Source organism: Achromobacter sp. 2789STDY5608615 (assembly GCF_001298995.1).
GTDB lineage: Bacteria > Pseudomonadota > Gammaproteobacteria > Burkholderiales > Burkholderiaceae_B > Achromobacter > Achromobacter insuavis.
Genome location: NZ_CYTY01000004.1, coordinates 95,725 through 208,315 on the forward strand (window position 1 = coordinate 95,725; position 112,591 = coordinate 208,315).

The following is a 112,591-nucleotide window of genomic DNA, read 5'->3' on the forward strand; positions in this document are numbered from 1 at the left end:
GCAAGTCCACCGTCATCAACATGCTCAGCGGCTATTACCAGCCGACCCGCGGCAGCGTCGCGCTGGGCGCGACCCCGCTGGCCGGCCTGCCCGCCTACCGCGTGGCCCGCGAAGGCATCGCGCGCACCTACCAGACCTCGCAACTGTTCGACACCCTGAGCGTCGAGGATAACGTGGCGCTGGGCCTGTTGCGCGGCCGGCTGGGGGGCCTGCTGGCCGCGCGCCGCTATCTGTCGTCCGATGCACGCGAGCGCGCCCGCGCCCTGTTGGCCTTCTGCGGCTATCAGGGCGCGCTCGATGCGCCGGCCGCCGACCTGGCGCACGTGGACCGCAGGCTGGTGGAGATCGCCCGCGCGCTGGCCACCGACGCCGACATCCTGTTGATGGACGAGCCTGCGGCGGGTCTGTCACGCGAGGACAAGACCCGGCTGGCGGCCCTGCTGCGGCGCATTGCCGACGCCGGTGCCGGGGTGCTGCTGGTCGAGCACGACATGGCCTTGGTGATGGGCGTGTCCGACCACGTTGTCGCCATCGACGCGGGGCGCGAATTGGCGCAGGGATCCACCGGCGAGATCCAGCAGTCCGCGGCCGTGCGGCAGGCCTATCTGGGCGACGACGCGGCGCGACACGCCCCCGCGGCGCGCGCGCGTCCGGCCGCTTCCCGCGTCGCGCCGGAAGTGCTGGGCGTGGGCAGCCTGACCACGGGCTACGGCGCCAACCCGGTGCTGCATGGCATCGACCTGCAGGTCCGCGAGGGCGAAATGGTGGCGCTGCTGGGCGCCAACGGCGCCGGCAAGTCGACGCTGATGCGCACCCTGGCCGGACTGCATCGACCCGCTCAGGGCGGCATGCACCTGCAAGGACAGGAATTGCAGGGGTTGAGCGCGGACCGCATCGTGGCGCGAGGGCTGGTCCTGGTGCCCGAGGGGCGGCAGGTGTTCCCCGACCTGAGCGTGCTCGACAACATCCGGCTGGGCGCCTTCCTGCATCCGGCGGATCGCGAAGCCCGGGTGCAGGAGATGCTGACGCGCTTTCCCCGCCTGCGCGAGCGGCAGCACCAGCGCGCCGGCCTGCTGTCCGGCGGCGAGCAGCAGATGCTGGCGATCGCGCGTGGGCTGATGTCCAAGCCGGTGATCCTGCTGCTGGACGAACCGTCATTGGGCCTGGCGCCCAAGATCATCGACGAATTGTTCGAAGCGCTGGACAGGTTGCGGGCCGAATCGATGACGATACTGCTGGTGGACCAGATGGCGGCGCTGGCCCTGTCGCTGGCGGACCGCGCCTACGTGCTGGAATCCGGCCGCGTGGCGGCGCACGGCACGGCGCGCGAGATCGCCGCGGATGGGACGCTGGCGCGCGCCTATCTCGGCGCCTGAGGCGCGACAGCCCGGCGCGCCACGCGCGTCGGGTTTCCTGCCGCGGCAGGCTCAGGCGGCGTCGGCGCCCAGCCGCGCGCCTTCGCGCACGATGCCGCAGCGCTTGTAGGCGCGCATCACCACGCCCACCTCGCTGGCCAGCACGCCATCGAGCTCGCCCAGCCTGCGCGTGACCACGTCCCACAGGTGCAGGCTGTCGCGGCACAGCACATGCCAGAACAACTGCGAGGCGCCGCTGGTGCCGAACAGGCAACGCGTGTTCGGATCCAGCGCCAGGTGCGCGGCCAGGGCGTCGACGACCTGCGGACGCACCTGCACCGAGATCACCGCCTCGACCGGAAAGCCCACCAGGGCCGGTTCGACCTCCACGCGGAAGCTGAGCGCGCGCCGCTCGACCAGGTGCTGCAACAGGCGCTGGGCGGTCGGCTCGCTGACCTCGGCGTGGGCCGACAACTCGGCCAGGCTGGCGCGGCCGTCGCGCATCAGATGGGCCACGATGCGCTGCTCGGGCTCGGTCAGCGCCAGCGGGGCCTGGCTGGCCGGATCCGGCGCCTCGGGCGCCGCGCCGTCGGCCTGGATGCGCCACTGGCCGGCGCGGCGGAACGGCCGCAGCACCAAGCGCGCTTCGACCTGCTCGACGCCGTCGATGGACGGCAGCACGCGCGTCACCACGTCGGGCATGTCGGCGGCATCCGCCAGCGTCAGCTCCGCCATCAGATCGGCCGTGCCGGCCAGCGTCACGACCAGCTGGGTGATGCCGAGCCGCGCCAGGGCCTCGGCCGCTTCGGCCACGCGGCCCGAGCGGCAGCGCACCCAGGCGTGCAGCACCACGCCGCGGCCCGTGGCCAGCGGATCGGCCTCGGCGATGACGCGCAGGGCGTCGGCATCCATCAGCCGCTTGATGCGGCGCGCCACCGTGCGCTCGGCAATGCCGGTGGCCGCGCCCAGCTCGCGCCAGGAGGCGCGCGGGTCGGCCTGCAGGGCGATCAGGCAGGCCAGATCGGTGTCATCGAGCGCCGGCATTAGGGGCTTACCCTTACTTGACGTGACCATATTCATTAATATAACGTTCGCGCATTGATAAAAACACAAAATTTAACGGTCTATTTGACCAAAAATAAAACCGAGGACGTTATGAGTACCCCTTCCGCAACCCTGCGCGCCACGCAGGGGGCAAACGCCGCGCCCGTGTCGCGCGCCCGCACGATTCTGGCCGGTAGTGTAGGCAATGCGGTGGAATGGTTCGATTGGACCATCTATGCGTCATTCGCCATTTTCTTCTCAAAGCAGTTCTTTCCCGATGGCAACGAGACCACCGCCCTGCTGGCCACCTTCGGCATTTTCGCCGTCGGCTTCTTCATGCGCCCGGTCGGCGGCTGGGTGCTCGGCATCTTCTCCGACCGCTACGGCCGCAAGGCCGCGCTGGGCCTGACCATCCTGATGATGGCCGGCGGTTCGCTGATCATCGCCGTCACCCCGACCTATGCCACCATCGGCCTGGCCGCGCCGCTGCTGCTGACCGCCGCGCGCCTGCTGCAAGGCCTGTCGCTGGGCGGAGAGTATGCCTCGGCCACGACCTTCCTGGCGGAAATGGCGCCGCCCAACAAGCGCGGCTTCTATTCCAGCTTCGTCTTCTTCAGCGCCGCCGTGGGCATCCTGGCCGCGTCCGCCGTGGGCTGGCTGCTGACCTCGACCCTGACCAAGGCCGAAATGGCCGACTGGGGCTGGCGCATCCCGTTCTTCCTGGGCGCGCTGGGCGGCCTGGCCGGCATGTGGATCCGCCGCGCGATTCCGGAAACCGAGGCGTTCTCGCACGCCAAGAAGGCCGGCATCGAAAAGCAGCCGCTGCGCACCCTGCTGCGCGAGCACCCGCGTGAAGTGCTGCGCATCGTCGGCTTCTCGATCCTGACGACGTTCGCCTTCTATATCTTCGTGGCCTACGTGCCGACCTACGCCATCCGCCAGGTCAAGGCCGATCCGCAGGTCGCGTTCGCCGCCAACACCGTCGCGCTGATCGTCTTCATGCTGGTGCAGCCCGTGTTCGGCATGCTGTCCGACCGCATCGGCCGCAAGCCGCAGCTGATCTTCTTCGCCGCCGGCTACCTGGTGTTCTTCTACCCGCTGATGACCACGCTGGGCCCGTCGTTCGGCTCGATCCTGGCCGTGGAACTGTTCGGCCTGGTGCTGTACGCCATGTACACGTCGATCGCGCCGGCCATCATGTCGGAGCAATTCCCCACCAGCGTGCGCGCCGTCGGCATCGGCACCCCGTACAACCTGGTCGTGGCGCTGCTCGGCGGCACCACCCCCTACCTGCTGACCTGGCTGCAGAGCAAGGGCATGGAGCGCTGGTTCTTCTATTACGTGCTGGCTGGCGCCGTGATCACGCTGATCACCTTCATCCGCATGCCTGAAACCCGCGGCCAATCGCTGAAGTAAGACCCGCTCAGGCCCTGACGCCCCGCATCAACGCTTTCCGGTTCCCCAAGGACCGGAGAGCTTTTCCTTTTCGTGAGAGCCATGCCAGACCAAGACACCGCCCTGCATTTCCGAGAAGCCCGCGAACTCGCCCGCGCCATCCGCGCGGGGGAACTGAGTTCGCGCCAGGTCACCACCCATTTCCTGGATCGCATCGCCCGCGCGCCCGACCTGGCCGCGTACAGCGTGGTCACCGCCGAACGCGCCCTGGCCCAGGCCGAAGCGGCCGACCGGCTGCTGGCCGCCGGTATTTCGATGGGCCCGCTGCATGGCGTGCCGGTGGCGGTGAAGGACAGCGTGCAATGGGCGGGCACCGTCGCCAGCGGTGGCTCGCAAGCCCGGCGCGACATCGTCAGCGATGAAACCTCCGCCGCCGTGCGCGGCCTGTCGGCGCAGGGCATGGTGATCCTGGGCAAGACCCGCATGACTGAATTCGCGTTCGGCCTGTCGGGCCAGAATCCGACCCAGGGCACGGCCCGCAACCCCTGGGACGCGGTCACCGCGCGCGCGCCCGGCGGCTCGTCCAGCGGCGCCGGGGTCGCGGTGGCGGCCGGCCTGGCGCCGCTGGCGCTGGGCGGCGACACCGGCGGCTCGGTGCGCGCCCCCGCCGCGCTGAACGGCGTGGTGGGCTACAAGCCGTCATCGGGCGTCATCAGCCGCGCCGGCTGCCTGCCGCTGTCGGACACCCTGGACGTGCTCGGCCCCATCGCCCGCAGCGTGGCCGACGCCCGCTTGCTGACCCAGGCGCTGGCCGGCCCCGACATCGACGACGACGCCACCCTGGCGCTGCCCGCGGCCTGCATCGCCGCCCTGCGCCGCCCCGCCGCGCCGCGCGGCAGCGCCGTCGCCGTGCTGGCGCCGCAGGCCTGGCCCGCGCCGCTGGCCGATGAAGGCCTGCGGATCTGGCACGAGGCGCAGGAACGCCTGGATCAGGCCGGCCTGACGCCCGAAACCTGGCATCCGCCCGCCTCGCTGTCGTTCGCCCGCATGGCGGACGACAATTCGCTGGTGCTGGCCTACGAGGCCTACCGCTACTTCGGCGCGCTGGCCGAAGACCCGGCCCAGCCGCTGTGGGACGTGGTGCGCGCGCGCATCGCCGCCGGCGGCCGCATCGCCCGGGCCGACTACGAGGCGGCGCTGCAACGGCGCCAGGCCGACATGGCGACGTTCGCCGCCGCCATGCAGGGCATCGATGCCCTCCTGATGCCGGCCTGCGACCAGGCGGCCCAGGCACTGGACGCGGCCGACGTCCGCCACGCCGGCTTGGGCAGGCTGCTGCGCCCGGCCAACTTCCTGGGCGCGGCCGCGATCGCCCTGCCGGCCGGCTTCGACGAGGACGGCATGCCGATGGCGGTGCAGTTGCTGGCGCCCGCCGGCGGCGACGCGGCCCTGCTGGATCGGGCCGCGATGCTGGAACCAGTGCTGGCGCCGGTCGCGCGGACCCCGGATCTATCGGCCTGGGGCCTCTGACCGCGACGCTCGCGCCCATGAAAAAGCCCCGGCGTGCCGGGGCTTTTTCTACTTCGAAAGGGTGCGTTACACGCCCTTCTTCAGTTCCTGGACCTTGTCCGTGGCTTCCCACGAGAATTCCGGCTCGGAACGGCCGAAGTGGCCATACGCGGCGGTCTTGGTGTAGATCGGGCGCAGCAGGTCGAGCATGTTGACGATGCCCTTCGGACGCAGGTCGAAGTGCTCGCGCACCAGCTTGGCGATCTGGTCGTCGGGAATGACGCCGGTGCCTTCGGTGTAGACGGTGATGTTGATGGGCTCGGCCACGCCGATGGCGTAGCTGACCTGCACCTGGCACTGGCGCGCCAGGCCGGCGGCCACGATGTTCTTGGCCACGTAGCGGGCGGCGTAGGCGGCCGAACGGTCGACCTTGGACGGATCCTTGCCCGAGAACGCGCCGCCACCGTGCGGGCATGCGCCGCCGTAGGTGTCGACGATGATCTTGCGGCCGGTCAGGCCGCAATCGCCCTGCGGGCCGCCGATGACGAAGCGGCCGGTCGGGTTGACCAGGAACTTGGTCTTGGGCGTGATCAGGCCGTCGGGGAAGCTGGGCTTGATGATGTCTTCGATCACGGCTTCGCGGATGGTCTCCTGCGAGACTTCCGGCGCGTGCTGGGTCGAGAGCACCACGGTGTCGACTTCGGCCGGGCGGCCGTCGACGTAGCGGAAGGTCACTTGCGACTTGGCGTCCGGGCGCAGCCACGCCAGGCGGCCGTCCTTGCGCAGTTCGCTCTGGCGCTGCACCAGGCGGTGCGCGTACCAGATCGGGGCCGGCATCAGGTCGGGGGTTTCGTCGCAGGCGTAGCCGAACATCAGGCCTTGGTCGCCCGCGCCCTGGTTCAGGTAGTCTTCCGAGCTGCGGTCCACGCCCTGGGCGATGTCCGGCGATTGCTTGTCGTAGGCGACCAGCACCGCGCAACCCTTGTAGTCAATGCCGTACTCGGTGTTGTCGTAGCCGATGCGGCGGATCGTGTCGCGCGCGACCTGGATGTAGTCGACGTTGGCGGTGGTGGTGATTTCACCGGCCAGCACGACCAGACCCGTGTTGCACAGGGTCTCCGCGGCCACGCGGGCGTTCGGGTCCTGGGTGAAGATGGCGTCCAGAATCGCGTCGGAAACCTGGTCGGCTACCTTGTCGGGGTGCCCTTCGGAAACGGATTCGGAGGTGAAGAGAAAGTCGTTATTGGCCACAGATGCGTCCTTTGATGTCCGGTACAGCCGGAACTTAGGTTCACGAGGCGCGTTGCACCCCGGACTGCATGGAATACGCTGATCTGGGCGCGACGCTTTAGCGGATTTGGCAAGCGACGCGCAACGCGCCGGGATCCTGCCGTCGCCCCGCAAGTTGTCGGTTAACTCGGCGACGGGTCGATTTTAAGCGAAAATGCGGTTCTTATGCTTGTGCCACGGGTGGGGTCTTTCGCCCGAGCACCGGCACCACCATGCCCGATATCGCCCATTTGCCGCATGCTGCTCGCCCTGTTCCGCCTGTTCGCATCCCTGCCCTTGCCCGTCGCGCACGCGCTCGGGCGCCTGCTCGGCCGCATCGCGTATGCGTTTCCCGGCAAGTACCGGCGCCGCCTGCGGGCCAATGCGACGCAGGCCGGCTACCCCGACGCGGCCTTTGCCCGCCGCGCGGCCGGCGAGGCCGGCGCCATGATCCTGGAGATGCCGCGGGTCTGGTTCCGCAATGAACAAAGCCTGGCCCAGGTCGTGTCCGACGACAACGACGTGGTGGCCGCGGCCCACGCCGAGAACCGCGGCATCCTGTTCCTGACCCCGCACCTGGGCTGTTTCGAGATCACCGCGCGCTATCTGGCCCGCCTGATGCCCATGACGGTGATGTTCCGCCCGCCGCGCAAGGACATCCTGGCGCCGTTGCTGGAAACCGCGCGCAACGGCTCCGCGGTCAACGCCGTGCCGGCCACCATGCAGGGCGTGCGGGAATTCGTGCGGGCCCTGCGGCGCGGCGAGTCGGTTGGCATGCTGCCCGACCAGGCGCCGGGCGTCGGCGACGGCGTCTGGGCGCCATTTTTCGGACGCATGGCCTACACCATGACCCTGCCCGGCAAACTGGCCACCCAGACCGGCGCCCCCATCATCCTGACCGCCGGCGAACGCCTGTCGGGCGGCCGCGGCTGGCGCATCCACTACGTGCGGGTGCCCGAGCCGCTGCCCGCCGATCCGCAAGCCCAGGCCGCGCTGCTCAACGCCGCCATGGAAACGCTGATCCGCCGCTGCCCGCAGCAGTATCTCTGGAGCTACAACCGCTACAAGACCCCGCGCGGCGCCCCGCCCGCCCCCGCCGACGACGCGGCCACCGCGCCCCACTGAAGCCGGCGCCCACGCCCCGCCGCCCTGGTCTCAAGCTCCCCACCTGTCCATGAAAGAATCGAAAACGCGCACGCTGGTCAATCTGCTGAAATGGTTCGGCCGCATGCGGCCGTCCACCCGGCTACGCATCGGCGCCGCGCTCGGCTGGCTGGCCATGCGCCTGGCCAAATCGCGCACCCGCATCGTGCGCCGCAATCTCGAGCTGTGCTTTCCCGAGCAACCCGAGGAAGTGCGCGAACGCTGGGTGCGCGAGCACTTCCGGGCGCTGGCGCAGTCCATCGTCGACCGCGGCGTGCTGTGGTACGGCACCCCCGAAGCCATCAAGGACATGGTCACGCAGAGCGGCGCCGACCGCATCAATGAACTGACCGCCCAGGGCCGCGCGGTGATCCTGCTGGCGCCGCACTTCATCGGCCTGGACGCGGCCGCCACCCGCCTCACCATGGAAGTGCCGAGCGCGGCCACCATGTACACGCCGCAGAGCGACCCGCACATCGACGCCGTGGTGGCCGCCGGCCGCGCCCGCTTCAACGAGGTGTTCCTGGTCAGCCGCAAGGACGGCGTGCGCGACCTGATCCGCCACCTGCGCGCGCCGCGGCCGGTCTACTACCTGCCCGACATGGACTTCGGCCGCCAGGGCGCCGTGTTCGCGCCGTTCTTCGGCATCCAGGCGGCGACCCTGCTGGCCACCGCGCAGCTGGCCAAGAAATGGGACGCGGCCGTGCTGCCGATCCTGGATTTCTGGAACCCGGAGACCGGCCGCTACCACGCCGAGGTGCTGCCGCCGCTGGAAAACTTCCCCGGCGACGACACGCTGGAAGAAGCCACGGCGCGCCTGAACCGCGAGCTGGAGGGCTGGGTGCGGCGCTGCCCCAGCCAGTATTACTGGGTCCACCGCCGTTTCAAGACCCGTCCGCCGGGCGAGCCCAAGATCTACTAGGGCAGGCCCGCGCCGGGGCGGTTTCCCGGGCCAGAATGGGCGATAATCCCCCCATGAACTGGAACTTCACCAAAATGCATGGCGCGGGCAACGACTTCGTCGTCCTGGACGGGGTCCGCCAGGCCATCGAGATGACGCCCGAGCGCGCCCGCGCGCTGGGCGACCGCCACTTCGGCATCGGCGCCGACCAGATCCTGCTGGTCGAACGCGCCACCCGGCCCGACGCCGACTTCCGCTACCGCATCTTCAATTCCGACGGCAGCGAAGTCGAGCACTGCGGCAACGGCGCGCGCTGCTTCGTGCGCTTCGTGCACGAGCAGGGCCTGTCCGACCGCAACCCGCTGCGCGCCGAGATCGCCACCGGCATCCTGGTGCTGGACGAGGGCGACGACGAGCAGGTCACGGTCGACATGGGCAGCACCCGCTTCGACCCGGCCGCGTTGCCGTTCGACACCTCCGGGCTCGCGTCCCGCACCGAAGGCCAGGACACGCTGTGGGAGCTGGAACTCGACGTGCCCGCCGGCCTGCCGCGCAGCGTGGCCCTGTCGGCCGTGGCCATCTCCAACCCGCACGCCGTGCAGGTGGTGGATAACGTCGACACCGCGCCGGTCGCCGTCGTCGGTCCGCTGATCGAGAACCACCCGCGCTTTGCCCGCCGCGTCAACGCCGGTTTCATGCAGATCGTCGATCGCCACAACATCCGCCTGCGCGTGCACGAACGCGGCGCCGGCGAGACGCTGGCCTGCGGCACCGGCGCCTGCGCCGCCGTCGCGGCCGGCATCCGCCGCGGCCTGCTCGATTCCCCGGTGCGCGTGCAGACGCGCGGCGGCGTGCTGACCATCGCCTGGAACGGCGACCAGCTGCGCATGACCGGACCGGCCGAATCCGTCTTCACGGGGCAGGTCGACATCGACAAGCTCGTCTTCTCCATGGCGCTGAACCGATAACCCCATGACCGATACCGCTTTCACCGCCCAGGACATCGCCAACTTCCTGCAGGAACACCCCGGCTTCTTCGACGAGCACGCCGACGTCTTCGCCACGCTGCAGGTGCCGCACCCGCACGGCTCGCGCGCCATTTCGCTGGGCGAACGCCAGATCCTCACGCTGCGCGAACGCAACCGCGAACTCGAGTGGCGCCTGAACGAACTGGTGCGCAACGCCACCGCCAACGAAACCATCGGCAGCCACATCTCCAAATGGTGCTGCCGCCTGCTGTCCGAACCGGATCCGCAATTGGTGCCCGGCGAAATCGCCCTGGGCCTGGCTGAACAATTCGAACTGAACCACGTGGCGCTGCGCCTGTGGAACCTGCCCGAGCTGCCCGACACCGGCTATGGCGAACCCGTCACGCAGGACGTGCGCACCTTCACCGACAGCCTGAAGACGCCGTACTGCGGCACCGACACGGCCTTCGAAGCCGTCGGCTGGCTGGACGCCAAGCCCAAGTCGCTGGCCCTGGTGCCGCTGCGCCTGGAGGCCGAAGGCGCCAGCGTCGGCCTGCTGGTGCTGGGGTCGGACGACGCCGAACGCTTTACGCCCGAGATGGGCACCGCGTTCCTGGAAGCCATCGGCCAGCTGGCCTCGGCGGCGCTGCACCGGCTGAACCCGGCCGCGCCCAAGGCCTGAGCCCACCATGACGGCAGGGGCCCCGGAACACGCCATGCCAACGCAAGCGCCGGACGCCCCCCTGCCCGATCCGATGGCCGCCTGGCTGCGCCATCTGGAAAGCCATCGCCGCTATTCGCCCCACACGCTGGACGGCTACCGGCGCGAGCTGCGCTTCCTGATCGAACTGGCCGAACGCGCCAAGCTGCCGCTCGACAAGCTCGGCAACGGCCACATCCGCCAATTCGTCGCGCGGCTGCATGCGCAGGGCCGCGGCCCGCGCAGCCTGGCGCGCACGCTGGCGGCCTGGCGCGGTTTCTACCAGTGGTGGGCGCCGGCGATCGGCCTGGCCGGCAACCCGGTGGCCGGGGTGCGCGCGCCCAAGGCGCCGCGCGGCCTGCCCAAGGCCCTGTCGGTGGAACAGACCCAGGCCTTGCTGGATCGCCCTGCGGCCAAGGTCGCCACCGAGCCGGCCGCCCTGCGCGACCAGGCCATGTTCGAATTGCTGTATTCCAGCGGCCTGCGGCTGTCGGAACTGGTCGGGCTGGACCTGCGCTACACGCGCTCGGCCGAGCATGAATCGCGCGGCTGGCTCAGCCTGGAAGAGGCCGAGGTGATCGTGCTGGGCAAGGGCGGCAAGCGCCGCTCGGTGCCGGTGGGCCAGGCCGCTTTGGCGGCGCTGCGGCGCTGGATCCACGTGCGCGAGCAGCTGGCGCCCCCGGCCGCGTCGGCCGACAATGCCGCCGCCCTGTTCCTTGGCGCCCGTGGGCGGCGCATCTCGCCGCGCGTGGTGCAATTGCAGCTGGCCCGGATCGCGCAGGCCGCCGGCCTGCCGACCCATGTGCATCCGCACGTGCTGCGCCACAGCTTCGCCAGCCACGTGCTGCAATCGGCGCAGGACCTGCGCGCCGTGCAGGAAATGCTGGGCCACGCCAACATCTCGACCACCCAGATCTATACCCGGCTGGACTTCCAGCACCTGGCGCGGGCCTACGACCAGGCCCATCCGCGCGCGGGCCGCAAGTCCTGAACGCGGCGTCTCAGCCGCCGCCGGCCAGCATGCCGCCCAGCAGCAGCACGCCCAGCGCCAGCACCGCCAGCGCCGCCAAGGCTTCCACCCCGTAACGCAAACGCGCCGCCGCGACGCCCGACAGGCGCGCGCCCAGCGCATTGGCGGCGCCGCCAGCCGCGACCGCCAGGCAGGCCAGCGCCGCCACCGTCAGGCCAGTGCCCAGGCCCATCGCCAGGGCCGAGGCCACCCCGGCCAGGAAAAATCCCTGCGACAGCGCGAACACCAGCACGATCAGCGCCCCGCTGCAGGGCCGCAAGCCCACCGCCAGGATCGCCGACCAGGCGCGGCGCCAGTTCAACGGCCCCGCCACCTGCTCCGGCGGCGGCACATGGGCATGGCCGCAGCCGCAATCGTCGTGATGGTCATGCGGATGAACGTGCGCGTGACCATGGCCCTCTCCACGAACCTCGCCCTGGGCAATCGGCGCCGGCGCGTGGATCGCAATGGCGCGCAAGGCCGCGGCCCCCTTCAGGGCCGGCGCCGCCACGGCAGGCGATGCGACCACCGCGGCCGCACGGGCCGGACGCCGCCGCAACAGCGGCCGGATCGCCTTGATCCAGACCAGCCACGCGCCCAGCAGGGTCACCAGCCCATACGAGGCCAGCTCCAGCCAGCGCGTGGCCTGGTTCATCGCCGCGGCCGTGGCGTTGAACACCAGCGCCAGCACCGCCACCATGGCGATCGCCACCAGCGCCTGCACCAGCGACGACACCAACGCCAGCAGCGCGCCGTTGCGCGCGGTCTGGCGGTTGGCCAGCACATAAGAGGAAATCACCGCCTTGCCATGACCCGGGCCGAGCGCATGGAACACGCCGTAGGCGAACGACAGCCCGATCAGCAGCCAGGCGCCGCCATCGGCCTGCCAGGCGCGCACCGCCGCCGTCAACTGGCGGTAGAAATGGGTCTGCCACACCGAAACCTGGCCGAAGACGCCCGCCAGCCAACCGGGACCGCCCAGGCCGGCGCCGCTCTCCGGCACGCCGAAGGGATGCGCGCCCTGCGCGTCGGCCAGGCCGGCCCAGGCCATCGCGGCCAGCGCGAACAGCCACGCCAGCGCGGCGGCCGGACGCCGCGCTACGAACATTGCACCTCGATACGGTGCGTCAGCCCCTTGGTGATGGCGAAAAGCTCTTCCGGCAGCGCGTCCGGATCGGCCGGGATCGCGGCCAGTTGCTGCATGGTGTTCCAATCCAGTTCCTTGGGCTTGCGGTAAGCCTGCTTGCAGGCCGCCGCGCCGGGTCCGTCCAGCGCGACCGCCCCCTTGTCGTCGAAGGCGTAGGCCACGAAGTAGGTCGGGTCGTAGATGTCCACCTGCGCGCCCGCGGCATCCAGCGCGGCGGGCTCGGCCAGCGGCAGCGTGAACGCCAGCGCCAGCCGGCCGGTCTTGGCGTTCCAGGTCACGCGCGCATCGCGCGGCGCGGCGAACACCGCGCTCTTGCCCGCCACGGTGACCCGCGTGAAGTAATGCGACACCGGTTCGCCCAGCGCCTTCATCCAATCCTGCGCCATGCCTTTCAGGGTGTCCTCGGGCAAGGCGCCGCCCTTGCCCTTCTTGAGTCCCTGCGTGGCATAGGCGCCGAACATCTCATCGAACAGCCAGACCTGGCGCACCGCCGTCACGCGGTGCTGCTCGTCCAGGTCGATGACGGCGCGCGCGTCGATCCACATATGCGGGTGGGCGCCGGCGGCGCCGGCCGCCAGCGCGCCCGCCACGGCGATCAGGGCTGCAAGGCCGCGGCGAGTTGACGAACGTTCCATTCAAACATTTCCAGGTAGGTGGCGCCGGGCTGTCCGGGCTTGGACAGGGCATCGGAATACAGCGTACCACCCACCTTCGCGCCGGTTTCACGCGCGATCTGCTGCACCAGGCGCGGGCTGGTGATGTTCTCGATGAACACCGCCGGCACCTTGTCGCGCTTGACCTGCTCGATGATGCGGGCCACGTCGCCGGCGGACGGCTCGGCTTCGGTCGAGATGCCCATCGCCGCGATGAAGCTCACGCCATAGGCATCGCCGAAATAGCCGAACGCATCATGCGAGGTGACCACCTTGCGGCGCTCCGCCGGAATCGCCGCGAAGGTCTTGCGCACGGCCGCATCCGCCGCCTGCACACGAGCGATGTAGGCATCGGCGCGCTTGCGGTAGGCGTCGGCATGGGCCGGATCGGCGGCCGCCAGGCCGTCGGCCACGTTGCGCGCGTAGATCACGCCGTTGGCCAGGTTCTGCCAGGCGTGCGGATCGGCGTCGTGATGGTGATGGCCGCCGTGGTCATGGGCGTGGCCATGATCGTGGTCCTTGTCGTCATGCTTGTCACCGTGCTCGTCGCCATGGCCCGCGAACTTGCGCGGCGTCACGCCCTTGGAGGCGACCACGGTCGGCCCGGCAAAGCCGGAGGCCTTGACCAGGCGCGGCAGCCAGGCCTCGAAGTCCAGGCCGTTGACGAACAGCACCTTGGCGGCCGCCAGCTTCTTGGCGTCGGCGGGCGTGGGTTCGTATTCGTGGGCATCGCCGTCCGGGCCCACCAGCGTGCTCACCTTGACGTCGGCGCCGCCGACTTCCTGCACGATGTCGCCCAGGATCGAGAAGCTGGCCACGACCGGCAACGGTTCGGCCGCCTGCGCCGCGCCGAACGCGGCGGACAGCCACAGGCCGGCCGCGGCCAGCATGACACGGCGGCGCGCCAGCGCCGGAAAGAGGGAAGGCATGGTGAATCTCCTTGAGAATTCAGGCCCGGCGCGAGACGCGCGGCGCCCGCAGCAACCCGCCATGCGGGCCGCAGACGATGGAAAACAGGTAACAGACGCCGGCGGCCAGGATGATGGCGGGCGAGGCCGGCACATTGAAGTGGTACGACACCAGCAGGCCGGCGACCGACGCCGCCACGCCGACGCCCGCGGCCAGCGGCAGCTGGCCGGCGGCGGAACGCAACCAGAAGCGGGCGGCGGCCGCCGGCAGCATCATGATGCCGACCACCATCAAGGTGCCCAGCACCTGGAAGCCCGCCACCAGGTTCACCACCACCAGCACCAGGAAGATCATGTGGACCCAGCCGCCACGCCCGCCGCTGGCGCGCAGGAAGGCCGGATCCAGGCACTCCGCCACCAGCAGCCGATAGAGCGCGGCCAGCGCCAGCAGCGTGACGCTGGCCGTGATCGTGACCAGCAGCAGCGACGCGTCATCCAGCCCCAGCACCGTGCCGAACAGCACGTGCAGCAGATCCATGTTGGAGCCGCGCAGCGACACCAGCAGCACCCCCAGGCCCAGCGAGATCAGGTAGAACGCGGCGAAGCTGGCGTCCTCGCGCAGCGGCGTCAGGCGCGCCACCAGACCGGCCAGCAGGGCCACCACCAGGCCGGTGATGATGCCGCCCAGCATCATGGCCCACAGCGACAGGCCCGATAGCAGGAAGCCGGCCGCCACGCCTGGCAGGATGGCGTGCGACATGGCGTCGCCCATCAGGCTCATGCGCCGCAGCACCAGGAACACGCCCAGCGGCGCCGCGCCCAGCGACAGCGAGCAGGCGCCGGCCAGCGCGCGCCGCATGAAGCCGTAATCGATGAAGGGCGCCACGACCCATTGCAGCACGCTCATGCGTAGGCCCTCGCGTGCCATTGGCGCGCCGTCTTCAGGTGCGCATCGGTCAGGACCGACCCCGTGTCGCCCCAGGCCACCACCGACCCCGACAGCAGCAGGCACTGCGGAAAGTGCTCGCGCACCAGGTCCATGTCGTGCAGCACCGCGATCACCGAACGGCCCTGGCCGTGCAAGCCGCACAGCAGCGCCATCAGGTCATCGGCGGTATGGCTGTCGACCGCCGCGAACGGTTCGTCCAGCAGCAGCACCGGCGCGTCCTGCACCAGCATGCGGGCAAACAGAGTGCGCTGCATCTGGCCGCCGGACAACGTATCCACGCCGCGGCCGGCCATGTCCGCCAGGCCCACGGTCTCCAGCGCCTGCATGCAGCGGTCGATCTCGTCGCCGCCGTAGCGCCGCCATCCGCCGACCCGGCGCCAGGCGCCCAGGGCCACCAGATCGAACACCGTCACGGGAAAGGCGCGGTCCAGCTCGGCGGCCTGCGGCAGCCAGGCCAGCTCGGCGCGGCCGGCGCCGCCGATGCCGACGCTGCCCGACATCGGCCGCAGCACGCCCATGATGCCCTTGAGCAGGGTCGACTTGCCGGCGCCGTTCGGCCCGACCACGGCGGTCATGGCGCCCGGCTCGAAGCGGCCCGACACGCCGCGCAGCACTGCGTGGCCGTGCCACCCGAAGGAAGCATCGCGCAGTTCGATGGGGACCGGGGCGGGACTCACCGCGGCCACCAATCCAGCGCCCAGCCGGTCAACGCCCACAGCGCGGCGACCGCCACCAGGGCGAAGGCCATGCGGCGCCAGGCGGATACGAGGAAGGCGGAACGGGACGGCACGCCGGACCCCGGCGCGGCGTCGGGCCGCGGGGGCAGGAGCGAGAAGTGGGACATGACTGACAGCAAGCGCTAAAACATTATTATGTTATATCATAACCAAACCGGCTTGAATCAACGGCTTTCGCCCGCACCTGGGTGTTTTCTGCTACCTTCCAGGCATCTCGCGCGCGTCGCGCGCGTTCCTTATTCAGATGAAGCCCTCCATGCCCGCTCCGCCCCGTTCCCCCCGCAGTGACACCGTAGGCGCCCAACTCAGCGTCGCCGAGGCGCTGTGCGAACAACGCGGCCGCCGCCTGACCCCCATCCGCCGCAAGGTGCTGGAGCTGCTGCTGCGTCATGGCCGCAGCCTGAAGGCTTACGAACTGCTCGAAGCGATGCGCGAGGTGCACCCGGGCGCCGCGCCCCCCACCGTGTACCGTGCGCTGGACTTCCTGATGGACGAAGGCCTGATCCACCGGCTGGACGCGGTCAACGCCTGGAGCGCCTGCCACGATGTCGGCGGCGCGCCCCACGACCTGCTGGTGGTCTGTACCGGCTGCGGCGCGGTGGCCGAAGTGTCCGACCCCGCCATGAGCCGCCAGCTGGCCGAGCGCGTCGCCCAGACGGGCTACGTCCTGGCCACCCATGAGACCGAGATCCGGGCCCTGTGCCCGCAGTGCCAGAAGCAGCAGCCGGCCGACGCCGGGCACCACCACCATCATCACTGAGACGCGCGGCGCGGCCTGTCGCATGACGGGCCCCTGCCCCCGCCGTCCACCCGCGCTCATCCGGACCCTTGAAATCCGGAAAATCGCCCCAAAATAGTGATATCGCCCGATACTTGACGGCGTACAGCCGCGATCTGGGCGGCTACGGCCCCCCGGGTTGGCCCGGGGTTTGCCCCCTGCCCCCGACTGTGCTGTAATCCTGCGTCCGGCCGCGATCGGCGGCCCTCGCAGCCTGTGGCAGTAACATCGGCCGAGCGATGTCTGGCAGGCCATCGGCACCCGCCGCCGCCCGCCAGAACCCAGCGCTTGACCGCCGTGTCTAACCGCCTTTACTTCACGCAAGCAGCTTCGCCATGAACACCCCGCGCAGTTTGGACAAAATGGTTCCCGTCACCATCCTCACCGGCTTTCTCGGTGCGGGCAAGACCACCCTGCTCAAGCGTATCCTGACCGAATTCCACGGCCGCCGCGTCGCGGTCATCGAAAACGAATTCGGACCGGAAAGCATCGACAACGACCTGCTGGTGCAGGACAGCGACGAAGAAATCATCGAGCTGTCCAACGGCTGCGTCTGCTGCACGGTGCGCGGCGACCTGATGCGCACCCTGTCCGACCTGCGCGCCAAGCGCGAGGCCGGCGCCCTGAATTTCGAACGCGTCATCCTGGAAACCACCGGCATGGCCAACCCCGGCCCGGTGTGCCAGACGTTCTTCATGGACGACGACATCGCCGAGTACTACCGCCTGGACGCGGTGGTCACGGTGGTCGACGCCAAGCACGGCATGGCGACGCTGGATGAACAGCCCGAAGCCCAGAAGCAGGTCGGCTTCGCGGACCGCATCCTGATCTCCAAGAAAGACCTGGTCAACGACGTCGACTACGAAGCGCTGCGCGCCCGCCTGCTGCGGATGAACCCGCGCGCGCCCATCACCGCGGTCAACTTCGGCGACGCCGACCTGAAGTCGATCATCGACATCAGCGGCTTCAACCTGAATTCCATTCTCGACATCGACCCGGACTTCCTGGCCGATGAGCACCCCGATGCCGCCCACAGCCATGCCCACGGGCACGGCCACGATCATGACCACGGCCATGACCATCACGGTCACGACCATGACCACGATCACGACGGCGACTGCGGGGCGCACTGCAATCACGCGCATCATCACCACCCCAAGCACGACGACGAAATCGGCGCGTTCGTGTTCCGCTCCAACAAGCCGTTCGATCCCGCGCGCCTTGAGGAATTCCTGGGCGGCGTGGTGCAGGTCTATGGTCCCGACCTGCTGCGCTACAAAGGCATCCTGTACATGAAGGGCATCAACCGCCGCATGTTGTTCCAGGGTGTGCACATGATGATGGGCGCCGAACCCGGCAAACCGTGGACCGCGGCCGAAAAACCGTCCACCAAGATGGTCTTCATCGGACGCAAGCTGCCCCAGGAGATTTTCACCCGGGGCTTGGAGCAGTGCCTGGCGGGGTAATCCCCTTTCCGGATAACGTGACGCGGTGCGACGAAGGCAGTACTGTGAGGGTACGAACAGCGTAGGCAGCAAACACGGACCGGGAAGACAAGCCCGCGCCAGGATCGATTCATAGTGGAGTGTTTTCATGGCTACCAAGGCAGCAACCAAAAAATCAAGCAAGTCGACGAGCGATACGGCGATTGATCTGCCCAGCGAGAAGGAATTGCTGGCCATGCCCGAGTCCGACTACATGAACGAACGCCAGCTGGCGTTCTTCAAGGAACGGCTCAAACAACTCGAACAGGACATCCTGGCCAACGCCGGCGAAACCACCGAGCACCTGCGCGAAACGCAGTTCGTGCCCGATCCCGCCGACCGCGCCACCATCGAGGAAGAACACGCCCTCGAGCTGCGCACCCGCGACCGCGAGCGCAAGCTGCTCAAGAAGGTGCAACAGTCCATCGCCCGCATCGACAGCGGCGAATACGGCTGGTGTGAGGAAACCGGTGAACCCATCGGCATCCCGCGCCTGCTGGCCCGTCCCACCGCCACCCTGTCGCTGGAAGCGCAGGAACGGCGCGAAATGCGGCAGAAGCTGTACGGCGACTGATCCGTCCCGTTATTCAAACGCCACATCGAAAGGCTATGCTGGTTTCCAGCATGGCCTTTTTTTCGTCTCGGCGCCGCCGCCAGATGAAGCCGCCTCCCCCGGCGACAGCAAGGGGCCATCACGGATTGGCCCGCAAGCCTTGATTTCGCTCGCATCGCCCCCAGCTAGTCCTTTCAAAGGAAGGAACGCATGGAACAATTTCACGCCACCACCATCGTGTGTGTGCGCCGCGGCAACCGCGTCGCACTGGGCGGCGATGGCCAGGTCACCCTGGGCAACATCGTCATCAAGGGCACGGCGCGCAAGATCCGCCGCCTGTACCACGACAAGATCCTGGCCGGCTTCGCCGGCGCCACCGCCGACGCGTTCACGCTGCAGGAACGCTTCGAAGCCAAGCTCGAGAAACACCAGGGCAACCTGATGCGCGCGGCGGTCGAACTCACCCGCGACTGGCGCACCGACCGCGTCCTGCGCCGGCTCGAAGCCATGCTGATCGTGGCCGACGCCGAGCACACGCTGGTGCTGACCGGCAACGGCGACGTGCTCGAGCCCGAGCACGGCCTGGCCGCCATCGGCTCGGGCGGGGCCTATGCCCAGTCCGCCGCGCTGGCGCTGCTGCGCAACACCGACCTGCCGCCCGAGACCATCGTCAAGCAATCGCTCGAGATCGCCGGCGATCTCTGCATCTACACCAACCAGAACCACGTCATCGAGACGCTGGGAGACTGACGCCCGCGACGCGGCGCCCGCGCGGCGCCGCGCCCCGTTCTCCCGCCCAGCCCCGCTTCAAGGATCCGCCCTCATGTCCGCCTCCAACATGACGCCCGGAGAGATCGTCTCCGAACTCGACAAGTACATCGTCGGCCAGAACCGCGCCAAGCGCGCGGTGGCGGTGGCCCTGCGCAACCGCTGGCGCCGCCAGCAGGTGGCCGAGCCGCTGCGCCACGAAATCCACCCCAAGAACATCCTCATGATCGGCCCCACCGGCGTGGGCAAGACCGAGATCGCGCGCCGCCTGGCCAAGCTGGCCAACGCGCCGTTCATCAAGATCGAGGCCACCAAGTTCACCGAGGTGGGCTACGTCGGCCGCGACGTCGACACCATCATCCGCGACCTGACCGAATACTCGATCAAGCAGACCCGCGAACTGGAAATGCGCCGCGTGCGCACCCAGGCCGAGGACGCCGCCGAGGACCGCATCCTCGACGCGCTGGTGCCGCCGCCCCGCGGCGCCTCGGGCGAGCCCGAGCGCGGCGAGGACAACAGCGCCCGCCAGACTTTCCGCAAGCGCCTGCGCGAGGGCAAGATCGACGATCTCGAGATCGAGATCGAAGTGGCCCAGGCCGCGCCGCAGATGGACGTCATGACGCCCCCCGGCATGGAAGAAATGGCCGAGCAGCTGCGTGGCATGTTCGCCGGAATGGCGCGCGACAAGAAGAAGCCCAAGAAGATGAAGGTGCGCGAAGCCTTCAAGCTGATCGTCGACGAGGAAGCCGCCAAGCGCGTCAACGAGGAAGACCTGCGCACCACCGCCATCAACAACGTCGAACAGAACGGCATCGTGTTCCTGGACGAGATCGACAAGATCGCGGCGCGCCAGGAAAGCGGCGGCGCCGACGTCTCGCGCCAGGGCGTGCAGCGCGACCTGCTGCCGCTGGTCGAGGGCACCACCGTCAACACGCGCTACGGCATGGTCCGCACCGACCACATCCTGTTCATCGCCTCGGGCGCCTTCCACCTGGCGCGTCCGTCCGACCTGATCCCCGAGCTGCAAGGCCGCTTCCCGATCCGCGTCGAGCTGGAATCGCTGACCGCCGAGGACTTCGTTCGCATCCTGAGCGATACCGACGCCTCGCTGACCAAGCAATACACGGCGCTGCTGGCCACGGAAGACGTGCAGCTGGAATTCACCGACGAAGGCGTGCGCCGCCTGGCCGAACTGGCCTACGACGTCAACGAGACCACCGAAAACATCGGCGCCCGCCGCCTCTACACCGTGATGGAAAAGCTGCTGGACGAACTGTCGTTCGACGCCACCGCCTCCGGCAACAAGACGGTGAAGATCGACGCCGCCTACGTCAACGCGCAACTGGCCGAAGCCGCCAGCAGCCAGGACCTGGCCCGCTACGTGCTGTAACGGAGTAGGTGCGAAATTGTACTTTCGCACCTACTACCTTGAAATTTCCGCATGGTAAAAACCTCAATTGTGCTGCTGCGGCACAACGGGCATCCTGTCTAACGCAGTCCAATGCGACATAGTCAAAGCAACGCTACGGCATCCAATTGAGGAATAAATTGACAGATAATCAAAAGAGCGCTTTCACTAGCGGTGGAGAAGGCGACAGATTCTTCGAACGAAATCGAAGCGAGTTTCAGAAAATGGTCCTCTCGTCCGAACTCGGGCCTGCCAATCGTCTGTATTTTCCGTATCTGAAAGCGGGCAACCGAATTCTTGAAATTGGCAGTTCTTCAGGCACCAACCTGTCGCTTCTAACCCGCGATATCGATGTGGAAGCCTATGGCATCGATCCCTCCGAAGCAGCGGTAGCCAAGGGGCGTAGCGAGTTTCCTCAGCTACATTTGAGCGTGGGAACCGCTGATGAACTTGCATTTCCCGACGGCCATTTTGATTTCATCGTTTTCGGCTTCTGCCTCTACCTGGTAGACAGGGCGCTCCTGACGAAGACCATAGCGGAAGCGGATCGCTGCCTCAAGGATGGCGGCCATATCGCAATTACCGATTTTCGCCCCGATGTGCCGACCGCACGCCCCTATAAGCATCTTGACGGCCTGATATCGTACAAATTCCCATACGAAAAGCTGTTCACGGCTTTCCCCCAATTCCAACTGATCGAGTGCCGCACGTTCAGTCATGGCACGGAGGCTTATCACGCCGACCCCCAGGAACGCGTGTCCGCCAGCATCATCCGCAAGAGCCTCAAAGAAGGCTATCAAAAACTCTGAGGAATGCGTTGGCGCCAGCCGTTCGCGGCTTGGCGCCACATTCCCGAGCCCTAGTTGGAAATAGCCGTCACGACATACTTGCCGTCTTTGCGTTCGGCTGTGAAACGCACTTTGTCACCAGCCTTGATCTTCGCCAATAGCGAGGGATCCGCCTGATACACCAAAGTCATCGCGGGCAAGTCCAACGCGGCGATCGCCTCGTGCTTGATCGTGACTTTCCCAGCGGCGGGATCTACCCGCCGCACTTCTCCGCTGGCTTCAGCCTGCTGGGCGAACGCGAACGGTCCCGCCAGCACCGCCGTCGCGGCAGTAATAGCCACGGGAAACACCAATCTGCGGTTAAATGACATTGCGCTATTCTCCATACACCGCACCGACCTGCCCACGGGACGGCCGACGCTCACAGTGCTAGGATACCGCCCTTTCGTGCAACCCTTCGGAGCCATGCATGGCCAATCGTTTATCCGTAATTGCAACTCGCACGGGCGATGACGGCACCACTGGGCTGGGAGACGGTTCACGCGCACGCAAGAACGCCCCGCGCGTCGCTGCGCTCGGGGATGTCGATGAACTGAACAGCATGATCGGCCTGCTGTTGACAGAGGCCTTACCCCCTGATGTCGCGACGGATCTGGTTACGATCCAGAACGATCTGTTCGATATGGGAGCTGAACTGTGCATCCCCGGCCACGTCGCCATCACTGAGACCCAAGTGGCGCACCTGGATACGTGCCTGCAACGCTATAACGGTGCCTTGCCCGCGCTGCGCGAATTTATCCTGCCAGGAGGCAGCCGTTCCGCGGCCTGCGCCCATGTGGCGCGCACCCTGTGTCGCCGTGCCGAGCGTACCGTCATCACCCTCAGCGACACGGAATCTGTTGGCGCACCGGTCCGCCAGTATTTGAACCGCCTTTCCGATCTGCTGTTCGTGCTGGCACGCTACATCAATCAATCTCAGAATGTCCCGGATGTATTCTGGAGTAGTAGGCACGCTCGCCCCGAATGATGAACGACTATGCGACACCATCGGTCGCGGCATTGCATTCGCCCGAAAGGGGGCTTGACCTATCATGACCATCATCGTCACTGGAGGCGCCGGATTCATCGGCTCCAATTTCGTCATTGACTGGCTGGATGGGCAAGACGAGCATGTGGTCACGCTCGACAAGCTGACCTATGCCGGAAACCCAGAGAATCTTGATGCGTTGGCGGGCGACCCTCGCCATAGTTTCGTGCAGGGAGACATCGCAGATGCCGCGCTGATGCGCCAGCTACTCCTGCAACATCAGCCCCGCGCTCTCCTGAATTTCGCTGCAGAATCACACGTCGACAGGTCGATCGATAGTCCCGAGGATTTCATCCAGACCAATGTGGTCGGCACCTTTCGCCTGCTCGAAGCTGCGCATCAATACTGGAAGACCTTGGCAGGCGAAGCACGAGACACGTTTCGCTTTCTCCATGTATCGACAGATGAGGTCTACGGCACACTGCTGCCCGACGAAGCACCATTTAGCGAAAATACCCGCTACGCGCCCAACGGCCTATACGCTGCGAGCAAAGCTGCCAGCGATCACTTTGTGCGCGGCTATCATCAGACCCACGGCCTCCCCGCACTGACGACGAACTGCTCGAACAATTATGGGCCCCGTCAGTTTCCGGAAAAATTGATCCCGCTGACGATACGCAACGCGCTCGCGGGCAAGACCATCCCCATCTATGGCGATGGTCGCCAGATCAGGGACTGGCTGTATGTGAGCGACCATTGTCGGGCACTGCAACGCGTGCTGGAACACGGGCAACCCGGGCGGACCTACGCCATCGGCAGCCGGACAGAGAAAAGCAATCTCGACGTCGTGCTATCCGTTTGCGCACTCCTGGACCGCTTGCGACCACTGACGGGCGGTGCCACCTACCAACACCAGATCCGATTTGTGGACGACCGTCCCGGACATGACCGCAGGTACGCGATCAATCCCTCGAAGACCGAGCGAGAATTTCACTGGCATGCTCGAGAAACCTTCGAAACAGGCCTGCTCAAGACGGTGCAGTGGTATCTCGACCATCCGGCTTGGGGCACCCATGCCGATCTGGCTACGCCGCCCCGCTGGCTGAGCGGCGAGCCAACGGACCCCACCCCTTCCCTCGAATAGCCTAAATGAAAGCCACGCCACTCTCGATCCCCGACGTCATCCTGCTCGAACCTGTGGTCCATGCGGATGACCGCGGGTATTTCTTCGAGAGCTTCAACAGCGTGACTTTTTCCGCAGCAACCGGCGTGCACGCTGATTTCGTACAAGACAACGAATCACTGTCGATCCGTGAGACGCTGCGAGGCCTACACTATCAAATCCAGCAACCGCAGGGAAAATTGGTCCGTGTCATGCAAGGCCGGATCTATGACGTTGCAGTCGATCTGCGCAGGTCTTCTCCTCATTTCGGCCAATGGGTGGCCGTGGAGCTTTCAAGCCGGGATCGGCGCCAACTCTGGGTTCCTCCGGGCTTTGCCCACGGTTTCTTGACCCTGAGCACCCAGGCAACCGTGCTATACAAAGCCACGTCGCATTATGCGCCTGAACATGAGCGGTGCATCATCTGGGACGACCCATCCTTGGACATCAGGTGGCCGCTGACGCGCACACCACTGCTGTCGGAAAAGGACAAGAGGGGCAAACACCTGCACTTGGCAAGCGTCTACCCCTGAAAGACAAAGCGTGGATCAGTTCACGCCAGCAGCGTGAGCCTGCTCATCCGCATGATACGAAGAGCGTACCATTGCGCCGACCGCCGCATGCGAGAAACCCATGGCATAGGCTTCGTGCTCGAACATCGCGAACGTATCGGGATGCACATACCGCAACACCGGCAGGTGATGCTCGGAGGGCTGCAGGTATTGACCGATCGTGATCATGTCCACGTTGTGCGCACGCATGTCGCGCATGACCTGTAGGATTTCTTCATCAGTCTCTCCCAGGCCCAGCATCAGGCCGGACTTGGTGGGGACTTCCGGGTGCAGCGTCTTGAACTCGGCCAGCAGCTTGAGCGAGTGCGCATAGTCGGAGCCAGGGCGTGCTTGCTTGTACAGGCGCGGCACGGTCTCCAGGTTATGGTTCATTACGTCGGGCGGGCCCGCATTCAGGATGGTCAGAGCGCGATCCAGGCGTCCACGGAAATCTGGCACCAGAACTTCGATACGCGTGGAGGGAGACAATTCGCGAATCTTGGTGATGCATTCGACGAAATGGCCCGCACCACCATCGCGCAGGTCATCGCGATCAACCGACGTGATCACTACATACGACAGCTTCAACGCCGCGATCGTGCGCGCCAGGTTGACAGGCTCTTCGGTATCGAGTGGATCCGGACGACCATGCCCGACATCACAGAAGGGGCAGCGGCGTGTGCACTTGTCGCCCATGATCATGAACGTGGCAGTGCCCTTGCCGAAGCACTCGCCGATGTTCGGACACGAGGCTTCTTCACAAACGGTATGCAGATTGTGTTCCCGCAGGATGCGCTTGATGTCATAGAAGCGCGACCCCGGAGCGGCGGCCTTCACGCGGATCCACTCGGGCTTCTTGAGGCGTTTGGCCGGGATGATCTTGATTGGAATGCGGGCCGTCTTGGCCTGAGACTTCTGCTTTTGCGTCGCGTCATAGCTAGCCGCCGCGGGCGCGGGCGCCGGCTCGCCGGGAGAGACCTGAGAATCGACCTGTGTAGACATAAGACACCTTCTGGGCCGGCGCTCAGGGCGTCCGACCAGGGGAAAAACCAGTATTTTACTCCCCACAAGTGGATCCCTCCTCCGTCCGAAGGGAAAGGGTGCGTTTGAGGTATCGTTCGATCGTATGAATACCAATGCGCGCGCCCCTGCTGCCTTACTCGCTGGAACGCCCGACCGGCGGCCAGTTCTCATACTCATCGCGGACGATGCTCCAGCCCATTTCGTCTTCGACGCATTGCTAGGAGCATCCCGCGAACTCGGGTTCGCCGGCCTATTTTCAACCCTGATCCCGGTATCGGCGTCCCGGCCGTTGGATGGCCCCGCGTTGGCCAGCATGGATCCTGCCGGCATCCTCCTGCTGGCGCTCCCAGGCCTGCCGGACCAACAAACGACATTGCGTGGCCTGCAGATCCCATGCGTGCAGACCTGGTCGGCGGTGGATGTTGCCGATAGCGCCATAACTCCGGACAATGTTCTCGGCGGACGCATGGCGGCCAGGCATCTGGCCGCCCGGAAGTACTCGAAAGTCGCTTGCATCAGCGGCGATAGCGTCTGGGAAGCCGAACGCCGGACCGGCTTCCTCGCCGAAGCCAGCACACTCGGCATGGAAGTGGCGGCCGACGTCGTCCAGAGCGGGTTGAACACGCTGCAGGATGGGCGCCAGGCCTTCCTGCGGCTGCTCACGACTTACACATTGTTTGACGCGGCATTCTGCTGCGGAGACCACAGCACAGCCGCCACCGTTTCAGAAGCCCACAACCGTGAACTTGTTGTCCCACAAGATCTCGCTATCCTGGGTTTCTCCGACAATGGTGACGCAGCCCAGTGGGTTCCCGGCCTGTCTACGGTCGGCGTCGATGCGGAACGTCTCGGCGGGCTGGCTGGCCGGTTGCTGCTGGACCGCATGGCGGGCAGGCGTGAGGCAGGGCAACGAGATCTGGTCCCCCCCGAGCTGACCGCAGGCATCAGCAGCTAAGCAGCGGAGGCAGCATATGAAAGCCATCATCCTGGCGGGCGGCAAAGGCACGCGGCTCTATCCGTTGAATCTGGTGGCCAGCAAGCAGTTGCAGGCGGTCTATGACAAGCCGATGATCTACTATTCCCTCACCGTCCTGGTGGCGAGCGGGATCCGCGAGTTCTGCCTCATCACTACCCCATATGACCTGCCACGCTTCGAGGCGCTGCTTGGCGACGGTTCCCAGTGGGGCATTTCCATCGAATATCGCGAGCAGCCCCGGCCCGAAGGCATCGCGCAGGCATTCCTGATCGCGGAATCATTCATCGGCGACGACAAGGTGGTGTTGATGCTGGGAGACAACATCTTCTCGGGTGGAGATGCCTTTCCCCGCGCCCTGGCAGACTTCGAATCAGGCGCCAGTATCTTCGCCTACCGCGTCAAAGATCCCCAGCGCTACGGTGTCATAGAGTTCGATGTGCAGGGAAAAGCACTGTCAATCGAGGAGAAGCCGGCCAAACCTCGCAGCAATTATGCGGTACCAGGCGTCTACATCTACGACAATCAGGTCGTCGGCATTGCGCGCGCCTTGCGGCCTTCCGCGAGGCACGAGCTTGAGATCACCGATGTGAACCGCGCCTATCTCGAGCTCGACCAGCTACGAGTCCATCGGCTGAGCCGCGGATTCGCATGGCTCGACGCGGGTACCAGTACCGCCTTGCAAGAAGCGTCATCCTACATCCAGACCATCGAAAAACGGCAGGATGTCAAAATAGGCTGCCCAGAAGAAGCCGCGCTCATGCGCGGATTCTTGTCGATCTCGCAATTCGAGGCCCTGCTGCAAACCATGCCGGAATGCGAATACCGGGCATATCTACAGCGCGTAGCTGAAGACGTGCGCCGACAGCAGTCACCCTGACGCGGGGCTTTCGGCCGCGGCCATCAAGGCCGAGCGCCCCCGGCGCTCAGATAAGGCTCGAAAAAGGCCGCCGCGGAGTCCTGCCCCGCATCCAGCAACATCGCGTGCGCCTCAACCAGAAAAGCACTCGTGGCCGTCTCTGGAACACGCGCCAGCCATTGAGCCGCCTCCCGCTTATCGCCGCGCAGCAGCAGCATGCGGCCCAGGTGAAACATGCCGCGGAAGTCGCCGCCCTCGGCGCAGCGCTGGTAGCAGTCGAACGCGCGCTCCAGGTCCTGCTCGACCACGTCGCCCGTTTCGTAGAAGCGGCCGACCACGCCGATGGATTTGACGTGTCCGGCCTGCGCGGCCTGCTGGTACAGCGCCAGCGCCGCCGCGCGGTTCTGCACCACGCCGCCGCGGCCGCTCTTGAGCATGTGGGCGTAGTTGTACATGCCCCAGTCCAGCCCGCGATCCGCGGCCAGCCGGAACCAGTAGGCCGCCACGGTATCGTCCGGCGCGATGCCCCAGCCGTTTTCGTAGCAGCGGCCGATCATGTTGATGGCCATGAGATGGTCGGCATTGGCGGCGCGCTTGAACCAGGCCAGCCCTTCGGCCTGATCCTGAGGCACGCCGACGCCGTCGAGCAGCATCTGGCCGAAGATGGTCTGCGCCTCGACCAGGCCCATTTCGGCCGCCGTGCGGATCCAGGCGGCATATTGCGGCGCCGGCCCGGCGCGCAGGCTGGCCAATTGCTCGGGGGTGGTCGCGGCCACGTCGGCCGGGGTATAGCTTGTCTTCATGCGGGTGTCCTTGCCTGGCGCCACAAGCGGGTCAGGTTGCGAGCCAGCGCGTCGCCCACCTCGGTGGGCTCGCGCCGCACGCTACAGGACGCCATGTCGACCGTGCGCAGGCCGGCGTACCCGCAGGGATTGATGCCCAGGAACGGCGCCAGGTCCATCGCCACGTTCAGCGACACGCCGTGATAGGCGCGGCCGTTGCGGATCTTGATGCCCAGCGCGGCGATCTTGGCCAGGTCGCCGCCCTCGGGATGCGCCACGTACACACCTGGCGCGCCCGGCTTGCGGCAGGCGCCGGGCAGGCCCATCTCGTCCAGCGTGTCGATCACCGCCGATTCCAGCAGGGCCACGTACTCCTTCACGTACATGTCGACCCGGCGCAGGTCGAACAGCGCGTAGGCCATCACCTGGCCGGGGCCGTGGTACGTGACCTGGCCGCCGCGGTCGCAATGGACGATGGGGATGGCGCCCGGATTGAGCACGTGCTCGGGCAGGCCCGCCTGGCCCAGCGTGTAGACCGGGGCATGCTCGCACAGCCAGATTTCATCGGGCGTCTCGGCCGACCGCTGGTCGGTGTACGCCTGCATGTCCCGCCACACGGACAGGTAGTCCGCGGGCCGCGCCAGCCACTTGATCACAGCCACTTGCCTTTACAGGACGATCGACACCATCGGGTGGCCGTGCAAGGCCTGGTACAGGCTGTCGAGCTGCTCGCGCGAGGTGGCGCGCACCGTGAAGGTCAGGCCCATGTAGTTGCCGCCCTTGCTGGGCCGCATCTCGACCGTGGCGGCATCGAAGCCCGGGTCGAAGCGCAGCACGACCTCGGTCAGCGTCTGCGCGAACTCCGGATGATGCTTGCCCATGACCTTGATGGGAAAGTCACTGGGGTACTCGATGAGGGATTCTTCGGGCGGAATATGCATGATGGATGGCCTGGAACGTCAAACTATCTATATGGGGGCAGGCATCGTGCAGGCAAGGCCCGCCGCCGGCGCGGGGGGCCGCCAGGGCCGCCCCGCGTGGCCGTTCTAGAGTGCGGCGATGCGGGCATCATAACCCGCGCGCAATTGCTCAAAAACGGGGCCAGGCTTACCCGAACCCACCGGCCGGCCGTCCAGCGACACGATCGCCAGCACTTCCTTGGTGGCCGAGGACAGCATCAGTTCGTCGGCCCGCGCGACCTCGTCCTGGGTGATGCGGCGCGCCTCGAACGGGATGCCGGCTTCGGCCGCCAGCTCGCCCATCAGGCCATAGCGGATGCCTTCCAGGATCAGGTTGTTCTTGGGCGGGGCCAGCAGCTTGCCGCCGGAGACCACCCAGATGTTGGTGGACGAGCCCTCGGTGAGGAAGCCATCGCGGAACTGCAGCACTTCGTCGACGTGGGCGTCGACCGCCTGCTGCTTGGCCAGCACGTTGCCCAGCAGCGACACCGACTTGATCTCGCAATGCAGCCAGCGCTCATCGGGAATGGTGATGGCCGACAGCCCCTGCGCGCGGGACGCGGCCGACGGCGGCGCCCAGGCCGAGATCATGCCGAACACCGTCGGCTTGACCGGCTCGGCCGGGAACTGGTGGTCGCGCTTGGCCACGCCGCGCGTGACCTGCAGGTAGACGATGCAGGTGTCCAGGTTCGAGCGCGCCAGCAGCTGCTCGATCAGGTCGATCCAGCCCGCGCGGTCGAACGGCTGGGCGATGCGCAGGGCCGCGAGGCTGCGGTCCAGGCGGTCCAGGTGTTCGGCCATGCGGAAGGCATTGCCGCGGTAGACGGGCACCACTTCGTAGATGCCGTCGCCGAAAATGAAGCCGCGATCGAGCACCGAGATCTTGGCCTCGTCGATACGCACAAACTCGCCATTGAGAAACACCTGGCTTTCGCCCGGCACGCCCGGAATCATGAGCCGCTCCTGAGAATCAAATGGATAGGGACGGGCCACCCGGCCCGCCCCTTCTTGGTAAAGCTTACACCCGCGACCGCGCCGGTGGCGCGTCCGCTTACTGGAACCAGCGCTTGACGGTGTCGACCATGCGGCCGAAGAAGCCCGCGCGTTCGACGGCGTCCTGCACCACCAGCGGCTCGGTGCGCAGCACCTTGCCGTCCAGCGTGAACTGCAGCGTGCCGACCTGCTGGCCCTTGGTCAGCGGCGCGATCAGGGGATCGGTGCGCTGCGCCACGGGCTTGAGGTCGCCGGCCTTGCCGCGCGGCACCGCGATCGAGACCGGGTTGGGCGGGCCGAGCTTGACGTTCTCGGCGGTGCCTTCCCAGACGCGGGCGTCGATGCCGGGCTGGCTCTTGTCGAACAGCTTGACCGTGTCGAAGTTCTGGAAGCTCCAGTTCAGCAGCTTCAGGCTTTCCTCGGCGCGCGTGGCTTCGCTGTCGGTGCCCACCACCACCACCAGGATGCGGCGGTCGCCGCGCACCGCGGTCGACACCAGGCAGTAGCCGGCCGAATCGGTGTGGCCGGTCTTCATGCCGTCGACCGACGGATCGGCCCACAGCAGGCGGTTGCGGTTGGGCTGGGTGATCTTGTTGTAGGTGTAGCTCTTCTGCTTGTAGTAGTGGAAGAACTGCGGGTGATCGGTGATCAGGTGAGCCGACAGCGTGGCCAGGTCGCGCGTGGACGTCATGTGCTGCGGATCGGGCAGCCCGGTGGCGTTCATGAAATGGGTGTTGCGCATGCCCAGGCGCTCGGCTTCCTGGTTCATGAGCGAGGCGAATGCGGTTTCGCTGCCGCCGACCGCTTCGGCCAGCGCGACCGAGGCGTCGTTGCCCGACTGCACGATCATGCCCTGGTTCAGCTCATCGACAGTGACCGGCTTGCGCGGTTCGATGAACATGCGCGAACCGCCAGTGCGCCAGGCGTGCTCGGACACCGGCACGGTCTGCTCCAGCGTCAGGCGCTTCTCTTCGAGCGCGTTGAACACGACGTAGGCCGTCATGATCTTGGTGAGCGAGGCCGGCTCGACCTTCATGTCGGGATTCGACGCCGCCAGGGTCTGGCCGCTGTTCACGTCGATCACGATCCAGGCCTTGGCCGCGATGGTGGGCGCCGGCACCGCCGACACATCGCCCACCGGCACCACGCCCGTTGCCGTCGGCGCGGGGGCCGTGGCGCCCGCGGCCGCCGGCGTCGCGGCGGGCGCCTGCTGGGACCAGGCCGGCAGCGACGTCGCGAGCATCGCCGACAACACCGCGCCAGCCAAGGCGCGACGGGCAAAAACAACGGGGAAGTGAGCGGAGTGAGGCAAATTCTTCATCGGCAACGTGGGTCCAGGAAAGACGCCCGCTGGCGCGGGGCAAGTGGCTGACAATTATAGGCAGTCGATGAGACCCGTCCGGCCCGGGATGGGTTCCTTGGGCATTTAAAACATGCAACTTGATGCAACGCGCCGCATTGCGCGGCGCGCCGCTCAATCAAGCTTGACCTTCAGGTGCGCCTGCACCAGCTGGCGCAACACCAACAGCTTGCCGTGGAAAAAGTGCGACGCGCCGGGGATCACCACCACCGGGATCGAACGCGGGCGAGCCCAGTCCATGGCTTCCGACAAGGGCACGACCTCATCTTCCTCGCCATGCACCATCAGCGTGTCGCCGGGCACCTGGACCTCGTGCGACTGGAAACGGTTGACGGCGGGGCCCATCAGCATCAGCGCGCTCGGCAGCACCGCATCGCCCTGGTCGGCCAGTGCGGCATAGGTTTGCGCGGCCACGGCCGTGCCGAACGAAAAACCGGCCAGCACCCAGGGCGCCTGCGCCAGTTCCGGGTGCAGCTCGCGCATCTGCGCCACCACGGCCAGCATGTCCTGGGTTTCGCCGACCGACTTGTCGAACGCGCCTTCCGACAGGCCGACGCCGCGGAAATTGGGCCGCACCGCCACCAGGCCGTGCTGGACACAGGCGCGCGACAGCGTGGTCACCACCTTGTTCTCGCGCGCGCCGCCCTGCAGCGGATGCGGATGCAGCACCAGGGCCCAGCCCCGCGGCGTGCCGTCAGGCCAGTCCAGCGCGCAGTCGATGCGGCCGGCGGCGCCGGTAAAGGCGTGGGTTTGGGTGCTTGCGGGCATAGGAAAACTCGTGCTGCGTGGAAAAGGAAGATGTTAACCGGCGGGTCGGGCCGCGGCCTTCGGTTGCGTGGCCAGCCATTGCGCCAGCTGGTCGGCGGCGTCGTCGGTGGCCTGGCGCAGGGCGGCCACGCCGCCCGCGGCGTCCTGCGTGGGCGCGGGCGCCCGCGTCGCGATGCGCAGCTGGCCGACCACGGCGCGGCCGTTCAGCAGCACCGCCTGCAGCAGCACACGGCCCTCGCTGGCCGACCCGTCGGGTGTGAACACCTGCTCGAACTGCGACAGGTAGACCTGCACCTGCGGTGTCTGGCCGTTGGCGCGATCGGCCAGCACCGGCCCCTGCCGTGACAGACGCTCGAGCAGGCGCTGGCGCACCAGGTCGGACGGCGACGAGGCCCAGCGGTAGGTGGCATAGGATTGCGGCGCGGCGCTGTCGCCGACGCGCCAGATCACGCCGGTGCCGGACAGCGCCGGCACCGCCGAGAACGTCAGCGCGATGGGCTCGCGCGCCGGCAGCTGCGGCGCCGGCCGGGCGTCCAGGCCCAGGTCGAATACGGCCGGCGGCGCGCCGACGCGGCCCACGCCGCAACCGGCCAGCGCCAGGGTCAGGATCAGGATCGCGCTACGCATCTTCATTTCGGCTGTCTCCCAAAACCGGCGAAGCCGGCCTCGCCCGGCCCGGGCGCCGCCGGCGCCGGCCCGAACAATAACGATTGCGGCGTGTTGTCCACGCGGCGCAGGGTGTAGGTGGCGCCGCGCGCGGCCTCGGTGACGCTGGCCGCCATGCCGGTGATGGCCGGCAGCGTCTCGTTGTCCAGGCGCGAGGCGGCATAGGCGATGTCGCTGAGGCTGCGCGTGGCCATGGCCAGCGCGCCGTCGGGCGCGTTCAGGCGCGCCAGCGACTGCCGCGCCTGTTGCGCCAGATCCGCCACTTCGCGCGCGGCGCGGTCCGCCTGGCGCGAGGTGCTGCCCAGCGACTCGACCAGCGGCCCCAGCTTGGCCAGGGTCGGCGCCAGGTCGCGGCTGGCCTCTTTCAACGACTGGGTGATGTCGGTGGCGTTCTGCAGGCTGGCGGTCAGCGCCTGCACGTTCTGCTCGCTCAGCAGGCGGCGCAGCTGCTCGGTGGCGTCCTCGACGTTGGAAATCAGCCGTCCGCCGCGCTGCTCGATGCGGTCCAGGAAGCCCGGACGCAGCGGAATCGCCGCGGGATTGGCCTCGGTCGACGCCAGCCGCTTGAACGAACTGCCGTCGTCGCGCAGTTCGACGTTGGCCATGCCGGTCACGCCCTGCACGCCCAGTTCGGCCCAGGTCGACTCGGTGATCGGCGTGTTCGGCGCCACGCCGATGCGGATGCGCACCTGGCCCGGCTTGTCGGGGTTGAGCGCCAGCGACTGCACCTTGCCCACCGGCACCCCCTGGTAGCGCACGGTCGACTGCGGATTGAGCCCGCTGACGGCGGTCGCCGAGATGATTTCATAGGTTTGCAGTTTGGTCCGGTCGCGGCCGATCCAGACGGCCACCAGCGCAGCGGCGGCCAGCAGGACCAGCGTGAAGATGCCGGCCATGAGCGCGTGACTACGGTTTTCCATGATGCGTTCCCTTCGGCGCCATGTCCCCGAGCGCGCGCAAGCCGCGCTCGCCCAGGAAGAATGTATGTATGAACGGGTGGTCGACCTTCAGCACTTCCGGCACCGTGTCGCAAACGATCACCCGCTTGTCCGCCAGCACGGCGACACGAGTGGCCAGCGCGAGCAGCGTGTCCAGATCGTGCGTCACCATGACGACGGTAAAGCCCAACTGCCGGTGCAGGCTGCGCACCAGGTCCACGAATTCGTCCGAACGCAGCGGATCCAGGCCCGCCGTGGGTTCGTCCAGGAACACCAGTTCCGGGTCCAGCGACAGCGCGCGCGCCAGCGCCACGCGCTTGATCATGCCGCCGGACAGGTCGGACGGCCGCTTGTCGGCATCCTGCGCCGACAGGCCGACCATCGCCAGGCGGCACATCACCACATCGTGCACCAGGTCCTCCGGCACCGTGCGCAGCTCGCGCAGCGGCAGCGCGACGTTGTCGTACACCGACAGCGCCGAGAACAGCGCGCCCGCCTGGAACAGCATGCCCCAGCGATACGACAGGCGCCGGCGTTCGCTCGGCGTCAGTTCCGACAACGTGCTGCCCAGCACCCGGATGGTGCCGGCCGCCGGCCGGTCCAGCCCGATGATCTGCCGCAGCAGCACCGTCTTGCCCGTGCCCGATCCGCCCACCAGCACCAGGATCTCGCCCGGAAAGACGGTCAAGTCCAGATTGTCGTGCACCACGTGGTCGCCGAAGGCGGTCCGCAGGCCGCGCACGGTGATGACCGGGGCGACCGTGACGTGCTCTTCGGTGAACAGGCGTTGTTGCTCGGCGCCGGCCATCAGATGCCCACCGAACTGAAAATGACCGCGTACAGCGCGTCCAGCAGGATCACCCCGGTGATCGAGGTGACCACGGAGGTGGTGGTGCCGCGCCCCAGGCTTTCCGTATTGGGCTGGATGCGCAGGCCGAAATGGCAGGCGATCAGCGCGATCAGGATGCCGAAGGTCACGCCCTTCAGGATGCCGATCCAGTAATTGGTCAGGGAAATGGCGTCGGGCAGCGACTGCAGGAACCATTGCGCCGACACCCCCAGCTGCACCTGCGCGGCCAGCATCCCGCCCAGGATCGCCATGGCGTCGGTCCACAGCACCAGCAGCGGCATGGTCACGGCCAGCGCCACCACCCGCGGCAGGATCAGCCGCTGGCCATGCGAAATGCCCATCACCAGCATCGCGTCCAGTTCCTGCGTGACCCGCATGACGCCGATCTGCGCGGTGATGGCCGACCCCGAGCGGCCCGCCACCAGGATGGCCGCCAGCACCGGTCCCAGCTCGCGCACGATCGACACGCCGAGCAGCCGCACGATGAAGCGGTCGGCGCCGATCATCTGCAACTGCTGGGCGGACAGGTACGACAGCACCACGCCGATCAGGAAGCCCACCAGCGCGGTGATGCCCAGCGCCTGCGCCCCCGTGCGGTAGACCTGGGCCGAGATCTCGCGCCACGGGCCGCGCGACGGGCGCCGCAGCATGCCGAACAGGTCCAGGATCAGTTGCCCCAGCATGATCAGCAGCGCGCGGCCGTTCTCGGCCGCCTGCAGCACGGCATCGCCCACGGCGCGCAGCCAGCCCCACGAGGGCTCGGGACGCGGCGGCGCCTGCTTGCCGCCCTTGTTCGTCGCCAGGGCGGTGAACACGTCCTGCTGGCCGGCCGACCAGCGCACCCGCTCGGGCAGCTTTTCGCCCCAGGCCTGCCAGATCAGCAGCGCGCCGATGGTGTCGAGCCGGCTGATGCCCTGCAGGTCCCAGCGCACGCCGGCGTCGGCGGCCTTGGCCATGGCGGCGCGGCGGCGCTCGACCTCGCCGGGCTCGGCCAGCGCCAGCACGCTCCAGTCGCCCCCGACGTGGCACACACCCGCTTCCTGGCGGAAGGGCGCGGCGGCGGCGGACGCGGACGGGGCGGAATGCGGCATGAACGCTGGATCGCAATGCAAAATGTATCGCTCATCATATACGCTGCGGACGGCAGGGCGCGAACGCGGCCCGCGCGTGCCCTACAATCGGCGCCATGTCCGCTCAAGTCCGCCCCACCGACCTGCCCGCGCCCGACGATCTCGCGCGGATGCTGGGTTCACGCCTGCCCGCTTTCCAAGATGTCGCCTGGACGTCCAGCACCGGCTCCACCAACGCCGACCTGCTGGCCCGCGCCCGCGCCGGCGGCGGCGCCGGCAAGCCCTGGCTGCTGGGCACCCATCTGCAGGAAACGGGCCGCGGCCGCGCCGGCCGCCCCTGGCAGAACCGGGTGGGCGCGGCGCTGATGTTCTCGTGCGCCTTCGACGTGCACCTGCCGGCCGCCCAGTTGCCGGCGCTGTCGCCGCTGGCCGGCCTGGCCGCCTGCGAGGCGCTGCGCGCCGTGGCCGGCCCGGGCGCCGAGGGCCTCTGCATGAAATGGCCCAACGACGTGCAATGGCACGACGCCAAGCTGGCCGGCGTGCTGGTCGAAACCACCCGCAACCCGGGCGGCCGCGAGACCGGCTACACCGTCGTCATCGGCATGGGCGTCAATCTGGTCGATGCCGGCGCGCTGTCGCAGGCGCTGGGCCGCCAGGTCGCCGACTGGGCCTGTGTCACCGAACACGCGCCGGGCCATGCCGCCACCGCCGCGGACCTGGTCTGCGCCGCGGCGACCGCCTGGCACGAGGCCGTGCGGTCGCTGGAGCGCGAAGGTTTCGCCGCCTTTTCCGGGCGCTTCGACCAGGTCGACGCGCTGGCCGGCCGCCCGGTCAACGTGCTGGACAAAGGCGACGTGGTCCTCAGCGGCACCGCCTGCGGCGTCGACGGCCAGGGCCGCCTGCTGGTGCAAACGCCCCAGGGCGCCATGCCGATCTCGGTCGGTGAAATCTCGATTCGACGCCAAGCATGATCATCCTCATCGACTCCGGCAACAGCCGCCTCAAAGTGGGCTGGCTGGACCCCAGCAGCCCGGACATGCCGCGCGAGCCGGCCGCCGTCGCCTTCGACGGCCTGGACCTGGACGCCCTGGACCGCTGGCTCGCCGCCCTGCCGCAACGGCCATCGCGCGCGCTGGGCGTGAACGTGGCCGGCGCCGAGCGCGGCGCCGCGATCTCGGCCATCCTGCAGCGCCATGGCTGCGCGGTGACCTGGGCCACCTCGCAGGCCACCTCCCTGGGGCTGGTCAACCACTACAAGACGCCGTCGCAGCTGGGCGCGGACCGCTGGGCCTCGCTGCTGGGCGTGCTGTCGCGCCTGCCCGGCGCCCATCCGCCCTTCCTGCTGGCCAGCTTCGGCACCGCCACCACCATCGACACCGTGGGACCGGACAACGTCTTCGCCGGCGGCCTGATCCTGCCGGGCCCGGCGATGATGCGCAACGCGCTGGCCCACGGCACGGCCAACCTGCCGATCGCGGACGGCCAGGTGGTGCCCTACCCCACCGACACGCACGAGGCCATCGCCTCCGGCATCGCCGCCGCGCAGGCCGGCGCGGTGGTGCGCCAGTGGCTCGCCGGCCGCCAGCGCTACGGGCAGACGCCGCAAATCTTCGCCGCCGGCGGCGGCTGGCCCGAGGTGCACTCGGAAATCGAACGCCTGCTGGCCGATGCCGGCGGCGCATTCGGCGCCGCGCCGGTGCCGATCTACCTGAACCACCCGGTCCTGGACGGGCTGGCCGCCGTTGCGCGCGCCAACCTGGCAGCGAACGCCTGACGGGGCCGCGGCATGCGAGTGCTCTTCATCCTGATCCTGCTGGCCAACCTGGGCGTCTACGCGCTCGGCCAGGGTTGGCTGGGCGTGCGCCCGGAAGACGAGGGGCGCGATCCGCGCCGTTTCAGCCAGGAACTGAACCCCGGCGCGGTCACGCTGGTGCCGCGCAAGCCTGCCTGACGGCCTGACAGGCCGCCAGCCTCAGCGCAGCCAGGGCGCCAGCGCTTCCATCGTCCGCGCCGTGGCGCCGGCATGGCTGGCGAACCAGGCGCGCGCCGCGTCGCCGGCCGCCTGCCTGGCGGCGGGATCCGCCACCAGCGCCAGCGCGGCCGTCACGGCCTGCTCCGGATCCGGCTGGCGCTGCGCCGCGCCGGCCTCGATGGCATCGCTGGCGGCCTGCTGGAAGTTGAACGTGTGCGGCCCGACGATGACCGGCACCCCGGCGGCGCAGGCCTCGATCAGGTTCTGGCCGCCCAGCGGCGCGAAACTCCCCGCCACCACCGCCACGTCCGCGGCGGCGTAATAGAACGCCATTTCACCCAGGGTATCGCCCAACAGCACTGCCGTCTCCGGGCCGGGTTCCTGTCCCGATGACCGTCGCACGTGGGCCAGGCCGGCCTGCGCCAGCAGCGCGGCGGCCTCGTCGAAACGCTGTGGATGGCGCGGAATCAGCAGGAACAGCGGCCCGCCGGGCGTGGCGTGGCGCTTGAGGGCGTCGATGAACGGCGCATCCTCGCCCTCGCGCGTGCTCGCCACGGCGATCACCGGACGACCCAGTCGGGCGCGCCAGGCCTGTCCCGCCTCGACCTGGGCCGCGGGCAGTGACAGATCGAACTTCAGATTGCCGGACACGGAGGGACGCGGCGCGCCGGCCCGGGCCAGCCGCCCGGCATCCGGCGCCGTCTGCGCCAGCACCAGGTCCAGCCCCGCCAGCGCCTCGCGCATCACCCCGCCCATGCGGCCAGCCTGCCGCAGCGACGATTCCGAGAACCGCGCGCTCACCAGCGCCATCGGCAGCTTCGCGCGCCGCGCCGCGGCCAGCAGGTTGGGCCAGATCTCACGCTCGATCAGGATGCCGCAGCGCGGGGCCGCGGCCGCCAGGAAGCGCCGCGTGGCGCCGGGAAAATCGTAGGGCAGCCAGGCCTGGCGCAATTGGCCGCGGGCGATGGCGTCCGCGAACAGGCGCGCGCCCTCGGCCCGGCCGGTGGCGGTGATGTGAGTCAGCAGCACCGGCAGGCCGCGATCCAGCAGGGCCTGCAGCAGCGGCTGCGCGGCGCGGGTCTCGCCCAGGCTGACGGCGTGGACCCAGACCGGGGCTTGCGCGGTTTCGGCGGCCGCTGTCGCGCCACCGGCCTCGGCCCGACCTGGCGCGGCCCGGCCTGACGCGGCCCGGCCTAGCGCGGCCCGGCCAAACCGCTCCGGCGAGAAGATCTGCCATTCGCCGCCGGCACGCTTGGCGCGGCGGGCCATCCACAGCCAGATCAGGGGGGCCAGCGCCCGCAACCCCAGGGTGTAGACGGCGCGATTCATATCACTGTGCCGCCAGCGCCTGCTCCAACGAAGCCATCACGGCCTCGCGTGAAGGCGAAGCGCCGCGATCGCCGAGGCTGGCCGTATAGTTGGAGCCAACCAACGGGGTACGAACAGGCGTGGACGCACGATAGATACCTATGGTCGGTCGGCCAAGGGCGGCCGAGAGGTGGGTCAACCCGCTGTCCAGGCCTACCATCAAGCGCGCTCCCGCCAACAGGCGAGCAACGGAGGTCAGATCCATACGTGGCATGACCTCGGTACCGTCCATGCCAGCGACCAGCAATCTGGCACGCTCGGCTTCCTGTTCGTTGCCGGCCAACAATTTCAACGTACAACCGGCATCACGCAACCGCCGGAATACCGCCCGCCAGTCTTCTTCCGGCCATAGTTTATCGTCGCGGCTGGCCGACGGCATGATCACTGCGTAGCCACGATCATTGTCCAGATGGTGTAGTCGTGGCAAATCAGTGGCATTCAGGCCTTCGCTGCCAACTACGTGGGCGAGATCGGTGGGCTGTCCCGCCTGGCGTGCAAAAGACTGCAACCCGAAATCCGGCAGGCCGCCGTGTTGATACCCGAAGGTCAATGCCGCCAGCTTGCGTTGCCGAATGACCGCAGGCTGCCAGAACTCCACCCGGTGCCGCACGTTGTAAAACAAGGAAGCCAACGGCTCCCGGGCGGATCGCCAGTCCAAGCCGTGGCGCACACCGCGCGCCTGGCGTACCAGCCAGGCCGACTTCAGCAGGGCCTGCATATCCAGAACAATGTCGTACTGCTTGGCGCGCAACCGATCCCGCAACGCCCTGCGCTCGGACCGCACCTGCCCTGACCACCAAGCCTTGCGCCAACAGCGATGAGCAACCTTGATGACCTCTTTCACCGCCGGATGCCACAGCGGAATCTCGGCAAACGCCTCTTCGACGATCCAATCTATCTCGGCGTCGGGAACATGCCTCGCAATATCGGAAATTGCTGGCAGCATATGGACGAGATCGCCCAATGACGAGGTACGAACGAGAAGAATGCGTGTTGGCATCGATAAGAGCTAAAGAGATCCGGGCTGGCCCCCCCCCGGGAAACTGGCCTGGCGCCGATCAATCCGAAGACGAACCAAAAGCGTAATCTCGGAATTTACAACAAACCCGTGATGCGGCATCGGCGCAACCCTGTCGGGCGGTGTAATACCCCCCAGGCCACGGTATCAATGCACGCGAACGTCCCCTTCCGCGCCACGCTCCAGATGTATCCAATCGACAATACCGCCATTCGGCCGGTAACCCGACACCAGCGCCAGCAGGAATGCACGCACCGCAGGAATGTCGTTCACTCTCAAGGCGCACTGCAGTTCCTCGAGCTTGCCCTGCAACACGTGCCAGGGCAGACAATCTTCATGAGCCTTCATGATGCGCGAATGCTGGGTCGGCTCGGGATTATCTCCGATCAGCAATTCCTCATAGAGTTTTTCACCTGGCCGCAGCCCGGTGACTTCAAGCGCGATATCGCCATCAGGCTCCTGCGCCGTCCTGATGGTCAAGCCGGACAGTTCCACCATCCGTCGTGCCAGATCGACAATCTTCACTGGCTCGCCCATGTCCAGTACGAAAACGTCGCCGCCATTGGCCATGGCGCCGGCCTGGATCACCAGTTGCGCGGCCTCGGGAATGGTCATGAAATAGCGCGTGATTTCGGGATGCGTCAATGTAACCGGGCCGCCCGCCTTGATCTGCTGACGAAACTTGGGAACCACTGAGCCTGAAGAGCCCAGTACATTGCCAAAACGTACCATCGAGAACTTGGTCGACGTATCTTCCGCCGCCAGCGCCTGCAGCACCATTTCCGCCAGCCGTTTGGTCGCTCCCATGACGTTGGTGGGACGCACCGCCTTGTCGGTACTGATCAGAACAAAGTCAGCGACTTTCTGGGTGATTGCGGCTTTGGCGACGATCAGCGTTCCCAGTACATTGTTGCGTACCCCCTCGGCAGGATTGTGCTCCACCAGTGGCACATGCTTGTATGCTGCGGTGTGATAGACCGTATCCGGCCGCCAGGCCGCCATGATTTCGCCCAAGCGGATCTCGTCACGCACCGAAGCCAGCAACGGCACCAGCCTGAATGTCGGACCGCCGGTATCTGCCAGCAAGGCGGTCAGTTCCTGGTGCAACTCATACAACGCGTATTCGTTCTGTTCCACGAGCAATAGCGCAGACGGCGCAAGATTCACGATCTGGCGACACAATTCACTACCAATCGACCCCCCCGCGCCTGTCACCAGGACCGTCTTGCCCGCGATATTCCGGGCGAGCAGCTCAGGATGAGGCTCCACCGGCTCCCGACCTAGTAGATCGTCGATATCCAGTTCCCGTACGTCAGCAATGCTGACCCGCCCCTGGGCCAGATCGGTCACGCTCGGCAACGTACGCACCGAAACCTTGGCCGGCAGTACGCGTTGCAGAATTTCGTTGCGGCGATGCCGTCCCGCGGAAGGCAGCGCCAACAGAACATCATCGACTTCCAGTGACGCGACCAGCATGGGCAGATCGGTCGGCGAATAGACAGCCAGGCCATTCAAGATCCGGCCATGAAGACGTTCGTCATCGTCCAGGAAACCCACCACCCGCATTTCAGGACCATTGGCCATGGCGGCTGCGAGCTGGCGGCCGGCCGAACCCGCGCCGTAGATAAGCGCCTTGCGCAGAGCATTGCGTTGCAGCTGGCCACGGTACAGCCCCCCCAGCCAATATCGTGCGATAACCCGAGAACTACCCACGGTCAGCAGCAGCAGGATCGGCTGAATCAGACCGACGGTGCGGGGGATGCCATTCACGCCGACTGCGGTGAAAATGGCGGAGTACACCAACCCATAGATCACGATGGCTTTGAGCACCGCGATCATCGCCGGCAACCCCGAATACCGGAAAATGGCGCGGTAAAGGCCGGAGACGATGAAAATGGGCAAGGCGATAGCCATCGATGCAACCGCGGCCCAGAGCGGCCGCCCGGACAGCAATACCCAATCATCGAGGCGGAGATAGAACGCTAGCCACGTGGTAAGCACACAGAGGCTGGCATCAACCGACAGGGCGAGCAATCGCTTGGCCGTACGCGGCATACCAAGCATGGGTTTGGCCAAGCTAGTCAACATCTCTTGTCCCTATCCTGCTTAGTGTGAGACGCCATCTTGCCGAAGCACCCTGGCGGCCGTCATCCAGATGATTTTCAAATCGAACCAGGCTGACTTCCGGCGCAGATACTCCGCATCCAGTTTGACCTTCTCAGGGATAGGAAGCTCATCGCGCCCGTTAACCTGGGCCCAACCGGTCAAGCCTGGCAACAATTCGTGCACGCCGTACTCGGTGCGCAATTGGATCAGATCCTCCTGGTTGAACAATGCGGGACGTGGCCCGACAAAACTCATTTCTCCGGCTAGGATGCTCCACAATTGAGGCAACTCGTCCAGACTGCTGCGCCGCAAGAATGAGCCGATCGGTGTCAATAGTGTCTTCGGGTCCGGCAACAAATGCGTCGCCACAGTCGGTGCGCCCACCCGCATGGTACGGAATTTCGGCATGCGAAAGATCCGATTACCGCGACCGACCCTGTCAGACCAATACAGAGCGGGCCCCGGCGATGTCAATCGAACGGCGAGAAAAACCACCAGAGCCGGCAGCACGAGCAACAGCGACAGCAACACGGCAAAGCAGAAGTCGAATAGGCGTTTCACGGGGAATTGGCGAAGTTATTATTTACTAACGGCATCAAGCAGTTCGAATGGCAGGATGGCGGGCTGATAGCCCAGGATCTTTCGAGCCTGCGAATCGTCTACCTGCAACCATCCTGACAACTGTTCATACGAGCCTCCCTGGCCTGCCGCCCTGGCCACGGCGCGCAATAGCGACTGTGGTGCTGGAAACAGGCGCGCCGGACGGTGCAGCGCTTGCGCCACGCGTCTCAACAGATCCGGCGTGGAGTAGTCCTGCGCATCCCGTACATGAAACACATGACCCGCAGCTTGCGGCTTAGTGATGCATGCGCACAATACGGCAGATAGGTTATCCACATGAATCAGGCTGCGCTGATTCGAAATGTTGCTTAGTGGCAACGGAATGCCGGCATTCACCCAACGAGCCAGGCGAGCCATGTTGCCCGGCGCGCCCTGGCCGTAAACCAGCGGCGGACGCACCACTACGAGTTCGGCGCCATGACGCTGCGCGATATCTGCCAACTCGCCCTCGGCCTTGAGCTTCGACCTGCCGTACGGTGTCGTGGGCTGACAGGGGCTGCCCTCGTGTAATGGCTCACCCGGAACGCTATAGGTCGCCACCGCGCCAATGGAGCTGACGAACACGAACCGACGAACCCCTGCCTCGAACGCGGCTTGTGCCAGGCGACGTGTCCAATCGACATTCACGCTTTCGAACTGGGCTTCATGATCCGCCGGCGCTTTACCAAGAACGTGAGCCCGCCCGGCCAAGTGACAGACCACATCCACGCCAACCATTGCCCGTGCCAGCGCGGCATCGTCCGCCATGTCAGGGATGTTGCAAACCTCGACACGTGGATCAGTCACGGCCCTGCGGGTCAACAATCGCAGCGGTATCCCGCTTTCGTACAGATCGCGTACCACCCGCCGACCCACGAAGCCGGTCCCACCCGTAACCAGTATCCTGCTCGTATCCATGGCGACTCAGAATTGACGGTATTTCAGCAAACCCCTCAGCGCATATTGGCTGAAATGCCAGACCGATGCCACCACACCGAGTTTTTCAAGGTCCCGGTAGGCTCGCCAGACATGCATTGCCGAACGCCGCTTGTTGCGTGACACCGATTGGCTCATGACGCGATAGCGCATCAGATCCTCGTCCAAGCCGTGGGCGAGACGCCCAGGCTTCAGTATCTGCAGCCAGCAATCGAAGTCGTCATAGTAGGTTTTCCTCATGCGCACATCACCCAGCTCGACACGGTCAAGCAAGACCGTCGAAGTCGCAATCGCTGTGTTGCCCAGCAATGAGCGGTAAGACAGCGTGCGAGGCACATGAACCTGCTTACCGGTCTGAGCGCCGTCAGCTGAAATGCGGCGGAAGCCGGTATAGGTCAACACCGAACCATTCGCCTTGGCGTGCGCCAACGTGCGCTCCAGCTTTTCGGGTAGCCAGAGATCATCGCTGTCGAGAAAAGCAATCCAACCGCCTGTTGCCTGGGCCAGCGCCGCATTTCGCGCCATAGCTGGCCCGCCATTGGCGGGCATGGACACCAGCTTAATTCGTGAGTCTCTTTTCTCCCATTCCCGGATGACGTCCCGCGTATTATCGGGCGAACAGTCCTCCGCGATCAGCAATTCCCAATCCGTATATGTCTGGGCCAATACAGATTCGATCGTCTCTCCGATGATCAACGCCGCCTTGTAGGCTGGCGTAATGATGGAGACCCGGTTGGCATTCACGATAGGCATGGATTCAAACCGCCCCGCCCGCTTCGGCCACCAGCAGCTTGTCGAAGTATTCGATCGTCTTGACTAGGCCCGATTCCAGTTCGACCGTAGGCGTCCAGCCCAATTTTTCACGCGCTAGCGAGATATCCGGCTGGCGCTGTTGCGGATCGTCCTGCGGCAATGGTCTGAACACCAATTTGGAAGCGGAACCGGTCAATTCCAGTACCTTTTCGGCCAATTGGCGAATGGTGAATTCGCCCGGATTCCCAAGATTGACGGGGCCCGTCAACGTGTCAGGCGAGTTCATCAAACTGATGAAACCTTCCACCAGATCGTCAACATAGCAGAAGCTGCGTGTCTGCTGGCCCTCGCCATAGATTGTGATGTCCTGGCCTTTCAACGCCTGCACGATGAAGTTGCTAACCACCCGACCATCGTTCGGGTGCATCCGGGGACCATACGTGTTGAAAATCCGCGCCACCTTGATATCGAGCGCATGCTGACGGTGATAATCGAAGAATAGCGTCTCCGCGCAACGCTTTCCTTCGTCGTAGCACGAGCGAATTCCGATGGGATTGACCCTACCCCAATAGCTCTCACTCTGCGGGTGGACTTCCGGATCACCATAGACTTCGCTAGTCGATGCTTGGAAGATCTTCGCCTTGAGACGTTTGGCCAGACCCAGCATATTAATGGCACCATGCACGCTGGTCTTCAGCGTCTGGACCGGATCGAACTGGTAATGCACCGGCGAAGCGGGGCATGCCAGATTGTAGATTTCATCCACCTCCACGTAGAGAGGAATCGTCACGTCGTGGCGCAGCAATTCGAAATACGGATTGGCGAACAAATGAACGATATTCTGCTTCGAACCCGTGAAGAAATTGTCGACGCACAACACCTCGTTGCCCTGCGCCAGGAGACGCTCACATAGGTGTGACCCGAGAAACCCAGAACCACCAGTAACCAATATTTTTTTCACATCAGCTCCACATATTCAATGACCTGACAGCTCGTTGCCAGATCGTACCGGCCACGTCGTCAACCCGCCGCCGCGCCGAGACAGTGCATACCAAAGCGCTACAAAGACGCCGAAGCGCCACACACCCAGTCCGTTATAGATGTAATTGTCGATACCCGAAACCAACACCACCATCACGATATACACCACGAATCCTGATACGTGGCCGTTCTTCCTCCCGCTCAACAGGTAGATGACAAGCAACAGAATCAGGATCAGAGTTCCAATAAATCCGAAATCCAGCAACAGCGACGCGTACAGCGTCTGATACGTTCCCGCGCGAGGATTTATCTGCAAGATCGCATCCTGAATCGCCTGACGATCGCACGCCAACAGCAGACAAACCTGATCTTCAAAATACAACCCCGATCCGAAGATACCGATCGCGCCATGCTCCAGTACGACACCGAACTCAGCCATCGAGTGCGTGACGTACTGCACCAGGTAAATCAAGGGCATCAGCACTGGAAACACCTCGTTCGTCGACGACACCACGTCCGATGGAATCGGCATGTTGTCGAAAATCCAGGAATACCGGATGGTCGCCACCCAATCCCAGCCCACGGTCAGCACGTCGGCGGAACGACCACGAGTCTGGTAGTCGACCAGCACCACCATGAAGATCGCCAGAGCCACCAGGCAGCAGATCGACCTGACTCGGAAGAATCTCACCCGGAGCATCAGAAGGTGAAACAGCAATACGAAAAATGGCGCGTTGCGAGTACCTAGGATGATGAAGTCCACCGAGATGACAGCAAACATCAACACCGCATATCCGTAGTATTTTCTCCTGGGTATATCGATGAATGCGAGCAGGATGCACAGCGGATAAAAAAGGATCGAAAATGCGGAATACCATCCACCGCCGCCGACCGACGTGTCCAGCCGAGTCAGGTACAACCCTTTTTCAAGGAAAACAAAAATGTAAGGCAACCGGCTACATACAAACGTGATAACGAAAGTGCTCAGGAACAGCCACTTGAAGACCCGCTGATTAAATGCGGGCCACTCCATGCTCTGACTCATTCTCAAATAGCTGAGCAACAGCAGAATCATGCCCAGCGTCACCGTTCCTTCCAGAACCAACAGGCTGCGGATATCGAATTCGGCAACAAAGGTAATGTGCAGCAGCTGGATGATCCCCATAAGCGCGTACAGAATCGACGCGCGCATGACGAACACCCTCGGAGAGATGCTCTGCATGTTCACATTCATGCGCATGAGTCCCACACGCCAGCAGGCATCGTCGCGCTCATGTGAGTGATTCCGCTTGCAAAGCCTGCCGCTTTCTGAATCTGATTATGCAGCACAACAACACCGCGCTCCCGATCGTGAATGTCAACGCCAAGCCATAGGCAGCCCCCGCCGCTCCCCACCTGGACACGAAAATATACAGGCATACGAAGTTGAATATGACCATACCGGCATTTATATACGCAATTGCCACCGTCTTCCGCATGAAAATCAAGACCGCGGAAATCATATTGAACATACCGGTGCAAGCCGTCGCGAGCAGACAGGGAAACAGGAACACTTGTGCCGGGGCAAAATCTTTGGACGTCAAATAGGGCATCATGAATCCGAGGATCCCGGGCAGGATGAGGACCAGCACGCACATGCCAGCAAATATCCCCAACAGGCGCAGGCCAATTCGCCTAATTGCCCTGCCATCAATCGGGCCCAGGCTAGTGAAAACCCATGATTCCCAGGCCGGCAACACCGCGCTGAACACCAGACCCGCAGCTGCAGCCAGTTGCAGTGCCACGCTGTACAGGCCCAGCTCATGAGCGCCGCTGAACTCCGCGATGAACATGCGATCGGAAACCATGAATACATAGCTCATCAAGCCACTGGGTAGCAACGGCAGACTGAACCGCAGCATTTTCTTCATCAACGCCGGGTCGAACGACCAGCGCAATTGGTATTGCTTCCGCAGGTAGTAAATAGCCACGGGGAACGCAACCATCGCTGCAATCCATTCGCCCCACGCCCGGGCGCGCCAATCTGCGCCCACTGCAAAGATAAACAATATCGCCAGCCCATAAGACAGGATATTGGAAGTCAACGCCCAGATGCCGAACGGCAGAGCCCGATTGGTGATCTGCCACAAGTGGTGCAGCACCATACTGTTGAACCGAAAATACACCAGCAACACGATCAGGAACAGCCAATGCCAGGGAATGCCATAGAACCTGTCAAAGAATGGCCAAAGCAGCAGAACCACCAGCGCATACGGCACCATCATGAAGGTCGAGAACACCGTCGCACTGCTCACGTAGGGCGAGAACTTCTGCGGTGCCTCGACGTATTCACGCTTCAAGGCCATGTTCAGTTCGAGCCGAAATGCATTGCCCGCGAACATGCTGACGATGGTGAAGATCGTGAACAGCCCGTAATCTTCCGGCGTCAGGTAGCGAGTAAGGATCGGCAACGCCATGATCGGCACGACTGCCGACAGGACATTGAACACCAGATAGATCGATACGCTTCTGAAATTCACGCGTTTGCCTTCAGGACCTTATCTGGCTTGGCTAGACCGATGTAAGCGGTCAGGAAGCGTTCAAACTCGGCGCTGTAGCTGCCGTTGTCCGGCACATGGATGTACTCGTCGAGAAACTCCCGGACGTAGGTAGCCGGAATCGGCGGCGTCTGGCCACGTACGCTGGCCTCGATCATCGCCAACAGCTCAGCCGGCGAGCGCGCGAACCCCACGACCCGGGAGATGACTTCCCGGTCAGCCGGATACATGACCTCGTCGCCACGGTCCATGCATTCACCCCAAGCGGGGATTACCGAACTCGCACGCGCCATCACCGCTTCCACCAGTGACAGCGAGTTGTAGTTGATCACCAGGCGTGACTTGGGAAGTACGTCGAAGAGATTCAGCTCGTGACCGCAGCGCACCCCCCCCAGCCCCATCTCAGTCATGATCCTGCGCACCGCCACCGAATCATTGACATCTTTCGTCTTGACCAGAAAATCCAGGCCGCCCCGGCCATATAGGACGGCTGCCTCGCAAAACAGCTTCAACACTTCCTTGAAGGTCTGGTCGGCATAATAGCCTTCGGTGAAGGTCAGCAGCGTGACCAAGGGCCGCTCGGCCACCGGCAGCGACGTGTCCACATCCTGCCACGCGTCATAGCGGGGAAGGCCTGTGATGGTGATCTGGTCGGGCCGACAGACCGTGCCAACAGCCAACGTGACATCACGGGTGGACTTTCCTGCTACGGCCATGGCGGTCCCCTCGAAGCGGTACCCGGATTCGCGATACCAGCGAATCACCTCGGCGCATACCTTGGGTACGACAGGATGCTCGCGCGAAAGCACCAGAAACGGAATGGATAATTCCTTGGCGACCTGCTTGAACCCGTTGTCCTGCCAATAGTCGAAGTTGGCGGACAGGATCGCATCCACCCGCTGTTTACGACCGACAAGACGGACCAGATGACGCGCATAGGCAGTGCTCTGCCGCAATGCCCGTGGATTGTCGGCCATCTGGCGCTGGTAGAACGTCTGGATCTGCATGGCAGTTGGCGTCCATGCCATCTGGAATCGGGTGAACCCCCCCATCACCATTGGATAGTTGAAGGACGAACGTTTGCGCAATTCCACCACGTCCTTCACGAACGACTCACGAGACAGACAAAGGACAGTCCGCTCCCGCGTCATCGCCCCCCAATCAATACTCAAGTAGCTCAGGTAGGCTGCCACTCTCGGGCCGCCCAGCCGCACCATCGTCGACGAAAGCCAAGGCCAAATGCGAGCAAGGGCGCCATAACGCAAGGAGTGCAGGACTCTCTTCATCTTCGTCTTCAACGATCGCCACGCGGGAACGCGTCGCGAATAATGTCTATCGGGCGGAACATCCAACGGCGATGAACCAGGCGTGGGACTGCCGGTAGTTGCTCAACGCCGTCTCCCAATGCATTGAGTTCCTCCCACTCGCGCCGCGAAACCATCGCCAGCACCTCATCTTCGCCGCTTTCATTGTCCGCATGGGTGGCATCATCGGCGGAAAGAGCGCCACGACGGAACGTGTCGACCAACCGGCCGGCATCCGCACCCTCCCGATATTCGTAGCGGGTGGCGGTGATACTGCGTACATAATCCACGTACTGAGGTGCGCGATAGATCATCGTGTAGGCAAAGCGCAAAGTCAGGCGGGCAATATGGGCGCGCTCGCTGAAATTCGACGCCGGCAGCAGGCTCATGGCCTGCAGCGCAGCAGGCGACATTGCATCACTTTGGAAGCCCGCCTGCTGATAGATCGATGGCCCCATCGCAATGACCTGCTTGCCCAACATGCCCGCTTCCAGCGCGGCGGAGCCCCCCGCGACCACGATGGCATCGCTGCGCTCGATCAGACCCAGAGTACTGGCCGTGTCCGTGCTGGCGATACAGTGCACGCCCCTACGGTTTGCCCAATCCGTGTAGTAACGCTCCGCTTTGCTGCCATCCGCCGTGCCAATCCTTTCACCCCAGTTCGGATGGCAGCGCAACACCAGCTCAGAGGGCTGCAGATCGAACCGGTCAATCAGGGCATCATAGGCAGCCGTCTGCTCTGACCATTTCGACACCCAATCCGGGTGCCCCCAAAATTCGTTGTAGCTGCCCGGCACCAACAGAATGCGGCGGGCCGATTCGGCTTGCGGCCATTCCACGGTCCGAGCCGCAACGTTATAGGCACGCCACTCCTTGTCATTGCGGCGCAAGAATCGCGCAGCCACATGACGCACGGCGCGCAGGGCCTGATTGCGTGTGAGTGGACGATCGCGCCATTGCGCCATCATTTTTCCCAAAGTCCTCAGGCCCAAGCAGTTCTCGTTCGGCAGAAGCTGCAAGCCGTCGCCAAACCAGGTCCGCTCGAGACTGACAAAGGGAATGCCGGCGCTACGCGCCGCCTCGAGGACAGCACGAGTCGCATCCATGCGCCCGTTAAACAAGCAGACGGCCTCGAGCCGCTCCCGCTCGATCCAGCGCAGTGCAGCAGAATAGGCTTTCTGCGTGCCGTCCTCCAGACTGCGAGCGATCGCACGGAATTCCGGGCTCTGGAAATCCGCCTTCGATTCAAAACGGCCCAGCGTGCTGGCGCTGGAAAGCGCGCCATGATGAGCGTCCTCGGAAAACGGCACGCCGCTGTCCGCAAATGACCCGATAGAACAGACATGCTGGCCAGCAAACGAACGGATATTGCCGGCCCGGCATCGCAGACAATGCATCAGCGCGCTGCGCTGTGGATGCAGTGCCTTTGGATAGCAACCACTCAAATTGCCGTCGCAAGCCAGGAACGAAGCCGAATGGCCAGCATCGCGCATGATGCCGGCTAGATAGTAAAGATGCTCTACATGCGGGCGCCAGCTGTAGATGCTTGCATAACCAATACGCATAGATCCGCGGCTCAATCAGTCCCGAGGCGCCACGTCGACCGAGTTCCAGTCCACAGGCATTCCGTAATGCACGTCCCGAGTGACCCGGCTACCGATCAGGACTTCCAGATGTTTGGGCGCGAGCCCGAAACCGGGCCGCACACTGCGCACGGCATCCGCCGAGACGAGATCGCCAACCTTCAGGTCTCGCACGAAATAGAGTGAACGACGGAATTTGGCATTGCCCTGCTCACTGGATTTCCGGCCATAATCGATCTTGCCCAACGACTCCCAAGCGGTCCGCGCACCTTGGCACAACTGAGCCATTTCCGCAGGCTCCAGCGAGAAACTGTCGTCGGGTCCACCACCACTGCGATTGAGCGTGAAGTGTTTCTCGATGATCGCGGCGCCCAGCGCAACACTGGTAATCGCGGTGGTATTGTCCAGCGTGTGATCCGACAAGCCCGTCACCAACCCGAAGCGCTGCATCATGTCCGGAATGGTGCGCAGGTTGTAGTCGGCGGCAGGGGCGGGATAGCCACTGACACAGTGCAGAATCGCAAGCTCCGTGCAACCGCCCTCGCGGGCGGCATCGACGGCCTCCTGTATCTCTTCGGCGTCAGCCATGCCGGTCGAGATGATCATGGGCTTTTTCGTGCCCGCCACATACTTGATGAGCGGCAGATCGATCGCTTCGAAAGACGCGATCTTGTAGGCCGGCGCGTTCAGGTCTTCGAGCAGATCGACGGCCGTAGTGTCGAACGGCGAACTGAAAATACTGATGCCCAGTTTGCGGGCGTGCTCGAACAAGGGGGCGTGCCATTCCCAGGGCATATGCGCTTCCTGGTACAGGTCGTACAGGCTGCGCCCATCCCACAGGCCACCGTGGATCAGGAAATCGTCGGTATCGCAGTCCAGGGTGATTGTGTCTGGACGATAGGTCTGCAGCTTCACCGCATCGGCGCCGGCCTTGCACGCTTCCTCGATGATCCGCAGGGCAACATTGAGTTTGCCGTTGTGATTGGCCGACAGTTCAGCAATCACATAGGGAGGCTCTTCGACGCCGATGCGGCGTCCGGCAATTTGCAGGCTCGGTGTAGTGGACATGGCATTTACTCTCAGAACTTCACAATAATCCGCACCAGCCTTGACAGAATCAAGGCTGGTGTTCGCGTCAGCGGCGGACTCTGGCGCCTGGCATCAGTTCAGTCGCTTGAACCCGCCGTGGCATACCGGGCCCTTGAGCAGTCCCATCACATCACGACCATCCTCGCACTCTTTCACCATCCCGAAGATCGGATCGAGCGCGGTGAAATATCCATCGACGATCTCCGGCGTGTGCTCGGTGCAGGCGTACACACTATTGCCCGCCAAATAACCCTTGGTGAGCATTTCTTGCGTCACCAAAGTCTTGTAGGCCAACGCGTTCGGGCTTTGGAAGGTGTACCCCGTCAAAGCAGGCAGCCCCCATTGTTCGATCTTCAGGCCGTGCTTGTCAGCCAGTTTCTGCCAACGCGCGCGGACATCCAATCCGATCTTGGTGATGGTTTCCCAGGATTGGGTACGTTCCATCACTTCGAGCGTCTTGAGCGCCGCGGTGGGACCAATACGCTCGGTCCAGAAAGTGCTGCTGATGAAAGTGGACTGAGCGGCCTCCATGATCTCGCGGCGCCCAATGGTCGCGGTGATGGCGTAGCCGTTACCGAGCGTCTTGCCGAACATCGCCATGTCGGGCTCAACGTCGTACATTTTGTGCAGGCCACCAAACGTCTGACGGAAACCCGACGTGCACTCGTCAAAAATCAGCACAATGCCATGGTCGGTGGCCAGTTTGCGCACCTTGTGCAGGAAGTTATCCTCCGGGCCCTTGTTGCGCACCACTTCCATCTTGATGACGCCGATGTCGTGAGCTTTGACCAGGGCTTCGAGCTCGGCATAGTTGTTGTAGTTGAAAGGGAACACCGTGCCACGCAGATTCTGCGGCACCCCCTTCGGCTCCAGGCCGGGCAACAAATGGCCGGCCAGGTTTTCGTTCTCGCCCAGATTGGCCGATAGGTACCAGTCATGCCAGCCGTGGTAGCCGCAGACGGCGACCTTGTCCCGGCCGGAGGCGGCGCGGGCGATGCGGATGGCAATAGCGTTGGCCTCGCCGCCCGACCGTGCGAACCGCGCCATGTCGGCCCACGGATGCAGTTCGATCAGCTTCTCGGCTAGGTAGACCTCCTCGGGGCAGTTGAGCGTCGTCATATTGCCCAGGTCCACCACCTGACGCACTGCCGCGTCAACCTCCGGATTGCCATAACCCAGGCTGTTCGTACCGACACCCATTAAGGACATGTCGAAGTACTCGTTGCCATCCAAGTCCCATACCCTGCAGCCCTTCGCCTTGCTGAAGTACGCCGGCCATTGATCCGGCAGCATCATTTCGGCACGCTTGGACAAAAGCATGTTCCCACCCGGGATGATCTGCTTGGCGCGCTTCCAAAGTTTTTGACCGGTGCCCATACTGGCTCCTTCGTTTCGGATAAGTTGTTTGTTGGCAGAAAACAATTGCGGCTGGGCCTGCTGCAAATCCAGCACCTGCCGCCACGTGAAGTGAATTTCCGGAGCGAAATGCGCAAACACCTGAGAAATCACATCGAGATCGACCGGCTCATCCACCGTCCATCGCAATCCGGACAGGTCGTCCTTGTGACTCGTTCCAGCCCGGCTGAAGTGATCGGATCCCCTCAGGTAAGGGGTCACATGCTCACGGTCGAACGGCACGGACGTCTCTTTGGCAGCGCGCTCCAGCGCGGCAAAACTAAAAACCTCGATATCCAGACCATCAGGGTAGGTCGGCGGATCCGTATTCGAGAAGTAATCCACCTCGGCAACCTTATAGCCACGGATCACGTCATCGACCAGAGCAGGATCCACCAATGGACAATCACCCGTGATTCGAACGACCACCGTGGCGTCACTGATGCGCGCGGCCTGGTAATAACGGTCAAGCACATCGTCTTCGCTGCCCGCGTGACAGCGATATCCCAGCGAACGGACATGTTCGATCAGCGGCGCGTTCTGCGCTGCCTCCGACGTCGCCAGGACAATCTCGTCGATCTCGTTCGAGCACGACAGGCGAGCCAGTAACAGCTCGATCATCGGCTTGCCGCCGATGCGCTTCATGACCTTGTTGGGTAGGCGCGTAGAACCCATGCGCGCCTGTACGATCGCTACCACTTTCATAGGGCACTCCAGCGTGCGGGATTAACCAGATCGGTATCGATGGGAGACGGCCAGACCGGCAGGTCTGGCAGGGGCGCCTGCGTCACCGCGAGGATGCCACGCAATTGTTCCAGGCTGTCCACGCCGACGACCACCTTGTCCACTGATGGGACCGACAGCGCAAAGCGTAGGCACGCGTTTATGGCGGGAATTTCGGTTGCCTGCAACCAGCGTTCCCATTCCTGCCACAGGCCGTCCCAACGATCAAACTTCTCGGCCCTGTCGCCCCGCGCCATCAACAACAGGCCTTGCAGGAACACGGACCGCACATGCAATTCGATACCTGCCGCCTTGAGACGATCCGCCCAGCCGGAGACGATCATGCGCTGATCCAGCACGCTCAACGGTGCCTGCACCATGTCGATATCCAGAACCTGCAGGAGCGCTTCCAGCTCCTGCGGCGCATAGATCGACACGCCGACTTTTGCCACGAGCCCTTCGCGCCTCAACTCACGGAGGGTACGCGCCAGCGCGGCCCCCTGGCCCCCAAGAAGTTGCTCCGGGCGATGCAGCAGGAGCCCGTGCAGCGCATCGACACGCAAGCGCCGCAAAGATCCCTCGAGTTGCTGGCGCACCCAGGTGGCACAATCGCCGCAATCGTCGGGCATGCCCGGCAATTTGCTGATGATCTGCCAGCCTGCCACATTCGCATCGCCCAACGCCGACTCGCTATCACCGTAGGCAATTGCCGTATCGAGCGTATCGACACCCGAGTCCCGGGCATCCGCCAGAATATGGCGGACTGCAGACGGCGCCACCCGCCCCGTCTGGTTGGCGATACCGTACGGCAGGCCAAACTGCGCCGTTCCTAACACCAAACGCCGACTCATCCAATGCTCTCCTGGCTAGCCGCGCAACGCTTGGCGCAGCACGTCGACCACGCGGTCTTGCTCGGCTTCTTGCAAAATCGCGTACATCGGTAGACTGATCGCCTCGGAGTAATAGCGCTCGGCCTCGGGAAAGTCCCCGGCCTTGAAACCCATGGCGGCGTAGTACGGCTGGAGATGTACCGGTATGTAGTGCAGATTCACGCCTATGCCATTTTGGCGCATCGCGTCAAACACTTGGCGATGCGTGCGCGCCGTCTTGTCCAATTGCAGGCGAATCACGTAAAGATGCAAACCGGAATACGTATCGGGATGCTGCCACGGCACTGTCACCGGGCATTCCGCGAGCAACCCGTCATACCGACGCGCCAGTTCATGGCGCCGAGCGACGAACTCATCCAGACGATCGGTCTGACTGACACCCAACGCCGCCTGCAATTCCGTCATGCGGTAGTTGTACCCCAGCATGATCTGCTGGTAGTACCAGTCCCCATCCGGAGCGTGCGTCATCTTGGTGGCGTCGCGCGTGATGCCATGGCTGCGCAACAGCGCCATACGTTCGGCCAGCTCATCGCTGTTGGTCATCGCGACGCCACCCTCGGCTGTCGTGATGATCTTCACCGGGTGAAAACTGAATACCGTGATATCGCTGAACTCGCAGGAACCGATAGGCTGATCGGCGTATCGCCCGCCGACTCCGTGCGACGCGTCTTCAATGATCTTGAAGCCATAGCGCTGCGCCAACGCATGGATGGCCCGCATATCGCAGGACTGGCCCGTCAGATGCACTGGCACCACCACCTTCGGCAACCGGCCTTCCCGCTCAGCCTGCTCCAGCTTGCGTTCAAGCGCCACCGGGCACATATTGTAAGTACTCGGATCGATATCCACGAAATCGACCCTTGCACCGCAATACAGACCGCAATTGGCCGACGCCACGAATGTGATGGGCGAGGTCCAGAGCCAGTCTCCCGGCCCAAGGCCCAGGGCCATGCAAGCCACGTGCAACGCCGACGTCGCACTATTGACGGCCAGCGCATGCGCCGTACCACAGTAGTCCGCCAGGAGTTTTTCAAACTTGGGGACGGCGGGTCCCTGGGTCAGATAATCCGATTGCAGCACACGCACGACGGCATCGATGTCCGCCTGGTTGATATGCTGCCGGCCATACGGAATGGATTGCATCAGATGGCTCCGATCTTTTCGCGATTCGCGTCGATCCAGGCCTGCAGTTCCTCGTCCCGCATCCATTCTGTGTTGTTATCGCTGGCATACACGAAACCCTCCGGCACCTTCTGGCCGGTCTTGATGCGCTTTTCGCAGGTTGCCCATCCATTGATTGTGGGCAGGATCTTGAAATGCTCAGGATACTCGTAGGTATAGTAAGCATCCTCGGCGCTGATCATCTGTTCATGCAGCTTTTCACCAGGACGGATGCCAATCACTTCCTGCTTCGCCTCGGGAGCAATGACGCGAGCCAGATCAGCAACCTTCATGGACGGAATCTTCTTGACGTAGATCTCACCGCCTTCCATATCCTCGAAGGCATGCCAGACAAGTTCCACACCCTCTTCCAGCGAAATCATGAAACGCGTCATACGTGGGTCCGTGATCGGCAACACGCCCTGATCCTTGATGGACATGAAAAACGGGATGACCGAACCGCGAGAGCCCATAACGTTGCCGTACCGCACCACGGCAAAGCGCGTGTTGTGGCCACCGGAGTACGAGTTGCCCGCCACGAACAACTTATCCGATGCGAGCTTGGTTGCACCATAGAGATTGATGGGACTGCTGGCCTTGTCGGTAGACAGCGCGACAACCCGCTTGATCCCCTTATCGATGCAGGCATCGATAAGGTTCATCGCACCGATAACGTTGGTCTTGACGCATTCGAACGGGTTGTATTCCGCAGTCGGGACGATTTTAGTCGCCGCGGCATGAACGACGTAATCCACGCCATCTAACGCGCGGTAGAGACGATCCTTGTCGCGCACATCGCCGATGAAAAAACGGATGCGATCATCTTTCTGGTACTTCTTGGCCATATCCCATTGCTTCATCTCGTCGCGCGAAAAGACGATTATCTTTTTGGGATTGTATTTGGCCAGCGTCATCGGAACGAAGGTATTGCCGAACGAACCCGTGCCGCCAGTAACCAGTATGGTTTTATTTTCGAACATGTCGTTAAATCCTATGGATTTTTAATCATTTCCAAAAAGGTCGCGGGTATACACCTTCGACTCAACATCAGCCAATTTTGGACTCATTCTATTGGCAACAATGACATCTGCACGCCGCTTGAATTCATCCAGATCGCGGATCACTTTAGAATGGAAAAACTCATCGTCGGTCAACGACGGTTCATATACGATGATTTCCACCCCCTTGGCCTTGATACGCTTCATGACTCCCTGAATACTGGACGCGCGGAAGTTATCCGACCCACTCTTCATTATCAGACGATATACCCCGACGACGCTCGGCCTGCGCGCCAGAATGCTATCGGCCACGAAATCCTTGCGCGTCGTATTGGACTCGACGATGGCATGAATCAAATTCTGAGGCACATCCCGATAATTAGCGAGCAACTGCTTGGTATCTTTCGGCAGACAGTAGCCGCCGTAGCCAAATGATGGATTGTTGTAGTGCGCACCAATACGAGGATCCAGGCCGACCCCTTCGATGATCTGACGCGAATCCAAACCGTGGGTGGCTGCGTACGTGTCAAGTTCGTTGAAATACGCTACACGCATCGCCAAATAAGTATTTGAAAACAGCTTTACTGCTTCGGCCTCGGTAGAACTGGTGTAAAGGATCGGAACATCCTCTTTCAGCGCACCTTCCCGAAGCATATTGGCAAATATCTCGGCACGACTTGACTGCTCACCAACGATAATACGAGAAGGATAAAGATTGTCATATAACGCCCTGCCCTCCCGCAAGAATTCAGGTGAGAAAAAAATATTGGCGCAATTCAACTGCCGGCGCATTTTCATGGTAAAACCAACCGGCACGGTGGACTTGATGACAATTACTGCCTCGGGATTGATCGCCATCACATCGTTTATAACCGCCTCGACGGTCCGGGTATCGAAGTGATTGGTTTTCGGATCATAATCCGTAGGCGTCGCGACAATAACGAAATCGGCCCCCTCGTAAGCCTCACCTTTGTCCGTCGTCGCCTTTAAATTCAAAGACTTGGTCTTGAGGTAGTCCTGCAACTCGGCGTCCACGATCGGGGTTTCACGCCGATTCAACATATCCACTTTCGACGCCACGACATCAAGCGCCACGACCTCATGGCGCTGTGCCAGCAGCACTGCGTTGGACAATCCGACATAGCCACTGCCGGCGACCGCAATCTTCATTCATTGGCCTCATTTATTTTCGACATCTCTTCCTTCAGAGCCTCGATCTCGACGCGTATAGCCTCGTATTCCTGCATCTTGCGTTTCAGAAAACGCGCGGTTAGCGACGTTTTTTCTGCAATTCCGGCGGGTGTCAACAAATAAACATAGCCGAATTTGTTTTTGCTGTGGCTGAAATTCTGCATTTTCACCAGCCCCTTTTCCATCAGGGCTTTAATGCAATAATTAACCCCGCCCAAACTGATTCCGAGCTCTTTCGCCAACTCGCGCTGAGTGATGTCCGGATTTTCCTCCAGACGCTTCATCACCCAGAAATGGGTATCTTCCTGTGATTTGAGTCGACGATCGATCATTTACAAGATGATTAAACCAAAGTTGAGGGGCGGCAGACTGTTCAACCGTCCGGCCAGTAGCGGCAGGGGATCGTTCAGCTTCTGAACAAAAAAGACACGCCAATCCACAATCGGGCGTACCCCCATGCATCAGCAGGGCATGCCCATCGATCCGTACTCGAATCCGCGTCTGGCCCCCCTCGTTGGCTGGCGGCCGGTCCGGGAAGCGCGCAAGAGTATGCATCTCGTCCCCTACCTTGCACAACAACCCAATTGTAACAATCACGAGACATCATGCGGGCGCAACAAGGAGCACCCTACCCCGCTCGTCAGTTATTGCACTTGCCGTAACAAAATAGTAAACATCGGGTGTTAGCACTAGCAACAAATCCCACCAAGCTACAGCAAGATACAACTGATTTCGACCACCCCGTCTACAATATTTATTTCCGCTGCCAAACGCAATTTATGACCACATCTCATAGCGCCCCAACCCCGATGGGCAGCAATTTCGACCTTGGGGACGTTATCGTCTTTCTCAGATCTAATGTAATCACTATTTTCATCTGTGGCACGATCGGCTTGCTGGCGGGGGCTGCGCACATATGGCTTACACCCAAGCAATATGAATCCGTAGGGCTGATTCAAAGTGCGTTGACAACGTCGTCGACCAATCTGCGCAGGGGCTCGTCGGCTCCCCAAATTCCTGTGGAAGACTCAGCCCTGACGATCGCCAGACTGCAAATACCGAGTTCCTATACCGATGCTGTTGTGAAACTTTGCGAGCCGTCGAGCAGCGGTCCACTGAATCGCGAGGCAATGCTGAGCATCGTGAAGCCGACAATCAATCGCATGAGTCCGGGAGCCATCGAATTGCGAGTACGGCGAGAGGATCCGGCCGTGGCTCAGGCCTGTGCCCAGGCGGTGTTCGAGATGATACGACAACAGCAAATAGCGATGACCGAGCCGATGATCAAGTCGCTTGAAGAACAACGGACAACCGCGCAAGCCCAGATCGCGAGCGGCCAGGACATGATCAGGAAGATGGAGTCCGCTCAGGAAAAATCCGTGGCCTATCTGATCACTCGTGACGAAACCTTGGTCCAGCAGGATCGACTGCACTCGATCGACAACGACATCGGCTTTATCACTCGCAATCCGACCTCGTTGCTGGCCCCTTGGTACACACCAGAAACACCTGTGCTGCCGAAAGTACGCATCACCTTGTTGGCCGGCTTGCTCGCGGGCCCGCTGATCGGTGTACTGTATGCCTTGGGACGTCAGGTCTTGCGCACTTCAGTACGTCACAGATGATGCCTGGCGAGGCATACGCGCCTCGTCGAATGGGCCTCGCCCCTTCAATGCTCAGGCCACCTTCGTTGGCAGGACCGAGGTGAGCCCCCTGGCGGTGAGCGATCCTCAGACTGCGGTGGACCGGCCCAATTGGTCAATGATGCGCTGGACACCCTTGCCATCCACCAATTTGGCTGCGCGTTCGCTCAGGCCGCGCAACATCGCCGGCTGGTGCAGGGCATATTCGACAAGGTTCACACAGTCGCCGACTTGATCCGGCGATTCTCGCGACACGCCTAGTACCAACCCATCTTGTTCCAGGTCGCGCAACACTGGCTCCTGGTTATCCGCCACCGCGACCGCAATAGCGGGCGCGGCCAGGCAAAATCGTTCCCAATTGCTGCTACCGCTTGCACCGACAACAAGGTCGGCCGCATCAATCAATTCGGCCATACGGTCCGACTGGACGTGCAGTTGAACATCCGACCGCGCCATACACAACGACTGCAACAACGCACGCTGCGGATTGCCCCCTCCAATGACCACATCCATGAAACAACCGTCGTTGCGAGGCGGAAGCGCCGCCAAGAAACGGCCTGTATGATTGGCCAGGTCCATGCCGCCGAACGCGACTAGGATCTTGCGCACAGAGCCATCACGGACACGGCTCTGATCGCGCAGGCGCTGAAACTCCGATCGCAATAGCGCATAGCGGGGGCCGAGCAGCTGGACACAATGCGGAGGCACCCGCCCCCGGTAGCGGTCCGAATCACGGAAATAATTCTGGTCCAGCAATACATCGCAATCATGGTTGCGGTCTGCTAGGTCATCGATCACCAGGATCCCACCCACCCAGGGACGCAACGGCGACTGCCACGCCCGACCGAGCGCGTAGTGATCGACAACGAGCCAATCAGGGCGGACCTGGCGCAACACCCGTGCTGCAGCCTGTGCGTCTTGCGCCTGCGTAACCCCGAGCCACTTGCCGTAACCCTCGAGTTCCAGAGCGGGCTCGGCGTCATCCAGCCAATGCACAACATGTCCCTTGCTCTCGATCAGATCGCCAAGATGTGCAACGTGCCGCCGGGTAAGAAAATGCACTTGGCCACCTTGGCGCGCAATACCGTCCGCCAAGGCGAGGCATCGCATTACATGCCCCGCTCCGATCAAGAGAGAAGCGTCGGCCCGGATGGCAACAACGGGAAGCGGCCGCAGCATAGGAACCTGTCGAGAAATTCATGGGGGAATGACTCGCATTGTAGATCTGTATCGCACAAATGAGCAGAGCAGAGCCTCGTTCAAAACGCCTTTCGTCCGCGCGGGAAGGCATCAACCAGGTAGCAGGACCGAGCTATGATTGCGCCCACCCTTCCCACACCACACACTCATGCAATATCAGTCCATCCAAGCGCTTCGAGCGATCGCGGCATTGACTGTAGTCGTGTTCCACTCTCACTGGGCGTCAGCGTGGAACTCCAGCCAGCTCCTGCGACTGCCTCTCATTTCCGACTACGGATACATCGGGGTGGATCTGTTTTTCTGTATATCGGGCTTCATCATTTGCCACGTGGCATCGTCAGCGCCACGTTTCAATCCAATCCGATTTCTGCTCAAGCGCGTTTGGCGAATCGCTCCGCTGTACTGGGGGATCCTGGCACTGATCCTAATCTGGACGCTAGCCACCAACCGCTACGCCAATGAGATCAGCGCCTTGGGCATGAACGGAGTTATCAAGAGTTTCCTGATGTTCCCGATGGAGGCTTACCCGCTCCTTTCGCCGGGCTGGTCACTGGAACACGAAGTGCTCTTCTACCTGCTCGCCGCATTGGTCGTGCCTTTCTTTGGAACAGCCGGCCTCGCCGTGACCCTCTTCTGCCTTTGGGGAACCGGCCAACGGTGGACGGGCTGGGACTATCACCTGTTCTCTTACGCTCAGCTCTATTTCGCGGCCGGCATCCTCGCCTATCGGCTGCGTCATGCGCCGATGAGAGTCACTGGCGTTGTTTGCCTGGCGTCCCTGGCCGCCGGGTTGCTCATGCTCTATGGCATCGTCGGATTGCCCGGATGGCTCAGGCATCCACTATTCGCGACGGCATTTGGCGCTTTGATTTCCTTTCTGGCCGCCGCGGAACAGGCCGGCTTGAAGCTCCCAATGCCACTCCTCAAGCTGGGGGGATGCATCCTACTCGCTTTACCTGGTGCATGGCCCCATATTCGTGGAATTGTCAGTCATTGGATATCGCTCAGGCATGCCGATCGAAATCTGGCGCTGGCTCTCGATCGCCGTCAGTATCGGCGCCGCGCTGTTGGCCCGACGCTACATCGAACTGCCAGCGCAGGAACTAGGTAGACGGTTGCCGGGAATGTCCGAAGCAAGGCCCGCATCGGTTTGAGCTCGAACGGCAAGTCCTTACTTGGCATGGTCTTTTTTCAAATTTGGGTTCACAATAAAAAGAAGAAGTGCCAAATAAAAGGAGACAGCCATGCGCATTGCAGATGCCCAATGGATTCCCTCCACCCAGCATCAAACCTGGGACGCCCTCACGGATCCCGCGGTATTGCAGCGATGCATACCGGGTTGCATCAGCGTGACACAGCGGTCCGCCACCGAATATGCGGTCACATTGCGGGCCAAGGTGGCCGGCATCGATACCGACTATGAAGGCGAAATCCTGCTGTCCGACGTCGATCCGCCCAATAGCTGCACGCTGGTGTTCGAGGGCAAGGGGCTGGCGGCCTGCCTGGCGATCGGCACCGCCCAGGTCAATCTCAGCACCAAGGACGAAGGCACCCGCGTCGCCTACACCCTCGCCGGCATGACCGGCGGCAAGCTGGCCGAATGCGGCGAGGGCCTGGTGTTGAAGGCCGGCGAGAAAATCATCGAACGCTTTTTCACTGCCTTCATCGACTACATGGCCGCGCAGCCGCGGCTGGCGCCGCCACCGCCGCCGCCGGACCCCCCCGGCCGCGGGCTGTCGAATTCACGCTGGTCGTGGGCCATCGTGGTGCTGGTCATCGCGGTTTTCTGGAGTTACCACGCCTTCTACAAGTGAAAACCCTAGTGGGCCGATGATATGCTTGGCGGCATGAACCCGCCCCCCCCCATCGACCCAGCCCGCCGCTCCCGTACATTCCCGCCGCGATCTGCTGATGGCCATGGCGGGGGTCTCCGCCACCGTGGTGCTGGCGGCGTTCGATTCCACCATCATCAGCACCACCCTGCCGCGCGTGGCCGAGGCCCTGAACGGCATGGCGCTCTATGCCTGGGTCGGTACCGGGTATCTGCTGGCCACCGCCGCATCGATCCTGATCTTCGGCCGCCTGGGCGACATGTTCGGCCGCAAGCCGCTGATGCTCGTATCGGTGCTGATCATCGCCCTGGGTTCCATCGCCTGTGGCCTGGCGCAGTCGATGACGCAACTGATCATCTTCCGCTCGCTGCAGGGCATTGGCGGCGGCATGATGATCGCCACGGCCTTCGCCGCGCCCGCCGATCTGTTCCCTGACGCCAAGCAACGCGTGCGCTGGATGGCGCTGGTCTCCGCCGCGTTCGCCATGGCCAGCGGCATCGGGCCGGTGCTGGGCGGCGCGGTGACCCAGGCGCTGGGTTGGCGGGCCGCGTTCTTCATTTCACCGATCGCGGCGGCCTTCACGCTCTTCCTGCTGGCCCGGTACTTCCCCCGCATCCGGCCGCTGCACGATGAAAGCCGCAAGATCGACTGGCTGGGCGCCGTCCTGCTCGTCATCGCGGTGGGCGCCCCGCTGGCGGCGCTGGAGCTGGCCTTCGCCAGCGGCGACCACGCCCATCCCGTGCTGGGCCTGTGCCTGGCGCTGGCCGGCGTCATTGCCATTGCCATCCTGATACCGACGGAGCGCAGGGTTGCCACCCCGATATTCCCGCTGCGCGTGCTGGCGGGCTGGGAGTCACGGCTTCTGAATCTGGCCGCCATGATGGTCGGCGCCGTCATGTTCGTCCTGATCTTCTACAGCCCCCTGCTGTTGCAGCAGGTGCTCGGATACTCCCCGAGCGAAGCGGGCCTGCTGCTGACGCCGCTGGTGGCCGCGATTTCGGTCGGCAGCATCATCAATGGCCGCCTCTTCCCCAGGCAGACCGAACCGCAGCGCCTGATGGTGTTCGGCGGCGGGCTGCTGGCGACAGGTTCGCTGATGGTGCTGCTGATTTCCCCCGGCACCTCGGCCTGGTGGATCCTGGCGGCCTTCTTCGTCAACGGCTGCGCGCTCGGCTTCCTGTTGCCGAACCTGACCCTGTTCATGCAGATGCTCAGCGAGCGCCGCGACGTGGGCGTGGCTTCCGCCCTCGTCCAGACCACCCGCGCCATCGGCAGCGCCCTCGGCACCGCGGTGGTCGGCATCCTGATCTCCCACAGCAGCGTACTAAACGGAGTGCGCACCGGCCTGGTCCTCTGTATCGTCCTGTCCCTGACCTGTGCGCTGCTGGCGCACCGGGTCAAGATGAAGAATCTGGCCACGAGCCGGAAAACGACGTAACCCGGGACTGAACGCATGCGTCAACGTGATCTGCTGGACCTTCTGGTACTGGCCGCCGTCTGGGGCGGCTCTTTTTTGTTCATGCGCCTGGCGGTGGCGGACTTCGGTCCGGTCGCGCTGATCGAACTGCGCGTGGGCCTGGCGGCGCTGTTCCTGCTGCCGATTGCCGTGTGGCGCGGCAAAATGCCGATCATCCGTCGGCACTGGAAATCGCTGCTGGTGGTCGGTACGCTCAACGCGGCGGTGCCCTTCCTGCTGTATGCCTACGCGGCCCAGTCGCTCGGCGCCGGATTCCTGTCCGTGGCGAACGCTGTCACCCCGGTCTGGGGCGCGGTCGTGGGCTGGCTGTGGTTCAAGGACCGTCTGCCCTGGATGCGGTCGCTCGGCCTCATGATCGGCCTGGTCGGTATCGTCGTGCTGGTCTGGGACAAACTGCACTTCCAGGACGGCGGCACCGGTCCTGCCGTGATTGCCGCGATTTCCGCGCCCATCTTCTACGGCATCGCCGCCAACTGGACCAAGCGCTTCCTGAGCGGCGTGGACGCCTTGGCCAATGCCACGGGCAGCATGATCGCCGCCTCGCTGGTCCTGCTGCCGCTGGCGATCTCCGCCTGGCCCGAAACGCCCGCGTCAGGCTCCGCCTGGATCGCCACCATCCTGCTGGCGATCGTCTGCACCGGCGCGGCCTATATCGTGTTCTTCCGGCTGATCGCCAATGTCGGCCCCACCGGGGCCGTCAGCGTCACCTTCCTGGTGCCGATCTTTGGCGTCGTCTGGGGCGCCTGGTTCCTGGACGAGGCCATCACGCCATCCATCGGCGCCGGCGCCGCCATCATCCTGGTCGGCACGGCGCTGGCCCTGGGGCTGCTGAAAAAACGCGCCTGAGGCGGCGCGCGTCAATACTTGTCCGACGTCCCCGTCAACGCCACCCCGATCCGCAGCAAGGTATAGGACGCCGCGTCCACCCAGCGCCGCACCCAGCCGCGCCGCTGGTACTCCAGCGGCCGGATGAAGCGTCCGCCCTGCTCGATGGCCGCCTCCAGCCGCTCCTGCAGGTCCCAGGCGAACGGCTGGTCGTCGACCACCACGTTGGCCTCGCGCGCCAGCAGCAGGCTGAAGGGGTCCAGGTTGGACGAGCCCACGGTGGCGACGTTGTCGATCACGGCCACCTTGGCATGCAGGTAGCTCGGCATGTACTCGTAGATCTCGATGCCGTCGCGCAGCAGCTGGTCGTAGAGCGAGCGCGTGGCGTGGTACTGCATGCGGTATTCGACCTTGCCCTGCAGCAGCAGCCGCACGCGCACGCCGCGCGCGGCGGCCTTGGCCAGGGCGCGGCGGAACTGGCGGCCGGGAAAGAAATAGGCGTTGGCGATGAGGATGTCGCGCCGCGCCTGGGTGATGCCGTAGAGATAGGCGCGTTCGAAGGTCTGGCGAAAGCGCAGGTTGTCGCGCAGCACCAGCGCGGCGCGCAGCTCGCCGCAGGGCGCGACGTGCGCGTGGCTGGGCTTGGTCAGGCGCATGCGGTTCCAGTCGCGCGGATGGCGCCGCAGGCGCGCCCAGTTCAGGCGGACCCACAGCAGGTCCTGGGCATAGGCCGCCTCGGTCACCAGCGGGCCGCGCACCTGCACCGCGAAATCGAAGCGCGGCGCCGAGATGCCATCGGTGGGATCGAGGTCGTCGTAGTCGTCGATGATGTTGATGCCGCCGATGAAGGCGACGTTGCCATCGACGATGGTGACCTTGCGGTGCAGCCGTCGCAAGCGGCTGCGCGAAGGAATGAACCTGGCGAACCAGCGCGGTTCCGGGCGGAAGACGCGGCATTGCGCGCCCGCGCCGGTCAGGCGCTCGCGCAGCGTGTCCACCGTCTCGGCCGCGCCGAAGCCATCGAGCACCACGCGCACCTTGACGCCGCGCGCGGCCGCCGCCATCAGGCAGTCCAGGACCTTCAGGCCGGTGCGGTCCAGCATGAAGATATAGGTTTCCAGGTGCACGCTGGACTGCGCCGCGTCGATCGCCCGGCACAGCGCCGGGAAGAATTCGGTGCCGTTCTGCAGCAGCCGGATGTCGTTGCCGTCGGTCCACTCCAGCCTGACCTGCTCGGCCTTCACGGGAGTTCCAGCTCGGCCAGCAAGGGGGAATGATCGGACAGCCGCGCCCACTCGCGGCCCCGCAGCACGCGCGCGCTGCGCACGGCGAAGCCGCGTTGGTAGATGCGGTCCAGGCGGAACCAGGGGAACACGGCCGGGAAGGTGCGCGGCGGCGGCAGCAACAGGCGCGAGCTGCCGTCCATGCCCAGCTGGTTGGTGCGCTCCAGCACCGACACGCCGCTGTTGGGCAGGCCGCGCAGGGCGTTGCTCAGGCGCTTGACCGAATCACGCAGCCGCGGCAGTTCGCCGCCATGGCTGCGCGGCGCATGCGAAAACACCTCGTACAGGCCCAGCTGCTGCACGAACAGCGGCGCCAGGCGATCGCCCCAGTCGTTGAAATCGCCCGCGATCAGGATGGGCTCGCCGTCGGGCACCATGCGCCGGATGCGTTCGGTCAGCGCCAGGATCTGGCGGCTGCGGCTGCCGGCGAACAGCCCCAGGTGCACCACGAAGCAATGCACCGAACGGCCGTCGAGCTCGATGGTCGCGTGCAGCAGGCCGCGCTGCTCCAGCCGGTGGTCGGAGATGTCCTGGTTTTCGTGGTCAAGAATGGGAAAGCGCGACAACAGGGCGTTGCCGTGGTCGGTCTCGTGGCGGATCGCGTTGCGGCCGTAGGCCACGTCCAGCTTGAGCGCGGCGGCCAGCGATTCGTGCTGGGCGTCGAGCAACGACTTCTGCTCGTTGCGGCCCTGCACTTCCTGCAGGAAGACCAGGTCGGGGCGCAGGCCATACAGGCCCAGGCGCAGTTCATTCAGGGAGTCGCGGCGGCCCAGCGCCGAGCGGCCCTTATGGATGTTGTAGCTGACGACACGGATGAGCGACATGGAGGAGATGGCGCCTCTCAAGACAGTGAAACCGCCAACCGCGGCCCACAAAAAAAGGAGCCCCGGCAAGCGCCGCCAACCCAGGCGGCGTCTGCCAGATTACTCCAATTCCATGACACCTTCCCACCTCGGAGACACCCTGAAACCAGAGTGACCGGGCCGGCCGCGCGTCCCGCGCACAGGCCCAGGCAAGCCCGAGACCCCGCCCCAAGCCAGGCCGCCGGGATCCGGCTCCGCCGGTCCCGCGCGGCGCCCCCTTGAGGGGGAGCGCCGCAGGCGCTCGGGGGTGGGCCTACTTCGGCTCTGCGTTGCGCAGGCGGATGTGCAGCTCGCGCAGTTGCTTCTCGTCGACTTCCGACGGCGCCTGGGTCAGCAGATCCTGGGCGCGCTGGGTCTTCGGGAAGGCGATCACGTCGCGGATCGATTCGGCGCCGGTCATCATCGTGACGATGCGGTCCAGGCCGAAGGCGATGCCGCCGTGCGGAGGCGCGCCGTACTGCAGCGCGTCCAGCAGGTAGCCGAACTTCTCGCGGGCTTCCTCGGCGCCGATCTTGAGCGCGCGGAACACCTTGCTCTGCACTTCCTCGCGGTGGATACGGACCGAGCCGCCGCCGATTTCCCAGCCGTTCAGGACCATGTCGTAGGCCTTGGCGAACGCCTTGCTGGGATCGGTCTCGAGGAAGTCCTCGTGGCCGTCCTTGGGGCTGGTGAACGGATGGTGGGCGGCGGTGTAGCGGCCGTCTTCCTCGTCGTATTCGAACATCGGGAAGTCGACCACCCACAGCGGCTGCCAGCCGGCGGTGAACAGGCCGGTCTTCTTGCCGAATTCGCTGTGGCCGATCTTCACGCGCAGCGCGCCGATGGCGTCGTTGACGACCTTCTCGCGGTCAGCGCCGAAGAAGATGATGTCGCCGTCTTGCGCGCCGGTGCGCTTGACCAGTTCGGCCAGGGCGGCGTCATGCAGGTTCTTGACGATGGGCGATTGCAGGCCGTCGCGGCCCTTGGCCACTTCGTTGACCTTGATGTAGGCCAGGCCCTTGGCGCCGTAGATGCCGACGAACTGGGTGTAGCCGTCGATCTCGCTGCGCGACATCTCGGCGCCGCCGGGCACGCGCAAGGCGACCACGCGGCTGCCGGGCGCCGTGGCGGCGGCGGCGAACACCTTGAAGTCCACGTCGCGCATGACGTCGGTCATGTCGGTGAACTCGAGCTGCACGCGCAGATCGGGCTTGTCCGAGCCGTAGCGACGCATCGCTTCGGTCCAGCTCATGATCGGGAACGGCTCGGCCAGGTCGACGCCCTGCACCACCTTGAAGACGTGGCGGATCAGGTTCTCGAAGATCTCGCGGATCTCGAATTCGTTCAGGAACGAGGTTTCGCAGTCGATCTGGGTGAATTCAGGCTGGCGGTCGGCGCGCAGGTCTTCGTCGCGGAAGCACTTGGTGATCTGGTAGTAGCGGTCGAAGCCCGACACCATCAGCATCTGCTTGAACAGCTGCGGCGACTGCGGCAGCGCGAAGAAGTGGCCGGCGTTGACGCGCGAGGGCACCAGGTAGTCGCGCGCGCCTTCGGGCGTGCTCTTGGCCAGCATCGGGGTCTCGATGTCGATGAAGCCCAGCTGGTCCAGGAACTTGCGGGTCTCGATCGAGACGCGGTAGCGCAGCATCAGGTTGCGCTGCATCTGCGGGCGGCGCAGGTCCAGCACGCGGTGCGTCAGGCGGGTGGTTTCCGACAGGTTGTCGTCGTCCAGCTGGAACGGCGGCGTGACCGACGCGTTCAGGATCTCGACTTCCTTGCACAGCACTTCGATTTCGCCCGAGGCCAGCTCGGCGTTGGCGGTGCCCGCCGGACGCTCGCGCACCAGGCCGGTGACGCGGATGCAGAATTCGTTGCGCAGGCGCTCGGCGGTGGCGAAGGCGGCGTTATCCGGATCGAACACGATCTGCGCCAGGCCCGCGCGATCGCGCAAGTCGATGAAGATGACCCCGCCGTGGTCGCGGCGGCGGTTCACCCAGCCATACAGGGTGACGGTCTGGCCGAGATGGTCGCGGCAAACCTGGCCGGTGTAGCAGGTACGCATCGGGATAACTCCGTTGTGTGCTTGGTAGTAGCGTAAAGGGTTACAGGTCGACGCCCGGCGCGCGCTGCGCGTCCGGCGTCGGAGCGGGCGGCGCCGGCCGGGCGCCCGGCATGGCCGGACCCGGGGCGACGACGCCCATGGAAACGATGTACTTCAAGGCCGCGTCCACGCTCATCTGCAGGTCCACCGTGTCGGCACGGGGCACCATCAGGAAGAAGCCGGACGTGGGATTCGGCGTGGTCGGCACGTACACGCTGATGTGGTCCCCGGGCAAGCGCTCGGCCACTTCACCGCTGGGCGTGCCGGTGACGAATGCGATGGTCCAGCTGCCGGCGCGCGGATACTGCACCAGCACCGCCCGGCGGAACGCCTGGCCGTTCGGGGCTAGCACGGTATCGCTGACCTGCTTGACCGAGTTGTAGATCGAACGCACCAGGGGAATGCGGCCCAGCAGGTTTTCCCACTGGTCCACCATGGTACGGCCGATCAGGTTGGCCGCGAAGATGCCCGTCAACAGTACCACCACGATGACCAGGACGAAGCGGAAGCCGGGAATGTCGACGCCGAACAGCGATTCGGACGACAGGAAGCCAGGCACGAACCCTTCGAGGGTGGCGACCAGCAGCCCCAGCACCCACACCGTGATGACCAGGGGAACCCAGATCAGCAGGCCGGTGATGAAGTACTTTTTGATGACGCGCATACGCATCGCGCGCGTGCTCAGGAAGTGGTGGCCGGTCCCGCGGCCGGCGCGGGGGCAGCGGCCGGAGCCGGTGCGCTGGCGGCCGGCGCGGCGCTGTCAGCGGGCGTCGACGGGGCGCTGGCGCCGGTGGCCTGCTGGCCGCCGCTGCCGTTGCCGCGGAAATCGGTGACGTACCAGCCCGAGCCCTTGAGCTGGAAGCCAGCCGCGGTCACTTGCTTGGAAAACGTGCTCTGGCCGCATTCGGGGCAAACCGAAAGCGGCGCGTCGGAAATCTTCTGCAGGACGTCTTTGGCATGGCCACAGGCGCTGCACTTGTAAGCGTAGATGGGCATCGAGGGCTCCCAGGCGCGGGCCCGGTATATCTATGACCGTCGACCGGACGCTGCGCAAAACCAGGGGCGCGAGGGTCCTCCAACGAGAGGCCCCGGGGCCGGAACTGGCTTGGACCGGACAACGGCCGGGCACGGCCGGAAAAATACGGGAAAGTCTTGAATTTTAGCGGTTTTTCATGAAAGGCCGGCGGCACCCCCCGCGACGGGGCGCCCCGGGGCTCCGGCGGGGGTGCGCGCCCCGCTCCGTCAGACGGGCAGCAGGAACATCAGGGCGGCCACCAGCGTCGGCCCCAGGGCGGACAAAAACAGCCGTCCGGACGAGATGCTGCCGTCCGGGAAATGATTCTTCAGGATGGCGAAACCGGCCGGATTCGGGGCGTTGGCGATCACCGTCAGGCCGCCGCCCGTCACCGCGCCCGCCACCAGCATGTAGCGCCAGGCCTCGCTGGTGCCTTCCACCAGCGACCCCAGGTAGGTCAGCGCGGCGTTGTCGGTGATCGCCGTCAGGGCGGTCGCGCCCCAGAACAGCACGAACGGCTCCAGGCCGCCCAAGAGGTCCTGCAGCCACCACTTCTGCAGGCCGCCCAGCACCACCAGGCCCGCCAGGAAGAAACCCACCATCAGCCCCTCCTTGATGAGCAGGCGGTTCTGGTGGCGCTTGTAGGCCTCGGCAAAACCGATGAACATCATCAGCAGGCCCAGGAAGATCGCCGGATGATGCGCGCTCAGCACCACCGCCACCAGGAACACCAGGTGGATCAGCATCACCAGCGCCGGCACCGGCGGGCGGTTGTCCTTGCCGTCCGGCGCGTCGACCCCGCCGCCCGTGCCCACCGAGCGCTCCAGCAGCGCCTTGCGGCAGATGAAGGTCAGCAGGCCCGCGTTCAGGCACACCGCCACCGCCGCGCGCCAGCCGAAATGCTGCGCCATGAAGGCCGAGTCCCAGCCGAAGGTGGACGCCACCATCAGCACCGGCGGCGCCGCGTACGAGGTCAGCACGCCGCCGATGGAGACGTTGACGAACAGCACGCCGAGCGTCAGGTACTTGAAGCCGGCGCGCCCGCTGCTGCGGAAATAGGCGTCGCGCAGCAGGATGGCCGCCAGCGTCATGGCCGCCGGCTCGGTGATGAACGAGCCGCCCAGCGGCACCAGCGACATCACCACGAAGAACGTCGCCAGCTCCCGCGGCAGCGGCAGCACGCGCGCCGTGGCGCGCACCAGCAGGCCCACCAGCTCCAGGATCGGCCGGCTGGCCGCCACCACCATGATGGTGAACACGAACAGCGGTTCGGTGAAGTTGCGCGTGTCCATGTAGCCGATGGCCGCGGACGGCCCCGACAGCGCCGCCATCGCCACGATCAGGGCGAACGCCCACACGCCGAACACCGCCTCGACCTCGGCCAGCAGGTGCCAGAAGCCGGCGTGCGGGCCGCCGCGATGGGCCAACCGCGCAAACACGGGAACGGAGAAGGTGTGCAACACCGCCACGACGAACAGGAGTGTGGCAATGACTTCTATGGACTGGGGCATCGAAAGCGCTTCCGGAATGGGAATCCGGGTCACGCGCACGCGGCCCCGAATCGGCGGACAAGGGTCGCACTATAGCGTAGCGACCTCGACCCGCCCTATAGGGACAACGCCAGGATCCACCCGTTTTTCAGGCGATCGGCGCCGGCGGTTCGCCGCCCTGCTGCGCGTCCCGCATCTCCATCAGCAGGCTGTGCAGCATCTCGGTAGACAGGCCGTGCAGCACCAGCCGGTAGCCGGCGCGCAGCGTCGACATCGGCACCAGCGGATGGCTGTTGTTGACCAGAATCAGGTGCTGCGGCGCGCCCAGCAGCTTGGCCGCGTAGATGCCGATGGTCTCGTCCAGCTGCAGCGAGTTGGCCGCGCGCCAGAAGTCGTTGTCGGTCAGCATCAGCTGGTAGAGCGGCGTGAACAGTTCGATGGCGCTCTGCAGGTCGAGGAAATTCAGCCTGCCCTGCGGCATGTCCTCGAGCTTGAGACCCGGGTCGCGGATCATCGAGAAGTCGACGCGCTCGGGCGCATGCATCTCCACGCCGGCGTCGCGCAGCGCCTGGTTCAGCCGGATCACGAAGTTGAACAGGTTCAGGTCGTGCTTGACGAACAGCTCGTCCTTGAGATCGTCGATCTCCATCGGCTCGAGCGGCGTGGTGGCCACGCGCACCGGCGAATTGGCCGCGATGAACGCCAGGATCTGCGCGCCCAGGTGGAAATGCCGCAGGATCAGCCAGTTGGCCTCGGGCGACACGAAGCGCTTCAGGCCCCACGCCAGGATGCGGTGCAGCAGCCGCGAATGCGACCAGCGGCGCGGCAGGAAGGTCTTGATGACCTGGATCAGGATGATGAAAGCGCGCGCCAGCGGCCGCAGGAACGGCAGCAGGTACTGGCGCGAGCCGCAGCTCGAATCGGTCAGCCAGGCCTTCTTGACCTTGTCCGGCAGCGGCGTGCTGCGATCCAGGTACAGCGCCAGCCAGGGGCTCGGATCGGCGGGATCGTGCCCCTTGGCCAGGAATTCCGGTTCCTTGTTCATGCGGCGTCATCCTCCATCACGTGATGAAACTGCATCAGGTACAGCGCGGCCGTGCGGCGCGCGGTGTCGACGATGCGCTGCTCGGCGCGGCCGTCCTCGTCGCAGTCCAGCGCCAGTTCCACCGCCGTCAGCCAGCGCGCCAGGTGGTTCTCGTCGTTGTGGCCATGGTATTCCAGGAAGCGGAAGGCGTCCGGCGGCAGCTTCAGGCTGGCCTTGAGCAGCGGCAGCAGGGCCGGCACGATGCGCTGGCCGGTGCCCTCGATGATGTAGATGGCGCCCAGGAGGCCGATCGGGTCGCGCGTGGCGGCCAGGCTGTGCAGATAGGCGTTGAGCGCCTCGCCTCCGGGGTTGCGGCGCAGCGCGTCGATGCTGTCGATGGCGCCGCCGGCCGTGCGGTAGTCCTGGAACAGGATCTGGAAATCGTTCTGCTCCTCGCCGGCATGCATGTCGATCAGCGCGGCCAGCGGCTGGTACTGCTCGGTCAGCGAGGCCGCGCCTTCGCGCATCCACTTGCTGCCCTCGCGCACCTGCGGGATCCAGTTCTCCATCCAGTTCAGGTAGTCGGCGGTCTCGAAGCGGCGGTTGCGCAGGCGCCGCACCACCGGCGTGCGCCAGACGCGCGAGCGGTAGTCGTGCCAGATCGCCGCCAGTTCGGTCAGCAGCTGGCCCAGGCCCTGCGGCGCCATGTCCGGATCGTGCGGCGGCGCGATGGCATCGGCATCGGCGCTGTGCGCGTCCTCGCGCCCGGCCGCGGCCGCGGCCGGCGTGGCGCCCACCACGGCCACCGACGGCGCGGCCTCATGCGCCGCCTCGGCTTCCAGCAACATGTAGGCCGCCATGAAGCGGCCCGACTCGGGGATGTAGCAGAAGATCTGCTCGCCCGGCTTGATCTCGCGCGTTTCCAGGAACTCGGCCAGCATGATCAGGATCGACGCCGCGCCGGTGTTGCCGCGCCAGGCCAGGTTGCTGAACCAGCGCTCGCGCGGGATCACCAGGCCGGCCTTCTCCATCAGGTCCTCGACCACCGGAATGAATTTCTCGGACGAGTAATGGCACAGGAAATGGTCGACCTGATCCGGATCCAGCCAGCCGTCGCGCACCAGCTTGGCGTACTCGTGGATGCCGATGTCGAACAGATGCGGCAGCAGGCGGATGTCCTGGCGCAGCGACAGCGCGCCATCGGCCTCGGCCTCGTTCCACGACGGATAGTCCAGGTGGCCCTTCTGCCGGTCGGCCGACAGGCCCAACTGCATGCAGACCGGATAGTCGCCCGAGAACGAACGCTGGTGCACCCACTTCAGGCGCAGCCGCACGCCCTTGGAGGCGCCCGGCAGCGGCCGGCCGCCGCGTCCCAGCAGCAGCGCGCCAGCGCCGTCCGACAGCATCCAGCGCAGGAAATGCGCATCGAAGTCGGCGTCATAACCACGCGCGGCAAAGCGCGAGCGCTTGAACAGGCGCGACGGCAACTCGGCCGCCACCGCCAGCGCGCTGGCGTGGCCGCCCATCTCGACGCCCTGCGCAGCCACCTGGATCGCCGACACGCCCGCGGCGCAGATGCCGTGCACCGACAGCGTCTCCATCGGATGCGCGGCCAGCTCGCCCTGGATCATGTTGGCAAAGCCCGGCATCAACGCATCGCCGCCCGACGAGCCGCTGGTCAGCAGCGACACGTCCGCCAGGTCGCCGTCATTGCGCCGCAGGCAATCGCGGATGGCGTTGGCGGCCAGCTGCGCGTTGGTGAAAACGGTGGAACCCTCGGCATCGATCGCGTAGTAACGCTGCTTGATGCCGTTCTCGGCCAGGATGCGGCTCTTGATGCGGCTGGACATGCGGTTCAGCGGCGCGATGTAGCTGTCCATGGCCTCGTTGGACACGGGTTCGCCCGGCATGAAATAGCCGGCGCTTTCCAGGTAGACACGATTGAACGCGATAGGCATGGCGGGTCTCTAGTGGCAGGTATGGGGTTGCGGCGCTAGCGCACGTGCTCGGGCGCCATGCACGAGCGGCTGCGAAAGCGCGGCAGGAAGGTGCCCAGCACGAACACGCGGAACATGTACGGCGTCAGGCCGCCTTCGTTCAGCGCGGGCGTCACGCGGGCCCGGTAGTGGTCGCGGTGCAACCGGGTCAGTTCGGACCAGTGCGCGCGCGGACTCTCGTGATGCGCGGTGTGCAGGCCGATGTTGAACAGCAGCGGATTGACCAGCCCTTCGAAATTGCGGGCGTAGTTCAGGCCCGCGACGGCGCGCGGCCCGCCATCGGCGTGCGCGTGCTGCAGGTAGTTGGTGGCCAGCAGCCAGTGCAGGCCATGCAGTTGCGGAATGATGACGAACACCAGCGCCTTGACCGGATTGATCGCCAGCAGGCCGCCCCACAGCCCCAGCCAGGCGCCGTACTGGCACAGGCAATAGCGCCAGGCGCCCGGCCAGTGGCGGCGCAGCCGCCCGAGCCAGGCGAAGAACAGCGGATACAGCACCCACACGGCCTGCGCCGGATGGATCAGGTAGCCCCACAGGTGATTGGTGTCGCCGCCGAAGCGATAGGTGCGCGCCACGTCGCGCGCGCCGTGCTTGAAGCGGTGATGGTTGGCCACGTGCGCCGGATAGAACACGAAGGTGGGATGCCCCTGCAGCAGCGTGATCCAGAAATCGGTGGCGCGATTGGCCCAGCGGCCATGCCACATGCGGATGTGCGTGTGGTTGTGATGGATCACGCCGATGCCCAGCGTCAGGAACAACATCAACGCATACAGCGGCCACCAGAAGCCGTGCAGCCACTGCCACGCCGCCAGGGCGGGCAGCGCGGCCAGGTAGGCCAGGCTCTGCCAATCGCGCCGGTTGCGCAGCGCGGGCAGCCGGCGCCTCTTGCTAAGCCCGTCCGCCAATCGATTCTCGCTGCCGGAAAGCCTCCAGCTGGGACGTCGCCGCCTCGGCCTTCAGCCGGGTGCGGAACAGGCGGTCCATGAAGGTGAACTGGAAGCCGAAATTGCCGTTGTAGCAGGCGTGGTGCAGGTGATGCCGGCGGCTCGCGGCGAACCAGTGCGAATACGACACGTTGGGAAAAAAGTCGTAGTTGGCGTGGCCGATGCAGTTGAAGAACAGGCTGAACAGCGGCACCGACGCCAGCGACCAGAAGCTGAAATCATGCAGCACCATCGGCAGCATGATGACGTTGCCCAGCATCAGCGCTTCGATCGGATGGAAGCTGTAGGTCGAGAACGGCGTGGTCACCACCGAGCGGTGGTGCGGCAGGTGGAAACGGCGCAGCAGCTTGGTGTGCAGCAGCCGGTGGTTGATCCAGAAATGCACGTCGTTCCAGGCCACCAGGGCCAGGATCTCCAGCGTGATTTTCTGCCAGCTGGCATCCGGATCCAGGTGCGCCCAGCCCAGCTGCAGCAGGCCCCAGGGAAAGATCATGCCGGTGCCGAACAGCAGGATCGACACGCCCGACTGCGTGAACTCGCGGCGCAACTGGCCCGGCGCCAGCGGCCGCGGATCGAGCGGCCGGCCGATGCCCAGCGCCGGCAGGATGCGCTGGGTCAGCAGCCAGGTGGCCGCGCCGAAAAGCAGGTAGATGCCGCCGAAGAACAGCAGGCCCGCCAGCATGACCTGCCAGGCGGACAACGCGACAAAAGCTTGGGCCATGAACGTTTTGTTTCACCCCGGAGAATGGCCGCATCATAAGCAATCCGTCAGCCTCGCGGTGAGACATTTATTACCAAATGAATCCGGGCGCCACAAAGCTGCCGCGCCCGGGCGCAACTTCCCGCTATTGGCAGGGAAACTGCCGGTTCAGGCCCGCTACCGCAGCGTCCATGCGCCGCGCCAGCGCCGCGCTGGCGGCCGGCATGGGTTCGCGCAGCTCGTCGCTGAGCAACCCCTGGCGCCCCAGCTGTGCCTTGACCGGTCCCGGGTTGGGCTCGGCGAAGGCCAGCTGGATCACCGGCGCCAGCGCCTGGAACAGCCTGCGCGCCAGGTCCAGCTGCTGCACCCGCACCGCCTGGTGCATGGCCACGAACAGATCGGGACGGATATGCGCGGCCGCCGCGATCAGGCCGCTGCCGCCCAGGCACAGCAGCGACAGCGATTGCAGGTCCTCGCCCGCCAGCACGTTCATGTTGCCGTCGGCGATCAGCGCCAGGGTCTTGTCGAGCGAACCGCCGCAGTCCTTGATCGCGGCGATGTTCGGATGCGCGGCCAGCGACAGCAATGTCGCGGTCTCCAGCGTTGTGCCTGTGCGATAGGGAATGTCGTACAGCACCAGGGGAAAGCGCGAGGCATCGGCCAGGCTGCGGAAATAGGCGGCCGCGCCGTCCTGGCCCGGGCGCACGTAGTATGGCGCCGGCGCCAGGATGCCGGCCAGCGGCCGGGTGCCGAACGCGGCCAGCCGCTGCAGCACGTGGCCCTGGTGATTGCCCGCCAGGCCCATCACCACCGGCATGGCGCCGGCCTCGTTCAGCACGGCGTCCAGCACCGCCAGTTGCTCGGCGTCATCGAGCGCCGCGGCTTCGCCCGTGCTGCCGCAGACGACCAGGCCGTCGACGCCCGCGGCCTTGAAATGGCGCACCAGGCGGCGCAAGGCCCCGCCATCGACGGCGCCGCCGGAAAACGGCGTCACCAGGGGAATCCAGACGCCTTGGAACGGGGATTGATGAGTTTGCATGAACACTCCTTCGGTGTAAGCGGACCGTGGTTGGACCGTACAGAAGTGCTCGGGATACTAGGGGGTGCGCGCGAAGGCGCCGTGGCGCCGCCGTGAGGCCGCTGTTCCGTCGCCCATCTGACGGAACAGCATGCTCCGGTCAGATGAGCGGCTGTTTTTTGGATTTCAGGCCGGCGCAAACCGTCACCACGCCGAGGGCGCGGAACAGGAAAGCGGACTGGAGGGCCTGAGGAATCATGAATGGAATAAAGGGTTGAAACCGGCCGCGAGCGACCGATGCGCAAATCTACCGGGCCGCCGCCACGCTGTCAACGCAGGCTGGCCAGGAAGATCGCGCACAGCGCTTCCATGCCCTGGCGATCGTCTTCGTCGAAGCGGTCCGGCACCGGGCTGTCCACGTCCCACACGCCGATCAACTCGCCCCGGTGCACCAGCGGCACCACGATCTCGGAACGCGAGGCCGCGTCGCAGGCGATGTGGCCGGGGAACGCGTGCACGTCCGGCACCAGCTGCGTCTGGCGCTGGCTGGCGGCCGCGCCGCACACGCCGCGATTGAGCGGAATGCGCACGCAGGCCGGCTTGCCCTGGAACGGGCCCAGCACCAGCTCGGTGCCGTCAAACAGGTAGAACCCGACCCAGTTCAGGTCGGGCAGCGCCTGGTAGGCCAGCGCGCTCAGGTTGGCGGCATTGGCGATGCGGTCGTGCTCGCCGTCCAGCAGGGCGCGGGCCTGCTTGGCCAGTTCGGCGTACAGCGCGGCCTTGGAATCGGCGGTGATCGGGGCGGCTTCAAACATATATCTAAATGTAACTGTACAGGCGATTATCGATGCAAGTGATTTTAGGGGCTGCCCACGATAAAGGGGCCGCCTTGCCACGCTGTGGGACAATAGTTTACGCAGCAACGTCTTTACCGCGCCGTTGTCATCACCCCGTCACCCCCTTCTTGATTAAGAAGCAAACCATGGACAAGCCTCTCGAACCGACGTTCGCATTTTCCGAACGCGCCCTGCAACTCACCAGCTCCGCGATCCGCGAGATCCTCAAGGTCACCGAGCGCCCCGAAGTCATTTCGTTCGCAGGCGGCCTGCCGGCGCCCGGCGGCTTCCCGGTAGAAGTGGTGCGTGCGGCATTCGACAAGGTACTGTCCACCAACGGCCGCGCCGCCCTGCAGTACGGTCCCACCGAAGGCTACGCGCCGCTGCGCCAATGGGTCGCCGACGACCTGAACCGCGCCGGCGCCAATGTCGCCGCCGACCAGGTCCTGATCGTGTCCGGCTCGCAGCAGGCGCTGGACCTGCTGGGCAAGGTGCTGGTCGACAAGGACAGCAAGGTGCTGGTCGAAGACCCCAGCTACCTGGGCGCCCTGCAATCGTTCAGCCTGTACCAGCCCAAGTACGTGCCGGTGCCCACCGATGACGGCGGCCTGATCCCCGAGGCCATCACGCCCGAGCTGGCCGCTGGCGCCCGCTTCCTGTACGCGCTGCCCAACTTCCAGAACCCGACCGGCCGCACCCTCAGCCTGGAACGCCGCATCGCGCTGGTCAAGCGAGCCGCCGAGCTCGGCCTGACCATCATCGAGGACGATCCCTACGGTGAACTGCGCTACGCCGGCGAACCGCAACCGGGCCTGATCGCCCTGGCCGCCGAATACGGCGCCAACGTCGTGCGCCTGGGCACGTTCTCCAAGGTGCTGGCCCCCGGCCTGCGCCTGGGCTACATCGCCGCCGCCCGTCCGCTGATCAACAAGCTGGTGCAGGCCAAGCAGGCCACCGACCTGCACACGCCCACGCTGACCCAGATGGCCGTGTACGAAATCGTCAAGGACGGCTTCCTCGAAGAGCACCTGCCCAACGTGCGCGAGATCTACCGCGCCCAGGGCAGCTGCATGCTGGACGCCATCGCGCGCGAATTCCCCGCCACCGTCAGCTGGACCAAGCCCGAAGGCGGCATGTTCATCTGGGTGACGCTGCCCGAGCACATCGACAGCACCAAGCTGCTGGAAAAGACCATCGCCCAGAACGTCGCGTTCGTGCCGGGCGCGCCGTTCTACAGCGGCGCCGGCCGCGCCAACACGCTGCGCCTGAGCTTCGCCACCGTGCCGGAAGACAAGATCCGCACCGGCATCGCCATCCTGGGCAAGCTGCTCAAGGAATACACGGCCTGAAAACCGGGTCCTGACCAGGCTTGACGGTCCCACGGCCGGGCGCGATGCCCGGCCGTTGTTTTATGCTGTCGGCTTTCCTCCCTTTTCTTTCGCCGTGACAGTGAGCGCTCCGCAACCCTCTCCCGTCGACCTCAGCGACATTGTTTTCACCGACTGGGTCGAACGTTGGCTGCCCAAATCGTGGCGCCCCTACGCCCGGCTGTGCCGGCTCGACCGCCCCATCGGCACCTGGCTGACGCTGCTGCCCTGTATCGCCGCCCTGATCCAGGCCGCCGGCGGCCTGCCCGACCTGCAACGCCTGGTGGTGTTCTCGCTGGGCGCGCTGCTGATGCGCGGCATCGGCTGCACCGTCAACGACATGTGCGACCGCGACTTCGACAAGCACGTCGAACGCACCCGCTTCCGTCCGTTGACCAGCGGCCAGCTCAGCATGCGTAATGCGGTCTGGTTTTTATTTGGCCAATTGGTGGTCTGCGGCTCGCTGCTTTTCTTCCTGAATGGCATGAGCCGCTGGCTCGCGCTGGCCGTTTTGCCGTTCGTTTTCATCTATCCGCTGTGCAAGCGCGTCACCTATTGGCCGCAGGTCGTCCTGGGCATCTGCTTCAACTGGGGCATGCTGATGGCCTGGTCGGATACGCAGAACCACGTGCCCCTGGCCGCCATCGCGATGTGGTTCGGCGCGGTGCTGTGGCAGGTGGGCTACGACAGCATCTACGCCTACGTCGATGTGCGCGATGACCGCAGCCTGGGCCTGCATTCCACGGCCATGCGCTTCGGCGACCAGGGCAAATTGTGGATCGGCGGCTTCTATTTGGCCACCGTGATCCTGTGGGCCTGGGGCGGCTATGCCATCGGCATGTCGTGGGCCTATTACGTCGGCATGGCGGCGATCGGCGTGCACCTGGCGTGGCAGTTGAAGGTGTTCGACATCCAGCGTCCCGACCGCAACTTCATGCTGTTCCGCGCCAACCTCTGGCTGGGCGCGATCCTGGTCGCGGCGGCGCTCGCGGGCACCCTGATCGGCTGATCCGGCGCATTGCGGACGCGCCATGCTTGGGAGATGATGGCCGTTCCGACACGCTTTACGGAGACTCCGCATGTCCGCACTGACCAAAACCCTGCTGGCACTGGCCTCGGCCAGCGCCCTGTTCGGCACCCTGCCGGCCCACGCCCAGGCCACCACCGATTGCTCGGCCCAGCGCGGCTGCGCTGCCAAGTTCTGCCATCTCGAAAACGAAATCACGTATGCGCGCGCCCACGGCAACACGCACCGGGTGGCTGGCTTGCAGAAGGCGCTGGCAGAGGCCAAGGCCTACTGCACCGACAGCCGCCTGCAATCGCAACGCGAAGCCGACGTGCGCGACAAGCAGAACAAGGTGTCCGAGCGCGAAGACGAGCTCAAGGCCGCTCGCGCCAAGGGCAAGCAGGAAAAGATCGACAAGGCCCAGCGCAAGCTGGACGAAGCCCGCGCCGAATACGACGCCGCGCTGGCCGACCTGAACCGCTGACCCCTCCTCCCTTGCCGTATCCGCCCCCCCCCCGGAGCCACGCGCTCCCTTGGGCGGGTTCCACGGCCCCCTTCCCGCACTGCCCGCTGTCATCACCCGCCACTCGCCCGCCGAGGCGTGACTTGTCCGCGCACGCCCGCTGCCTGCCCCGCGGGCCGGAAACCTACCCCGCCCCTCTCGTCCGCGGCCAATGCCGCCAACCACTACCTATTGCGTCATCAAATGGAAATATCGCCACCTATGGTGCCATTTGGTAAGTTCCCAGCCGATTAGTATTCATTTTGGAAAGATGTTTTCAGGTAATAAGGGTTTATCCCAGGGTTATTTGGGCCGAGAATGCATCTCATCGGGACACAGCAAGCGACCCCCGGCAATCAGGCCAGAGGATCGGATCCCAAGCTCAAGACATATGGAGGTCTGCTATGAAAACCCTTGCTACCGCTTTGATGCTGTCCATGTCCGTTCTGGCCGCCGCTGGCGCCCAAGCCGCTGAAGCCGACCAAGGCCCGACGCGCGCCCAGGTTCAAGCCGAACTGCAACAAGCCAAGGTTTCCGGCCAATACACCTTCGGCGAAGAAGGCTACCCCGCCGCTATCGCCTCGAAGTCGAGCCTGACCTCGCAGCAAGTGCAGGACCAACTGGCCCAGGCCAAGAACGCCGGTGAAGTCACCTTCGGCAACATGGACTACCCGCCCGTCGCCCACGCCGCCAGCACCACGTCGCTGAGCCGCAGCCAGGTCCAGACCGAACTGGCCCAAGCCAAGGCGGAAGGCCTGGTCACCTTCGGCAACATGGACTACCCCCCCCATGGGCAGCTGATTGCACGGCCTGGCTTCCAGGCCCGGCAATCGCCCCCAAAGCCCTCCGGCCTCACCCGGGGGGCTTTTCTTTTTGACGTTTCGATCGTCAATTAAGTCATAACGACGTTACTTACAGCCGTTACGACGCTTTGCTATCTACAAATCGACAGCGCCCGCGCATAGGATGAGGCCAACCCATCCCCCTCTATGCAGGAGCCGCACCATGCCCCCCCCTCCCCCAAGCCCATCCTCCTCCTGGGCGCCGGCAAAATCGGTTTCGCCATCGCCCTGATGCTCGAGCGCAGCGGCGACTATTCGGTCCTGGTGGCCGACCAGGATCCGGCGCGGCTGCGCGTTGTCGCGGAATTGGGTTGCGAGACGCGCCAGATCAGCGACGACGCATCGCTGGCCCGCTGCATCGAGGGCCGCTACGCGGTGGTCAACGCCCTGCCGTTCCATCGCGCCATCGCGGTCGCGCAGTTGTGCGCCCAGGCCGGCGTGCACTATTTCGACCTGACCGAAGACGTCGCCAGCACCCATGCCATCCAGGCGTTGGCCAGCGACGCCCGCGCGGTGCTGATGCCGCAGTGCGGCCTGGCGCCGGGCTTCATCGGCATCGTCGGCAATGCGCTGGCGCGGCGCTTCGACACCCTGCTGGACCTGCGCATGCGCGTGGGCGCATTGCCGCGCTACCCGTCCAACAGCCTGCGCTACAACCTGACCTGGAGCACGGAAGGGTTGATCAACGAATACTGCAATCCGTGCGAGGCCATCGTCGACGGCCAATTGACCAGCGTGCCGGCGCTCGAAGGCTACGAGACCTTCGCGCTGGATGGGGTCGAGTACGAGGCCTTCAACACCTCGGGCGGCCTGGGCACCTTGCCGGCGACCTTGCTGGGACGCGCCCGCAACGTGGACTACAAGTCGGTGCGCTATCCCGGGCACTGCAACCTGATGAAGCTGCTGCTCAATGACCTGCGCCTGCGCGATCGTCGCGACCTGCTCAAGGACATCTTCGAGACCGCGATTCCCACCACCGAGCAGGATGTCATCGTCATCCAGGCGCAAGCCTCGGGCCACCGTCACGGCCGACTGGAGGAAGAGTCCTATCCCATCCGCGTGTTCGGCGCCGACGTCGACGGTCACCGGCTCAGCGCCATCCAGCTGTCGACCGCGGCCGGCATTTGCGCGGCGCTGGATCTCGTTGCCCACCAGGTGCTGCCGCAGCGCGGCTTCGTGGGCCAGGAGCAGATCTCGCTGGAGGCCTTGCTGGCCAACCGCTTTGGCCGCGTCTATGCGGGCAAGCCGCTGGCCCTGGCCGGCGCCGTGACCGAAGACCGCTGAGCCCGGCGACGCGCGCGGCATCATCGCGCAGCGGGCCGGCTGTCGGCCCGTCCGCCGCCCCGATCCGCGCGGTCGCGTTCAGGTCCACCCTTCCAGGCGCAGCGTCGCCCGCACCAAACGCTGCTCTTCCTGTTCGATCTCGGCCAGGTTCTGCCGCACGCTGTCGACGTGGTCGGCCGCGGCGCGGCGCGCCTGCTCCGGCTGGCGGCCGATCACCGCATTGAAGAGCCGCGCGTGCTGCTTGTCGATCTGGCGCTTTTCGGGCTCGCGGTGGTACAGGTTGTTCACACAGGCGAACACCGAACCGAGCATCAGGTCGTTGAGCGACTGCAGCGTGTGCACCAGCACCGGATTGTGCGAGGCCTCGCAGATGGCCAGGTGAAAGGCATGATCCAGGTGCGCGTGCGTGGCGGTGTCCGCGGCCTGCGTGTTCACCATATCGTCGTAGCGCCGACGGATCATGATGAAATCGGCCTCGGTGCCGCGCAAGGCCGCCAGCCGCGCCGAATCCGCCTCCAGCAGCGAGCGCACTTCCAGCAGGTCATACAGCGTGCGCGGCTGCGAATTGAACAGATGCATCAGCGGCCCGGCGTCCACCTTCGAGATGCGGGCCACGAACGAGCCCTTGCCCTGCGAGGTATGGATGATCTCGCGCGCGCGCAGCAGCTTGAGCCCTTCGCGCAGCGCGGTGCGCGACACGCCCAGTTTTTCCGTGAGCCGCCGTTCCGATGGCAAGGCCTGGCCGGCCTTCAGGACGCCGTCCAGGATCAGGCGCTCGATGCGCTCCGCCACCTCGTCCGCCACCTGGCGGGGTTTCGCTTCAGTTTCCGCGTGCATTGCGTTCTCCGGACCAGTGGTATGACCATGCCGCCGCCATCCTTGGTCCGTCGCTCCCTGCCTTTGTAAGTTACTGATATAGAACCATAAAAAAACGATGTTTGCCGGACCGCCGCCAAATAAACTGGTATGACCAGCGGTTTTTGATATGGACTTTGGGTCGGGTGCGAACGATGATGTCAGGACCGATTCGCCCGGCGCCCGCGCCGCCCAGACCTACTACCGTCAGAGATCCGCATGACTCAACGCACCCAGCACCACGGCCTGCAAGTGGCGGCCAATCTCAGCCAGTTCATCGAAAAGGAAGCGTTGCCCGGCTCCGGCCTGGATGCCGACGCGTTCTGGAAGGGATTCGCGGCCCTGGTGCATGACCTGGCGCCCAAGAACCGCGCCCTGCTGGCCGAGCGCGACCGCCTGCAGGCCGAACTCGACGCCTGGCATCGCGCCCATCCGGGCCCGATCGCCGATCCGGCGGCCTACCGCCAGTTCCTGGAAGGCATCGGCTACCTGCTGCCGCAGCCGGCCTCGGTGCGCGCCACCACCGACCACGTCGATACCGAAATCTCGCAACAGGCCGGTCCGCAGCTGGTCGTGCCGATGTCCAACTCGCGCTATGCGCTGAACGCGGCCAACGCGCGCTGGGGCAGCCTGTACGATGCCCTCTACGGCACCGACGCGATTCCCGCCACGCCGGGCGACAACGGCGCCGGCTACAACCCCGAGCGCGGCCGCGCCGTCATCGCCCGCGCCCGCCAGTTCCTCGATACCGCCGCGCCGCTGGCGCAGGGCTCGCACGCCGACGCCCGCGGCTACACGGTCGAGAACGGCCAGCTGAAGATCGCGCTGGCCAGCGGCGCCACCACGCTCAAGACGCCGGCGCAGTTCACCGGCTACCAGGGCGACGCCAGCGCGCCCACGGCCATCCTCCTCAAGAACAACGGCCTGCATTTCGAGATCCAGGTCGACCGCGCCCACAGCATCGGCGCCACCGATGCCGCTGGCGTCAAGGACGTGCTGGTCGAGGCCGCGCTGACCACCATCATGGATTGCGAGGACTCGGTCGCCGCGGTCGACGCCGAAGACAAGGTCCACATCTACCGCAACTGGCTCGGCCTGATGAAGGGCGACCTGACCGAGGACGTCACCAAGGGCGGCAAGACCTTCACCCGCAAGCTCAACGCGGACCGCCAGTACACGCGTCCGGACGGCTCGGCGCTGACGCTGCATGGCCGCTCGCTGATGTTCGTGCGCAACGTCGGCCACCTCATGACCAACCCGGCGGTGCTGGACCGCGACGGCCAGGAGATCCCCGAGGGCATCCTCGACGCCGTGGTCACCAGCCTGGCGGCGCTGCAGGATCGCGAGCGCAAGCTCAACTCGCGCACCGGCTCGGTCTACATCGTCAAGCCCAAGATGCACGGCCCGGTCGAGGCCGCGTTCGCCAGCGAGCTGTTCGATCGCGTCGAGGACCTGCTGGGCCTGCCGCGCAACACCCTGAAAATGGGCATCATGGATGAAGAGCGCCGCACCAGCATCAACCTGAAGGCCTGCATCCAGGCAGCGGCGTCGCGCGTGGCGTTCATCAACACGGGCTTCCTCGACCGCACCGGCGACGAAATGCATTCGAGCATGGAAGCCGGCCCCATGCTGCGCAAGGGCGACATGAAGTCCACCGCCTGGATCACCGCCTACGAGCGCAACAACGTGCTGGTCGGCCTGGACGCCGGCCTGCGCGGCCGCGCGCAGATCGGCAAGGGCATGTGGGCCATGCCCGACCTGATGGCCGCCATGCTCGAACAGAAGATCGCCCATCCCAAGGCCGGCGCCAATACGGCCTGGGTGCCCTCTCCCACCGCCGCCACGCTGCACGCGCTGCACTACCATCAGGTGGACGTGCAGGCGGTCCAGCAGGAACTCGAGCGCACCAAGCTCGACAGCGTGCGCGACGAACTGCTGGCCGGCCTGCTGACGGTGCCGGTGGGCGACCGCAGCAAGTGGTCCGCCGCCGACATCCAGCAGGAACTGGACAACAACGTGCAGGGCATCCTGGGCTACGTGGTCCGCTGGATCGACCAGGGCGTGGGCTGCTCCAAGGTGCCGGACATCCACAACGTCGGCCTCATGGAAGACCGCGCCACGCTGCGCATCTCCAGCCAGCACATCGCCAACTGGCTGCGCCACGGCGTCACCAACAACGACCAGGTCATGGAGACCTTCAAGCGCATGGCCAAGGTGGTGGACGGCCAGAACGCCGGCGATCCCCACTACCTGCCGATGGCGGGCCACTTCGACAGCTCGCTGGCGTTCAAGGCCGCCTGCGCGCTGGTGTTCGAGGGCCTGACCCAGCCCAACGGCTACACCGAGCCGCTGCTGCACAAGTTCCGCCTGGAATTCAAGGCCGCCCGCGCCTGAGTCTTCCGCCTCGGCACGCGCAACACCCGGACACCGGGCAGCCCAGGCTGCCCGGTTTTTTTGGGGTGCGCGGCCCCGACCCGGCGCGTTGATCGCGCTTTTTTCGCACAGTCGTGCTAAATTTCCGACATGACTGCCAAGACCGAAAAAAGCGAACTGACCTTCGCGGCCATTGTGGACGCGGCCCTCGACATGGCCGCCGCCCAGGGGCTGGAAAGCCTGTCGCTCGGTCAATTGGCCAAGCGCCTGGGCATCAGCAAGAGCGGCGTGTTCTCGCGGGTGGGATCGCGCGAAGCCCTGCAGCAGGCAGTGCTCGAGGAATACGACCGCCGCTTCGTGGCCGCCGTCTTCACGCCCGCCATGGCCCAGCCCCGCGGCCTGCCGCGGTTGAACGCGCTTGTCACGCTCTGGATCGAGCGCGCCTGCAACGTCGAGCTGCTGACCGGCTGCATCTACGTGGCCGGCGCCTTCGAGTTCGACGACGTCGAGTCGCCGCTGCGGGCGGTGCTTGAAGAGCGCCTCAAGCGCTGGCGCGCCGCCATGGTGCGCACGGTCGGCCAGGCATTGGAAGAAGGCCACCTGCGCCCGGACACCGATCCGGAACAGCTGGTGTTCGAGGTCTACAGCCTGATGATCGGGCTGATGCACGACGCCCGTTTCCTGCGCGATCCGCGCGCCCGCGAACGGGTGCGGGCCGCGTACGAACGGCTGATTTCCACGTATCGCAGCTTCCAGTACATCACGTAGTCGTTGCAACGGATACCGGCACGGGCCGGTATTTCTTTCGGATAATTTCGCACGATCGTGCGAATTTTTGGACAAGGAACGAGATCATGGTCTTCTACATCGGCGGGGCCGTCGTCATCGCGGCGCTGGCGCGTCTCTGGCTGCTGTGGCGCGCCCTCCTGCGCCAGTTGCCGGACCAGCCGCACCATCTGGTGCTGTTCTAGGCGCGGCCACCGGCGGGCAGGCCGGTCCCCGGGGCGGGCCGGCGCGTGGCGCTCGCCCGCGGCGCGCATCCCGGTCTATATTTCACATTCACTCCCCGTCACTGCCCCCATGTCGCGCTCCGTTCACCTACTGATCATCGATCCGCAAAACGATTTCTGCGACCTCCCCGCGGAATATCTCCCCGTCGATCCGCTGACCGGCCGCGCCACCGCGCCCGCGTTGCCGGTGCCGGGCGCGCATGCCGACATGCAGCGGCTGGCGCGCTTCGTCGATGCCGCCGCGCCCGCGCTGTCGGCCGTCACCGTCACGCTGGATTCGCACCATCGGCTCGACATCGCCCATCCGACCTTCTGGCGCGGCGGCGACGGCCGCCCGGTGGCGCCCTTCACGCCCATCACCGCCAGCCAGGTGCGTTCGGGCGCCTTCCTGCCCCGCCACGTCGACGACCTGCCGCGCACGCTGTCCTATCTGGACGAACTGGAGACGCGCGGCCGCTACACCTTGATGGTCTGGCCGGTGCACTGCGAGATCGGCACCTGGGGCCACAACGTCCACCCGGACGTGCGCGCCGCCTATGGCCGCTGGGAAGAGGAAAGCCAGTACATCGTGCGCAAGGTGCCCAAGGGCGCCAACCCCTGGACCGAGCACTACAGCGCGCTGATGGCCGAAGTGCCCGATGCCGATGATCCGCGCAGCCAGCTCAACCGCAAGCTGCTGGACTCGCTGGACCGCTCCGATCTCATCATCGTGGCCGGCGTGGCGGGCAGCCATTGCGTCAAGGCCACGGTCGAGCACCTCGCCGAACATCTGCCGGGCGGCAACCTGTCGCGCGTGGTGCTGCTGACCGACTGCATCAGTCCGGTCACCGGCTTCGCCGACGCGCAGTCCGCCTTCCTGCAGCGCATGCGCGACCTCGGCATGCAGGCGCGCAGCAGCGCGGACATGGCGCGCGCCCTGGGGTAATACCCCCGCGCCGCCCGCGCCAAAAACACAACGGCCGCACGCTTGCGCGTTGCGGCCGTGGCACTGGAAAAACGGATGGATCAGGCGGCGGGCTTGTCCTGGCACTCGACGTACAGGGCGCTGATCGCTTCGCACAGGGCCGGCGGCGCCTGGAACAGGCGTGACACCAGCATGCAGCCCTGCACCGTGGCGAACACCGCCCGGCCGGCCGCTTCGGCGGTGCCCGAAAACTTCAGGGTGCCCTCTTCGGCGCCTTGCGCCAATACACGGGTGAGCCAGGCTTCGTGCGCACGGAAGAATCCCTGCAGCGCGCCGCGCACGCGGTCGGGCAGGCTCATCATTTCGGCGGCCAACATGCCGCCCAGGCACAGTTCGCCGTGGCCGCAAGCCTTCGATTCCATCATCGTCAGATAGGCGTCGAGCTGGGCGTGGGCCGGCTGCGCGGTGTCGATGCTGCGCACCGACGCCAGGGCGCGAGCGCTGTAGGCTTCGACGGCCTCGTAGAGCAGGTCGTCCTTGCCGGGAAAGTAGTAGTGGATGCTGGACGTCTTCACGCCCACGTGCTCGGCCAGGTCGCGATAGCTGAAGCCGTTGCAACCGCGGGTACGGATCAGCTTTTCGGCATGGGCCAAAAGCTGGTCGCGGGTGGTGTTGGGGGTCGGAGTGTCCATGGCTGAATATTACCTACTAATAGGTCGGTTCGTCATCGGCGGTATCCCTAGGCGGTGATCCGATGCAACCGTGCGAACCCCGGCCGGGAATGATCCCGCCCCCCGGGGTTCGCAGTGGCCGTCATCGGACTCAGCCTTGCACGGGCGGGTAGTCCAGTTCGCCGCTTTCGGTCAGGCCCTGGGCGCGGGCGGCGGCCAGTTCCTGCTTCACCTGGGCGCGGCTCTTGTCGCCGGCGCTGGCGAAGGCGGTGGCGGCGTAGCCTTCTTCACCGCTGGCCAGTTCGCCGTTGGCGCGGGCGGCGGCCAGTTCTTGCTGCACTTGGGCGCGGGTCACCGTGCTGTGGGTGTCCACGGCGGGCGGATAGTCCAATTCACCCGCATGGGCGGCGCCCAGGAACGAGGCGGTCAGGATCAGGGCGGATACGAGGGTCTTCATGGTGGATCTCCAGTAAGGATCAGTACGGCACGATTACGTTGTTGCTATCTATCTGTAGATAGATTCGATGGGAAAAAAATCAGCCTTGGACGGGCGGATAGTCCAGTTCGCCACTTTCGGTCAGGCCTTGGGCGCGGGCGGCGGCCAGTTCCTGCTTCACCTGGGCGCGGCTCTTGTCGCTGGCGCTGGCGAACGCGGTGGCGGCGTAGCCTTCTTCGGTCGTGGCCAGTTCACCGTTGGCGCGGGCGGCAGCCAGTTCTTGCTGCACCTGGGCGCGGGTCACCGTGCTTTGGGTGTTCAGGGCGGGCGGGTAGTCCAGTTCGCCGGCTTGGGCGGCGCCGATGAAGGAGGCGGACAGGATCAGGGCGGATACGAGGGTCTTCATGATGTGATCTCCAGATAACGATGGCTAGGGTGTTTCGTTTAAACTATCTACTTATAGGTAGATAACAAGGCAAATAAAAAGGGGTGCTACTGTATTTCTGGTTTGGGGCGACGCTGCGGTGTTGCTGGGTGCTGCGTCGATGGATGAATCTTACCTACTACTAGATAGATAGCGCAAGAGGCTTTTATGAAACTAAATATTTCACACCACCGAACTGCGCTTTTCCTCCCCGCGCCTGCCTGAAGCCCCTCCTCCTCCGGCCGGTCCGTCAGCGGCTGCATAGGACGATCCCGGCCCTCGCGGGCGGCACTGCCTCCGTTGGAAACATCACGCCGTTGCAGCGATGCCGGAATGCGCCCTTTCACCCCTGTTGAAAAGCTGTGGAAAAACCCCGAATCACGGTGCACAAGCTGTGCATATGCTGTGCGCAGCCTGTGGACAGCAAGCCCTCCCGCTACCTGTAGATCCAGCCTGCGGGCGGCTTGCAGGTGGGTGGCGAAGCACGGATCCGAAATCCGGCCGGTTGAGGCACCGCCTCGCCGGCCCGAGGGCGCCAGGGACCTGTCTGGCAGACCCTGTGAACAAGCGGTGGACAAGGCCCGAAAATCAGTGGGCAAGCTGTTGAAATGCTGTGCACAGCCTGTGGATAGCTGGCGAGATTTCCCTGAAAAAACAGCGGCTTCCCGCCGCAGCGCAGCCGTGGCGGCGCCCAAACGGCACAAAGCCCGGCAAGCGCAAGGGCTTGCCGGGCTTTGTTCGTGAACTGCCGCGTGGACGCGATCAGAACGGAATATCGTCGTCCATGTCGGCCAGGTTGGCGCCGCCGCCGGCGGGCGCTGCCTGGGGCGCGGGACGCTGCTGCGGCGCCGGGCGCTGGGCCGGGGCGCGCTGCTGCGGCTGGCGCGCCGGGGCGTCGTCGTAACCGCCGCCGCCACCGTAGCTGCCGCCACCGCCGCCGCCGTCTTCGCGGCCGCCGAGCATCTGCATCTGGTCGGCGACGATTTCGGTGCTGTAGCGGTCAGCGCCGGTGTCCTTGTCTTGCCACTTGCGGGTCTTCAGGCGGCCCTCGATGTAGACCGAGCGGCCCTTCTTCAGGTATTCGCCGGCGATTTCGGCCAGGCGGTTGTACATGACCACGCGGTGCCATTCGGTTTCTTCGCGGCGTTCGCCCGATGCCTTGTCCTTCCAGGTGGAGGTCGTGGCGATGGACATGTTGCAGATTGCGGCCCCGTCGGGGCTGTAGCGGACTTCCGGGTCGCGACCCAGGTTGCCCACGAGAATGACTTTGTTAACCGATGCCATGCCGTTGTCCCTCTGTTGTTGACAGCCTGTGCCACACGTTGCCGCGAGCGCGCCGGCAACAACATAAAAAGCGATGTTGAAGACCGGCTTCATGAAACTCGCCGGTCACCGCAATGATGACCGGCGACGCCGGTGAAGCCCTAGTTTGTCTTCTATTATCGACGAAAAGCGCCTGGCGCGCCAAACCGGAATCGTGACAAAGCTGTCCTGTCAGGGAAACGATTTCACCGCTGTTGGGCACCGTTGGCGGCGCGATCCGCGACTTTCCGCCGCCCGCTGGGCGGGCGGCTCAGGCCAGCGGCTTGAGCGCCCAGGTCACGGCCAGCCAGACGGCCGCCAGCACGGCCGCGCCGATGAAGACCGCGCCGGCGCCGGAGTGCGATGCCACCCAGCCGCCCAGCGCGCCGCCCGTGAACAGGCCCGCGGCCTGGGCCGTGTTGTAGAACCCCAGCGCCAGGCCCTTGTAGGCCTGCGGCGCCACGCGCGACACCAGCGAAGGCTGCAGCGCCTCCAGCACGTTGAACGCCACGAAGAAGCCGGTCAGGGCCGCCGCCAGGGTGTAGAAGCCATGGCTGGCGGCCGGCAGCAGCGCGCACACCAGCACCAGCCCGGCCACGGCGGCGCGCAGGGCGCCCCGGTGGGCGCGGCGCTTTTCGGCGACGAACACCACCGGCACCATCAGCACGAACGACACCAGGATCACCGGCAGGTAGACCTTCCAGAGCTCGCGCGCATCCAGGCCGCCGACCTTGGCCAGCAGCGCCGGCACCACCACGAACAGCGACACCTGGATCAGGTGCAGCACGAACACGCCGAAATTGAGCCGCAGCAGGTCGGTGTGGGTCAGCACCTGGCGCGGACTGGCGGCCTGCATGCTGCGGGCCTGGGTGCGCGGCACCACCGGCACCACCCAGCGCGCCACCGCCAGACAGACCACGCCCAGACAGGCGATGGTCCAGAACAGGCCCGACAGGCCCCACCAGCCCACCAGCACCGGCGACAGCACCAGCGACGCGGCGAACGACAGCCCGATCGAGCCGCCCACCATGGCCATGGCGCGGGTGCGCACCTCGTCGCGGGTGGCGTCGGCCAGCCAGGCGGTCACGGCGGCCGAAATGGCCCCGGCGCCCTGGATGGCGCGGCCGATGGTGATCCAGAACACGTCGTCGGCCTGCGCACAGACCACGCTGCCCGCCACGAACAGCAGCAGGCCGAACAGCACCACGGGCCGGCGGCCCCAGCGGTCGGAGGCCAGCCCGAAGGGAATCTGCATGAATGCCTGGGTCAGGCCGTACATGCCCAGCGCCAGGCCGACGCGGGCGGGGTCATCCCCCCCGGGCAGGCCGCGGGCGGCGACGGCGAACACCGGCAGCAACAGGAACAGGCCCAGCATCCGCGCGGCGAACAAACCGGCCAGCGCCACGCTGGCGCGGCGCTCGGAAGGGGTCAATTTCAGTTTCGTGTCTGCCGGCATGCGGAATTTTCAACGATGACGAGGGCCGGTCGCGCGCGAATGTCATGCGCTTGCGGTCTGATCTATGGCCTGAGGACTCGGCGCGCTATAGTACCAAGTTGGCCTTTGCAACCGCTTAAAAGAGCCCGATAGACGTGACCATACGCATTCGGGGTGCCCGCACCCACAATCTCAAGAACGTCTCGCTGGATCTGCCGCGCCACAAGCTGGTGGTGGTCACCGGCCTGTCCGGCTCGGGCAAGTCCTCGCTGGCATTCGATACGCTCTACGCGGAGGGGCAGCGGCGCTATGTCGAAAGCCTGTCCGCCTACGCCCGCCAGTTCCTGCAGCTGATGGACAAGCCCGATGTCGACCTGATCGAGGGCCTGTCGCCGGCCATCTCGATCGAGCAGAAGGCGGCGGGCCACAACCCGCGCTCCACCGTCGGCACCATCACCGAGATCCACGACTACCTGCGCCTGCTGTACGCGCGGGTCGGCACGCCCTATTGCCCGGACCACGGCCTGCCCTTGCAGGCGCAGAGCGTCAGCCAGATGGTGGACGCGGTGCTGTCCTGGCCGGCCGACACCCGGTTGGCAGTGCTGGCCCCGATTGCGCGCGGCAAGAAAGGCAGCTTCGAGGACGAATGCGCCAGCCTGCAGGCGCAGGGCTACGTGCGCCTGCGCGTGGACGGCCAGATGGTGGAAATCGACGGCATGGCGCCGCTGAAGAAAACCGAGAAGCACGACATCGACGTGGTCATCGACCGCCTGCGCATCAAGCCCGAGAGCAAGCAGCGCCTGGCCGAGAGCTTCGAGACCGCGCTGCAGCTGGCCGACGGCCGCGCGCTGGCGCTGGACATGGACGGCAGCCGCGAACAGGTGTTCTCCAGCCGCTACGCCTGCCCGGTGTGCAGCCACAGCCTGCCGGAACTGGAACCGCGCCTGTTCAGCTTCAACAACCCGATGGGCGCCTGCCCCAGCTGCGACGGCATCGGCCAGGTGGGCTTTTTCGATCCCAAGCGCGTGGTCGCCTTCCCCGAACTGAGCCTGGCCGCCGGCGCCATCCGCGGCTGGGACCGCCGCAACGCGTTCACCCATTCGCTGCTGACCAGCCTGGCGGCGCACTACGAATTCGACATCGAGGCGCCCTTCGAGGACCTGCCCGAGGCGCTGCGCGACAAGGTGCTGTATGGCTCGGGCGACGAGGAAATCTCGTTCCTGTACCTGAACGAAAAGGGCCGCAGCACCGTCAAGCGCCACACCTTCGAAGGCGTGATCCCGAACCTGGAGCGCCGCTGGCGCGAAACCGATTCGGCCACCGTGCGCGAGGAGCTGGGCAAGTACCGCAACATCAAGACCTGCCCGGACTGCGGCGGCTCGCGCCTGCGGCCGGAAGCGCGCCACGTGCTGATCGGCCAGGATCCGCGCGGCGGCGAACGCCACGGCCAGGCCATCTATGAAGTCGAGGCGATGCCGCTGTCGACCTGCCTGGCGTGGTTCCGCGACCTGGCGCTGACCGGCGCCAAGCAGGAGATCGCGCAGCGCATCGTGCGCGAGATCGAGGCGCGCCTGAGCTTCCTGAACAACGTCGGCCTGAACTACCTGTCGCTGGACCGCAGCGCCGACACCATCTCCGGCGGCGAGGCCCAGCGCATCCGCCTGGCCAGCCAGATCGGCTCGGGCCTGACCGGGGTAATGTACGTGCTGGACGAGCCCTCCATCGGCCTGCACCAGCGCGACAACGACCGCCTCATCGGCACGCTGCAGCACCTGCGCGACCTGGGCAACAGCGTCATCGTGGTCGAGCACGACGAAGACATGATCCGCATGGCCGACTGGGTCGTGGACATGGGCCCGGGCGCGGGCGAGCACGGCGGCGAGGTGGTGGCGCAGGGCGATCCCGAAACCGTGCAGCGCGACCCGAACTCGCTCACCGGCCAGTACCTGAGCGGCCAGCGCGCCATCGCCATCCCGCAGCGCCGCCCGGTCACGGACGAGCTGCCCTGGCTGACGCTCACGGGCGCCACCGGCAACAACCTCAAGAATGTCGACCTGCGCCTGCCCGCCGGCCGCCTGATCTGCGTCACCGGCGTGTCCGGTTCGGGCAAGTCGACCCTGGTCAACGACACGCTGGCGGTGGCGGTATCGCGCCAGTTGCATCACGCCCAGAGCGAACCCGCCCCCTACGCCGCGATGCAGGGCCTGGAGAACTTCGACAAGATCATCAGCGTCGACCAGAGCCCGATCGGCCGCACCCCGCGCAGCAACCCGGCCACCTACACCGGCCTGTTCACCCCGATCCGCGAGTTGTTCGCTGGCGTGCCCGAGGCCCGCACCCGCGGCTACGATCCCGGCCGCTTCAGCTTCAACGTCAAGGGCGGGCGCTGCGAGGCCTGCCAGGGCGACGGCGTGGTCAAGGTCGAGATGCACTTCCTGCCGGACATGTACGTGCCCTGCGACGTCTGCCACGGCAAGCGCTACAACCGCGAAACGCTCGAGATCCGCTACCGCGGCCGCAACATCAGCGAGGTGCTGGACCTGACGGTCGAGCAGGCGCTGGAGTATTTCGAATCGGTGCCGGCGATCGCGCGCAAGCTGCACACGCTGATCGACGTCGGCCTGTCGTACATCCGGCTGGGCCAGAGCGCCACCACGCTCTCGGGCGGCGAAGCGCAGCGCGTGAAGCTGTCGCAGGAACTGTCGCGCCGCAGCACCGGGCGCACCCTGTACATCCTGGACGAACCCACCACGGGCCTGCATTTCCGCGACATCGAACTGCTGCTGCAGGTGCTCAACCAGCTGGTGGACAGCGGCAACACCGTGCTCATCATCGAACACAACCTGGACGTCATCAAGACCGCGGACTGGCTCGTCGACATGGGCCCGGAAGGCGGCGACGGCGGCGGCCGGGTGGTGGCGCAAGGCACGCCGGAAGACGTGGCGGCCGCGCCGGAAAGCCACACCGGACACTATCTCGGCAAACTGCTGCGCCGCACGCCGGGCGGCTGAACGGCGCGGCGCAATCAGGGCCTGTCACTAAGGGGAATCGGCATGTACACCTTGATCATCGGCAACAAGAACTACTCGTCGTGGTCGCTGCGACCCTGGCTCGCGCTGCGCGCCACCGGCGTCGCCTTCACCGAACAGAAGCTGGGCCTGTTCACCGAGGCGTTCGCCCGCCGCCTGGAAACGCTCACGCCGGCCGGCCTGGTGCCGGTGCTGCTGGATGGCGACCTGGCGGTCTGGGACTCGCTGGCGATCTGCGAATACGTGGCCGAACAGCATCCCGAGGCCCGCCTGTGGCCGCAGGACGCGCGCGCCCGGGCCCGCGCCCGTTCGCTGACCGCGCAGATGCACAGCGGTTTCGGCGCGCTGCGCCAGGCGCTGCCGATGAACATCGAGGCGCACCTGCCCGGCATCGATATCCCCGAGGCCGCGCGCCAGGAGATTTCGCGCATGCACGCCATCTGGCAGGACACGCGCGCGGAATTCGGCCAGGGCGGCCCGTTCCTGTTCGGCGCCTTCTCGATCGCCGATGCGTTCTTCGCGCCGATCGTGTCGCGCTTCGTCACCTACGGCATCGCCGCGGCCGGCCCGGTGCGAGACTACATGGACGCGGTGCTGGCGCTGCCGGCGATGCAGGAATGGATGCGCGACGCGCGCGCCGAAGCCACTTTCGTCGAGGCCGACGAACCCTACCGCAAACATCGTTGATGCCGGCGGGCCGCGTCTCGCCGCCTGAACCCGGCGCGCATGCCGCCCAGAACGCCGCCTGGCGCCGGCCCTAGCTCATGTCGAACAGGCGCCGGTGCTCGCGGATGGCGTAGCGGTCGGTCATGCCGGCAATGTAGTCGGCGATGGCGCGGGCCTGGTCGTTGAAGGCGGCGCGGCGATAGTCCGGCGGCAACAGGCGCGGATCGTCCAGGAACGCCGCGAACAACTCGCGCACGATGCGGCGCGCCTTGGTGGTCATGCGCAGCACGCGGTAGTGCCGATACAGGTTGTCGAACAGGAACTTCTTCAGTTCGTCAGCCTCGCGCCGGATGCCTTCCGAGAACCCCGCCAGCGGCGGCGCGCGGCGCACGTCGTCGGCGCTGGCCGGCGCCGCGTCGCGGATGCGCGCCAGCGACGTCTGCGTCAGGTCGCCGATCAGGGTGTTGATCATGCGCCGGATGGTCTCGGCCACCGCGCGGCGCGACGCCAGGCCGGGATAGCGCGCCAGCACCTCGGCGTAATGGCGCTGGAAGATCGACACGCCCTGCAGCTGCTCCAGCGTGATGAGGCCGGAACGCAGGCCGTCGTCGATGTCGTGGTTGTTGTAGGCCACTTCATCGGCCAGGTTGGCGATCTGCGCCTCCAGCGACGGCTGGGTGCGCGCCAGGAAGCGCTCGCCCACCGCGCCCAGCTGCCGCGCATGGGCCGCCGAGCAATGCTTCAAGATGCCTTCGCGGGTCTCGAAGCACAGGTTCAATCCGTTGAAATCGGCATAGCGCTCTTCAAGCTCATCGACCACCCGCAGGCTCTGCAGGTTGTGCTCGAAGCCGCCGGCCTCGGGCGCCAGTTCGCGCATGCAGGCGTTGAGCTCGTCCTGGCCGGCATGGCCGAACGGCGTGTGGCCCAGGTCGTGCGCCAGCGAAATGGCTTCGGTCAGGTCTTCCGACAGCCCCAGGCTGCGCGCCAGGGTGCGCGCGATCTGCGCCACTTCCAGGCTGTGTGTCAGCCGGGTGCGGAACAGGTCGCCTTCGTGGTTCACGAACACCTGGGTCTTGTATTCCAGCCGCCGGAACGCGCTGGAATGGATGATGCGATCGCGGTCGCGCTGGAATTCCGTGCGGTTTTCCGGCGCGGGTTCGGCATAGGCCCGGCCGCGCGATCGGGACGGGTCGGATGCATAGGAAGCCAGTTCTTTCATCTGCGACACCGTCTCTCCAGCGGTCTTTACTGAGTGGTTCGGGCCAGTACGGCGCGCACGGCATCGGCCGGCGCCGCCCGCATCATCGCTGCGCCGATGCGGGTCATGAGCACGTAGCGGATCTCGCCGCCCTCGGTCTTCTTGTCGACCTGCATCAGGTCGAGCCAGCGATCGGCCCCCAGGTCGGGCGCGACCACGGGACAGCCGATGGCCTCGACCAGGGCGCGCACGCGGGCCACGTCGGCGCGCGGGAAGCCGGCCACGTCGGCCGACAGTTCCGCCGCCTGCACCATGCCGCAGCCGACCGCCTCGCCGTGCAGCCAGGCGCCGTAGCCCAGGCCCGCCTCGATGGCGTGGCCGAAGGTATGGCCCAGGTTCAGGATGGCGCGCAGGCCGGATTCGCGTTCGTCCTTGCCCACCACCTGCGCCTTCAGCTCGCACGAACGGCGGATGGCATAGGCGATGGCCTGCGGGTCCAAGCTGCGCAATTTCTGCGCATTCTGTTCGCACCAGGTCCAGAATTCCGGATCCAGGATCAGGCCGTACTTGATGACTTCGGCCAGGCCGGCCGACACTTCGCGCGCCGGCAGCGTGGCCAGCACGGCGGTGTCGATCTCGACCGCCAGCGGCTGGTAGAACGCGCCGATCATGTTCTTGCCGAGCGGATGGTTCACGGCCGTCTTGCCGCCGACCGACGAATCGACCTGGGCCAGCAGGGTCGTGGGCACCTGCACGAAACGCACGCCGCGCATGTAGACCGCGGCGGCGAAGCCGGTCATGTCGCCGATCACGCCGCCGCCCAGCGCCACCAGCACGCAGCGGCGGTCCAGGCGATGGGTCAAGAGCGCGTCGAAGATCAGGTTCAGGGACTGCCAGTCCTTGTACGACTCGCCGTCGGGCAGCTCGATGCGCAGCACCCGCTTGCCGGTGCGCGCCAGCGCGGCTTCGGCGCGTTCGCCGTACAAGGCGGCCACGGTCGGGTTGGTCACCACCGCGATGGCGGTGGCGTCGGCGGGGATGCTCTCGTGCAGGGCATCCAGGCGCCCCGGCGCGATGCGGATCGGGTACTGTCCGCCCGGGGTGTCGACCTCAACAACGTTCATATCTGCTTCTCGAAGGCTTGTAATTGCGGCAGGAGCGCCTTGACCAGGGTGTGGATGGGCATGGAGCCGGTTTCCACCACCAGGTCGGCGACTTCCTTGTAGAGGGGTTCGCGCAGGGTCATCAGGTCGCGCAGCGTGCCGCGCGGATCGGCGGTGGCCAGCAGGGGCCGGTTGCGATCGCGGCAGGTGCGGCGGAACAATTCGTCCACACTGGCCCTCAAATAGACCACGATGCCCCGCTCGCGCAGGCGCAACCGGTTTTCGGCGGCCAGGATGGCGCCGCCGCCGGTGGCGAGAATTATGTTGCGGCGTTGGGTACACTCTTCCAGGGCGGCGGATTCCCGGCGACGGAAACCGGCCTCACCCTCGATTTCGAAGATTACCGGCACCCGCACGCCGCAACGCGCCTCGAGCTCATGGTCCAGATCGATAAAATCGCGCCCCAGGGCTCGCGCCAGGCCACAGCCGATGGTCGTCTTGCCCGCCCCCATCATCCCCACCAGGAAGATGGGCAGGTCGTGCGGCAACGACACGGTCTTGCCCAGGCACTCCGAGGCGCAAGGCGGGTTTTCGGGCGCCTCGCCGGAGGGCGCCAGGTCCGGGTCAGCCTCCGGACATGAGTGAGCGGAAAAGTTCATGACGGCATTATCACATCTGCCGCCAAGTTGCCCGCGCACCACACTGAACTATCTTGTTACAGAAACCGATCCGCCACACTGAGGCGGGACCGGAGATACCCGTAAAATCGCCGCGATGAGCAAGCCGCAGAATTCCTCCAAAAAAGACAAGCCCGCCAATAACGGTTCCCCGATATTGCGTTTTTTCGTCAAGACCGGCATTTTCTTTGCCGGCCTGTTCCTGTGCGGCGTGCTGCTGGCGGGCATGGCGCTGGCGCTGGCCTGGCCCAACCTGCCGGACCTGAACGCCATGACGGACTACCGCCCGCGGGTGCCGCTGCGCGTCTACACGGCGGACAAGGTGCTGATCGGCGAGTTCGGCGAAGAGCGCCGCAACGTGCTGCGCTTCAATGAAATCCCGGACGTGATGAAGTCCGCGGTGCTGGCGGCCGAGGACGACCGCTTCTACCAGCACGGCGGGATCGACTGGACCGGCGTGGTGCGCGCCGGCCTGACCAACCTGATCAACATGTCCAAGACGCAGGGCGCCAGCACGATCACCATGCAGGTGGCGCGCAACTTCTACCTGTCGTCGGAAAAGACCTACTCGCGCAAGTTCTACGAACTGCTGCTGACGTTCAAGATCGAATCCGAGCTCACCAAGGACCAGATCCTCGAGCTCTACATGAACCAGATCTACCTGGGTCACCGCGCCTACGGCTTCGCCGCCGCCTCGCGCACCTATTTCGGCAAGCCGCTGTCCGAAGTGACGCCGGCCGAGGCCGCGATGCTGGCCGGCATTCCCAAGGCCCCGTCGCGCTTCAACCCGATCTCCAACCGTCCCCGCGCCGAGCTGCGCCAGCGCTACGTGCTGGGCCGCATGCAGTCGCTGGGCTACCTGACCGAGCCTGAGTACAAACAGGCGATGGCGCAGCAGATCGTCATGAAGTCGGCGGAAGGCACGCCGGCCGGCGGCTACAGCATCCATGGCGAATACGTGGCCGAACTGGCGCGCCAGCTGCTGTTCAATGTGTACCAGGACAACGTCTACTCGCGCGGCATCAACATCTACACCACGGTCCAGTCCAAGGACCAGGAAGCGGCCTACCGCGCCGTGCGCGAAGGCGTGCTGGAATACACCCGCCGCGCGCCCTACCCCGGCCCCGAGGAACAGCTCGACCTGCCCCCGGGCACCGAGAACAACCCGCAGGCCCTGGATGAATTCCTGGACGGCGTGTTCGACAAGTTCGGCGACAGCGGCGACCTGCTGACCGCGCTGGTGCTGTCGGCCAGCCCCACCGAAGTGAAGCTGGCGCGCAGTTCGCGCGAGATCATCACTGTCACCGACAAGAAGGTGCTGGGCGTGGTGGCGCGCGCGCTCAACGACAAGGCCAAGCCCGAGCAGCGCATCAAGCGCGGTTCGGCGGTCTACATCCGCAAGCTGGGCGACAACTGGGAAATCATCAACCTGCCGTCGGTGCAGGCCGCGTTCGTGGCGCTGTCGCCGCAGGACGGCGCGATCCGCGCCATGGTCGGCGGTTTCGATTTCTACCGCGGCAACTTCAATCGCGTGACGCAGGCCTGGCGCCAGCCCGGCTCGAACATCAAGCCGTTCATCTACGCCGCCTCGCTCGAGCGCGGCCTGACGCCGGCCACGCAGATCTCCGACCAGCCGTTCGAGCTGACCGCGGCGCAGACCGGCTCCAAGGCCTGGAACCCGAAGAACTACGGCAACCAGTACGAGCCCATGCTGACGCTGCGCCAGGGCCTGTACAAGTCCAAGAACATGGTCTCGATCCGCATCCTGCAGGCCATCGGTCCGCAGTACGCCCAGGACTACCTGACCCGCTTCGGCTTCGACAAGGCGCGCCAGCCCGCGGTGCTGCCGCTGGCGCTGGGCGCCGGCTCGGTGACCCCGCTGCAGCTGGCCGGCGCGTTCTCGGTGTTCGCCAACGGCGGCTACCGCGTCACGCCCTACCTGATCGATCGCGTCACCGACAGCAACGGCAAGATCGTGATGCAGGCCAAGCCGACCGTGGCCGGCGACGCCGCCGCCCGCGCCATCGACCCGCGCACCGCCTGGATCATGGACGACGTGCTGCGCGGCGTGGCCACCTACGGCACCGCCGCCCGCGCCCGCGTGCTGCTCAAGCGCAACGACATCGCCGGCAAGACTGGCACCACCAACGAATCGGTGGACGCCTGGTTCTCGGGCTATACGCCCTCGCTGGTGGCCACCGCCTGGCTCGGCTTCGATCAGCCCAAGTCGCTGGGTTCGCGTGAAACCGGCGGCGGCGTGGCCATGCCGATCTGGGTCGATTACATGCAGGACGCGCTCAAGGGCGTGCCGGAAGAAAAGCCGCGCCCCCGTCCCGACGGCATCATCGTCGAGAACGGCGAGTACTACTTCTCGGAATTCCCGCCCGGACAGGCGGTGGCGCGCCTGGGCCTGCCGCAGGCCGATACGCTGGGCGAGTTCCTGAACGGCCTGAACAACGACAGCGGCGAAGACAACCGCATCAAGGTCGGACCGGGCGTGGGCTCGCAGAACGCCCAACCCTGGTCGCAGAAGATCCCGTTCTGAACGGAATGAAAAAAAGGCCGGCGTCAGCCGGCCTTTTTCTTGGGCGTTACAGGCGGATCGTGACGGGCACGCCGGCCGCCGCCGAACAGATCTGGGACAGGGCGTCCGGCAATTTCGGGCCGCCTCGGGTATCGTTCCAGTTCTGGCCGTCGTAACGGTAGTGGAAGCCGCCGCTGCGCGCGGCCACCCACAGTTCCTGCATGGCGGCCTGGCTGTTCACCACCACGTGGGTATTGTCTTCGAAGACCATCGTCAGCACATTGCCGCTGCGGCTGGTTTCGACGTCGACGTCGAGCGAAGCCGCCCAGTCATCGGCCTGGCTTTCGATGCTGTTCAGCACCTGGTCGATCAACGCAAGAAATTCGGATTCGGTCATAATCGAGCCTGCAAGAATTACGGAGTTCCCAGTGTTCCAATTGGCATTCAGCCGCATGTCTCTTCGCATTGTAGCCACGCTCTTGGCGACCGGCATGGTTGCGGCCTGCGGCTACAAGGGTCCGTTGTATACCCCGACGCCTGATGGGAAACCGCCATCAACCCACCAGCGACCGCCCACGACGCCACAAATCCCGACGCCCCTCTCCCTGCCATGACCGCCGCGTTCCCAGTTCCGCCCGAACTGGCCGGGCACCCCTTCTTCCAGTACCGCAACAACGTGCTGTACGCCGAAGACGTGCCGCTGGACCATCTGGCCGAAAAACTGGGAACGCCGCTCTACGTCTACTCCCGCGCGGCGCTCAAGGCAGCCTGGGAGACTTACCGTAGCGCCATCGGGCAACGCCCCGTGCAGGTCTGCTACGGCATGAAGGCCAATTCCAACCTGGCCGTCCTCAAGGAATTCGCCCGCCTGGGCGCGGGGTTCGACATCGTCTCCGGCGGTGAATTGAAACGCGCCCTGGCCGTCGGCGCCGATCCCGCCCGCATCGTCTTCTCCGGCGTCGGCAAGCAGGCCTGGGAGATGCGCGCGGCGCTGGCCGCCGGCGTCATGGGCTTCAACGTCGAATCCGAGGCCGAACTGCAGCGGCTGTCCGACGTGGCCCAGGACATGGGCTTGCGCGCCAGGGTATCGCTGCGCGTCAACCCGGATGTGGACGCGCAGACCCATCCCTATATTTCCACCGGCCTCAAGGAAAACAAGTTCGGCATCCCCATCGGGGCGGCGCTGGACGCCTACCGCAGCGCCCGCCTGCTGCCCGGCCTGGAGATCACCGGCCTGGACTGCCACATCGGCTCGCAGCTGACCGACATCAGTCCCTATTTCGACGCGCTGGAAAAACTGCTCGACCTGGTCGCCGACCTGGACGGCATCGGCATCCGCCTGTCGCACCTGGACCTGGGCGGCGGCCTGGGCATCCGCTACCGTGACGAAGTGCCGCCCTCGCCCAAGGCGCTGCTGGATCACGTGTTCCAGCGCCTGCAGGCGCGCGGCCAGGGCCATTTGCAGCTGGTGCTCGAACCCGGCCGGTCGCTGGTCGGCAACGCCGGCGTGCTGCTGACCACCGTCCAGTACCTGAAGCACGGCGAGGCGCGCAATTTCGCCATCGTCGATGCCGCCATGAACGACCTGCTGCGGCCGGCGCTGTACGACGCCTGGCACGGCCTGCGGCCGCTGCGGCCGCGCGCCGGCGACACGCTCGAATACGACGTCGTCGGCCCGGTCTGCGAAAGCGCCGACTGGCTGGCGCGGCAGCGCGCGCTGGCGCTGGAACAGGGCGACGTGCTGGCGCTGGAATCGGCCGGCGCCTACGGCATGACCATGGCCGGCAACTACAACACCCGCCCGCGCGCGGCCGAGGTCATGGTCGACGGCGGCCACTATCACGTGGTGCGCCAGCGCGAAACGCTGGACGACCTGCTGCGCGGCGAATCGACGCTGCCCTGAACGCCCCGCCGCCCCACGAAAAAGGCCCCGTCGAAACGGGACCTTTTGCCGTGCGCGTCTGGCTCAGAGCTGGCCGTAGGAATGCAGGCCCGACAGGAACATGTTCACGCCGAGGAAGGCGAAGCCGGTGATCAGCAGGCCCGTCAGCGCCCAATAGGCCGCCATGGTGCCGCGCAGGCCCTTGATCAGGCGCATGTGCAGCCAGGCCGCGTAGTTCAGCCAGACGATCAGCGCCCAGGTTTCCTTGGGGTCCCACTGCCAGTAGGCGCCCCAGGCGTCCGCGGCCCACAGCGCGCCCAGGATGGTCGCCACGGTGAAGAAGGCGAAGCCGATGGCGATGGCGCGGTACATGATGTCGTCCAGCACCTCCAGCGGCGGCAGCGCGGCCGCGATGCGGCGCCGGCCCAGCAGGATGGCGCCGACGATCACGGCGCCGATGCCGAAGTACAGCATCCAGGTGGCCGACAGGCCATCGGTGCGGAACACCATGGGCTCGGCGCACAGCAGCACGCCCAGCACGAACAGCGGCGCCAGCTTGAGCCACGACGAGGTCTGGCCGTGCTGCTTGACCAGGTAGGCAAAGCCGACCATCGCCGCCAGCGAGAAGGTGCCATAGCCGATGAAATTGGCCGGCACGTGCAGCTTCATCCACCAGCTCTTGAGCGCCGGCACCAGCGGCTGGATCTGCCCGGCGTCGCGCGTGAACGAATACCACAGCAGGAACACCACCGCCGAGGTCACCACCAGCAGCACGAAGCCGCCCAGCGCGCGCGTGGCGTACTTGCGTTCGTAGTACAGGTAGAACAGCGCCGTGATCAGCGCGAACAGCACGAACACTTCGTACAGGTTGCTGACCGGGATGTGGCCCAGGTCCGGGCCCATCAGGTGGCCTTCGCGCCAGCGCACCAGCAGGCCGGTGACGCCCGCGAACACCGCGCCCCAGGTCAGCGCCGTGCCCAGCCAGGCCGCGGTCGGGCTGAAGAAGCCGATCCAGTAGCAGACCATGGCCAGCGCGAACAGCGCGCTCATCCACAGGATGGCCGACTGCGACGAGAACGGGTATTTCAGGAAGAACACCTGCTCGGCCCGCGCCAGGTCATTGCCGTAGAGCATCAGCGCCAGGCCGGCCGCGATCGCACAGGCCACCATCAGGCGGCGCAGGGGCCGCCACAGCCAGCCCATCCAGGCCAGCACCGGCACGGTGCCGCACAGGATGATCTTCTCGTAGTAGTCCATGGCGCCGCTGAAACGCGTCAGCGCGAAACCGGCGCCCGCCGCCAGCAGCAGGAAGAACACGATGTCCGTCCAGTCCGGCCGGCCGCGCTGCGCGCGGCTGTCACCGGTCTCGGACAGGCTGTCCTGCCAGAGGTTGTCGGGCGTGGGGGAATGCGTGGTGGTCGTCGTGGACATAGGAAACCTTAAGACCCTTTCTGGCGCAGCAGCGCCTGCTTGAAGCGATCGAATTCCTGGTTGAAGTCGAGTGTACGCTTCTGCGACGTCATCGCCGCCAGGATGCCGCTGCCGCCTTGCTGCGGCTTGATCCAGATCCAGACGCGACGATCCCGAATATAGAACATCGAGAACACCCCCAGCACCAGCAGCAGACTGCCGAGGTAGACCGTATTCTTGCCCGGCGTGCGGCTGACCTGGAACACGCTGGCCTGCACGTGGTTGAAATCGGCCAGCGAGAAGAAGACCGGCGCCGGATAGACCGTCAGGTCCGACAACGCCGCCACCGCCAGGCGCGACCACAGCGCGGCGCGCTCGGCCTCGGGGCCTTCGGTCGGGACCGGCGGCAACCCGGCGCGTTCGCGCTCGACCGCCCGCAGTTCGTTCATGCTCGCGCCGATCAGGCGGATCACCACGTCCGCGGCGCGCTCCAGATCGGCGGCCGGCGTGTTGGCCTGCAGGAACGCGGCAACGGCCTGCAGACCGCCGGAGGCATAGGTTTCCAGGGCGCGCTCGGCGGCCGTCTGCAGCGGCTGGCGGTCGGCGCCGCTGGGGCTGTTGCGCTCGGCGAAGCGGCGGGCCGCCTCCTGGCGCGCGGCGGGATCGGCCAGCGTCGCGCGCAGCCGCATGAACTCGGCCACGGAGCTGTCGTCGTCGGCCGGGATGCGCAGATAGCGGAACGGCTCGGAGGCATTGTTGCGCACGCCGGCCAGGAACACGCTGGCGCCGTCCAGCTGCACCGGCAGCATGTAATTCTGGAATTCGTGCGCCTGGCCGGCGTCGTCGATCAGCTTGTATTCGACGCTGGGGCCCACGTTGCGCAGGTTCTCGTTCTTCTTGCCGGCGGCGCTGCCGGACACCGAGGCCACGTGCTCGGCGAAGCTCTGGTTGCCGCCCTTGGGATCGCCGCGGGTCAGGTCCTCGACGTTGATCGGGCGCAGGGCCGTGATCTCCACGCCCATGCTGCGCGGGCCACGCACGGTGTTAGCGCTTACTTCGGCGGTCTTGCCCACGGTGCCGTCAACATTGAACGTGGCGCTGTCGGCGCCCACCAGCGGATAGCCCTTGAGCACCACCGTGCTGCCGCCGTCGTCGAAGCTGGACTGGTAGACCGTCATGCCCTTGAACCGCAGCGGCTCGTTGACCTCGATGGTCGAATCGAAACTCTTGCCGGTATCCGGATCGGTCACTTCGACTTCGCTGGCGAAGCGGCTGGGCATGCCGGTCGAGTAGTAATCGACGACGAATTTCTTGAGCTTCAGGGTGAACGGCATCGGCTGCACCAGCGCGCCGTCGCCCACCATCACCACCGCGGTGCTGGCCTGGCCATTTTCCGGCACCAGCACGCTGGCGCGGAAGCTCGGGTTGTTGACCGACAGGCGGCCGCTCTCCGGCACCTCGGAAATCAGCATGTTCTCGACGATCGGCTTCTTGCCGCCGAACATCACCTGCAGGCGCACCGGCAGCTCGCTGTCGAGCAGCCCGCCGATACAGATGATGACCATGGCGGCGTGGGCGAACACGTAGCCCAGCCGGTTGGCGCTGCCCTTCTTGGCCGCCAGCAGCACGCCGGTGCTGTCCTGGCGCTCGCGCACCGCGTAGCCCATGCGCTTGAGCAGCGCGGTCAGGCCCGCCGCGGTCTGCGGCACGTCGGTCGGCGCCTCGGTCTCGACGCGATGCGGAAAGGCCCGCAGGCTGCCGCCGCGCACGTGCTCGCGGAACGAGCGCGCGTCGCGCAGCATCTTGGGCGCATTGCGGATCAGACAGACCGTGGTCGAGATGACCAGGAACGCCATGATCAGCAGGAACCACCAGCTGTTGTAGACGTGCCAGATCGAGAACTTGTCGAACACCTCGAACCAGAACGGGCCGAACTGGTCGATGTAGTTGTTGGACGACCGGTTCTGCTGCAGCACCGTTCCCACCAGGCTCGCCACGCAGATGAACATCAGCAGGCTGACGGCGAAGCGCATCGAGCCCAGCAATTCAAACAGATCGCGGGGCAGGCTGCGCAGAGAGGGACGGGAGTGTGTCTGAGTCGAATTCATGAAAAAAGGGGGGGCGCACGATCGGCTACCCCCCTCGTAGACAGCGCAGGACGGAAACAGGTTCCGTCATGCCCAGGTTGCGTGAACGCGGACCAGCCGCGCGCGTTGCCGGCGGGTGCTTACCGCAGGCCGGCCGCGTAGTCCGCCACGGCCTTGATGTCGGCATCCGACATCCGGTCGGCCACGGCGTGCATCACGTCGTTGGCGCGATCGCCGCTGCGGAACAGCTTGAGCTGCTCTTCGATATACAAGGGGAACTGGCCCGACAGGCGGGGATACTGGCCCGGAATGCCCGCGCCGTTGGCAGAATGGCATGCCGCACAGGCGGGAACATTGCGCTCGGGCAATCCACCGCGCCAGATCTTTTGACCCAGATCAACCAACTTCTCATAACCGGCGGTGGCCGGCTCTTTCAGCGGTTGCTGCGCCAGGTACAGCGCGATGTTCTGCATGTCGGCCGGCGTCAGGTTCTGCGCCATGGCGGTCATGGGGGCGGGATTGCCGCCCGGGCCGTTGCGCACCGGCAGCTTGGCGCCCTGCTTGACCTGGAAGTCGGTCAATTGCTTGACCAGATATTCGTGGGGTTGCGCAGCCAGGTTGGGATTCACCGGGATGGTGCTGTTACCCGCCGCGCCATGACAGGACGCACAGGCGATGATGCCGCGCGAGGCATCGCCCTGGTCAAACAGCTGCCCGCCCTTGGCGGCATCTGGCTTGGCCGGGCCCGCGGCGCCATCGGCGGCGAAACTCGTAGTAGATAAGGCGGAGGCGCCGAGCAACAGCCCGCTCGCAACCAACATCCGGGACAGCACACGCTTCATGAAGACCTCGACGATCACATCGATCAAGGCGCAAAAAGGCGCCCACGCCTGCCCGCACATCTGGAAAACCGTATCGAACCTGATTTGCCCGTTTGCCTGCTCGTCAAAGGCCGGGGTACCTGGGAAACCGGCTGGCCGGCTGGTACGAAATGCCCTCAACAGTAAGCAAAAGAGACGGCTCCGCGCACGGGGACCACTGTTGCAAACGCCGGATTATACAATAGGGCTCGAAACCAACTGTAGCCAAAGCCATCCGTGTCCCTCCTACATCGCGCCTCTTTCCTCACGTCAGCCGCTCGCCTCGACCAGTTGCCGCCCCCTGATGCGCCCGAGGTTTGCTTCGTCGGCCGCTCCAACGCCGGCAAGTCCACGGCCATCAACGTGCTGTGCAACCAGCGCCGTCTCGCCTTCTCGAGCAAGACGCCGGGCCGCACGCGCCTGATCAACATGTTCGGCCTGCCCGACCCGTTGAACCCGGAAGGCCACATCGGCTATCTCGTCGACCTGCCCGGCTACGGCTATGCGTCCGTGGCCCGCGATGAAAAGGAAAAGTGGGCCGACATCCTGGGCGGCTACCTGCGCGACCGCGAATCGCTGGCCGGCATCGTGCTGCTCATCGACATCCGCCGCGGCGTCACCGAACTGGACCGCCGCCTGGCCAACTTCATCACCCCCACCGGCCGCCCGGTGCTGGCGCTGCTCACCAAAGCCGACAAGCTGCCTTACGGCCAGCGCGTGCGCACCGTGTTCTCGGTGCGCAAAGACCTGGCGGACATCGGCGCCCTGCACACCATCCCCTTCTCGGCGCCGGAGCGCATCGGCCTGGAAGAAGCTGGCGCGCACATAGAAAACTGGATTTCTCCCAAGGTCGTACCATGAACCCGCAGATCATCACCCCCGACTTCCCGGTTTCCCGCCCCCGCCGCCTGCGCCGCGACGACTACACCCGCCGCCTGGTGCGCGAGAACGCCCTCACCGTCAACGACCTGATCTATCCGGTCTTCGTGGCCGAGGGCAATGGCCTGAAGCAGGCCGTGCCGTCGCTGCCGGGCGTGGTGCGCTATTCGCTGGACACGTTGCTGCCGGTGGCCGAGGAATGCGTGGCGCTGGGCATCCCGGTGCTGTCGCTGTTTCCCGCCATCGACCCGGCGCTCAAGACGCCCGACGGCATCGAGGCCACCAATCCCGACGGCCTGATCCCGCGCGTGGTGCGCGAGCTGAAGAAGCAATTCCCCGACCTGGGCGTGCTGTGCGACGTGGCGCTGGACCCGTACACCAGCCATGGCCAGGACGGCGTCATCGATGAAAACGGCTACGTCATCAACGAGCCGACCGTCGAGATCCTCGTCAAGCAGGCGCTGACGCAGGCCGCCGCCGGCGTCGACATGGTCGCCCCCAGCGACATGATGGACGGCCGCATCGGCGCCGTGCGCCGCGCGCTCGAAGCCAACGGCTACGTCCACACGCAGATCATGGCCTACTCGGCCAAGTACGCCAGCGCCTTCTACGGCCCGTTCCGCGACGCCGTGGGCTCGGCCACCAACCTGGGCAAGTCCAACAAGATGGCCTACCAGATGGACCCGGGCAACCTGGACGAAGCGCTGCGTGAAGTCGCCGCCGACCTGCAGGAAGGCGCCGACATGGTCATGGTCAAGCCCGGCATGCCGTACCTGGACGTGCTGCGCCGCGTCAAGGACACCTTCCGCGTGCCGACCTTCGCCTACCAGGTGAGCGGTGAATACGCGATGATCAAGGCGGCTTCGGCCAATGGCTGGCTGGACCACGACAAGGTCATGATGGAAGCCCTGCTGGCGTTCAAGCGCGCCGGCGCCGACGGCATCCTGACGTACTTCGCGATCGAAGCGGCGCGGCTGCTCAAGCAGCAGCGCTGATCCTGGAGGGCGAGGCCGCCACGGCCCTGCCCCGCTTGTCATCCGCGCGCATCGACATGATGCGCGCGCGCCAACGGCGGGCCCTTGCGGCCCGCCGCGTTTTCAGCGCGATGCCGGCGCGCCACGGCGCAGGCCGAGCCACGTGCCGCTGAGAATGCAGGCCAGCCCCGCCACGTGCACCAGCGTCACGTGCTCGTCCAGGAACAGCGCGGCGAACAGCAGACCGAAGATCGGCAGCCAGTTCACGAACAGCGCCGCGCGGCTGATGCCCAGCCTGGCGATGCCGGCGTTCCACAGGATGTTGCTGACGCCCGAGGCGATCACCGCCGAGAACAGCAGCACCAGCCACGGCCACCAGGTCATGCTCCAGTTGTCCGCGTCATACGACGATGGCGTCATCGCCGCGTGCACCATCAACATGAGGCCGCCGGCCAGGTACATGTACCAGAGCATCGCCAGCGGATCGAGCGTGCGCGAGATGCGCTGGATCACCAGCCCGCCGAACACGAACACCGCCACCGCCAGGAACACGATGGCGTCGCCCCAGCCGGTCAGCCCCAGCTGCGCGCCGCTGCCCACCACCACCATCGCCACGCCGGCCAGGCCCAGCAAGGCGCCGGCGATCCGCAGCCACGTCAGCCGCTCGCGATAGAACAGCGCCGCCAGCAGCGCCGACAGCAAGGGACTGGTGGCCATCAGCAGCGTGCCATTGGCGGCCGACGAGAACTGCAACCCGTACACCAGCGCGGTCTGGTGCGCGTACACCACCAGGAAGCCGGCCAGCGCCACCCAGGCCAGTTCCACGCGCCCCAGCTTCGGAATGCGGCCGCGCCGGGCCTTGACGATGAGCGTGACGGCGACGAACGCCACGGCGATCCGCAAGGCCGCCAGGGCGCGGATATCCATGTGCTGCGTCAGATACTTGATGGAGACGATGTTCAGGCCCCAGGTGGCCATGACGAACATCAGTTGCAGATAGATCAGACCGGTGCGGTCCTGGCTTGCATCGACTGTCGGAGACGTCACGGGCGCCGGCCTGAGGGAGTGGAGGCGCCGCCCACGCGGCGCGAGCCCTCATGGTAGCGGCCGGCCGCCGCTCAGCGCAATAGCACGCGGTCCAGCGACTCGGTGAAACGCTTGGCGTCCTGGAAGCCCACCACGCGGGCCTCCGGCAGTTCCTTGCCACCGGGTTCGAAGAACATGATCCCCGGCGGGCCGAACAGGCGGAAGCGCTTGAGCAGCGCGCGATCGTCGGCATTGTTGGCGGTCACGTCGGCCTGCACCAGCAGCATGCCGGCCATGCGTTGCGCCACGCCCGGATCGGTGAAGGTGAAACGCTCCATCTCGCGGCACGACACGCACCAGTCGGCGTAGAAGTCCAGCATCACCGGCTGCTGGCTCTGCGCCAGCAGCGCATCCAGTTCGGCGTTGTTGCGCACCCGCTTGAACTGCACTTCGCCGGCATGCGCCGCGGCGCCGGCCGCGGCCGGGCCGCCGGAAGCGAAGTGCGACAGCGGCTGCAGCACGTCGCGGCCGCCGCTGGCCGCGCCGATCAGCCACGCGGCGGCGGCCAGGGCCAGCAACAGGCCGATGCCCTTGCCGAACATGCGCGCCGAGCCGGCGCCGGCCGGCAGCGCGTCGAACGCGCGCAGCATCACCGCGCCGACGATCGCCAGGAAGGCCCAGCCGGTCATCTGCACCCAGGTCGGCACCACCGGAATCAGCATCCACCAGGCGGTCGCCAGCAGCAGCATGCCGAACAGCCGCTTGACGCCATCCATCCACGGCCCCGCCTTGGGCAGCAGCGCGCCCGACGAGGCGCCGACGATCAGCAGCGGCACGCCCATGCCCCATGCCATCGCGAACAGGGCCGAGCCGCCCAGCACCACGTCGCCGGTCTGCGAGATATACAGCAGCGCGCCCGCCAGCGGCGCGGCCACGCACGGCCCGACGATCAGCGCCGACAGCGCGCCCATCAGCAAGGCGCCGGTATAGCGGCCGCCGGGAATGCGCGACGAGCGCTCGGCCAGCCGCGCCTGGATGCCGGACGGCATCTGGAAGGTGAAGGCATCGAACATCGCCAGCGCCAGCACCGCCAGCAGGATCGCGAACAGCGTCAGGATCCACGGCGTCTGCAGCCACGCGGCCAGGCCCGCGCCGCTCAGGCCGGCGGCCACGCCCAGCGCGGTGTAGACCACCGACATGCCCAGCACGTAGGTCGCCGCCAGCGCCAGGCCGCGGCCGCGCGTCGGACGTTCCTGGCTGGCGCCGCCCAGCACGATCGAGGACAGGATGGGAATCATGGGCAGCACGCAGGGCGTGAACGCCAGCAGCAGGCCCAGCACCAGGAACACGCCGGCCGTCTTGATCCAGCCCAGCCCACCCAGGGCATCGGCCAGGCCGGTGTCGCCCGCGTTCACCAGCGCGCTCAGGCCACCGCCCGAAGCCGCCGGCGCGGCCGAGGCGCCGCCGCTGCCCGCCAGCGCGTAGCCGCCCGCCACCGGCGTCAGCTTCACGCTGCTGTCCATCGGCGGATAGCACAGGCCGGCATCGGCGCAGCCCTGGCCGGTCAGCGTCAGCGTGAACGGCTG

At 65.5% G+C, this 112,591-nt stretch carries 107 protein-coding genes and 1 pseudogene (1 of these 108 cut by a window edge); 42 read left to right on the forward strand and 66 right to left on the reverse strand.

The annotated features are described in order from the left end of the window. A partial coding sequence (locus AOZ49_RS04735) for an ATP-binding cassette domain-containing protein (RefSeq protein ID WP_156355593.1) occupies nt 1-1,376 on the forward strand: 1,376 nt, incomplete at its 5' end. A 51-nt stretch (nt 1,377-1,427) separates the two neighbouring features. Here AOZ49_RS04735 and AOZ49_RS04740 read toward each other — a convergent pair. Continuing rightward, nucleotides 1,428-2,399, reverse strand: coding sequence for an Lrp/AsnC family transcriptional regulator (locus AOZ49_RS04740; protein ID WP_231689881.1), 972 nt, complete (start codon nt 2,397-2,399; stop codon nt 1,428-1,430). Between the two features lie 111 nt (nt 2,400-2,510). Here AOZ49_RS04740 and AOZ49_RS04745 point away from each other — a divergent pair, with 111 nt between their 5' ends. Together AOZ49_RS04745 and AOZ49_RS04750 are read left to right on the forward strand one after the other, a co-directional pair. Beyond that, entirely contained in the window at nt 2,511-3,815 is a 1,305-nt protein-coding gene (locus tag AOZ49_RS04745) for an MFS transporter (protein WP_054430765.1), read from the forward strand. A gap of 81 nt (nt 3,816-3,896) precedes the next feature. Next, the gene (locus tag AOZ49_RS04750) at nt 3,897-5,324 is read left to right on the forward strand and encodes an amidase (RefSeq protein WP_054430766.1); all 1,428 of its coding nucleotides are present in this window, start codon (nt 3,897-3,899) and stop codon (nt 5,322-5,324) included. Between the two features lie 66 nt (nt 5,325-5,390). Here the strand turns inward: AOZ49_RS04750 and metK are convergent, their stop codons facing one another. Continuing rightward, a complete protein-coding gene (gene metK / locus AOZ49_RS04755) occupies nt 5,391-6,554 on the reverse strand; it encodes a methionine adenosyltransferase (protein WP_006391903.1) in 1,164 nt (387 codons plus the stop codon). Nucleotides 6,555-6,830: 276 nt separating this feature from the next. Here metK and AOZ49_RS04760 point away from each other — a divergent pair, with 276 nt between their 5' ends. From AOZ49_RS04760 to xerC, 5 genes are read left to right on the forward strand one after another with little or no spacing between them, the layout of a single operon-like run. Continuing rightward, nucleotides 6,831-7,697, forward strand: a complete 867-nt coding sequence (locus AOZ49_RS04760) for a lysophospholipid acyltransferase family protein (RefSeq protein WP_054474501.1) — start codon at nt 6,831-6,833, stop codon at nt 7,695-7,697. A gap of 49 nt (nt 7,698-7,746) precedes the next feature. Continuing rightward, nucleotides 7,747-8,637: a lysophospholipid acyltransferase family protein gene (locus AOZ49_RS04765; RefSeq protein WP_054430768.1), complete on the forward strand. Its 891-nt coding sequence runs from the start codon at nt 7,747-7,749 to the stop codon at nt 8,635-8,637. A 35-nt stretch (nt 8,638-8,672) separates the two neighbouring features. Continuing rightward, the gene (dapF, locus tag AOZ49_RS04770; protein ID WP_054474502.1) at nt 8,673-9,584 is read left to right on the forward strand and encodes a diaminopimelate epimerase; all 912 of its coding nucleotides are present in this window, start codon (nt 8,673-8,675) and stop codon (nt 9,582-9,584) included. A gap of 4 nt (nt 9,585-9,588) precedes the next feature. Then, nucleotides 9,589-10,266, forward strand: coding sequence for a DUF484 family protein (locus tag AOZ49_RS04775; protein WP_054430770.1), 678 nt, complete (start codon nt 9,589-9,591; stop codon nt 10,264-10,266). Between the two features lie 34 nt (nt 10,267-10,300). Then, a complete protein-coding gene (xerC, locus tag AOZ49_RS04780; RefSeq protein WP_054474503.1) occupies nt 10,301-11,275 on the forward strand; it encodes a tyrosine recombinase XerC in 975 nt (324 codons plus the stop codon). A 10-nt stretch (nt 11,276-11,285) separates the two neighbouring features. Here xerC and AOZ49_RS04785 read toward each other — a convergent pair whose 3' ends face one another. Genes AOZ49_RS04785 through AOZ49_RS32890 form a run of 6 tightly spaced genes read right to left on the reverse strand, consistent with a single transcriptional unit; the run spans nt 11,286 to nt 15,794 of the window. Further along, nucleotides 11,286-12,401, reverse strand: a complete 1,116-nt coding sequence (locus AOZ49_RS04785; RefSeq protein ID WP_054474504.1) for a nickel/cobalt transporter — start codon at nt 12,399-12,401, stop codon at nt 11,286-11,288. After that, a complete protein-coding gene (locus tag AOZ49_RS04790; RefSeq protein WP_054474505.1) occupies nt 12,392-13,075 on the reverse strand; it encodes a DUF1007 family protein in 684 nt (227 codons plus the stop codon). Before AOZ49_RS04790 ends, AOZ49_RS04785 begins: the two co-directional genes overlap by 10 nt. Next, entirely contained in the window at nt 13,036-14,022 is a 987-nt protein-coding gene (locus AOZ49_RS04795; RefSeq protein WP_054474506.1) for a metal ABC transporter solute-binding protein, Zn/Mn family, read from the reverse strand. Before AOZ49_RS04795 ends, AOZ49_RS04790 begins: the two co-directional genes overlap by 40 nt. A 19-nt stretch (nt 14,023-14,041) precedes the next feature. Continuing rightward, complete coding sequence (locus tag AOZ49_RS04800; RefSeq protein WP_054430775.1) at nt 14,042-14,908, reverse strand: metal ABC transporter permease; 867 nt, start codon at nt 14,906-14,908, stop codon at nt 14,042-14,044. Next, on the reverse strand, nt 14,905-15,627 hold the full coding sequence (locus AOZ49_RS04805; protein WP_054474569.1) for a metal ABC transporter ATP-binding protein: 723 nt from the start codon (nt 15,625-15,627) through the stop codon (nt 14,905-14,907). Before AOZ49_RS04805 ends, AOZ49_RS04800 begins: the two co-directional genes overlap by 4 nt. After that, nucleotides 15,624-15,794 (reverse strand): hypothetical protein, encoded by a 171-nt coding sequence (locus tag AOZ49_RS32890; RefSeq protein ID WP_197286702.1) that lies wholly within the window; start codon nt 15,792-15,794, stop codon nt 15,624-15,626. The genes AOZ49_RS04805 and AOZ49_RS32890 overlap by 4 nt, the downstream gene beginning before the upstream one ends. Before the next feature lie 149 nt (nt 15,795-15,943). On the opposite strand from AOZ49_RS32890, the gene AOZ49_RS04810 reads away from it, so the two are divergent. From AOZ49_RS04810 to AOZ49_RS04835, 6 genes are all read left to right on the forward strand, one after another. Then, nucleotides 15,944-16,447: a Fur family transcriptional regulator gene (locus AOZ49_RS04810; protein WP_054431098.1), complete on the forward strand. Its 504-nt coding sequence runs from the start codon at nt 15,944-15,946 to the stop codon at nt 16,445-16,447. A gap of 353 nt (nt 16,448-16,800) precedes the next feature. After that, nucleotides 16,801-17,931, forward strand: a complete 1,131-nt coding sequence (locus tag AOZ49_RS04815) for a CobW family GTP-binding protein (protein ID WP_054430776.1) — start codon at nt 16,801-16,803, stop codon at nt 17,929-17,931. Nucleotides 17,932-18,058: 127 nt separating this feature from the next. After that, nucleotides 18,059-18,523: an RNA polymerase-binding protein DksA gene (dksA, locus tag AOZ49_RS04820; protein ID WP_006389752.1), complete on the forward strand. Its 465-nt coding sequence runs from the start codon at nt 18,059-18,061 to the stop codon at nt 18,521-18,523. A 189-nt stretch (nt 18,524-18,712) separates the two neighbouring features. Continuing rightward, nucleotides 18,713-19,252, forward strand: coding sequence for an ATP-dependent protease subunit HslV (gene hslV, locus AOZ49_RS04825; protein WP_054430777.1), 540 nt, complete (start codon nt 18,713-18,715; stop codon nt 19,250-19,252). 73 nt (nt 19,253-19,325) lie between these two features. Continuing rightward, a complete protein-coding gene (gene hslU / locus AOZ49_RS04830) occupies nt 19,326-20,660 on the forward strand; it encodes an ATP-dependent protease ATPase subunit HslU (protein WP_054474507.1) in 1,335 nt (444 codons plus the stop codon). 158 nt (nt 20,661-20,818) lie between these two features. Continuing rightward, entirely contained in the window at nt 20,819-21,487 is a 669-nt protein-coding gene (locus tag AOZ49_RS04835; RefSeq protein WP_156333391.1) for a class I SAM-dependent methyltransferase, read from the forward strand. 50 nt (nt 21,488-21,537) lie between these two features. On the opposite strand, the gene AOZ49_RS04840 is transcribed toward AOZ49_RS04835, so the two are convergent. Further along, a complete protein-coding gene (locus AOZ49_RS04840) occupies nt 21,538-21,837 on the reverse strand; it encodes a copper-binding protein (RefSeq protein ID WP_054430780.1) in 300 nt (99 codons plus the stop codon). 98 nt (nt 21,838-21,935) lie between these two features. Here AOZ49_RS04840 and AOZ49_RS04845 point away from each other — a divergent pair, with 98 nt between their 5' ends. The 3 genes from AOZ49_RS04845 to rfbC all read left to right on the forward strand — a co-directional run bounded on the left by AOZ49_RS04845 (nt 21,936) and on the right by rfbC (nt 24,188). Continuing rightward, the gene (locus tag AOZ49_RS04845) at nt 21,936-22,493 is read left to right on the forward strand and encodes a cob(I)yrinic acid a,c-diamide adenosyltransferase (RefSeq protein WP_054430781.1); all 558 of its coding nucleotides are present in this window, start codon (nt 21,936-21,938) and stop codon (nt 22,491-22,493) included. Between the two features lie 64 nt (nt 22,494-22,557). Further along, nucleotides 22,558-23,637 carry a dTDP-glucose 4,6-dehydratase gene (gene rfbB / locus AOZ49_RS04850; RefSeq protein WP_082380323.1) on the forward strand — a complete coding sequence of 360 codons (1,080 nt, stop codon included), beginning with the start codon at nt 22,558-22,560 and terminating at the stop codon, nt 23,635-23,637. 5 nt (nt 23,638-23,642) lie between these two features. Beyond that, on the forward strand, nt 23,643-24,188 hold the full coding sequence (gene rfbC / locus AOZ49_RS04855; protein ID WP_054430782.1) for a dTDP-4-dehydrorhamnose 3,5-epimerase: 546 nt from the start codon (nt 23,643-23,645) through the stop codon (nt 24,186-24,188). Nucleotides 24,189-24,203: 15 nt separating this feature from the next. Here the strand turns inward: rfbC and lipA are convergent, their stop codons facing one another. Beyond that, nucleotides 24,204-25,208: a lipoyl synthase gene (lipA, locus tag AOZ49_RS04860; protein ID WP_054474508.1), complete on the reverse strand. Its 1,005-nt coding sequence runs from the start codon at nt 25,206-25,208 to the stop codon at nt 24,204-24,206. A 124-nt stretch (nt 25,209-25,332) separates the two neighbouring features. Between lipA and AOZ49_RS04865 the strand changes: the two genes are divergently transcribed. Continuing rightward, nucleotides 25,333-26,184: a substrate-binding domain-containing protein gene (locus tag AOZ49_RS04865; RefSeq protein WP_082380324.1), complete on the forward strand. Its 852-nt coding sequence runs from the start codon at nt 25,333-25,335 to the stop codon at nt 26,182-26,184. Between the two features lie 16 nt (nt 26,185-26,200). Continuing rightward, a complete protein-coding gene (gene rfbA / locus AOZ49_RS04870) occupies nt 26,201-27,082 on the forward strand; it encodes a glucose-1-phosphate thymidylyltransferase RfbA (protein WP_054430785.1) in 882 nt (293 codons plus the stop codon). A gap of 23 nt (nt 27,083-27,105) precedes the next feature. Here the strand turns inward: rfbA and AOZ49_RS04875 are convergent, their stop codons facing one another. The 10 genes from AOZ49_RS04875 to AOZ49_RS04920 form a co-directional block, all read right to left on the reverse strand. After that, on the reverse strand, nt 27,106-27,864 hold the full coding sequence (locus AOZ49_RS04875) for a tetratricopeptide repeat protein (RefSeq protein ID WP_054430786.1): 759 nt from the start codon (nt 27,862-27,864) through the stop codon (nt 27,106-27,108). Next, nucleotides 27,861-28,499, reverse strand: a complete 639-nt coding sequence (gene lipB / locus AOZ49_RS04880; protein WP_054430787.1) for a lipoyl(octanoyl) transferase LipB — start codon at nt 28,497-28,499, stop codon at nt 27,861-27,863. Before lipB ends, AOZ49_RS04875 begins: the two co-directional genes overlap by 4 nt. Before the next feature lie 12 nt (nt 28,500-28,511). Further along, the gene (locus AOZ49_RS04885; RefSeq protein WP_054430788.1) at nt 28,512-28,784 is read right to left on the reverse strand and encodes a YbeD family protein; all 273 of its coding nucleotides are present in this window, start codon (nt 28,782-28,784) and stop codon (nt 28,512-28,514) included. A 105-nt stretch (nt 28,785-28,889) separates the two neighbouring features. After that, the gene (locus tag AOZ49_RS04890; protein WP_054474510.1) at nt 28,890-29,756 is read right to left on the reverse strand and encodes a D-amino acid aminotransferase; all 867 of its coding nucleotides are present in this window, start codon (nt 29,754-29,756) and stop codon (nt 28,890-28,892) included. Between the two features lie 97 nt (nt 29,757-29,853). Beyond that, complete coding sequence (locus tag AOZ49_RS04895) at nt 29,854-31,116, reverse strand: D-alanyl-D-alanine carboxypeptidase family protein (RefSeq protein WP_156333390.1); 1,263 nt, start codon at nt 31,114-31,116, stop codon at nt 29,854-29,856. A 153-nt stretch (nt 31,117-31,269) separates the two neighbouring features. Next, a complete protein-coding gene (locus AOZ49_RS04900; protein WP_054430790.1) occupies nt 31,270-31,923 on the reverse strand; it encodes an alpha/beta hydrolase in 654 nt (217 codons plus the stop codon). A 33-nt stretch (nt 31,924-31,956) separates the two neighbouring features. After that, nucleotides 31,957-32,556 carry an ABC-type transport auxiliary lipoprotein family protein gene (locus AOZ49_RS04905; RefSeq protein ID WP_054474511.1) on the reverse strand — a complete coding sequence of 200 codons (600 nt, stop codon included), beginning with the start codon at nt 32,554-32,556 and terminating at the stop codon, nt 31,957-31,959. Then, nucleotides 32,553-33,509, reverse strand: coding sequence for an MlaD family protein (locus AOZ49_RS04910; protein ID WP_054430792.1), 957 nt, complete (start codon nt 33,507-33,509; stop codon nt 32,553-32,555). Before AOZ49_RS04910 ends, AOZ49_RS04905 begins: the two co-directional genes overlap by 4 nt. Continuing rightward, entirely contained in the window at nt 33,496-34,335 is an 840-nt protein-coding gene (locus tag AOZ49_RS04915; protein WP_054430793.1) for an ABC transporter ATP-binding protein, read from the reverse strand. Before AOZ49_RS04915 ends, AOZ49_RS04910 begins: the two co-directional genes overlap by 14 nt. Continuing rightward, nucleotides 34,335-35,468, reverse strand: coding sequence for an MlaE family ABC transporter permease (locus AOZ49_RS04920; RefSeq protein WP_054474512.1), 1,134 nt, complete (start codon nt 35,466-35,468; stop codon nt 34,335-34,337). Before AOZ49_RS04920 ends, AOZ49_RS04915 begins: the two co-directional genes overlap by 1 nt. 95 nt (nt 35,469-35,563) lie before the next feature. Between AOZ49_RS04920 and AOZ49_RS04925 the strand changes: the two genes are divergently transcribed. The 3 genes from AOZ49_RS04925 to AOZ49_RS32895 are packed head-to-tail and all read left to right on the forward strand — an operon-like array spanning nt 35,564 to nt 37,398. After that, the gene (locus AOZ49_RS04925; protein WP_054474513.1) at nt 35,564-36,418 is read left to right on the forward strand and encodes a biotin--[acetyl-CoA-carboxylase] ligase; all 855 of its coding nucleotides are present in this window, start codon (nt 35,564-35,566) and stop codon (nt 36,416-36,418) included. Then, entirely contained in the window at nt 36,415-37,221 is an 807-nt protein-coding gene (locus AOZ49_RS04930) for a type III pantothenate kinase (RefSeq protein WP_054430796.1), read from the forward strand. Before AOZ49_RS04925 ends, AOZ49_RS04930 begins: the two co-directional genes overlap by 4 nt. Nucleotides 37,222-37,233: 12 nt before the next feature. Further along, the gene (locus tag AOZ49_RS32895) at nt 37,234-37,398 is read left to right on the forward strand and encodes a hypothetical protein (RefSeq protein ID WP_006391936.1); all 165 of its coding nucleotides are present in this window, start codon (nt 37,234-37,236) and stop codon (nt 37,396-37,398) included. Nucleotides 37,399-37,419: 21 nt separating this feature from the next. Here AOZ49_RS32895 and AOZ49_RS04935 read toward each other — a convergent pair whose 3' ends face one another. The 18 genes from AOZ49_RS04935 to AOZ49_RS05015 form a co-directional block, all read right to left on the reverse strand. Next, nucleotides 37,420-38,748 carry a 3-deoxy-D-manno-octulosonic acid transferase gene (locus tag AOZ49_RS04935; protein ID WP_054474514.1) on the reverse strand — a complete coding sequence of 443 codons (1,329 nt, stop codon included), beginning with the start codon at nt 38,746-38,748 and terminating at the stop codon, nt 37,420-37,422. A gap of 1 nt (nt 38,749) precedes the next feature. Then, nucleotides 38,750-39,787, reverse strand: coding sequence for a lipopolysaccharide heptosyltransferase I (waaC, locus tag AOZ49_RS04940; protein ID WP_054474515.1), 1,038 nt, complete (start codon nt 39,785-39,787; stop codon nt 38,750-38,752). A gap of 165 nt (nt 39,788-39,952) precedes the next feature. Next, a complete protein-coding gene (locus tag AOZ49_RS04945; protein ID WP_054430799.1) occupies nt 39,953-41,893 on the reverse strand; it encodes a polysaccharide biosynthesis protein in 1,941 nt (646 codons plus the stop codon). 18 nt (nt 41,894-41,911) lie between these two features. Further along, nucleotides 41,912-42,472 carry a sugar transferase gene (locus AOZ49_RS04950; RefSeq protein WP_054430800.1) on the reverse strand — a complete coding sequence of 187 codons (561 nt, stop codon included), beginning with the start codon at nt 42,470-42,472 and terminating at the stop codon, nt 41,912-41,914. 18 nt (nt 42,473-42,490) lie between these two features. Beyond that, complete coding sequence (locus AOZ49_RS31625) at nt 42,491-43,429, reverse strand: NAD-dependent epimerase/dehydratase family protein (RefSeq protein WP_082380326.1); 939 nt, start codon at nt 43,427-43,429, stop codon at nt 42,491-42,493. A 6-nt stretch (nt 43,430-43,435) separates the two neighbouring features. Continuing rightward, nucleotides 43,436-44,200, reverse strand: a complete 765-nt coding sequence (locus AOZ49_RS04955; RefSeq protein WP_054430801.1) for a glycosyltransferase family 2 protein — start codon at nt 44,198-44,200, stop codon at nt 43,436-43,438. Nucleotides 44,201-44,204: 4 nt separating this feature from the next. Further along, nucleotides 44,205-45,161: a UDP-glucuronic acid decarboxylase family protein gene (locus tag AOZ49_RS04960; protein ID WP_054430802.1), complete on the reverse strand. Its 957-nt coding sequence runs from the start codon at nt 45,159-45,161 to the stop codon at nt 44,205-44,207. 15 nt (nt 45,162-45,176) lie between these two features. Next, nucleotides 45,177-46,403 carry a hypothetical protein gene (locus AOZ49_RS04965; RefSeq protein WP_054430803.1) on the reverse strand — a complete coding sequence of 409 codons (1,227 nt, stop codon included), beginning with the start codon at nt 46,401-46,403 and terminating at the stop codon, nt 45,177-45,179. A gap of 49 nt (nt 46,404-46,452) precedes the next feature. Next, complete coding sequence (locus AOZ49_RS04970) at nt 46,453-47,700, reverse strand: lipopolysaccharide biosynthesis protein (protein ID WP_054474516.1); 1,248 nt, start codon at nt 47,698-47,700, stop codon at nt 46,453-46,455. Beyond that, nucleotides 47,697-49,004: a hypothetical protein gene (locus AOZ49_RS04975; RefSeq protein WP_156333389.1), complete on the reverse strand. Its 1,308-nt coding sequence runs from the start codon at nt 49,002-49,004 to the stop codon at nt 47,697-47,699. The genes AOZ49_RS04970 and AOZ49_RS04975 overlap by 4 nt, the downstream gene beginning before the upstream one ends. Nucleotides 49,005-49,012: 8 nt before the next feature. Beyond that, entirely contained in the window at nt 49,013-50,587 is a 1,575-nt protein-coding gene (locus AOZ49_RS04980) for a hypothetical protein (protein WP_054474517.1), read from the reverse strand. Between the two features lie 15 nt (nt 50,588-50,602). Next, a complete protein-coding gene (gene pseI / locus AOZ49_RS04985; protein WP_054430809.1) occupies nt 50,603-51,673 on the reverse strand; it encodes a pseudaminic acid synthase in 1,071 nt (356 codons plus the stop codon). A 93-nt stretch (nt 51,674-51,766) separates the two neighbouring features. Further along, nucleotides 51,767-53,794: an aminotransferase class III-fold pyridoxal phosphate-dependent enzyme gene (locus AOZ49_RS04990; protein WP_054430810.1), complete on the reverse strand. Its 2,028-nt coding sequence runs from the start codon at nt 53,792-53,794 to the stop codon at nt 51,767-51,769. After that, a complete protein-coding gene (locus AOZ49_RS04995) occupies nt 53,791-54,663 on the reverse strand; it encodes an aldo/keto reductase (protein WP_054430812.1) in 873 nt (290 codons plus the stop codon). Before AOZ49_RS04995 ends, AOZ49_RS04990 begins: the two co-directional genes overlap by 4 nt. A 15-nt stretch (nt 54,664-54,678) precedes the next feature. Beyond that, the gene (pseC, locus tag AOZ49_RS05000) at nt 54,679-55,845 is read right to left on the reverse strand and encodes a UDP-4-amino-4,6-dideoxy-N-acetyl-beta-L-altrosamine transaminase (protein WP_054430814.1); all 1,167 of its coding nucleotides are present in this window, start codon (nt 55,843-55,845) and stop codon (nt 54,679-54,681) included. Beyond that, nucleotides 55,845-56,843: a UDP-N-acetylglucosamine 4,6-dehydratase (inverting) gene (gene pseB / locus AOZ49_RS05005; RefSeq protein ID WP_054430818.1), complete on the reverse strand. Its 999-nt coding sequence runs from the start codon at nt 56,841-56,843 to the stop codon at nt 55,845-55,847. The genes pseC and pseB overlap by 1 nt, the downstream gene beginning before the upstream one ends. A gap of 21 nt (nt 56,844-56,864) precedes the next feature. Beyond that, nucleotides 56,865-58,031 carry a nucleotide sugar dehydrogenase gene (locus AOZ49_RS05010; RefSeq protein WP_054430819.1) on the reverse strand — a complete coding sequence of 389 codons (1,167 nt, stop codon included), beginning with the start codon at nt 58,029-58,031 and terminating at the stop codon, nt 56,865-56,867. After that, complete coding sequence (locus AOZ49_RS05015) at nt 58,028-58,384, reverse strand: MarR family EPS-associated transcriptional regulator (protein ID WP_054430821.1); 357 nt, start codon at nt 58,382-58,384, stop codon at nt 58,028-58,030. The genes AOZ49_RS05010 and AOZ49_RS05015 overlap by 4 nt, the downstream gene beginning before the upstream one ends. A 348-nt stretch (nt 58,385-58,732) precedes the next feature. On the opposite strand from AOZ49_RS05015, the gene AOZ49_RS32350 reads away from it, so the two are divergent. Then, nucleotides 58,733-59,677, forward strand: coding sequence for a hypothetical protein (locus tag AOZ49_RS32350; RefSeq protein WP_156355588.1), 945 nt, complete (start codon nt 58,733-58,735; stop codon nt 59,675-59,677). Nucleotides 59,678-59,782: 105 nt separating this feature from the next. On the opposite strand, the gene pseG is transcribed toward AOZ49_RS32350, so the two are convergent. Beyond that, entirely contained in the window at nt 59,783-60,874 is a 1,092-nt protein-coding gene (pseG, locus tag AOZ49_RS05025; RefSeq protein WP_054474519.1) for a UDP-2,4-diacetamido-2,4,6-trideoxy-beta-L-altropyranose hydrolase, read from the reverse strand. Between the two features lie 169 nt (nt 60,875-61,043). On the opposite strand from pseG, the gene AOZ49_RS05030 reads away from it, so the two are divergent. From AOZ49_RS05030 to AOZ49_RS05045, 4 genes are all read left to right on the forward strand, one after another. Further along, nucleotides 61,044-62,006: an acyltransferase family protein gene (locus AOZ49_RS05030; RefSeq protein WP_054474520.1), complete on the forward strand. Its 963-nt coding sequence runs from the start codon at nt 61,044-61,046 to the stop codon at nt 62,004-62,006. Between the two features lie 133 nt (nt 62,007-62,139). Next, a complete protein-coding gene (locus AOZ49_RS05035) occupies nt 62,140-62,709 on the forward strand; it encodes an SRPBCC family protein (RefSeq protein WP_054474521.1) in 570 nt (189 codons plus the stop codon). A 97-nt stretch (nt 62,710-62,806) separates the two neighbouring features. Continuing rightward, nucleotides 62,807-64,165 carry an MFS transporter gene (locus AOZ49_RS05040; RefSeq protein WP_054474522.1) on the forward strand — a complete coding sequence of 453 codons (1,359 nt, stop codon included), beginning with the start codon at nt 62,807-62,809 and terminating at the stop codon, nt 64,163-64,165. 15 nt (nt 64,166-64,180) lie between these two features. After that, nucleotides 64,181-65,050 (forward strand): DMT family transporter, encoded by an 870-nt coding sequence (locus AOZ49_RS05045; RefSeq protein WP_054474523.1) that lies wholly within the window; start codon nt 64,181-64,183, stop codon nt 65,048-65,050. Nucleotides 65,051-65,061: 11 nt separating this feature from the next. Here the strand turns inward: AOZ49_RS05045 and clsB are convergent, their stop codons facing one another. The 12 genes from clsB to AOZ49_RS05105 all read right to left on the reverse strand — a co-directional run bounded on the left by clsB (nt 65,062) and on the right by AOZ49_RS05105 (nt 78,258). Beyond that, on the reverse strand, nt 65,062-66,273 hold the full coding sequence (gene clsB / locus AOZ49_RS05050) for a cardiolipin synthase ClsB (protein ID WP_054474524.1): 1,212 nt from the start codon (nt 66,271-66,273) through the stop codon (nt 65,062-65,064). Further along, the gene (locus tag AOZ49_RS05055; protein ID WP_006389688.1) at nt 66,270-67,136 is read right to left on the reverse strand and encodes an endonuclease/exonuclease/phosphatase family protein; all 867 of its coding nucleotides are present in this window, start codon (nt 67,134-67,136) and stop codon (nt 66,270-66,272) included. Before AOZ49_RS05055 ends, clsB begins: the two co-directional genes overlap by 4 nt. 292 nt (nt 67,137-67,428) lie before the next feature. Next, nucleotides 67,429-69,216: an aspartate--tRNA ligase gene (gene aspS, locus AOZ49_RS05060; protein ID WP_054430835.1), complete on the reverse strand. Its 1,788-nt coding sequence runs from the start codon at nt 69,214-69,216 to the stop codon at nt 67,429-67,431. Nucleotides 69,217-69,256: 40 nt separating this feature from the next. Next, the gene (locus AOZ49_RS05065) at nt 69,257-69,919 is read right to left on the reverse strand and encodes a DUF502 domain-containing protein (RefSeq protein WP_006391987.1); all 663 of its coding nucleotides are present in this window, start codon (nt 69,917-69,919) and stop codon (nt 69,257-69,259) included. A 17-nt stretch (nt 69,920-69,936) separates the two neighbouring features. After that, nucleotides 69,937-70,251: an FmdB family zinc ribbon protein gene (locus AOZ49_RS05070; protein ID WP_054430837.1), complete on the reverse strand. Its 315-nt coding sequence runs from the start codon at nt 70,249-70,251 to the stop codon at nt 69,937-69,939. Nucleotides 70,252-70,497: 246 nt separating this feature from the next. After that, the gene (locus AOZ49_RS05075) at nt 70,498-71,781 is read right to left on the reverse strand and encodes a putative Na+/H+ antiporter (protein WP_054430839.1); all 1,284 of its coding nucleotides are present in this window, start codon (nt 71,779-71,781) and stop codon (nt 70,498-70,500) included. 127 nt (nt 71,782-71,908) lie between these two features. Further along, nucleotides 71,909-72,805: a DUF6999 family protein gene (locus tag AOZ49_RS05080; RefSeq protein ID WP_054430841.1), complete on the reverse strand. Its 897-nt coding sequence runs from the start codon at nt 72,803-72,805 to the stop codon at nt 71,909-71,911. Then, nucleotides 72,802-74,742 (reverse strand): StlD/DarB family beta-ketosynthase, encoded by a 1,941-nt coding sequence (locus tag AOZ49_RS05085; protein WP_054474525.1) that lies wholly within the window; start codon nt 74,740-74,742, stop codon nt 72,802-72,804. The genes AOZ49_RS05080 and AOZ49_RS05085 overlap by 4 nt, the downstream gene beginning before the upstream one ends. Before the next feature lie 35 nt (nt 74,743-74,777). Next, nucleotides 74,778-75,686 (reverse strand): fatty acid desaturase, encoded by a 909-nt coding sequence (locus AOZ49_RS05090; protein WP_054474526.1) that lies wholly within the window; start codon nt 75,684-75,686, stop codon nt 74,778-74,780. Then, nucleotides 75,670-76,446: a sterol desaturase family protein gene (locus AOZ49_RS05095; protein ID WP_054430847.1), complete on the reverse strand. Its 777-nt coding sequence runs from the start codon at nt 76,444-76,446 to the stop codon at nt 75,670-75,672. Before AOZ49_RS05095 ends, AOZ49_RS05090 begins: the two co-directional genes overlap by 17 nt. Before the next feature lie 124 nt (nt 76,447-76,570). Next, a complete protein-coding gene (gene dapA, locus AOZ49_RS05100; protein ID WP_054474527.1) occupies nt 76,571-77,464 on the reverse strand; it encodes a 4-hydroxy-tetrahydrodipicolinate synthase in 894 nt (297 codons plus the stop codon). A gap of 308 nt (nt 77,465-77,772) precedes the next feature. Continuing rightward, nucleotides 77,773-78,258 carry a GAF domain-containing protein gene (locus AOZ49_RS05105; protein WP_054430850.1) on the reverse strand — a complete coding sequence of 162 codons (486 nt, stop codon included), beginning with the start codon at nt 78,256-78,258 and terminating at the stop codon, nt 77,773-77,775. A 167-nt stretch (nt 78,259-78,425) separates the two neighbouring features. Between AOZ49_RS05105 and AOZ49_RS05110 the strand changes: the two genes are divergently transcribed. The 5 genes and pseudogenes from AOZ49_RS05110 to AOZ49_RS05130 all read left to right on the forward strand — a co-directional run bounded on the left by AOZ49_RS05110 (nt 78,426) and on the right by AOZ49_RS05130 (nt 83,280). Beyond that, nucleotides 78,426-79,628, forward strand: a complete 1,203-nt coding sequence (locus tag AOZ49_RS05110; protein ID WP_054474528.1) for an aminotransferase-like domain-containing protein — start codon at nt 78,426-78,428, stop codon at nt 79,626-79,628. A gap of 100 nt (nt 79,629-79,728) precedes the next feature. Beyond that, nucleotides 79,729-80,655 (forward strand): 4-hydroxybenzoate octaprenyltransferase, encoded by a 927-nt coding sequence (ubiA, locus tag AOZ49_RS05115; protein ID WP_054430852.1) that lies wholly within the window; start codon nt 79,729-79,731, stop codon nt 80,653-80,655. Nucleotides 80,656-80,725: 70 nt separating this feature from the next. Then, nucleotides 80,726-81,136 carry a DUF1090 domain-containing protein gene (locus AOZ49_RS05120; RefSeq protein WP_054430855.1) on the forward strand — a complete coding sequence of 137 codons (411 nt, stop codon included), beginning with the start codon at nt 80,726-80,728 and terminating at the stop codon, nt 81,134-81,136. 422 nt (nt 81,137-81,558) lie between these two features. Then, nucleotides 81,559-81,948, forward strand: a pseudogene (locus AOZ49_RS05125) (DUF4148 domain-containing protein); the annotation flags it as partial. Between the two features lie 195 nt (nt 81,949-82,143). Further along, nucleotides 82,144-83,280, forward strand: coding sequence for a saccharopine dehydrogenase family protein (locus AOZ49_RS05130; RefSeq protein ID WP_054474529.1), 1,137 nt, complete (start codon nt 82,144-82,146; stop codon nt 83,278-83,280). A gap of 78 nt (nt 83,281-83,358) precedes the next feature. Here AOZ49_RS05130 and glcC read toward each other — a convergent pair whose 3' ends face one another. Then, the gene (gene glcC / locus AOZ49_RS05135; protein WP_054430861.1) at nt 83,359-84,117 is read right to left on the reverse strand and encodes a transcriptional regulator GlcC; all 759 of its coding nucleotides are present in this window, start codon (nt 84,115-84,117) and stop codon (nt 83,359-83,361) included. 237 nt (nt 84,118-84,354) lie between these two features. On the opposite strand from glcC, the gene AOZ49_RS05140 reads away from it, so the two are divergent. From AOZ49_RS05140 to AOZ49_RS05150, 3 genes are all read left to right on the forward strand, one after another. Continuing rightward, on the forward strand, nt 84,355-86,529 hold the full coding sequence (locus tag AOZ49_RS05140) for a malate synthase G (RefSeq protein WP_054430863.1): 2,175 nt from the start codon (nt 84,355-84,357) through the stop codon (nt 86,527-86,529). Between the two features lie 129 nt (nt 86,530-86,658). Then, nucleotides 86,659-87,276 (forward strand): TetR/AcrR family transcriptional regulator, encoded by a 618-nt coding sequence (locus tag AOZ49_RS05145; RefSeq protein WP_054430865.1) that lies wholly within the window; start codon nt 86,659-86,661, stop codon nt 87,274-87,276. 312 nt (nt 87,277-87,588) lie between these two features. Next, nucleotides 87,589-88,443 (forward strand): cysteine hydrolase family protein, encoded by an 855-nt coding sequence (locus AOZ49_RS05150; protein ID WP_054474530.1) that lies wholly within the window; start codon nt 87,589-87,591, stop codon nt 88,441-88,443. 80 nt (nt 88,444-88,523) lie between these two features. Here the strand turns inward: AOZ49_RS05150 and AOZ49_RS05155 are convergent, their stop codons facing one another. From AOZ49_RS05155 to AOZ49_RS05175, 5 genes are all read right to left on the reverse strand, one after another. Next, complete coding sequence (locus AOZ49_RS05155) at nt 88,524-89,114, reverse strand: TetR/AcrR family transcriptional regulator (RefSeq protein WP_006392006.1); 591 nt, start codon at nt 89,112-89,114, stop codon at nt 88,524-88,526. A gap of 130 nt (nt 89,115-89,244) precedes the next feature. Next, nucleotides 89,245-89,550: a DUF4148 domain-containing protein gene (locus tag AOZ49_RS05160; protein WP_054430871.1), complete on the reverse strand. Its 306-nt coding sequence runs from the start codon at nt 89,548-89,550 to the stop codon at nt 89,245-89,247. Between the two features lie 79 nt (nt 89,551-89,629). After that, a complete protein-coding gene (locus AOZ49_RS05165; RefSeq protein WP_054430874.1) occupies nt 89,630-89,935 on the reverse strand; it encodes a DUF4148 domain-containing protein in 306 nt (101 codons plus the stop codon). 780 nt (nt 89,936-90,715) lie between these two features. Beyond that, nucleotides 90,716-91,237: a single-stranded DNA-binding protein gene (gene ssb / locus AOZ49_RS05170; protein WP_026382027.1), complete on the reverse strand. Its 522-nt coding sequence runs from the start codon at nt 91,235-91,237 to the stop codon at nt 90,716-90,718. Between the two features lie 289 nt (nt 91,238-91,526). After that, nucleotides 91,527-92,711, reverse strand: a complete 1,185-nt coding sequence (locus AOZ49_RS05175; protein ID WP_054430878.1) for an MFS transporter — start codon at nt 92,709-92,711, stop codon at nt 91,527-91,529. 134 nt (nt 92,712-92,845) lie between these two features. Between AOZ49_RS05175 and uvrA the strand changes: the two genes are divergently transcribed. Next, nucleotides 92,846-95,701: an excinuclease ABC subunit UvrA gene (gene uvrA / locus AOZ49_RS05180; RefSeq protein ID WP_369815771.1), complete on the forward strand. Its 2,856-nt coding sequence runs from the start codon at nt 92,846-92,848 to the stop codon at nt 95,699-95,701. 42 nt (nt 95,702-95,743) lie between these two features. Further along, the gene (locus AOZ49_RS05185) at nt 95,744-96,406 is read left to right on the forward strand and encodes a glutathione S-transferase family protein (RefSeq protein WP_054430882.1); all 663 of its coding nucleotides are present in this window, start codon (nt 95,744-95,746) and stop codon (nt 96,404-96,406) included. Between the two features lie 70 nt (nt 96,407-96,476). Here the strand turns inward: AOZ49_RS05185 and AOZ49_RS05190 are convergent, their stop codons facing one another. From AOZ49_RS05190 to AOZ49_RS05200, 3 genes are read right to left on the reverse strand one after another with little or no spacing between them, the layout of a single operon-like run. Further along, nucleotides 96,477-97,604 (reverse strand): deoxyguanosinetriphosphate triphosphohydrolase, encoded by a 1,128-nt coding sequence (locus AOZ49_RS05190; RefSeq protein ID WP_054474570.1) that lies wholly within the window; start codon nt 97,602-97,604, stop codon nt 96,477-96,479. A 26-nt stretch (nt 97,605-97,630) separates the two neighbouring features. Beyond that, a complete protein-coding gene (gene aroB / locus AOZ49_RS05195; protein WP_054430884.1) occupies nt 97,631-98,707 on the reverse strand; it encodes a 3-dehydroquinate synthase in 1,077 nt (358 codons plus the stop codon). Next, nucleotides 98,704-99,345, reverse strand: coding sequence for a shikimate kinase (locus tag AOZ49_RS05200; protein WP_054474532.1), 642 nt, complete (start codon nt 99,343-99,345; stop codon nt 98,704-98,706). Before AOZ49_RS05200 ends, aroB begins: the two co-directional genes overlap by 4 nt. A gap of 115 nt (nt 99,346-99,460) precedes the next feature. Here AOZ49_RS05200 and AOZ49_RS05205 point away from each other — a divergent pair, with 115 nt between their 5' ends. Then, a complete protein-coding gene (locus AOZ49_RS05205; RefSeq protein ID WP_054474533.1) occupies nt 99,461-101,908 on the forward strand; it encodes a penicillin-binding protein 1A in 2,448 nt (815 codons plus the stop codon). Nucleotides 101,909-101,954: 46 nt separating this feature from the next. On the opposite strand, the gene cyaY is transcribed toward AOZ49_RS05205, so the two are convergent. After that, on the reverse strand, nt 101,955-102,284 hold the full coding sequence (cyaY, locus tag AOZ49_RS05210; protein WP_006392017.1) for an iron donor protein CyaY: 330 nt from the start codon (nt 102,282-102,284) through the stop codon (nt 101,955-101,957). 55 nt (nt 102,285-102,339) lie between these two features. On the opposite strand from cyaY, the gene AOZ49_RS33330 reads away from it, so the two are divergent. Together AOZ49_RS33330 and lysA are read left to right on the forward strand one after the other, a co-directional pair. Continuing rightward, nucleotides 102,340-102,501 (forward strand): LPS translocon maturation chaperone LptM, encoded by a 162-nt coding sequence (locus AOZ49_RS33330; RefSeq protein WP_255353247.1) that lies wholly within the window; start codon nt 102,340-102,342, stop codon nt 102,499-102,501. Continuing rightward, entirely contained in the window at nt 102,498-103,790 is a 1,293-nt protein-coding gene (lysA, locus tag AOZ49_RS05215; protein WP_054474534.1) for a diaminopimelate decarboxylase, read from the forward strand. Before AOZ49_RS33330 ends, lysA begins: the two co-directional genes overlap by 4 nt. A gap of 63 nt (nt 103,791-103,853) precedes the next feature. On the opposite strand, the gene ccsB is transcribed toward lysA, so the two are convergent. The 3 genes from ccsB to AOZ49_RS05230 form a co-directional block, all read right to left on the reverse strand. Beyond that, nucleotides 103,854-105,200, reverse strand: coding sequence for a c-type cytochrome biogenesis protein CcsB (ccsB, locus tag AOZ49_RS05220; RefSeq protein ID WP_054474535.1), 1,347 nt, complete (start codon nt 105,198-105,200; stop codon nt 103,854-103,856). 8 nt (nt 105,201-105,208) lie between these two features. After that, a complete protein-coding gene (locus AOZ49_RS05225) occupies nt 105,209-107,287 on the reverse strand; it encodes a cytochrome c biogenesis protein ResB (RefSeq protein WP_054474536.1) in 2,079 nt (692 codons plus the stop codon). 119 nt (nt 107,288-107,406) lie between these two features. Further along, nucleotides 107,407-108,108 carry a c-type cytochrome gene (locus tag AOZ49_RS05230; RefSeq protein ID WP_156355595.1) on the reverse strand — a complete coding sequence of 234 codons (702 nt, stop codon included), beginning with the start codon at nt 108,106-108,108 and terminating at the stop codon, nt 107,407-107,409. Nucleotides 108,109-108,363: 255 nt separating this feature from the next. Between AOZ49_RS05230 and yihA the strand changes: the two genes are divergently transcribed. Together yihA and hemB are read left to right on the forward strand one after the other, a co-directional pair. Further along, nucleotides 108,364-108,987 (forward strand): ribosome biogenesis GTP-binding protein YihA/YsxC, encoded by a 624-nt coding sequence (gene yihA, locus AOZ49_RS05235; protein WP_054474537.1) that lies wholly within the window; start codon nt 108,364-108,366, stop codon nt 108,985-108,987. Then, nucleotides 108,984-110,000, forward strand: coding sequence for a porphobilinogen synthase (gene hemB / locus AOZ49_RS05240; RefSeq protein ID WP_054474538.1), 1,017 nt, complete (start codon nt 108,984-108,986; stop codon nt 109,998-110,000). The genes yihA and hemB overlap by 4 nt, the downstream gene beginning before the upstream one ends. 102 nt (nt 110,001-110,102) lie before the next feature. Here the strand turns inward: hemB and AOZ49_RS05245 are convergent, their stop codons facing one another. Both AOZ49_RS05245 and dsbD read right to left on the reverse strand, forming a co-directional pair. After that, nucleotides 110,103-110,966 (reverse strand): DMT family transporter, encoded by an 864-nt coding sequence (locus AOZ49_RS05245; protein WP_054430891.1) that lies wholly within the window; start codon nt 110,964-110,966, stop codon nt 110,103-110,105. Between the two features lie 131 nt (nt 110,967-111,097). Further along, nucleotides 111,098-112,591: the 3' portion of a protein-disulfide reductase DsbD gene (dsbD, locus tag AOZ49_RS05250; protein WP_054474539.1), read on the reverse strand. Its footprint extends 348 nt past the window's final position; only the last 1,494 of its 1,842 coding nucleotides appear in the window; its start codon lies beyond the right edge, outside the window — the gene reads right to left on this strand; the stop codon is at nt 111,098-111,100.

What these genes read in the sequence shown, in the direction of transcription:
- waaC (WP_054474515.1), bottom strand. Translation starts at nt 39,787, where the DNA reads ATGCCAACACGCATTCTTCTCGTTCGTACCTCGTCATTGGGCGATCTC.
- AOZ49_RS05065 (WP_006391987.1), bottom strand. Translation starts at nt 69,919, where the DNA reads ATGCGCGTCATCAAAAAGTACTTCATCACCGGCCTGCTGATCTGGGTT.
- AOZ49_RS32895 (WP_006391936.1), top strand. Translation starts at nt 37,234, where the DNA reads ATGCGAGTGCTCTTCATCCTGATCCTGCTGGCCAACCTGGGCGTCTAC.
- AOZ49_RS05130 (WP_054474529.1), top strand. Translation starts at nt 82,144, where the DNA reads ATGCAGGAGCCGCACCATGCCCCCCCCTCCCCCAAGCCCATCCTCCTC.
- AOZ49_RS05140 (WP_054430863.1), top strand. Translation starts at nt 84,355, where the DNA reads ATGACTCAACGCACCCAGCACCACGGCCTGCAAGTGGCGGCCAATCTC.
- AOZ49_RS04740 (WP_231689881.1), bottom strand. Translation starts at nt 2,399, where the DNA reads ATGCCGGCGCTCGATGACACCGATCTGGCCTGCCTGATCGCCCTGCAG.
- AOZ49_RS05110 (WP_054474528.1), top strand. Translation starts at nt 78,426, where the DNA reads ATGGACAAGCCTCTCGAACCGACGTTCGCATTTTCCGAACGCGCCCTG.
- lysA (WP_054474534.1), top strand. Translation starts at nt 102,498, where the DNA reads ATGACCGCCGCGTTCCCAGTTCCGCCCGAACTGGCCGGGCACCCCTTC.
- rfbC (WP_054430782.1), top strand. Translation starts at nt 23,643, where the DNA reads ATGAAAGCCACGCCACTCTCGATCCCCGACGTCATCCTGCTCGAACCT.
- AOZ49_RS05155 (WP_006392006.1), bottom strand. Translation starts at nt 89,114, where the DNA reads ATGGACACTCCGACCCCCAACACCACCCGCGACCAGCTTTTGGCCCAT.
- AOZ49_RS05165 (WP_054430874.1), bottom strand. Translation starts at nt 89,935, where the DNA reads ATGAAGACCCTCGTATCCGCCCTGATCCTGTCCGCCTCCTTCATCGGC.
- AOZ49_RS05200 (WP_054474532.1), bottom strand. Translation starts at nt 99,345, where the DNA reads ATGAACTTTTCCGCTCACTCATGTCCGGAGGCTGACCCGGACCTGGCG.
- ssb (WP_026382027.1), bottom strand. Translation starts at nt 91,237, where the DNA reads ATGGCATCGGTTAACAAAGTCATTCTCGTGGGCAACCTGGGTCGCGAC.
- AOZ49_RS05205 (WP_054474533.1), top strand. Translation starts at nt 99,461, where the DNA reads ATGAGCAAGCCGCAGAATTCCTCCAAAAAAGACAAGCCCGCCAATAAC.
- xerC (WP_054474503.1), top strand. Translation starts at nt 10,301, where the DNA reads ATGCCAACGCAAGCGCCGGACGCCCCCCTGCCCGATCCGATGGCCGCC.
- hslU (WP_054474507.1), top strand. Translation starts at nt 19,326, where the DNA reads ATGTCCGCCTCCAACATGACGCCCGGAGAGATCGTCTCCGAACTCGAC.
- AOZ49_RS04995 (WP_054430812.1), bottom strand. Translation starts at nt 54,663, where the DNA reads ATGAGTCGGCGTTTGGTGTTAGGAACGGCGCAGTTTGGCCTGCCGTAC.
- AOZ49_RS05075 (WP_054430839.1), bottom strand. Translation starts at nt 71,781, where the DNA reads ATGCCCCAGTCCATAGAAGTCATTGCCACACTCCTGTTCGTCGTGGCG.
- AOZ49_RS05055 (WP_006389688.1), bottom strand. Translation starts at nt 67,136, where the DNA reads ATGTCGCTCATCCGTGTCGTCAGCTACAACATCCATAAGGGCCGCTCG.
- AOZ49_RS32890 (WP_197286702.1), bottom strand. Translation starts at nt 15,794, where the DNA reads ATGTCCCACTTCTCGCTCCTGCCCCCGCGGCCCGACGCCGCGCCGGGG.
- AOZ49_RS04975 (WP_156333389.1), bottom strand. Translation starts at nt 49,004, where the DNA reads ATGAAGAGAGTCCTGCACTCCTTGCGTTATGGCGCCCTTGCTCGCATT.
- AOZ49_RS04845 (WP_054430781.1), top strand. Translation starts at nt 21,936, where the DNA reads ATGGCCAATCGTTTATCCGTAATTGCAACTCGCACGGGCGATGACGGC.
- AOZ49_RS04945 (WP_054430799.1), bottom strand. Translation starts at nt 41,893, where the DNA reads ATGTTGACTAGCTTGGCCAAACCCATGCTTGGTATGCCGCGTACGGCC.
- AOZ49_RS05080 (WP_054430841.1), bottom strand. Translation starts at nt 72,805, where the DNA reads ATGAACAAGGAACCGGAATTCCTGGCCAAGGGGCACGATCCCGCCGAT.
- AOZ49_RS04890 (WP_054474510.1), bottom strand. Translation starts at nt 29,756, where the DNA reads ATGATTCCGGGCGTGCCGGGCGAAAGCCAGGTGTTTCTCAATGGCGAG.
- AOZ49_RS04815 (WP_054430776.1), top strand. Translation starts at nt 16,801, where the DNA reads ATGAACACCCCGCGCAGTTTGGACAAAATGGTTCCCGTCACCATCCTC.
- AOZ49_RS04965 (WP_054430803.1), bottom strand. Translation starts at nt 46,403, where the DNA reads ATGCAGAGCATCTCTCCGAGGGTGTTCGTCATGCGCGCGTCGATTCTG.
- AOZ49_RS04935 (WP_054474514.1), bottom strand. Translation starts at nt 38,748, where the DNA reads ATGAATCGCGCCGTCTACACCCTGGGGTTGCGGGCGCTGGCCCCCCTG.
- AOZ49_RS04775 (WP_054430770.1), top strand. Translation starts at nt 9,589, where the DNA reads ATGACCGATACCGCTTTCACCGCCCAGGACATCGCCAACTTCCTGCAG.
- AOZ49_RS04900 (WP_054430790.1), bottom strand. Translation starts at nt 31,923, where the DNA reads ATGCCCGCAAGCACCCAAACCCACGCCTTTACCGGCGCCGCCGGCCGC.
- AOZ49_RS05185 (WP_054430882.1), top strand. Translation starts at nt 95,744, where the DNA reads ATGTACACCTTGATCATCGGCAACAAGAACTACTCGTCGTGGTCGCTG.
- pseI (WP_054430809.1), bottom strand. Translation starts at nt 51,673, where the DNA reads ATGTCCACTACACCGAGCCTGCAAATTGCCGGACGCCGCATCGGCGTC.
- AOZ49_RS05085 (WP_054474525.1), bottom strand. Translation starts at nt 74,742, where the DNA reads ATGCCTATCGCGTTCAATCGTGTCTACCTGGAAAGCGCCGGCTATTTC.
- AOZ49_RS05040 (WP_054474522.1), top strand. Translation starts at nt 62,807, where the DNA reads ATGGCCATGGCGGGGGTCTCCGCCACCGTGGTGCTGGCGGCGTTCGAT.
- AOZ49_RS05070 (WP_054430837.1), bottom strand. Translation starts at nt 70,251, where the DNA reads ATGCCCATCTACGCTTACAAGTGCAGCGCCTGTGGCCATGCCAAAGAC.
- AOZ49_RS04910 (WP_054430792.1), bottom strand. Translation starts at nt 33,509, where the DNA reads ATGGAAAACCGTAGTCACGCGCTCATGGCCGGCATCTTCACGCTGGTC.
- AOZ49_RS04885 (WP_054430788.1), bottom strand. Translation starts at nt 28,784, where the DNA reads ATGCATATTCCGCCCGAAGAATCCCTCATCGAGTACCCCAGTGACTTT.
- AOZ49_RS04750 (WP_054430766.1), top strand. Translation starts at nt 3,897, where the DNA reads ATGCCAGACCAAGACACCGCCCTGCATTTCCGAGAAGCCCGCGAACTC.
- AOZ49_RS04990 (WP_054430810.1), bottom strand. Translation starts at nt 53,794, where the DNA reads ATGAAAGTGGTAGCGATCGTACAGGCGCGCATGGGTTCTACGCGCCTA.
- AOZ49_RS04840 (WP_054430780.1), bottom strand. Translation starts at nt 21,837, where the DNA reads ATGTCATTTAACCGCAGATTGGTGTTTCCCGTGGCTATTACTGCCGCG.
- pseC (WP_054430814.1), bottom strand. Translation starts at nt 55,845, where the DNA reads ATGCAATCCATTCCGTATGGCCGGCAGCATATCAACCAGGCGGACATC.
- AOZ49_RS04905 (WP_054474511.1), bottom strand. Translation starts at nt 32,556, where the DNA reads ATGAAGATGCGTAGCGCGATCCTGATCCTGACCCTGGCGCTGGCCGGT.
- AOZ49_RS04800 (WP_054430775.1), bottom strand. Translation starts at nt 14,908, where the DNA reads ATGAGCGTGCTGCAATGGGTCGTGGCGCCCTTCATCGATTACGGCTTC.
- AOZ49_RS05160 (WP_054430871.1), bottom strand. Translation starts at nt 89,550, where the DNA reads ATGAAGACCCTCGTATCCGCCCTGATCCTGACCGCCTCGTTCCTGGGC.
- dapF (WP_054474502.1), top strand. Translation starts at nt 8,673, where the DNA reads ATGGGCGATAATCCCCCCATGAACTGGAACTTCACCAAAATGCATGGC.
- AOZ49_RS04785 (WP_054474504.1), bottom strand. Translation starts at nt 12,401, where the DNA reads ATGTTCGTAGCGCGGCGTCCGGCCGCCGCGCTGGCGTGGCTGTTCGCG.
- cyaY (WP_006392017.1), bottom strand. Translation starts at nt 102,284, where the DNA reads ATGACCGAATCCGAATTTCTTGCGTTGATCGACCAGGTGCTGAACAGC.
- AOZ49_RS05035 (WP_054474521.1), top strand. Translation starts at nt 62,140, where the DNA reads ATGCGCATTGCAGATGCCCAATGGATTCCCTCCACCCAGCATCAAACC.
- AOZ49_RS04920 (WP_054474512.1), bottom strand. Translation starts at nt 35,468, where the DNA reads ATGCCGCATTCCGCCCCGTCCGCGTCCGCCGCCGCCGCGCCCTTCCGC.
- AOZ49_RS04930 (WP_054430796.1), top strand. Translation starts at nt 36,415, where the DNA reads ATGATCATCCTCATCGACTCCGGCAACAGCCGCCTCAAAGTGGGCTGG.
- AOZ49_RS05190 (WP_054474570.1), bottom strand. Translation starts at nt 97,604, where the DNA reads ATGAAAGAACTGGCTTCCTATGCATCCGACCCGTCCCGATCGCGCGGC.
- AOZ49_RS04955 (WP_054430801.1), bottom strand. Translation starts at nt 44,200, where the DNA reads ATGCCTATCGTGAATGCCAACCGGGTCTCCATCATTACGCCAGCCTAC.
- AOZ49_RS04875 (WP_054430786.1), bottom strand. Translation starts at nt 27,864, where the DNA reads ATGAAGACAAGCTATACCCCGGCCGACGTGGCCGCGACCACCCCCGAG.
- AOZ49_RS05015 (WP_054430821.1), bottom strand. Translation starts at nt 58,384, where the DNA reads ATGATCGATCGTCGACTCAAATCACAGGAAGATACCCATTTCTGGGTG.
- AOZ49_RS04760 (WP_054474501.1), top strand. Translation starts at nt 6,831, where the DNA reads ATGCTGCTCGCCCTGTTCCGCCTGTTCGCATCCCTGCCCTTGCCCGTC.
- AOZ49_RS05030 (WP_054474520.1), top strand. Translation starts at nt 61,044, where the DNA reads ATGCAATATCAGTCCATCCAAGCGCTTCGAGCGATCGCGGCATTGACT.
- lipA (WP_054474508.1), bottom strand. Translation starts at nt 25,208, where the DNA reads ATGTCTACACAGGTCGATTCTCAGGTCTCTCCCGGCGAGCCGGCGCCC.
- AOZ49_RS05095 (WP_054430847.1), bottom strand. Translation starts at nt 76,446, where the DNA reads ATGGCCCAAGCTTTTGTCGCGTTGTCCGCCTGGCAGGTCATGCTGGCG.
- pseG (WP_054474519.1), bottom strand. Translation starts at nt 60,874, where the DNA reads ATGCTGCGGCCGCTTCCCGTTGTTGCCATCCGGGCCGACGCTTCTCTC.
- AOZ49_RS04980 (WP_054474517.1), bottom strand. Translation starts at nt 50,587, where the DNA reads ATGCGTATTGGTTATGCAAGCATCTACAGCTGGCGCCCGCATGTAGAG.
- AOZ49_RS05225 (WP_054474536.1), bottom strand. Translation starts at nt 107,287, where the DNA reads ATGAATTCGACTCAGACACACTCCCGTCCCTCTCTGCGCAGCCTGCCC.
- AOZ49_RS05105 (WP_054430850.1), bottom strand. Translation starts at nt 78,258, where the DNA reads ATGTTTGAAGCCGCCCCGATCACCGCCGATTCCAAGGCCGCGCTGTAC.
- AOZ49_RS05150 (WP_054474530.1), top strand. Translation starts at nt 87,589, where the DNA reads ATGTCGCGCTCCGTTCACCTACTGATCATCGATCCGCAAAACGATTTC.
- dksA (WP_006389752.1), top strand. Translation starts at nt 18,059, where the DNA reads ATGGCTACCAAGGCAGCAACCAAAAAATCAAGCAAGTCGACGAGCGAT.
- pseB (WP_054430818.1), bottom strand. Translation starts at nt 56,843, where the DNA reads ATGTTCGAAAATAAAACCATACTGGTTACTGGCGGCACGGGTTCGTTC.
- AOZ49_RS05120 (WP_054430855.1), top strand. Translation starts at nt 80,726, where the DNA reads ATGTCCGCACTGACCAAAACCCTGCTGGCACTGGCCTCGGCCAGCGCC.
- AOZ49_RS05245 (WP_054430891.1), bottom strand. Translation starts at nt 110,966, where the DNA reads ATGTTCGTCATGGCCACCTGGGGCCTGAACATCGTCTCCATCAAGTAT.
- AOZ49_RS05230 (WP_156355595.1), bottom strand. Translation starts at nt 108,108, where the DNA reads ATGAAGCGTGTGCTGTCCCGGATGTTGGTTGCGAGCGGGCTGTTGCTC.
- rfbB (WP_082380323.1), top strand. Translation starts at nt 22,558, where the DNA reads ATGACCATCATCGTCACTGGAGGCGCCGGATTCATCGGCTCCAATTTC.
- AOZ49_RS04865 (WP_082380324.1), top strand. Translation starts at nt 25,333, where the DNA reads ATGAATACCAATGCGCGCGCCCCTGCTGCCTTACTCGCTGGAACGCCC.
- AOZ49_RS04765 (WP_054430768.1), top strand. Translation starts at nt 7,747, where the DNA reads ATGAAAGAATCGAAAACGCGCACGCTGGTCAATCTGCTGAAATGGTTC.
- hslV (WP_054430777.1), top strand. Translation starts at nt 18,713, where the DNA reads ATGGAACAATTTCACGCCACCACCATCGTGTGTGTGCGCCGCGGCAAC.
- AOZ49_RS05045 (WP_054474523.1), top strand. Translation starts at nt 64,181, where the DNA reads ATGCGTCAACGTGATCTGCTGGACCTTCTGGTACTGGCCGCCGTCTGG.
- aspS (WP_054430835.1), bottom strand. Translation starts at nt 69,216, where the DNA reads ATGCGTACCTGCTACACCGGCCAGGTTTGCCGCGACCATCTCGGCCAG.
- AOZ49_RS04790 (WP_054474505.1), bottom strand. Translation starts at nt 13,075, where the DNA reads ATGGAACGTTCGTCAACTCGCCGCGGCCTTGCAGCCCTGATCGCCGTG.
- AOZ49_RS05175 (WP_054430878.1), bottom strand. Translation starts at nt 92,711, where the DNA reads ATGCCGGCAGACACGAAACTGAAATTGACCCCTTCCGAGCGCCGCGCC.
- rfbA (WP_054430785.1), top strand. Translation starts at nt 26,201, where the DNA reads ATGAAAGCCATCATCCTGGCGGGCGGCAAAGGCACGCGGCTCTATCCG.
- ccsB (WP_054474535.1), bottom strand. Translation starts at nt 105,200, where the DNA reads ATGTCCACGACGACCACCACGCATTCCCCCACGCCCGACAACCTCTGG.
- AOZ49_RS04895 (WP_156333390.1), bottom strand. Translation starts at nt 31,116, where the DNA reads ATGAAGAATTTGCCTCACTCCGCTCACTTCCCCGTTGTTTTTGCCCGT.
- AOZ49_RS05010 (WP_054430819.1), bottom strand. Translation starts at nt 58,031, where the DNA reads ATGAAGATTGCGGTCGCCGGCAGTGGCTATGTCGGATTGTCCAACGCA.
- AOZ49_RS33330 (WP_255353247.1), top strand. Translation starts at nt 102,340, where the DNA reads ATGTCTCTTCGCATTGTAGCCACGCTCTTGGCGACCGGCATGGTTGCG.
- AOZ49_RS04810 (WP_054431098.1), top strand. Translation starts at nt 15,944, where the DNA reads ATGCCCGCTCCGCCCCGTTCCCCCCGCAGTGACACCGTAGGCGCCCAA.
- aroB (WP_054430884.1), bottom strand. Translation starts at nt 98,707, where the DNA reads ATGAACGTTGTTGAGGTCGACACCCCGGGCGGACAGTACCCGATCCGC.
- AOZ49_RS31625 (WP_082380326.1), bottom strand. Translation starts at nt 43,429, where the DNA reads ATGGATACGAGCAGGATACTGGTTACGGGTGGGACCGGCTTCGTGGGT.
- hemB (WP_054474538.1), top strand. Translation starts at nt 108,984, where the DNA reads ATGAACCCGCAGATCATCACCCCCGACTTCCCGGTTTCCCGCCCCCGC.
- AOZ49_RS05145 (WP_054430865.1), top strand. Translation starts at nt 86,659, where the DNA reads ATGACTGCCAAGACCGAAAAAAGCGAACTGACCTTCGCGGCCATTGTG.
- AOZ49_RS04795 (WP_054474506.1), bottom strand. Translation starts at nt 14,022, where the DNA reads ATGCCTTCCCTCTTTCCGGCGCTGGCGCGCCGCCGTGTCATGCTGGCC.
- AOZ49_RS04915 (WP_054430793.1), bottom strand. Translation starts at nt 34,335, where the DNA reads ATGGCCGGCGCCGAGCAACAACGCCTGTTCACCGAAGAGCACGTCACG.
- AOZ49_RS04745 (WP_054430765.1), top strand. Translation starts at nt 2,511, where the DNA reads ATGAGTACCCCTTCCGCAACCCTGCGCGCCACGCAGGGGGCAAACGCC.
- glcC (WP_054430861.1), bottom strand. Translation starts at nt 84,117, where the DNA reads ATGCACGCGGAAACTGAAGCGAAACCCCGCCAGGTGGCGGACGAGGTG.
- AOZ49_RS04925 (WP_054474513.1), top strand. Translation starts at nt 35,564, where the DNA reads ATGTCCGCTCAAGTCCGCCCCACCGACCTGCCCGCGCCCGACGATCTC.
- dapA (WP_054474527.1), bottom strand. Translation starts at nt 77,464, where the DNA reads ATGCAAACTCATCAATCCCCGTTCCAAGGCGTCTGGATTCCCCTGGTG.